The following is a 114,580-nucleotide window of genomic DNA, read 5'->3' as shown; positions in this document are numbered from 1 at the left end:
GACCGCGCCGGGCTCACCGCTGATCAGGTCAGGTCGGCCAGGCAGGACCACTGGGCCGCCACCGGTCGGTAGCCCAGTCGGGCGTTGATCGCGAGCATCGGCCCGTTCGCCTCGTCGTTCGAGGTGTACGCGACGCGCACACCGTTCGCGGCGGCCCGGTGCAGCGCCACCGTCTTGGCCAGCCGGGCCAGCCCTCGTCCGCGGTACGCCGGAATGGTGCCGGTGTAGTCCGACCACATGCGGTCTCCGTCACGCTTCACCAGGCTGAAGGCGGCCACCTCGCCGTCGACCTCGGCGGCGGTGCTGGCCGTCTTGTCCAGGCCGAGGTTGTCCCACACGTCGTACTGCCAGGTCTCGTAGCTGACCGCGTCGACCGGTACGTCGCCAGGTTCGTCCATCGCCGAGGCCACGTCCGCCGCGTGCAGCAGGTGTGGATCCAGGTTTTCGATCGGGCGCAGCCGCACGCCCGGCGGCGGATCGGGTGGCGCGGGTGCCGCGTTCAGGTCGAGCGCCGAGTAGCGCAGTTCGCGGCTGGGTTCGAAGCCGTGCCGACGGGCGAACGGCAGCGCTTCGGGCTGCGCGAAGGCGCGGAGCCGGCGGATCCCCAGCGGGGCGAGGTGACCTGTAGCGGTCGCCAGCAGCGCGGTGCCGATCCCGCGGTGCCGATGGTCGGGGTGCACGTGCAGCAGGGAGATGTCACCGAAGTCCGCCGTCGAGGTCGAAGCGTTGCGTTGCGCCGTCACCCAACCCACGACCTGGTCGTCGACCTCGGCCACGAAGGCCGCCCACCCCCTCCCCGGTACTGGCTCAGCGATCATCTTCGAGGTCGATTCGACACCGCGCACCAGGTACGGAAAAACCATTGTCCGCAGTGCCACCACGGCTGGGGCATCGTCTGGACGTGCCACGCGAATGCGCATGTCAGGCCCCCGTCCGTACGGCGGCGACGGCCTCGACCTCGACGAGTTGGTCGGGGTAGCCGAGCACGGTGACCCCGAGCAGGGTGCTGGGTGGGTCGTGGTCGCCGAAGAAGTCCCGCACCACCTCCCAGACGGTCACCAGCTCGGCCTGCCGGGACGACGCCACGTAGACGGTGGTCTTGACCACGTCGGTGGGGTGGCGCCGGCCGCCGCGAGGGCGGTCTTGAGGTTCGTCATCACCTGCCGTGCCTGCGCGGCATGGTCGCCCGGCGCGACGGTACGTCCCTCGGCGTTCAACGGGCAGGCGCCGGCGGTGAACACCAGCCGGGCGGGCGGCTCGACGGTGGCCGCGTAGGCGTACTCGGCGACGTTGGACAGGGCGGGCACGTGCAGCAGCGCGACAGCATCCGGCATGCCGGCGAGGTTAACGACGATCGCCCGCCGGAGCGACGCAATAACGGCCCCACCCGGCGGGCCGAGAGGCAGCAGTTTCAGGGTTTTAGTGGCCTCATGACGCCCTGAGGCCACTAAAACCCTGAAGTAGTGCGGATCTTGCCGCCAGCGGGAGCGGGTGACGGGTCAGGCGGAGGCGCGACGGATCAGCTCTGTGGGGAGCATGATCGCCGGCTCGATGGTCTCGCCGGCGGCCAGCCGGAGCAGCTGCCGGGTCATCCGCCGGCCGATCTCCACGATCGGCTGCCGGACGGTCGTCAGCGGCGGCTCGGTGTACGCGGCGGTCTCGATGTCGTCGAAGCCGACCACCGCGACGTCCTGCGGCACCTGCCGTCCGGCCTCGCGCAGCGTTCGCAGGGCGGCGTGCGCCATCAGGTCGGAGGCGGCGAAGACCGCGTCCAGGTCGGGATGCTCGACGAGCAGCCGGTGCATGGCGGCGGCCCCGGACTCCCGGGTGAAGTCGCCGATCGCGACCAGCTCGGGCAGCCCGGCGGCGGCCATCGTGGCCCGGTAACCGGTGAGCCGTTCGATCCCGGCCACCATGTCCTGCGGGCCGGCGATGGTGGCGATCCGTCGGCGACCGCTGTCGATCAGGTGTCGGACGGCCGCTGTGACCCCGCCGACGTGGTCGACGTCCACGTACGGCACGGGCACGTCGCCCAGCGGCCGGCCGCTGCACACCACCGGGATGCCGAGGCGGGCCAACGTGCCGGGCAGCGGGTCCGCGCCGTGCAGCGAGGCGAAGAGCACCCCGTCGACGTGCCGGCCGGTGGTGAACCGCTCGACCCTGTCGTGCCCGGCCGGGGAGCCGGCCAGCATCAGCACCAGCTGCTTGTCTGCTGCCTCCAGCTCCTGGCTGACGCCGCGGATGATGCCGGGAAAGACCTGGTCGTCGGAGAAGACCCGGGTGGCCGCCTCCGGCATGACCAGGGCGATCGAGTCGGTGCGCTGGGTGACCAGGCTGCGGGCGGCCAGGTTGGGGACGTACCCCAGCTCGGCGACCGCCCGGGTGACTGCTTCCCGGATCGGCTCGGCGACGGTGGTGGAGCCGTTGACCACGCGGGACACGGTGGCCCGGGACACCCCGGCCAGCGCCGCCACCGCTTCCAGCGTCGGCCGTTGCGCCGTCGTCATCGTGCCCCCACCCCGCTCGTCACAGCCCGTTCCGGGAGATCACCTCCTGGTACCACCGGGCGCTGGCCTTCGGTGTGCGCCGCTGGGTCAGGTAGTCGACGTGCACGATCCCGAACCGCTTGCGGTAGCCCTCCGCCCACTCGAAGTTGTCCAGGAGTGACCATACGAGATAGCCGCGCAGGTCCACGCCCCGGGAGATCGCCTCGTGCGCGGCACGCAGGTGCCCGTCCAGGTAGGCGATCCGGTCGCTGTCGATCACCTGCCCCGGCCCGTCGGGCGAGTCGGCGCCCGCCTTGTCGGGGAACGCCGCGCCGTTCTCGGTGATCAGCAGCGGCACCCCGGGGTAGTCGGTGGCGATCCGCTCCAGCAGCCGGGTCAGCCCGGCCGGTTCGATCATCCAGTCCATGTCGGTGAGCGGCCCGGTCGGCGGCAGGAAGTGCACGGCGCCCTCGGTGCCCGGGTACGCGCCGCCGCCGCCGGCGCCGTCGGGCCGACCGGCGACGTAGCTCGGCTGGTAGTAGTTGATGCCGAGCAGGTCGATCGGGGCGGCGATCAGCTTCTCGTCGCCGTCCCGGACGAACGTCGGTTCGACGATGCGCGCCACGTGCTCGCGCACGTCGTCCGGGTAGCCGCCGGCCAGCAGGGGGTCGAGGAAGATCCGGTTGTGCAGGCCGTCGACCAGGCGCACCGCGGCGGCGTCGGCCGCGCTCTGCGGGTCGGCCGGCCGCACGTCCGCCGGATTGAGGGTGATCCCCACGCTGCGGGCGCCCGCCGCCCGCAGCGCCCGCGCCGCCAGGCCGTGCCCGAGAAGCAGATGGTGTACGGCGGTGAAGGCCGCGCCCGCGTCCTGCTCGCCCGGAGCGTGCACGCCGTTGCCGTAACCGAGGTACGCCGAGCACCACGGCTCGTTGAGGGTCGTCCAGACGTCCACCCGATCGCCCAGTCGCGCGTACATCGCCGTGGCGTACGTGGCGAAGTGCTCGGCGGTGTCCCGGTTGGTCCAGCCGCCCCGGTCGCCCAGGGTCTGCGGCAGGTCCCAGTGGTACAGGGTGACGATCGGGTCGATCCCCCGGTCGAGCAGCGTGTCGGTGAGCCGGTCGTAGAAGTCCAGCCCGCGCGGGTTGACCGGGCCGGTGCCGTCCGGCTGGATCCGCGGCCAGGCCACCGAGAAGCGGTACGCCTTCAGCCCCAGCTCGGCCATCAGCGCCACGTCGTCGGCGTACCGGTGGTAGTGGTCGCAGGCGACGTCACCGGTGTGGCCCTGGTACACCTTTCCCGGCGTACGACTGAAGGTGTCCCAGATGGACGGACCGCGACCGTCGTCGCGGGCCGCGCCCTCGATCTGGTACGCAGCGGTGGCCGCTCCCCAGAGAAAGTTGTCGGGGAATTGAAGTCTGCTCACGCCTTGACCGCACCTTCCATGATCCCGCCGATGATCTGCCGGCCGAACAGCACGAAGACCAGCAGCAGGGGCAACGTCGCGATGGCCGTCCCGGTGAACACCTGTGACATGTCCTGGTAGTAGCCGTCCGACAGCGCTCGCAGGGAGAGCTGCACGGTCGGGTTCGCCGGGTCGTTCAGCACAGCGTACGGCCACAGGAAGTCGTTCCAGGTGGTCATGAACGTGAGCAGGCCGAGCACCGCGGCGGCCGGCCGCAGCGCGGGCACCACCACGTGCCACCAGATCCGGGCGGTGCCGCAGCCGTCCATCCGCGCCGCCTCGATCAGCTCGTCGCTGACCGCCTGGCCGGCGTACTGCCGCATCATGAACACCCCGAACCCGGTGACCAGCGCCGGCACGATCACCGCGGGCAGTCGGTCGTTCCACTGCAGCCGGGTCATGAGCAGATACAGCGGGATCACGCCGAGTTGGGTCGGCACCATCATGGTGGCGATGATCGCGAGCAGCAGCGCGTTGCGGCCGCGGAACCGTAGCTTGGCGAACGCGAAGCCGGCCAGACTGGCGAAGAACACCACCGACACGGTGACCGTGCCCGCCACGATCGTCGAGTTGATGAGGCCGGTCAGGAAGTACGCGTCGGTGTTGTCGAACAGCCGGGCGATGTTGGCCCCCAGGTTGCCGCCGGGTGTCATCGGCGGCGGCAGCTGGCCCATCGCGTCGCTGGACCGGCTGGCCACCACGAACATCCACCAGATCGGGAAGACCGACATCCCGACGGCGACCACCAGTGCCAGGTACGTCAACGGGCTGGCCCGCCAGAGCCGGCTCATCGGTCCGTTCCCTTCCCGGGACCCGGCCCCGATCTTCCCAGCCGTCGCAGCACCAGCACGTTGACCGCCGCCACGATCGCGATGAGCGCGAAGAGCAGCCAGGCCACGGCCGAGCCGTACCCGAAGTTGTAGTGCGGCGCGAAGGCGTTCTCGAACATGTACATGGTCACGGTCTGCGACTCCCGCAGCGGTCCGCCCCGGATCGGGTTGGTGCCGGAGTGGAACAGCCGGGGCTCGGTGAAGAGTTGCAACCCGCCGATGGTGGCGACGATGACGCAGAAGGTGATCGTCGGCTTGAGCAGCGGCACGGTGATCGACCAGAACTGCCGGAACCGGTTGGCGCCGTCGATCGCCGCCGACTCGTACAGGTCGCGCGGGATGGCCTGCATCGCGGCCAGGAGGATCAGCGCGTTGTAGCCGGTCCACCGCCAGTCGACCATGGCGGAGATGGCCACCCAGGAGGCGATGCGGTCCGACTTCCACCCGACCGGATCGAGCCCGACGAGGTCGAGCAGCCAGTTGACCATCCCGAACTCACGGCCGAAGAGCACTCCGAAGACGATCGCCACGGCGGCGGTGGAGGTCACGTTGGGGACGAGGACCGCCATCCGCCAGCCGGTGCGGGCGCGCAGCCCCCGGTTGAGCAGGTTGGCCAGCCAGAGGGCGGCGAGCAGCTGTGGAACGGTCGAGATGACGAAGATGCCCAGCGTGTTGACCACCGCGTGCCAGAAGTCGGGATCGGCCAGCAGCCGGGTGTAGTTGGCCGCGCCGACGAACGCGTGGTCGGTCCCGAGCAGGTCCCAGTCGTGCAGCGAAACCCAGAACGTGTACGCCAGTGGGTAGACCCCGAACACCGCGAAGAGCAGGAAGAACGGGGCGATGTACAGGTAGGGCGACCAACGGGTGTCGAGCCGGCTGAGCCGCCCCGACGATCGGCGACGGTGGCCGGCCGCCGGTACGGCCGCCGGCCGGTCGTCAAGCTGAAGGGTCATGCCGCGAACTCCTTTCCGCCCTCCCGTCCCCCGCCGATCCAGGGCATGTCGTGGTCAGTTGACCTCTGATCGCGACGATTCGTCCTGGATCGGCGGGGTGGGAAGGGGCTACTTGGCGGCGGCCTTCTTGGCATTGGTTACCGCGTCGGTCCAGCCCTGGGTGGGGTTGCGCTGACCCAGCTCGACCGTTCGTACGGCGTTCTCCACCTCGGTGCGTACGGCCTGGTTCTTCGGGCCCATGTAGACCGGCTTCAGGCTCTTGGCGCCGGTGCCGAAGATGGTGCCGGTGGGTGCGCCGGAGAAGTACGCGTTCGTGGCGCCGGTGATCGCCGGATCGTCGAGCGCCTGCGGCGAGGAGGGCAGTGTGCCCTTGGCCGTGAACGCGCCGATCTGACCCTTTGCGCTGGTGAGGAACTTGACCAGCTCGATGGCTTCGGCCTTGTGCTTGCTCTGCTTCGGCACGGCGAGATGTGACCCGCCCCAGTTGCCGCCGTTGCCGGGCACCCGCGCGATGTCCCACTTGCCCTGGGCGGTCGGGCCGGCGTTGCCCTCGATAACCCCGGTCATCCAGGCGGGGCAGGCGATGGTGGCGAACTTCGACTGCTTGAAGGCGGAGACCCACTCCTCCGACCAGGAGCCGTACTTTCCGGAGAGGCCGGAGTCCACGATGTCCATGGTGGTGTCCCACGCCTGCCGTACCGCCGGGTTGCTGTCGACGACCACGTTGCCGCTGGTGTCGTAGTAGCTGTACCCGGTCGTGTTGCCGGCGGTCTGCAGCAGGATGGTGTTGAAGGTGTTGGTCGCGGCGTCGAGGAACGACGCGCCGGTCTTCGCCGCGACGAACCGTTCCCCGGTGGCGATGTAGTCCTGCCACGTCGGCCAGAGCCTGGAGACCTCGTCCCGCTCGGTGGGCAGCCCCGCCTTGGCGAAGAGGTCCTTGCGGTAGCAGATGGCGATGCCGCCGACGTCGGTGCCGAGGCCGATCAGCTGCTTGCCGTCGGCGGTCAGCCCGGCGTTCCACTTCCATTCGAGGAAGTTGGCCTTGAGGTCGGCGGCGCCGTGGTCGAGCAGGTTGACGAAGTTGCCGGGGTTGGCCTTGTACTCGACCATCAGGCCTTCCTCGATGGCCACCACGTCGCCCGCGCCCCGGCCGGCGGCGAGCCACTGGGTCAGCTTCGGTGAGTACTCGTCGAGGTTGGTGCCGGTGCCGCGCTCGACGATCTTCACGTTGGGGTGCGCGGTCATGTACTCCTGGTAGAGCTGCTCGTAGCCGAACTGGCCGAAGACGTCGACGGTCAGCGTGACCGGTCCGTCCCCGTCCGCCTTGTCGCCGCCGCCGCAGCCGGCGGTGACGAGCAGGGCGGTGCTGGCGGCGAGGGCCACCGCGGCGAGGCGGCGGCGCGGATAGACAGCCATGAGATTCGGACCCCTCTCAAAGTGCTGGCGGTGTGGCGGGAGAGCGCTCTCACGACAGATTGGTGGGTCCGTCCCGCCCTGTCAAGAGAGCGCTCTCATCGACCCGGTACGCGAAGGAGGCATCGACGCCGACGAGGGCGCCACCCCCACGGGGGTGACGCCCTCGACGTGTCGGGCCGGGTCGCGGTCAGCCGGTACGCAGGCCGTCCAGCAGGGCGCGATCGCCGCTGACATCCAGCGTCTCGAAGCTGACCCGGCCCCAGAGCGCCAGCAGCAGGTCGCTCGCGGTGCCGCTGACCTGGGCGCGGGCATGGTGGTCGTCGTGATCGAAGATGGTCGCGGTGTCGAGCAGCGCGACGCCCTCGCCGCGCAGCCGCAGGTACCAGTCGTGCGCCGCGTCGACGGCGCTGAGGTGCACCACCCCGTGCCAGTCGCCCGGCACCCGCCGCCGGCCCGCCGGCAACCAGGTGTCCAGCACCTCGCTCACCCCGTCGGCCGCCAGCTTCGCCTCCACCGGGTCACCGGCCGCGATGGCGAGCTGGGCATCCCAACGGTGCACCGCCGTCTCGTGCGCCATCCGGCGCGGCCAGAACCCGGCCTTCTTCGGCTGCGGCGCCCAGTTCCACGCCGGGGCCTCCGGGTCGAGCCCGTCGAAGAGGACCATCAACCTGTCGTACCCCTGCTGCCAGATCTGGAGAGGGCTCAGGCCCGCGTCCGCCCCGATCCGGTCCTCGCGGGCCGGTACGGTCGTCTGACCGGAGCCGGCGAAGGAAGAAACCCAGTGGTAGAGGCCGGCGAGATGCAAAGTGAGATCGTTGACCGTCCAGCCCGGACAGGACAGCACGGGTGTCTCCGGCGGCGCCTCGGCCACCGCTGCGGCGAAGGCCGGACCCTCCGCCCGGAGCGCACCGATCCAGAAATCCTTGCTGCCCTGCAGTCTGCCCATTGCCATCCTCCCCGGGGGTGCCGGGCCACCAGTGGGTGCCGCGGCTACCCCTCAGCCTAAGCTGAAAGACGTGCCAGACGCCTCCGCCCAGTCGACAACCGAAGCCGATCGTGCCATCCCTGGCCCGCTGGCCAGCTACACCACGCTGCGGATGGGCGGCCCGGCGGGGCGGATCGTGGCCGCTGGTGATGCCGACGAAATCGTCCGAGCCGTCCGGGCCGCACCCGAGCAGGTCCTGATCCTCGCGGGCGGCAGCAACGTGGTGATCGGCGACGCCGGCTACCCCGGCACGGTCGTCCTGGTGCGCTCCCGTGGCCTGCGGGTCGTCGCCGAGGACGCCGGATCGGTCACCGTACGGGTCGAGGCCGGCGAACCGTGGGACGACCTGGTGGCCGCCACGGTGGCCAATGGCTGGGCCGGCGTGGAATGCCTCTCCGGCATCCCCGGCTCGACTGGCGCCACCCCGATCCAGAACGTCGGCGCGTACGGCCAGGAGGTCGCCGAGACCATCACCGGTGTCGAGGTGTACGACCGGGCCGAGGACACCCGCCAGTTCATTGCGGCCGCCGACTGCGGGTTCGCCTACCGGGGCAGCATCTTCAAGTACCGGGAACGCTTCGTGGTGCTCTCCGTCGACTTCCGGCTCGCCCGGTCCCCAGTCTCCGGCCCGGTGCGCTACGCGGAACTGGCCCGGTCGCTCGGGGTCGAGGTGGGCGAGCGGGTGCCGCTGGCCGACGCCCGGGCAGCGGTCCTGCGGCTGCGCGCCGGCAAGGGCATGGTGCTCGACGCCACCGACCCCGACACCCGCTCGGTCGGCTCCTTCTTCACCAACCCGGTGCTCGACCGGGCGACGTACCAGCTGCTCCGGGAACGCGCCGCCGAGCTGGGCGAGCCGCCGGCCTGGCCCGGGGTCGACGACACGGTCAAGGTGAGCGCGGCCTGGCTGATCGACAAGGCCGGCTTCGCCAAGGGCCACCCGGGCCCGGGCGGAGTGGCCATCTCCAGCAAGCACACCCTCGCCCTCACCAACCGCACCGGCGCGGCCCGCACCACCGACCTGCTCGCCCTGGCCGCCACCATCCGCGACACGGTGCACACCCGCTTCGGTGTGACCCTGCACCCGGAACCCGTCCTCATCAACTCCGCCCTCTAACCAGACCCCCTCGGGGCGACGCTGGGCCAGGGGAGGGTCAACTCGCCGTGGCGCCAGCGGTGGGGCCGGTCCAGGACCGGCCAGCCCGTGTCCCTGAGATGGGCCACGGCACGGAGCCAGCGCTGGCGGGGGCCGAACGGGGCGTACGAGGCGGCGGCCTGCCAGGCGCCCTCCAGTGCCCGGATCAGCTCGTGCACCGGTTCACCGGGGACGTTGCGGTGGATCAGCGCCTTGGGCAGCCGCTCGGCCAACTCGGCGGGGCTGCCCAGCGTGTTGAGCCTGGCGGCCAGGGTCAGCGTCCGGGGGCCGTCCGCGTCGACCAGCAACCAGCTGGCGAGGCGGCCCAACTCGTCACAGGTGCCCTCGACGAGCACGCCGCCCGGGGCGAGGGCGGCGGTCATCGTCCGCCAGGCCTCCGGCACGTCGCTCTCGTCGTACTGGCGCAACACGTTGAACGCGCGCACCAGCACCGGCCGGAGTCCGGCCAGCTCGAACCCACCCCGGGCGAAGGTCAGGCCGGGCGGGTCGGCGGCCGGTGTCGCGGCGGCCACCCGGGCCGGATCGATCTCCAGCCCGACCAGCCGTACGTCCGGACGGACCCCGGCGGCCAGCCGCGCCCGCAGTTCCACCGCCGTCACCGGGGTGGCGCCGTAGCCGAGGTCGACCACCAGCGGGTCGACCGCCGCCCGTAGCCGGTCGGCGCAGGTGGCGACGATCCAGTTGTCCACCCGGCGGAGCCGGTTCGGGTTGGTCGTACCCCGGGTGACCACGCCGAGCGGTCGACGCCGCGCCACCGGACCCATCCGGCTCACTCCTCGCGCTTCACTGGGCCAACTTTCGTTCGCGACTGCGGGGCTCGCAAACCCGGCTCACTCCTCGCGCTTCACTGGGAAAGCCGGTGCACCTTGTGCTGGGCGGCCTGCGCCCTCGGCCGGACCACCAGCCGGTCCACGTTGACGTGGTCCGGGCGGGTGGCGCACCAGGCGATGCAGTCAGCGACGTCCTCGGCGACCAGCGGCCCGGGCACCCCGGCGTAGACGGCGGCGGCCCGCTCCGCGTCGCCGCCGAAGCGGACCAGCCCGAACTCGTCGGTCTTCACCATGCCCGGGTCGATCTCGATGACCCGCAGCGGTCGACCGCACAGCTCCAGCCGGAGCGTGCCGGCGATGGCGGTCTGTGCGTGCTTCGCCGCGGTGTAGCCGCCCCCGCCCTCGTACACGGTCAGGCCGGCGGTGGACGAGACCACCACGATGGTGCCGGCGCCGGACGCCTCCAGTGCCGGCAGCAGCGCCTGGGTCACCCGCAGCGTGCCGAGCACGTTGACGTCGTACATCCACTGCCAGTCGGCGATCGACCCGGACTCCACCGGCTCCAGGCCGCGCGCGCCGCCGGCGTTGTTGACCAGCAGGGTCACCGGCCCGGGTGCCCGCGCGGCCGCCTCGGCCAGCCCGGCCACCGACTCGTCCGAGGTGACGTCGCAGGTCACCGCGGTTGCCTCCCCGCCGGCGGCGGTGATCTGGGCGACCAGGTCGGTGAGCCGGTCGGCGCGGCGGGCGGCGGCGAGCACGTGGAAACCCTCGGACGCGAGCCGGCGGGCGGTGGCCGCGCCGATCCCGCTCGATGCTCCGGTGACGATGGCGACAGAGGTCATCGGGTCATTGTCACCCCGCCGATCCTTCCCGCTCCCGGCGGGCGTGCGGGCCGCTCCGGGCGGGCAAGCAGGGGTCGGGCAGTGATGAGGTCCGTCACCCCGACGGACCGTGCGGGGAATTTCCATGGCCCGATGGGGAAGATGACACCCGGCGCACAGGTTGAGCGAGAAGCGCCGGTCGTGCGAGACGGCATTAACCGTGACAAGAGGAGCGGACGTGGCGGAACTGCACACCGGTGTTGGTCGTCAGCGAGGTGCCCGACCGTGGCCCCGGCCACGGCGCATCGCCACGCTGTCCGTACACACGTCACCGCTGCACCAGCCCGGCACGGGCGACGCCGGCGGGATGAACGTCTACATCCTCGAGGTGGCCCGACGGCTCGCCGAGGCCAACGTCGAGGTGGAGATCTTCACCCGGGCCACCTCCGGCGACCTCCCGCCGGTGGTCGAGATGGCGCCCGGGGTGCAGGTCCGGCACATCACCTCCGGCCCGCTGGAAGGGCTCACCAAGGAGGAGTTGCCCGGCCAACTCTGCGCCTTCACCGCGGGGGTGCTGCGGGCCGAGGCGTCCCGCCCGCCCGGGCACTACGACCTGATCCACTCCCACTACTGGCTCTCCGGCCAGGTCGGCTGGCTGGCCAAGGAACGCTGGGGAGTGCCGTTGGTGCACACCGCACACACTCTCGCGAAGGTCAAGAACGCCCAGCTCGCGGCCGGCGACCGGCCGGAGCCCAAGGCCCGGGTGATCGGCGAGGAGCAGGTGGTGGCCGAGGCGGACCGCCTGGTCGCCAACACCCGGGTGGAGGCCCGCGACCTCGTCGAACGGTACGACGCCGACCCGACCCAGGTCGCCGTCGTCCCACCGGGCGTCGACCTGGAGCGGTTCCGGCCCGCGCCGGGCAACCGGTCCGCGGCCGCCCGGGCGGCCCGCCACCGGCTGGGGCTGCCCGTCGACGGGTACGTGGTGGCCTTCGTCGGTCGGATCCAGCCACTCAAGGCCCCCGACGTGCTGATCCGCGCGGTCGCCGCGTTGCGGGAGCGTGACCCGGCCCTGGCCGACGAGGTGACCGTGGCGATCTGCGGCGGGCCCAGCGGCAGCGGACTGGACCAACCCACCGCGCTGATCGACCTGGCCGCCACCCTCGGGGTGACCGACCGGGTGCGCTTCCTGCCGCCCTGCACCGGGGACGACCTGCCGGCCCTGTACCGGGCCGCCGACCTGGTCGCGGTGCCGTCGCACAACGAATCCTTCGGGCTGGTCGCCCTGGAGGCGCAGGCCTGCGGTACGCCGGTGCTGGCCGCCGCCGTCGGCGGGCTCGTCACGGCCGTGCGGGACCGAGTGAGTGGCGTGCTGATCGACGGGCACGACCGGGCGGACTGGGCCCTCGCGCTGGCCCGCCTGCTGCCCGACCGGGCCCGGCGGGCGGAGCTGTCCCGGGGTGCTGAGCAGCATGCCCGGCACTTCTCCTGGGACCGTACCGTTTCCGGTCTGCTCGCGGTCTACGGCGAGGCGATGGCCGCCCACCGCAGCCGCCTCGCCGCCGACCTGGCGGGCGACCCCGCGTTCTCCTCCTGGTGATGGCGGGCACCAGTCGCCGCCCGGTGGACCGGACTGCTCGGTCGTAGAGTGGGTCCGGTGAGCCCCAAGAGCGATCTTGCGACCCTGATCGAGTCGGTCTGTGCCGAGCGGGGCCTGGCCTGGGAGTCGACCGGGCCGGGCTCGTACGCGGTGACCCTGCCGGGCACCCACAAGCTCAAGACGGTCTGCAACCTGATCATCGGTGAGCACGCCCTGCGCGTCGAGGCGTTCGTGATGCGCCAGCCCGACGAGCGGCGCGAGGAGCTGTGGGCCTGGTTGTTGCAGCGCAACGCACGGATGTACGCGGTCTCGTTCTCCACCGACGCGGTCGGCGACGTGTACCTGACCGGGCGGGTCAACCCGGCGGGGGTGGACGCCGACGAGCTGGACCGGCTGCTCGGCGCGGTGCTCACGTACGCCGACGAGTCCTTCGACACCATGCTGGAGATCGGCTTCGGCAGCTCCATCCGTCGGGAGTACGAGTGGCGCGTCAAGCGCGGTGAGTCGACCGCCAACCTGGCCGCCTTCGCCCATCTCTTCCAGCCCTCCGGCTCCGACCCCGACTCCGCCTGATCTGCTGCCCCGGCCCCACCCGGGGCGCTCGTCCTGCCGGCCGGTGGTTCGGACCGCCCCTGACGGGTATGCCGCACCGCGCGGTGCGGCACAGGGACCCCCGCGCGCCGAGGACGGAGTGTCGAGGAGCGTGAGCGTCCCATGGCTCAGCGGAACAGCTCAGGTCGCGGCGGGACTGCGACCACCACGAAACGACAGACTGGCAACCAGACGCCGAACAGTCCGATGATCTCCGAGTCGGAGATCTCCCGGATGCGGGTGGACGACATCCGAGGGCAGTTGCGCAAGCGCGGGGTCTCCGGGATCTCTGCGCTGCGCAAGCCCGACCTGGTGAAACAGCTGGTGCGCTCGCTTCGGTCCGAGCCTGGCGGCGCGGGTCGGCGCAGCACCGGCCCGGCCGGCCGTGCGACCGGCACCAGGGCGTCGGCAGGTCGTGCCGCCGCCACGAAGAAGTCGGCGTCCAGGGCGGCGCCGAGCCGCGCGAAGGCCGTGCCGGCGAACAAGAGCGCCCCCGCGAAACGGGCGGCCGCGAAGAAGACGACCGCCGCGAAGAGGACGACGGCGCGCGCGTCGACGACGGCCGCGCGGAAGACCACGGCGCCGAGGTCGACGGCCGCGCGGAAGACCACGGCGGCGAGGTCGACGACGGCCGCGCAGAAGACGGCGGCGGCCAAGAAAACGACGGCGGCGGCGAAGTCGACGGCCGCCGGTAAGTCGACGACTGCCCGTAAGTCGACGGCCGCCCGTAAGTCGACGGCCGCGCGCAAGACAGCGCCCGCGAGCAGGACGGCGGCTGCGCGCACGACGACGGCCCGTACCGCGCCCGCGCGGACGGCGCCGGCGAAGAAGGCCCCGTCGCGACCGGCGGCGAAGCGGGCGGCGCCCGCGAAGCGTGCGGCGGCGAGCGGGTCGGCCGGCGGAGGTACGACGGCTGGCGGCATCCGGACCGGACAGGGCACCGGGCGTTCGGCTCGCAGCTCGCAGGTGATCTCGTCGCTGATGGACCGGCCGGAGCGTCCGGGACGGAGTCTGATCACCGCGAACCACGAGGTGATCCAGCGCTGGGCCAGAGATCGTGGCGCGAAGCCGGCGACCATCGCCGGCACTGAGCGGGACGGTCGGGTGGGTGTTCTGACCTTCAACATCCCCGGTTACCGCGAGAGCAGCCGAATCCGCGAAATCACCTGGGATGACTGGTTTTATACCTTTGACCTACGTCGGCTGAACCTGATCTACCAGGAGCAGCTGCGCAACGGTCGCCAGAGCAGCTTCTTCCGCACCGAGTCACCCGATCGGGAGGACGGTTGAGGTGTTTGCGGGAATGCCCGAGGGGTATGCGGCTGTTGCCAAAGACCGAAGCCCGAAATGCGGATACCCGCGAGTTGTGACCGGCGAAACAGCTGGTCCGGGTTGAATCCAGAATCCGGGCGAACTAACTTTATTGCACCGCGCCACGCTCGGAAACGTTCGGGGGAGCGGCGGATCGATCAGATCCGCGCACCGGGCGAGGCGCGAGGGGACGGGTGGACCTACCGTTGGGGGACGGTGCCCACCTGTTTGGACCGGCGGCGCGAGCGGGCGACGCTTACGGGGGTGAGTGTTGCCCGCCGCCGCCGGCCCCACCGGCAGGCGCCCATCACGACCTCAGGGTCGTGGTGGGCGCTTTGCGTGAGGCCGTCAGGCGGCCGGCACGCTGTCCGCCGGTGTCGTCGCAGCCCGGCGCAGCGCGGCGACGTGCCGTTCCCGGGGCGCTCCAGCGAGCAGGTGACCGAGCGCGGCCAGCAGGCCGAGCCCGCCGATGATCAGCCAGTGCCGGTCACCGAGGTACTGCAGGCTCACCCCGCCGAGCGTGGGCGCGACGAACGACGCGGCCGGGAAGGTCAGGTAGAAGACCGACTGGTACCGCGCGCGTAGCTGCGGCGGTGCCAGATCCGCGTTGATCTGCGCGTTGGGCGGGGCGGCGAGCATCGAACCGATCGTCCACACCACCGCGGCACCCAGGTACACGGCCAGTTCGTCGGCGACGGCGAGCACGCCGAAGCCGAGCGCGAGCAGGCCCGTCGAGGCCGCCAGCACGACGTCCTTGCGGTGCCGGTCGATCAACCGGGGCACGAACAGCTGCCCGACCACGATCAGCGCGCCGCCGAGCGCCACCACGACCCCGTACGCCGATGGACCCAGGCCGTCCGCGCGCATGGCCAACGGCATGATCGTCGAGGTCTGCAGCGTGAGTACGGCCAGCACGAAGGTGAGCCCGACGAAGACCAGGAAGGTCCGGTCGGTCAGCGCGGTGTGCAGCCCCGGTGGCCGGGGCCGGACCGCTCCCGGCGCCGATGCGGTGGGCGGTTGCAGGTCGGCCGCCGGCGCGGCCCGCCGCAGGGTCTCCGGCACCTTCCAGCCGATCACGGCGGCGGCGGCCAGGGTGGCACCCGCGTCCACCAGGAACAGCGCCGTGAAGCTCGCCTCGGCCAGTACCCCGGCGAGCAGCGAGGCGACGGCCATGCCCAGGTTGAACGCCCAGAACTGGAGGTTGAACGCACGTGAGCGGCGTTCCGCGGGCACCACGTCGACGATCGCCGCGACGAAGGCCGGGCTGGGCATCGAGTGCACCACGCCGACCAGCGCGGAGAGCGCCGCGATCAGCAGGAGGGGTCGGCTGAAGGCCAGCGCCACCATCAGGCCGGCGGTGACCAGGTGCGCGACGAGCAGAGTGGCCCGGCGGCCCCACCGGTCGGCCAGCACCCCGCCGAGCAGCACGCCGGCCGCCCCGCCCGCCCCGTACGCGCCGACCACCGTGCCGGCCAGCGCCTCGCTGGCGCCACGAGCGTCGGTGAGGTACAGCGACAGGAACAGCATGGCGAACGCGCCGGCCCGGTTGATGAGCAGGCCGGCCCAGAGGTACCAGAAGCTGGCGGGGAGCCCACCTGCGGTGTCGTGCCACCAGCGCCGCAGGGCGTGCACCCGACCTCCCGACAGTTCAGTTTCCTAACCGTTTCTCCTGCACGGTAGGAACCCGGGCCGGGTCCCGCCAGTCGATTCCCTGATCATGGGCCTTTCGTCACAGTGGTGGCCCCGCTCAGGCAGCGGCCTCGGCGGGCTGCGACGTCGGCGGCGGGGAGGCGTTGACCGGTGCCAGCGCCTCGCCGGAGCGGCGCAGTACGGTGGCACGGCGCTCGCGCGCCGGGCCGGACACCAGATGGGCCACCGCGGTCAGGACGCCGATCGCCGCGCAGCCGAACCACAGCGCGTCGTTGCCGGCGTGCTCCCGCACCAGGCCGCCGAGGATCGGCGCGCCGGCTCCGGCGATCTGCCAGGAGAGGGAGAAGACGCCCTGGTACCGGCCGCGTAGCTCGGCCGGCGACAACTCCGCGATGAGGGTGGAGTTGGACGGCGAGTTCAGCATCTCGCCGACCGTCCAGATCAGCACGGTCAGCCCGTAGAACCAGGGGGTGCCGGCGAACGCGGTGAGCCCGAACCCGACGCCCATCACCACGGCGGCCAGCGCGAGCACGTGCGAACGGTTCCGGCCTCGGATCAGTCGGGGCACGAACAGTTGACCGACCACGATCAGGATGCCGTTGAGCGCGATCACCGAACCGTAGGTGGCCGGGCTGAGCCCGTCGTCGCCCATGGCGATCGGCAGCATCGAGATGTGCTGCAGGAACACCAGGGCGGCCAACAGGTTAAGCGCCACGAAGCCGAGGTAGACCCGGTCGCTGAGGATGGTGCGCAGGGCGCCGACCGGGGCGGTCGAGGCAGGGTTGACGGTGCGCCCGGCCTGTCGGGTCTCCGCCACCTTCGTGAAGATGATCAGCGCGGTGACGAGCATGGTGGCGGCATCGACCACGAACAGCAGCAGGTAGTTCGCCTGTGCGGCGAAGCCGGCCAGGATGGCGGCGCAGGCGAAGCCCAGGTTGATCGCCCAGTAGTTGAGCGAGAAGGCGCGCAGGCGGTCCTTCGCCGGCACCACGTCGATCATCATGGCGCCGAACGCGGGTCGGGCCGCCTCGGCGAACATGCCGAGCAGCAACGCGCCCAACGCCACCGCCCAGAGGTCGCGGGCCAGCCCGAGGCCCAGCATCATGATGGCCGCGCCCACGTGCGCGGTGAGCAGCGTGGGTCGCCGGCCCCACCGGTCGGCCAGGGTGCCGCCGACGGTGGTGCCGAACGCCCCGCCGACGCCCCAGAGGCCGATCACCAGGCCGGCCTGGGACGCGGAGAAGCCGCGTTCCTGGGTCAGGTAGATGGCGAGGAAGACGAGGACGAACGAGCCGAGCCGGTTGATCAGGGTGCCGCTCCACAGGTACCAGAAGGTGGTGGGCAGGCCTCCGGTGGTGTCCCGAAACCAGCTCCGCATCGTCCGCATATGGCGCCCCCGCCCGCAAGTAATGACCGATCCGACTGCAACGCCTTACGACCCTAGTCGTGGGCGGAATCGCAGGTCACCCGCTTTCGCACGTGGTGGTCGTCACGACGGGTGCCCGCGTGTCCCGTCCCCGCGTGGGGCAGGATGATCGGCATGACTGCGAGCGAGGGGCCCACCGTCGGGACGCTGGTCCTGCTGCGGCACGGTGAGAGCGACTGGAACGCCAAGAACCTCTTCACCGGCTGGGTGGATGTCGACCTGACCGAGAAGGGCGAGGGCGAGGCGCGGCGCGGCGGCGAACTGCTGCGCGAGCACGGCCTGCTGCCGGACGTCGTGCACACCAGCGTGATGCGCCGGGCGATCCGCACGGCCGAGTTGGCGCTGAGCGCCGCCGACCGGCACTGGATCGCGGTGCGCCGGTCGTGGCGGCTCAACGAGCGCCACTACGGTGCCCTGCAGGGCAAGGACAAGAAGCAGACCCTGGACGAGTACGGCGAGGAGCAGTTCATGCTCTGGCGCCGGTCCTACGACACCCCGCCGCCGCCGATCGCCGACGACGACGAGTGGTCGCAGGTGGGCGACCCGCGGTACGCGCTGCTGCCGACCGAGCTGATGCCGCGCACCGAGTGCCTCAAGGACGTCGTCGACCGGATGCTGCCGTACTGGTACGACTCGATCGTGCCGGACATCCTGGCCGGCCGGACGGTGCTGGTGGCCGCGCACGGCAACTCGCTGCGGGCGTTGGTCAAGCACCTCGACCAGATCTCCGACGAGGCGATCGCCAAGCTGAACATCCCGACCGGCATTCCGCTGCGCTACGACCTCGACCCGCAGCTGCGCCCGCTCACCCTGGGCGGCACGTACCTCGACCCGACCGCCGCCAAGGCGGCCGCGGCCGCGGTCGCCAACCAGGGCCGTTGAGCAGACGGCGAACGCCCCCGGAATTCCCCGGGGGCGTTCGTCGTACGAGGGTCAGCTCGCCGAGGGCGACGTCTGCCCGGTGATCAGGTAGACCACGTGCTCGCCGGCGTTGACCGCGTGGTCGGCGAAGCGCTCGTAGAAGCGACCCAGCAGGGTGGCGTCGATCGCCGTCTCCACCCCGTACGGCCAGTCGTCACCGAGCAGCACCGCGAACAGGTTCTTGTGCAGCTCGTCCATCGCGTCGTCGTCGCGGTCCAGCTCGCCGGCGAGGTCGGCGTCGGGCTTCGCCAGCACCGAGCCGATCTTCACGGCCATCCGGTCGGCGATGTCGGCCATCTCGGTGAAGATCGTCCGCAGCTCGGCCGGCACGGCGGGTGAGGGGTGCCGGCGCAGCGCGGTCTTGGCCACGTGGTCGGCGAGGTCGCCCATCCGCTCCAGGTCGGCGGCCACGTGCAGTGCGGTGATCATGGCCCGTAGGTCGGAGGCGACCGGCGCCTGCCGGGCGAGCAGGTCACAGACCCGCTCCTCCACGTGCCGGTAGAGGTCGTCGATCTCGGCGTCCCGCTCGATGACCGTCTCGGCGGCCTGCCGATCGGCGGTGAGCAGTGCCCGGGTGGCCTGGCGCATGGCGGCGCGGACGCCCTCCGCCATGTCCACCAGCAGTTGGCTGACGATCTGGAGGTCGGCCCGGAACTCGTCGCGCATCATCACGTCCTGTGGTCGGTCGCCGCCGGCGGGTGCCGGCGCAGGGGTTGAGCAGGTACGCCGCCAACGGTAGGTGGCGCGGACGGACCCCGGATGAACCCGGGTGAACGACGCCGGACGCAGGAGTGAACATTCGCGAAAGTGAGGGTGGTTCGTCCTGGTCTCTGTGGTAGCCAGGTTAACAATGACCCTACGATCGCCGGGTGGAGTGGGCAGTGGCGGTCGTGGTGGCCGTGGCAGTGGCGGCCGGGCTGGCCGCCCTTTTCCTGCTGCCCCGATTCCTGCGAGCGCGGGACGGTCACTCCACGTCAACGGGGAGCGCACGCTTCCGCTGGAGCAGGGGGAGGCCCGCGATAGCCGACGAGCAGCAGGCCGGGCTGGGCCGCCGGACGATCGACTCGCTCCGGGCCGGTGTCGTGGTGCTCGACAACGACGACACGCCTGTCCTGATCAATCCGGCCGCCCGCGCGATGGGTCTGCTGCGCACCGGCAGCACTCCAGGTTCGATCGCCGCGCACCCGTTGATCCGTACCCTCGCCGGCCAGGTGCGACGCACCGGGGTGCGGCGCGAGATCGAGTTGGACCTTCCCCGGGGCCGCGACAGCGCGGGGGAGAACCCGCTGGGCGTGCACCTGCGGGCAATGGGTCTCGGCAACGGTTTCATCGCGGTTGAAGCGGTCGACGTGACCGAGTCGCACCGGTTGGCGCGGGTGCGACGTGACTTCGTGGCCAACGTGAGTCACGAGCTCAAGACCCCGATCGGGGCACTCCAGCTGCTCGCCGAGGCGCTCCTGGACGCCACCGAGCCGGCCGACGCCGCGACGCCCGACCTTTCCGAGGATCTGGTCGCCGCGCGCCGGTTCGCCGAACGGATCCAGCACGAGTCGACCCGGCTGGGCCGGCTGGTGCAGGAGTTGCTGGAGTTGACCCGCCTGCAGGGTGCCGAGCCGCAGCCGCCACCGGAGCCGGTCGGGCTGGACTGGGTGATCGCCGAGGTGGTCGACCGGACCCGCACCACCGCCTCGGCCCGGGGCGTCGAGGTGACGGTCGCCGGTGAACGTGGCCTCACCGCGTACGGAAGCGACAGCCAACTCGCCACCGCGGTGGCGAACCTGGTGGAGAACGCCATCAACTACTCGGGCGAGGGTACGACGGTGCGGGTCACCAGCCGTGGCAACGACGAGCACGTCGAGATCGCCGTCGCCGACCAGGGCATCGGCATCGCTCCCACGGATGTGGACCGGGTCTTCGAGCGGTTCTACCGGGCCGACCAGGCTCGCTCGCGTGCCACCGGCGGCACCGGCCTCGGCCTGGCCATCGTCAAACACATCGCCAGCAACCATGGCGGACGGGTGGAGGTGTCGAGCACTCTAGGTGGTGGATCGACGTTCACCCTCCGGCTGCCCGCCAGCCCACCGGACGACCTGCTGGCGACACTGCCGCCGGCTGGGATCGAGGCCGGTCCGGCCGGGTTACGGCAGGTCTGACAGCTATGAAAGGAACCCCCCGTTGAGCCGCGTTCTGGTGGTCGAGGACGAGGAGTCGTTCTCCGACGCCCTGTCGTACATGCTCCGTAAGGAGGGCTTTGAGGTTTCGGTCGCCGCTACCGGCACTGACGCCCTCACCGAGTTCGACCGAACCGGCGCGGACATCGTGCTGCTCGACCTGATGCTGCCCGAGATGTCGGGCACCGAGGTCTGCCGGCAGCTCCGGCAGCGCTCGGCCGTGCCGATCATCATGGTCACCGCCCGGGACAGTGAGATCGACAAGGTGGTCGGGCTGGAGATCGGCGCCGACGACTACGTCACCAAGCCGTACTCGCCTCGCGAGTTGGTGGCCCGGATCCGGGCGGTGCTGCGCCGGCAGAGCCCGGAGGTGGCCGAGGCGGGTGCCCCCACGCTGGCCGCCGGGCCGGTTCGGATGGACATCGAGCGGCACGTCGTGACCGTCGAGGGTGGTGCCGTGCAGCTGCCGCTCAAGGAGTTCGAGCTGCTGGAGCTGCTGCTGCGCAACGCCGGTCGGGTGTTGACCCGGGGTCAGCTCATCGACCGGGTCTGGGGCGCCGACTATGTCGGTGACACCAAGACGCTGGACGTGCACGTCAAGCGGCTGCGCTCCAAGATCGAGCCCGAGCCGTCCGCGCCGCGCTTCATCGTGACGGTCCGGGGTCTGGGCTACAAGTTCGAGCCGTGATCGGCGTACCCGAAGGGGGTGTGCGCTCGACGCAGGCCCCCTCCGGGCTGTCCGCAGGTGGTCAGCGGACGACCTTGACGTTGAAGATGGCGGTGTCGAGCCGGCCGTAGAGCCGCAACCAGAGCGGCAGCAGCATCTCGGTGCCCCGCGCGGTGGAGAGGTCACCGAGGTCGATCACGTCGGTGTGCCCGAAGCTGGTGAGCAGGTCGGTGACGACCCGCTTGGCCTCCGCGTCGTCGCCGGAGACGAAGACGCTGTGTGCGCCGTCCGCGAGCTGGCGTGGGTGCACCATCAGCTCGGCGGTCAGTGTGTTGAGCGACTTGACCACCCGGGTCTGCGGAAACTCGCGCTGGATCTGCTCGGCGAGGGAGTCGGTGTTGTGCACTGACAGGCTGGGCGGAAAGCCCGCACCGAAGTCGAGCGGGTTGGCGATGTCGAGCAGGATCTTGCCGGCCAGGTTCGGTGCGCCGGCCGCGGCGAGCGCCGGCAGGGAGCCGCTGCCGCTGGTGGCGTTCACCACCAGCTCGGCGGCGCCGGCGGCCTCGCTCAGGGTCGCCAGACCGACCTCGGGGTGCTGCGCCGCCCAGCCGGCGAATTCGCCGGCCCGTGTGACCGTGACGTCGCGGGTGCCGATGGTGACCTGGTGGCCCAGCTCCGCCGCGCGAACGGCGACCGTCTGCCCGACCGAGCCGGTTCCGAGAACTGCGATACGCATGTCGATCGATCCTCCGTCGGGGCGCGGGGTGGCTCGCGCCGATTGCGAGCACACTAACAGACAGGTCTGTCTATTGCGGTGGAGCTGGGCTGGGCTCGGGAGTGTGTGGAAGCTCCTTTGGAGCTGATGTCACAAACGAATCACCCTCTGACGTCGTCGGCGACTCAGCTCCAAAGGCGTTCCGGAGTGGCCCCCACCGCGCCGGTGTCACAGACAGAACCGTCTGTAGGATTGGGCGCGTCACCAGCATGTCGAGGGAGTATCGATGCCCGCGCCCCGCACCCCGGCCGGCTCGGCCCGGGGCCGGATCCTGGACACCGCGTTCCGGCTCTTCTACACGCACGGGCCGCGCGGCGTGGGGGTGGACACGGTGATCGCCGAGTCGGGCGTGGCGAAGGCGACGCTCTACAAGCACTTTCCGCGCAAGGACGATCTCGTGCTGGCCTACCTCGACCGGGTCGACCAGAACTGGTTCGGCGCACTGCGGGCTGCGGCACGGGACGCGGGCGACGAGCCACGCGACCAGCTGATCGGGATGTTCGACGCGCTGGCGGGCGCCTGCCGCCGAGACGGATACCACGGTTGCGCGTTCATCAACACCGCTGCCGAGTCGCCCGCCGGAGGTGCGGTGCACGCCCGGACGGTCGAGCACAAGACCGTGGTCCGTGCCTGGGTGACCGAGCTGGCCCGTCAGGCGGGCGCGTCCGATCCGGAGCTGCTCGCCCGGCAGCTCACCCTGTTGCTCGACGGCGGGCTTGCCAGTGGTGTGCTCGACGGTGATCCGCTGATCGCCGACGCGGCCCGGCGCAGCGCCCGCACCCTGGTCGACGACGCCTTGGTCCACACGTCGGGGTAGGCATCCTCGCCGAACACGCTTGTCCGCGGGCGCGCCACGGCGGACTCCACCAGGCCGGCGTCTCTGATCCCGACGCCGACCTTACGGGCGATGGCGGCCACGTCGGCGAGCGTGGGATAACGCAGCTCCGTCATCACTCGGCCAGGCGAGCGAGCAGAGCGGCGTGGCGCTCGATGATCGTGTCGGCGAGGTCGCCGAACTCCTTGGCATTCCGCCGTGCCAGATAGTCGTCGATGGCGGTGACGACGACGGCGTGCATCGCCCGCCCCTCCTCGTCCGCAACCAGACGAAGCCGGCGTTCGCGCTCGTCGTCGAGTCGGAGTGTCATGGCCATCCAGGAATGGTGGCAGGATTGCTACCAAGATCAGCTAGAGCTGGTCGGCGGGGTGGGGGGCGACCATGCCCTGCTTCGTCCGGGCCGCGCACAGCTCGGCCAGCCGCTCGTACGCAGCGGCGCCGATCAGCGCGGTCAGCTCCGGGGAGTACGAGAGGTACATCGGCTCGGCGCCCACGTGCGCGTCCGTCGAGGAGGTGCACCACCAGTCCAGATCGTGCCCGCCGGAACCCCAGCCCCGCCGGTCGAACTCCGACAGCGTGGAGACCAGCACCCTGGTGTTGTCCGGACGCGTGACCCAGTCCTGGTCACGCCGGATCGGCAGCTGCCAGCAGACGTCCGGCTTGTACTCCAACGGGTGCACCCCGTCGCGCAGTGCCTGGGCGTGCAGGGCACAGCCACCCCCGCCGGTGAAGTCGGCGTCGTTGAGGAACACGCACGGACCGTCGGCCTGCTGGGTGGCGGTCCGGCGGGCCGGGTTCTTGCCGTCGATGGTGTCCTCGTCGGTCCAGTTCTTGAACCCCCGACGGAAGTGCTGCCAGGTCGACGGGGTGAGCAGCTTGACGGCGTTGCGGACCCGCTTCTCGTCGTCGGAGTCGGTGAAGAACGCCCCGTGCGAGCAGCAGCCGTCCGCCGCCCGACCGGCGATGATGCCGTGGCAACCCCGGCCGAAGATGCAGGTCCAGCGGGAGAGCAACCAGGTCAGGTCGGCTCGGATGAGGTGGGTCTCGTCCGCCGGATCGGCGAACTCGATCCACTCGCGGGGGAAGTCCAGCGGCACCTCGCGGCTGCGCGGGTCGCCCGGATCGTCCACCAGCACGCGGAGCTCCATCGTCACCCGGCACAGCGTACGCCCGGTGACCTCCGCGGGCCGGCGAGCCGGGCAAACGTGTTGCACCTAATGTCTTCACCATGCGACTGGGTGTCCTCGACGTCGGATCCAACACGGTGCACCTGCTGGTGGTGGACGCGCACCACGGCGCGCACCCGTGGCCGGCGCACTCCGAGAAGGTGGTGCTCCGCCTCGCCGAGCAGATCGGGCCGGACGGCGCGCTCACCGATGCGGGTGCGGACGGCCTGGTCAAGGCGGTCGGCATGGCCAAGGCGGCGGCGGCCGGGCTGGAGGCGGACGACCTGATCGCCTTCGCCACCTCCGCCGTACGCGACGCCACCAACGCGGCCGAGGTGTTGGCCCGGGTCCGTGACGAGACCGGCGTACGTCTGGAGGTGCTCTCCGGCGCGGACGAGGCGCGGATGACCTTCCTTGCCGTACGGCGCTGGTTCGGTTGGTCGGCGGGGCGGCTGCTGGTGCTGGACATCGGCGGCGGCTCGCTGGAGATCGCCGCCGGGATCGACGAGGACCCGGACGTGGCGGTCTCGCTGCCGCTCGGCGCCGGCCGGCTGACCCGGGAGCGGCTGCGGGTCGACCCGGAGAGCGCGGTGCCGCCGTCCGCCGAGGCCGTCCTGAAGCTTCGGGAGTACGTCGACGGCCGGCTGGACAAGGTCGTCGACCAGATGACCGAGGTGGGTTGGGAACGCGTCGTGGCGACCTCGAAGACGTTCCGCACCCTGGCCCGACTGGCCGGGGCGGCTCCGTCCGGGGCCGGCCTCTGGGTGCGGCGCAGCCTGACCCGCGCCGGGTTGCGGCAGGTCATCGGCTTTATCCGGCACATCCCGCCGGCCCAACTCATCGAGCTGGAGGGGGTCAGCGTGGGCCGGGCCCACCAGTTGCTGGCCGGCGCGGTGGTCGCCGAGGCGGTGATGCGCCGCCTCGATCTGGATTCGCTGGACATCTGCCCGTGGGCGCTGCGGGAGGGGGTCATCCTCCGCCGACTCGATCAACTCGAACCGATGTGACCGGCAGGGTGGTTACGGCTGGTTTGCCGGAACTCGTTCCGTTGGCCGTGTGCCCGCCGGGCTACTCTGGCTGATGTGACTTCCCGCGTTCCGGTGCTCCTGTCCAGCTCGTCGGTCTTCCCCGAGCCGACCGCGGCGGCGTTCCAACTGGCCGCGGCGCTCGGCTACGACGGCGTCGAGGTGATGGTCTGGACCGACGTGGTCAGCCAGGACGGGGGTGCGCTGCGCGGCCTCTCCACGCACTACGACGTGCCGGTGCTCTCGGTGCACGCGCCCTGCCTGCTGGTCACCCAGCGGGTGTGGAGCCCGGACCCGTGGGCGCGGCTGCGCAGGGCCGCCGAGCTGGCCGAGTCGCTGGGGGCACCAACCGTCGTGGTGCACCCGCCGTTCACCTGGCAGCGCGACTACGCCCGTAACTTCGCCGAAGGGCTGGCGACGGTCGCGGACCGGTTCAGCGGGCTGCGCTTCGCGGTGGAGAACATGTACCCGGTACGGATGGCGGGCCGGCAGTTCGTTCCGTACGTGCCGGGTTGGGATCCCACCGACACCGGCTATCCGTCGTACACCCTGGATCTGTCGCACTGCGCGGCGTCGCACAGTGACCCCCTGGACATGGCCGACCGGATGGGCGCGGGGCTTGCCCACGTGCACCTCGGCGACGGCACCGGCGAGGGCCGCGACGAGCACCTGGTGCCCGGGCGCGGCACCCAGCCCTGCGCGGAGCTGCTCTCCTCGCTCGCCGGGCGGGGTTTCACCGGGGCGGTGGCGGTGGAGGTGGCCACCCGGGGAGCGAAGAGTCGCGGCGTACGCGAGGCGGACCTGCGCGCCGCGCTGGAGTTCGCGCGTCAGCACCTGACCGCGCCGTCGCCGATCGACGCCTGAACGCCGGCCCGGCAGCAGGAGCGGGCCGGCCGGACGTCGACCGGTGCGGCGTGGTGTCAGCTGACCGTGGTCAGCGACTCGGCGCCCACGGTCGGCTGGGCAGCGACCGTCACCTGCTCGCCGACCGCGGCACGCTTGCGCGCCCGGTGCGCCGCCACGTGCGACCGGGTGGCACAGCGCTCGGAGCAGAAGCGCCGGCAGCAGTTGGACGAGGTGTCCAGGTAGACGTTCCCGCAGCGCTCGTCGGCGCAGACGCCGAACCGGGCACTGCCGTACTCGCAGAGCCAGACCGACAGCCCCCAGGCCGCGCCGGCCAGGTATTCGGCACTGACCGAGGCGCCCCGGCTGGTCACGTGCATGTGCCAGTCGCTGGAGTCGTGACCGGAGATACGCGGCTGAACCGGGAACGCCTCGAGCAGGGCGTTGAGTTCCGCCACCGCCTGGGCGTCCCGCCCGGAGGTGCCGTACTCGAAGACGTCGCGCAGCCGCTTCTGCGCCCGTCGGAAGATGGCGACGTCCCGTTCCGCGACCTCGTCGCGCATCCAGGCGTTGTCGTCGGGGAAAATGGCCCGCAGGTCGTCGAGGTCGTCCAGGCGGGCGTTGACCAGGTCAACGCCGGTCCGCGCGTACGCGTCGAAGTTCACGCCCCCAACGGTAGACGACTCACACGGCGCGCGGCGCGTCGATGTAGTGCGGCAGGAACCGCGCGTAACCGTCGGTGATCAGGCTGGTGCTCTCCCGCACCCCCACCCCGGCCGACTCGCCGTCGACGATCCAGCTGCCCAGCACCATCCGATTGCCGGCGAACTGCGGCAGCGCCCGGAATTCCTGGTAGCACCAGCCCTCGTCGCCGTAGATCCCCGGGTTGGTGATCTCCTGCTTCCCGGTGACGATGCGCACCGAGCCGCCCTCGCGGCCGAGCAGCGGCTTGGCCACGTACTCCGGCATGCCGCGCGGCGAGTCGAGGTACGCCGGCAGCAGGTACTCGTGGCCGGGGTAGAGCTCCCAGAGGACCGCGAGCAGCGCCTTGTTGGACAGCAGCAGCTTCCAGGCCGGCTCGATCCAGGTGGTCGGGGTGCCCGGAGCCAGGGCCGCCGGCCCGTACGGCTCGGCCAGCATCCACTCCCACGGGTAGAGCTTGAAGCAGGTCGTCACGGGTTGGTCGGCGGCGTCGACGAAGCGGCGGCCGTCCCAGCCGATCTGCTGGATCGGCTGCAGCTCGACGGTCAGCCCGGCCTGCCGGGCCGTCTCCGCGAGGTAGCCGGCGGTCATGTGGTCCTCGCCGGACTCCTCCTCGTTCGACCAGAGCACGTGCACCCGAGGGTCCTGCAGCCCGGCCCCGAGCTTCGCCCAGGCGCTGACCAGCCGCTCGTGCAGGCTGTTCCACTGGTCCAGCTCCGGGCGGGTCTGCTCCAGCCAGTACCACTGGATGATGCTCGCCTCGACCAGGGCGGTGGGGGTGTCGGCGTTGTACTCCAGCATCTTCGGCGGCCAGGTGCCGTCGTAGGCGAGGTCGAATCGCCCGTAGAGGGTGGGGGGCGACTCCCGCAGCGACCGGGCCACCGCCTCGGCCGCCCACTCCGGGATGCCGAACTCGGCGTACCGGCGGTGGGTCACCACGTGTTCGGCGGCGGCCACCGACATCCGGTGCAGCTCCTCGGTGGCCTCCTCCAGGCGTAGCACCTCGTCCAGCTCGAAGGCGTACGCGGCGGTCTCGTCCCAGTACGACATGATGCCGCCGTCGGGCAGCTCCGTGTCGACGTAGACCAGCCCCTGCGCCCGGATGGTGGCGTCCCAGTCGGGTCGTGGTGTCACCGGTTCGCGGCGCACCTCAGCCGCCGCAGGCGGCCAGGTGGGTGCCGAACCCGCCGCGCTCGGGCAGGGCCGCGGTCGTCGGTGCGGGGGCGGCGCGGCTGGCGGCCGGGTCAGCGACCCGCATCGCCAGCGCGACCGTGTCGCCGCCGCCGACCGGCCCGAGGGCGCAGTCGTCGTCATCGTCGTCCGAGGTCAGGTTGCAGCCGGAGAGTGCGAGCGCGAGAGCGGTCAGCGCGCCGAGCTGCACGGAGGCCGACCGGAGCCGGCGGCGAGGGCGTTGGTCCACGGCATCGTTGTAGCCGATCGACGCCAGCGCCGCTGCCCCGCCCCCTGGGCGGGGCCGGCCCGGCCGCCCCTCGGCGGGGGCCCTGGCAGGGGCGATACGCTCGGTTCATGCTCCGTTCCGTCATCCTCGCCGCCTCCCGGTCATCCCAGGTCGAGCGGCTCGTCGCGACCGCCCCGTTCACCCGGGACGTCGTCCGCCGGTTCGTCGCCGGCGCCGCCACCGACGACGCGTTGCGCGCCACCCGCGAACTCGTCGACGACGGTCTGGCGGTCACCCTCGACCATCTGGGCGAGGACACCGTCACCCCCGAGCAGGCCACCGCCACCCGGGACGAATACCTGAGGTTGCTGAGGACGCTCGGCGCCGCCGGGCTCACCCCCGCCGCCGAGGTGAGCGTGAAGCTGTCCGCTCTCGGTCAGATGTTCGACGAGCAGTTGGCGTACGACAACGCGCGGGCGATCTGCGCGGCGGCCGACGCCGCCGGCACCACGGTCACCCTGGACATGGAGGACCACACCACCACCGACTCGACGCTGGAGGTGCTGGGCAGGCTGCGCAAGGACTTCCCGTCGACCGGCGCGGTGCTGCAGGCGTACCTGCGTCGGACCGAGTCGGACTGCCGCGAGCTGGCCTCCGCCGGGTCGCGGGTGCGGCTGTGCAAGGGCGCCTACAAGGAGCCGGAGTCGGTGGCGTACCAGTCCACCCGCGAGGTGGACAAGTCCTACGTCCGCTGCATGAACATCCTGATGTCCGGCGACGGCTACCCGATGCTGGCCACCCACGATCCTCGGATGATCGCCATCGGCGAGGATCGGGCCCGCTGGTTCGACCGGGAACCGGAGCGCTTCGAGTTCCAGATGCTCTACGGCATTCGTCCCGAGGAGCAGGCCCGGCTGGCCGGCGAGGGCTACACGGTCCGCACCTACGTCCCCTACGGCGACGAGTGGTACGGCTATCTGATGCGCCGGCTCGCCGAGCGCCCCGCCAACCTGGTGTTCTTCGGCCGGGCCCTGATCTCCAAGAAGTAGACGCGACGGTACGGCCCAGCGGGCCGGCGGTGACCCTGTGGTCCCCGTCGGCCCGTTCGTGGGTCCGGGTTGACGATGATGGCTAATAGGGTTAGCTTTATGGCTATGACAATTAGCCAGGTGCGACGGAGTGGCGGACACATCGCGTACGAGGTGCAGGGGGAGGGCCCTTTGGTCGTCCTCACGCACGGCATGGGAGAGACCCGGGACAGCTTCCGGCATCTGGTGCCGCTGCTCGTCGCCGGCGGCCACCGGGTCGCCTCGGTGGATGTGCGGGGGCACGGGGAGTCCAGCGTCGGCTGGCCCACGTACGCCCCGGCCGAGGTGGGCGCCGACCTGCTGGCGGTGGTCCGTGACGTCGACGGCGGGCCAGCCGTGCTGGTCGGCAGCTCGTCCAGCGCGGCGGCGGTGGTCTTCGCCGCGGCCGAGGCGCCCGACCTGGTCTCCGGGATCGTGCAGATGGCTCCGTTCGTCAACCGGCCGAAACTCAACCCGCTGATGCGTTTGGCGCTGGCAGCCGTGGTGCGCAGCCCCCGACTGTTCGGAATGTTCCACAACACGCTCTTTCCGGTGCACCGGCCCGCCGACGACGCCGCGTACCGCCGGTCGATGGTGGCCAGGCTGCGCGAGCCCGGCCGGATGGCCGCGACGCGCGGTGTGGCCGCGCCGGCCGAGCCGCACTGGACCTCGCGGGCCCCGCAGGTGCGGCAGCCGGTGCTGGTGCTGATGGGCACCAAGGACCCGGACTTCCCGGACCCGGGTGCCGAGGCGCGGGCGGCCCGCCGGCTCTTCGGCACCGCCGAGGCGAGGATGATCGAGGAGTCCGGCCACTACCCGCACGCCGACCGGCCCCAGCGCACCGCCGAGGAGCTGCTCGGCTTCCTGGCGGTCGTCGCCGGTGCCTAGGGTCGGGCTCAACCAGCAGACCGTGGTGGCCGAGGCGGCCCGGCTGGCCGACGAGGTCGGCCTTGCGCAGCTCACCCTGGCCGCGCTCGCCGGCCGGCTCGGCGTCGCGTTGCCCAGCCTCTACAAGCACGTCCGGGGTGCGGACGCGCTGACCCAGAAGCTCTCCGCGCTGGCGACCGCCGAGTTGGCCACCGAGCTGACCACCGCCGCCGCCGGCCGGGCCGGCGGGGACGCCCTGCGGGCGATGGCCGACGCCTACCGCGACTACGCCCACCGGCACCCCGGCCGCTACCCGGCCACCCAGCGGGTGCCCGATCCGGCCGACCCGGAGCACGTCGCGGCGGGCGAGCGCGCGGTCGGCGCCATCTTCGCGGTGCTCCGCGGGTACGGGCTCACCGGCGACGACGCACTGGACGCCACCCGGGCGCTGCGCAGCGCACTGCACGGCTTCGTCTCGCTGGAGGCCGCCGGCGGCTTCGGCCTGCCCCGGGAGCTGGACCGCTCGTACCATCAGTTGGTCGCCGGCCTGGACGTCGCGTTCCGCGCATGGCCGACCCTGGCGGGATGAGCTCTCGCCCATGACCTGCGCACGACTGGAATCCGGCCGCCTTCCGCGACCGTGACGCGGCAGTTTGCCCGGTGTCGTGTCCCGTGGTCGGTCCGGGTCGGCCTCGCCTGATCGCGTCAATGGTCGTACCCTTCGGCGGGTGATTGACGGGGAGCAGCGCCCGGCACCACGGCGGCTCTGGCCGCTGTGGACGGCGTTCGTGGTGGTCGTCCTGCTGCTGGGCTGCGGCCTGCCAGCGCTGCTGGTGGTCGGGGTGGTGCGCGAGGCCGGCGGCCGGCCCACAGTGAGCCGGATCGGCGCCTCCGCGACGGACGACCCGGCCACCGCCGTCGCCCGCGGGCTGTCCGACCGGATGACCGCCCAGCTTCAGCGACAGTCCACGGCGCTGCTCGGTGGCGACCGGGCCGGTTACCTCGCCGTCGCCGAAAAGGTCGCGCACGCCGACCTGAGCCGCCGCTTCGCCGCGCTGCGTGCGCTCAAGGTGACCGTCTGGCGGGCCGAACCGAGTGGACTGCCCGTGCCGGTCGTCGGCAAGGTGGGCGAGTGGCGGCTGCTGGTGCGCTTCCAGTACTGCTTCGTGGCGCCGGACTGCCGGCCCAGCCCGGTGCTGATCGGCACTCGCTGGCGGGAGAACGGCGACCAGCCCTTGCTGGTCGCGATGGAGGAATCCAAGTCGGCCGAGACCGGCACGAGGCCGTGGGAGATCAGTGACCTGGCCGTGGTGGTCGGCGCGCGGACGATCGTCGCCACCACACCGGCGCTGCGCGGCAAGCTGCCCGGCCTGCTCGCGCAGGCGGAGGCGGCCGCCAGGGTCGCCGACGGGTACACGGTCGCCGGCTCCCCGCCGGACCGCTACCGGATCTTCTACGCCGGCCGTACCGAATGGCAGCGTTGGTACGGCGGTGGACGACCACAGTGGACCGGGGGCTACGCGGTGACCGTGGGTGGCGGCCACCACGAGGTGGTGCTCAACGCCGAGGGGCTCAGCAGCAGCAGCACCGATGACCTGCTCCGGCACGAGCTGACCCACGCCGCCTCCCTGCCCGAGCGCGGCTATCCGGGCAAGACGACCTGGTGGCTGGTGGAGGGGCTGGCCGAGCTCGCGGGCGCCGGCGGGCAGCCGGTCGACCGGTACGAGGGGCTCGCCGAGGTGCGGAAGTTGGTCCGGGGCGGTTGGGACGGCCGGCTGGAAAGCATCACCCCCGGCGACGACGCACCGGCCGAGCAGGTCGGTGGCAGCTACGGCGTCGGGTACCTCGCCGTCCGGCACCTCGTCGACCGGTACGGACCACAGCGCCTGCTCACCTTCTTCAAGGCCGTGGTGCACGAGCGCAAGACACTCGACGTCGCCGCCGACGAGGCGTTCGGCGAGCAGTGGTCGACGTTGCACGACGAGTGCGTCGCGTACGTCCGTACCGCCGCCGGCTGACGACGAGCGGGGGGCCGTACCATCGATGGGTGCGCCGCACCCAGTCGCCGCGGCCCGCCAGCGTCACGCGGCCCCGCCTGCTCACCGCCCTGACCGCCGTCGTCGTCCTCACCGCCACCACCGCCGCCTCCTGCGGCGACAAAGATCCCGACCTCGCACTGGCATCGGCAGCCCGCAACCCGGTCACCGAGGTGATCGACGCTCCGGCGACGGTGACCGCCCGGGCCGCCGCCACCCTGACCGCTCCCGCCGACGGCACCCTGGCGAGCCTGCGCGTCCAACCCGGGCAGCGGGTGAAGCGCGGCCAGATCCTCGCGGTGGTCGATTCTCCGACCGCACAACAGCGTCTCCGTCAGGCCAGGGAGGCGCTCGCTGCCGCGAAGCGGGCCGGCCGGGGCGTCGGCACGGGCAACCTGACCGGCAGTCGGCGCGGCACCGACAAGGCTGCCGACGAAGCCTTCGACGCCGCCCGGGAGGCCGCTGAGAAGATCGCCGACCCGCAACTGCGCGACGCGCTGCTGACCCAGGTGACCTCCGCGCAGCGGCAGTATGCCGCCGCCGCGCGCAGCGCCGACCAGGCCGTCCGCGCGGTGCAACGCGGGATCAGCGGGCTGAACTCCGCCGTCGGCGCGCTCTCCGCCGCGCAACGGCTGCAGGCCCAGCAGGCGTACGACCTGGCGAAGGCGACCGTCGACGCGCTGACCCTGCGCGCCCCGATCGCCGGGGTGGTGCAGCCGGGCGGCACCCGGGCCGGTGGCGCGGCGACGGGTGGCCTCGCGGGGCTGCTGGAGCAGGCCGGTGGCGCCCAGGCGGCCGGCATCGACCCGTCGGTGCTGACTCCCAACCAGGGCGGGCCGCCCGCCGGAGTGGACGACGCGGTCGCGGTCGGCGGCCTGGTCACCGCCGGCACGCCGGTGCTCACCGTGGTGGACACCGGGCAGCTCGGTCTGCTCGCCGAGGTGGACGAGACCGACGTGCTGCTGGTCAGGGCAGGCGTCACGGCGGCGGTCGAGCTGGACGCCGTCAGCGGCGCCAGCTACGACGCCACCGTGCGCTCGGTCGACGTGCTCCCCACCAGCTCCGCGCAGGGTGGGGTCACCTATCGGGTACGCCTCGCACTGGGTGTCGGAAAGCTGGCCGAGGACGAACCTGCCCCGAGCCCCCGACCGGGCATGAACGCGATCGTGCACCTGCGGGTGCGCGAGGCCACCGACGCGGTGACCGTCCCCGCCTCGGCGGTTCTCTCCGCCGACGGTCGGGACACCGTCTGGGTGGTCCGCGACGGCAAGGCCGGCCGGGCGGCGGTGACCGTCGGCGTCCAGGGGGCCGATCTGGTGCAGATCCTCGACGGCGTGCAGCCCGGTGACCGGATCGTGGTGCGCGGCGCCGACCAGGTGCGCGACGGTCAGGAGGTGCGGTGACCGGCACTTCGCCGGCCATCGAGGCGGTGGACGTGTCCCGGACGTACCAGCTCGACGGCGTGTCGGTCGAGGCGCTGCGCGGGGTGTCGCTGACCGTCCGGCCGGGTGACTACGTGGCGCTGGTCGGGCCGTCCGGCTCGGGCAAGTCCACGCTCATGCACCTGCTGGGCGGTCTCGACCGGCCCAGCGCCGGCCGGCTGGTGATCGGCGGGCGAGACGTCGGCACGCTGACTCCGCCGGAGATGGCCACCCTGCGCAACGAGACGATCGGTTTCGTCTTCCAGGCGTTCCACCTGCTGCCGCGTACCTCGGCCGTGGAGAACGTGGCATTGCCGCTGGTCTACCGGGGCGTCTCGGCCCGGCAGCGCCGGGAGCGGGCGGCGGCGATGCTGGGCCGGGTCGGGCTGGGGCACCGCCTGGACCACCGGCCCAACCAGATGTCCGGCGGCGAGCAGCAGCGGGTGGCCATCGCCCGCGCACTGGTCACCGAGCCGACGGTGCTGCTGGCCGACGAGCCGACCGGCAACCTGGACAGCGTCACCGGCGCGGCCGTGCTGGAGCTGCTGGAGCGGTTGAACGCCGAGGAGGGGGTGGCGCTGGTGATGGTCACCCACGACCAGGAGGTCGCGGGGCGTGCCCGCCGCCGCATCACCATGCGCGACGGCGTGGTCGTGTCCGACAGCGCCACCGTCGCCGACCCGCCGACGGCGGACAGCGCCACCGACGACGGTGCGGACCTTCATGATCGACCGCCGTCCGTTGATCACGGTCGACCTGCGACACTGGTCCCCGCTCCCAGCGCGGAGCCCCGGTCCGCGTCCGGAAGCGGCTCGGGGCACCCGTCCGGTGGCTCCGGTGGCGCCATCGGAGCCACCGGACGCCTTCCGCGCCCGCCGGCCGGCGCCGACGTCTCGCCCTCGCCGGTCACCGACAGCGGGAGCGGGTCGTGAGGGTCGCCGAGGCGTGGCGGGTGGCGCTGGACGCGTTACGGGCCAACCGGTTACGCAGCGCGCTGACCATGCTCGGGGTGATCATCGGGGTGGCCTCGGTGGTGCTGCTGGTGGCCATCGGCACCGGCACCAAGCAGAAGGTGGAGCAGCAGGTCGAGGGGCTCGGCTCCAACCTGTTACTGGTCGTCCCGGGCAAGATCGAGGTGGGCACCGCGCCGGTGGTCTCACCGTTGACCCTCAAGGACGTGGACGCGGTCACCCGGGTGGTCGGCGATCCGGACCGGGTGGCGGTCACCGTCGCCTCCGGGGCGACCGCGCGGGCCGGCGCCCGCTCCGACTTCACCACCGTGCAGGGCGTGCTGGAGACCACCCCCACGGTGTTCACCCGGTCGCTGGCCCGAGGCCGTTACCTCACCCGCACCGACGTGGACACCAGCCGACGGGTGGCGGTGCTCGGTGACTCGGTGGCCCGTGCGCTCTTTCCCGACCGGGACCCGCTCGGGCAGCAGGTGACGCTGGCCGGTGTCCGGTTCCGGGTGATCGGCGTCTTCACGCCGCTCGGGCAGAGCCTCGGCGTCGACCGGGACGACGAGGTGCACGTACCGGTGACGGCCGCGCAGCGGCTCTGGGGCACGCAGCGGGTGGACGGCATCGCGGTGAAGGCACCGGACCGGGAACGGATCGACGAGCTGGGCGAGCGGATCGTCGCCGAGCTGAGCCGACGGCACCCTGACACCGAGTTCAGCGCGGTGACCCAGCAGCAGATCCTCGGCGTGCTCGGCGACATTCTCGGCGTCCTGACCGGCGTGCTGGCCGCCATCGCGGGCATCTCGCTGCTCGTCGGCGGGGTCGGCGTCTCCAACATCATGCTGGTCAGTGTCCGGGAGCGGACCCGCGAGATCGGGCTGCGCAAGGCCGTGGGCGCCCGTCCCCGCGACATCGGCGTGCAGTTCCTGCTGGAGGCGGTGCTGCTCACCACGATCGGTGGCCTGACCGGAATGGCGCTCGGCGTGGGTACGGCGCTGCTGGTGGACGCGCTGTCGCCCATTCCGGCGGCGATCACCTGGTGGTCGCTGGCGCTGGCCTTCGGGGTGTCGGCGGTGGTGGGCATCGTCTTCGGCGTGGTCCCGGCGCAGCGCGCCGGCCGGCTCGACCCGGTGGTCGCACTGCGCGCCGAGTGAGGTCCGACGGGCAACCGGACGGCGGGCGCAGCCGGGGAGATACCGGGAGCGCGAATCGGGTGAACCAACGACCGAAACATGATCAGTTGTACGAAGGGATCGCGCCGGTCACAGCGGCCCCGCTACCGTACTGGTAACACGCGCGTCGCCGGCCCGGCCCGGAGCATCCCTCGGGTTGGCACGCGCCGGGCATGGGATGGGTCGGTGAGCCATGGCCGGGTCGCAGTCCGACGGACGGCTGTCGGAGGTCAAGTTCCTCACCGTCGCCGAGGTGGCGACGGTGATGCGGGTGTCGAAGATGACGGTCTATCGCCTGGTGCACAGCGGTGAGCTCACCGCCGTCCGGGTCGGCCGGTCGTTCCGGGTGCCTGAGCACGCGGTTCACGAATATCTGCGGGGTGCTTTTCAGGAGACCGCCTGAGCCACCGCCCGCCTCACGGAGCACGATGTGACGGCACGGGCGGGGGCGCGTTGGTCCGGCTGACCCTCTGCGGCTACCCTGGAGCCCGACCGAGACCCCACCGGTGCGCCCCGCCGCCCAGACTGGTCCGGTCCGTTGTCCGCAAGCGGTCGCCGTCGCCACCTACGTGGTGTCATCCGGTCCGCCCCGCACGTTGCATCGAAAGGCTGTCGTCGTATGGGCTCGGTGGTCAAGAAGCGCCGCAAGCGCATGGCTAAGAAGAAGCACCGCAAGCTGCTGCGCAAGACCCGCGTCCAGCGTCGCCGTCTCGGCAAGTGACCTCGGCCGGGCCAGCGGCCCGGCATCCGGCGTCACGTGCCCAACTGTCGACCCCCGGAGGCTCAGGTGATCAGGCCGTGGTCGTCCCGGCTCGATCCCGCCTGTCGGGGTAGGTGCGTTCGATGACCCCCGGTGGCACCTCAGGTGCCCCGGGGGTCGTCGTCGTCACCGGGGTGGGCCGCTATCTGGGCGCCCACGTGGCGGCCCGACTCGCTGCCGACCCACGTGTCGAGCGGGTCATCGGGGTGGACGCCCCGGAGCCCGGGGCCGAGTTCACCGATCTGCTCGATCGGGTCGAACGGATCCGCGTCGACGCCGGCTCGCTCGGTGGGCTCCTCGCCGATCTGAACGTCGACGCGGTGGTGCACCTCGCGATGGTCAGCGCACCCGACCCGCAGCACGGTGGCCGGTCGGGGATGAAGGACCAGAACGTCATCGGCACCATGCAACTGCTCGCCGCCTGTCAGCGGGCACCCGGGCTGCGCAAGCTCGTGGTCCGCTCGTCGACCGCCGCGTACGGTGCCTCGTTCCGCGACCCGGCCGTCTTCACCGAGGAGACCGAGCCGCGCGAGGTCCCGCGCGGTGGCTTCGCCCGGGACATCCTCGACATCGAGGGGTACGTCCGAGGCTTCCGCCGCCGCCGCGCCGACGTGACGGCGACGGTGCTGCGCTTCGCCCCGTTCATCGGCTCGACGGCGGACACCACCCTCACCCGCTACTTCTCCCAGCCCTTGGTGCCGACGGTCTTCGGCCGTGACCCCAGGTTGCAGTTCCTGCACTTCGACGACGCACTCGAGGTGCTGTACCGGTCGATCGTCGAGGACCATCCCGGCACCTACAACGTCGCCGGCCCCGGGGTGTTGTCGCTGTCCCAGGCCATCCGGCGGGCCGGCCGGGTGGCGGTGCCGGTGCTGGAGCCCAGCCTGTCGGGTGCCGCCGCGCTGGCCCGCAGCATGGGTTTCGGCCGCTACGGCCTGGACCAGGTCGATCTCTTCGTGCACGGCCGGGTGGTCGACACGACCCGGCTGGAGCAGGAGTACGGCTTCACGCCCCGTTCCACCGCCGAAGCCTTCGAGGACTTCATCCGCGCCCACCACGGTGGTGTGGTGGTCACCCGGGGCCAGTTGGCCGCCGTCGAACAGCTCGTCCTGGACGGCATCCGGCAGGTCCGCTCGGCAGTGCGGGAGCGGTCTTGACGGGGGAGGGGCGCGACCCGGCGGGCGTCGGCCGTTTCGACGTACCGCGAGGGCCTGCCGCACCGGACGCGGAGCCGGCGCGGCGCAACGGACACCGACCGGCGGCGGAGGTCGCGCCGGTGTGGACACCGGCCGACGAGGCCGACACCGCGGCGACCGACGAGCCGCTCGGCGTGGGTGGCGGCCCGGCCGCCGGTGGCGGGGCGGGTGGCACGGCGCCCGCGGTTGCGGACCGGCCGGGGGACCACTGGGACCGCAGGGTCGCGAACGGCCTGGCGTTCCTGCGTCGGCGGCTCTCCGGTGAGTACGAGGTCGACGAGTTCGGCTTCGACCCGGAGTTGACCGACGCGGTCTTCCACCCGCTGCTGCGGTTGCTCTACCGGGACTGGTTCCGCACCGAGGTCAGCGGGGTGGAGCACGTGCCCGTGGACGGGCCCGCCCTGGTGGTCGGCAACCACTCGGGCACGGTGGCGCTGGACGCGCTGATCCTCTCGGCGGCGCTGCACGACAGGCATCCCGCCCGCCGCTACCTGCGGCTGCTCGGCGCTGACCTGGTCTTCCGGATGCCGGTGGTGTCGGAGATCGCCCGTAAGACCGGCGGCACGGTTGCCTGCAACCCGGACGCCGAGCGGCTGCTCGGCGGCGGTGACCTGGTGGGTGTGTTCCCCGAGGGGTTCAAGGGCATCGGGAAGCTCTACTCCGACCGGTACAAGCTGCAACGGTTCGGCCGGGGCGGGTTCGTGTCGGCGGCGCTGCGCACCGGCACCCCGATCGTGCCGGTCGCCATCGTCGGCGGCGAGGAGATCTATCCGATGCTCGCCGACATCAAGCCCCTCGCGCGGCTGCTCAAGTTGCCGTATTTCCCGGTCACGCCGACCTTCCCCCTGCTCGGGCCGCTGGGCATGGTGCCGCTGCCCAGCAAGTGGCTGATCCAGTTCTGCCCGCCGATCCCCACCGCGCACCTCACCGACGCGGCGGACGACCCGCTGGTGGTCTTCAACCTCGCCGATCAGGTACGAGAGACGATCCAGCAGACCGTGCACACGCTGCTGGAGCGGCGCCCCGACCCGTTCGGCCCCTGAGCCGGCGGTCAGCCGAGTCGACGGCGGCGCTGCAGCGCCAACCCGGCGGTCACCGCGCCGGCGACCAGGCCGGCCGCCGCGGTCGACGGTACGGCAATCTTGACCGCCCGGCGGCCGGTGCGGAAGTCCCGCACCTCCCAGCCGTGCTGCCGGGCCTGCCGCAGCAGTTCGGCGTCCGGGTTGACCGCCACGGCCCGGCCGACGGCGGAGAGCAGCGGCAGGTCGTTGGCCGAGTCGCTGTAGGCGGCGCAGCGGGTCAGGTCCAGCCCTTCGACGCCGGCGAGCTGGGTGACCGCCTCGGCCTTCGCCGGCCCGTGCATCAGGTCGCCCACCAGCCGCCCGGTGTACGCGCCGTCCAGCACCTCGGCCACCGTACCGATCGCACCGGTCAGGCCGAGCCGGGCGGCGATCACCCGACCGATCTCCACCGGGGCGGCGCTGACCAGCCAGACCCGCTGGCCGGCGTCCAGGTGGCGCTGGGCGAGTTGGTGGGTGCCGGCCCAGATCCGGGGAGCCATCAGCTCGTCGAAGATCTCCTCCGCGAGGCGCTCCACGTCGTCCACCCGCCAACCCTCGACGAAGGCCAGGGCGGCCTCCTTGGCCTGGGACATGTCACCGGCGTGCTCCCGTGCGAGCAGCCGGAACCGGAGCTGCTGCCAGGCGAACCGGGCCAGGTCGGAGGTCGTGAAGTAGTTGCGGGAGGCCAGCCCGCGCGCGAACCAGTAGATCGAGGCACCCTGCATCATCGTGTTGTCCACGTCGAAGAAGGCCGCGGCGGTCGAATCCGGGGTCGCCGACGCCAGGTCGGTCTCCGCCCAGCCGGCGGTGTGACCGTCGGCGTCGGTGCTGACCGTCACCCTACGGCTGCGCGCCACGCGGTTCCCCTTCTTCCCGGATGCCTCCAGCGAGGGTAGCCCGCGTGGCTGGTCGACCGGCCGAGCACGCAGCGAACTGCGTCACGGCCGACCGGACCTGCGGTATACGGGAGAGGCCGAGGCGGTCGGGTCAGCGGGCGCCGGGGCAGGCCGCCGGGACGAGACCGAGGGCGTCGCTGCCCGTCGGTGCCGGCAGGCCACAGGCGATCGCCGCCCGCAGCGCGTCGGAGCGCTCCCGGATGCTGTCGAGCAGTGCCAACGACCGCCTGGTCCGCTCCCGGTCGGCCCGGTTGGTCCCGTCGACCAGGTTGCCCACCGCCCGGCGCTGGCCGGTGACGAAGGTGTTGACGGTGTCCAGGCTCGTCGGCTCGGCCCGCTGCACCGCCGCGGCGGTGAGCAGGCGGACGCCCTGCCGGGTGTCGGAGTCCATGTCGTCGAGGACGGCGCTGTAACCGATCCGGTCACCGCGTACCTCGGCAGCCTCGCCGAGGCGGGTGCGGGCGAAGTCCAGGAAGAGTTGACCGCGGCTGATGTCGGAACTGGCCAGGGCGAGTTGGGCGCGTTCGGTCGAGCGCTTCATGCCGTACAGCGCGTCACCGGGGACCGCGTCCTCGCTGGCAGCGGAGATGCCGGAGACAGCGATCGCGCCGGCGGCGACGCCGATCAGGATCGCGCCTCGGGCGCGGGCCCGCCGGGCGGTGACCGCCGGCAGCAGCGAGCCACGGGTGCTCGCGGCGGCCGGTGCGGCGGCCGTCTGGTTGCCCAACCCTTCCCGCTCGGCGGTGGCGAGCAGCATCGCCCGCAGCCCGGTGCGGAAGTCGGGGTCCACCTCGACCGTCAGGGGATCGGCGCTGAGTCGTTGGCCCACCGCGACGAGCGACGCGAGCTGGCCGTCGACCCGGGACCGGACATGGTGTCGCCGGCCGCCGTTGGCCTCGTCGAGAAGCTGGGCGAAGCGCTCGGCGCGCCGGCGGGAGAAGAGGATGTCGTCCACCGCAGGCACCTCCTCTCGCTGGTCACGGCCGGTCGGCCGCCGTCCTTGCCAGCGACCGGGCGGCAGTGTGACACCACGGAGGTGAAGGCCCGTCCGACTTGCCGGTCGGACCTCGGTGACCCGGCCTGCCGGGGCAACCACCGGTCGCACCCGGAGAAACGCGGCGGACCGGGCACGGGTTACGGGCCTGGCGGGGCGGAAATCACAGAAAGTGATCGTTGTCACCGGCGGGACCGACCTGAGCTGCCCGGACGTCGATCGACGCCCATCGGTCCCGTCGACGGAACCTACGGCTGGAAACCGTCGGGCAGGAGTCGGGCCAGCGCGCGGACCGCCCGGTACTGGAGAGCCTTGATGGCGCCCTCGTTCTTGCCCATCGCACGGGCCGTCTCGGCGACCGAGAAGCCCTGGAGGAACCGGAGCACGATGCACTCCTGCTGCTCCGGGTTGAGCTGCTTGACGGCGGTGAGCAGCGCGACGTTGGTGATGTGCTCCACCACCGCCGCCTCCGGGCTGCCCTCCGGGCCCCGGTCCTCCCGGTCGGCGTCGAGCACGTCGCCGGTGGTCACCTCGAGGCGGTACCGGCCGGACTTGAAGTGGTCCGCGACCAGGTTGCGGGCGATGGTCACCAACCAGGCGCCGAGGTCGCGGCCCTGCCAGGTGAAGCTGCCGATCCGCTTGAGCGCCCGGAGGAAGGTGTCCGAGGTGAGGTCCTCGGCGAGCTGACGGTTGCCGACCCGGAAATAGACGAATCGGAAGACGGTGTCCACGTAGCGGTCGTAGATCAGGCCGAACGCCTCGGACTCACCGGCCTGAGCCCGTTCGACAAGCGTCCAGACCTCGGTGGCCGGGTCGGACGGGTCCGGTCGGCTCGGAAAGCCCGTCGGGGAGGTGACGGCCGGCACCGCGGGGATCACGGCCGTCTCGCCCGCCGACGGGTCCGTGGTCGCCGTCGGTGTGTCGCCAATCCGACGGCCCTGCACCGGCATCACGGGTCGGGCCGGTACGGCTACCCGACCGCCGGCGGGCTTAGCGTTCCCACCGGGCACCGCCGGTCGTGGTGGCGGTTCGTTGTGGTGTGGGCGGCTACGGATCCGGTTGGCCGCGCCGTCGCCCCGCACGGCGCCGCCGTGTGGTTCGTCCAGCGGAGCGCGGACCGTTGGACGCTCGTTGACCTGGGAACGTTGGGTCGGGCCGGTCAGGCCGACCGGGCGTTCCGCGTAACCGAAGGTGGTCACCGTGAAGCCCCCGTCCCGTCGGTCACCGGACGGGCCGGTCTGCGAGTCATCGGTGCGGACCGACCGGGCAACCGGTCGGGCAGGGCTGTTCCGGGGTGTGCCGACGGGCGGCAGTTCCCCTTGAGGTGCTGGTCCAATGCGCTCACAGGCACGGGGGCCTCCTCGGGCTGAGGGGTGTCGACTCACGGCAAATGGGGTGAGCCGACCCGAGTGATGATAGGGCCAACGTCACCCGCGCGTGGCAAGTCCGTTACACAGGGCGGAAGTATTTCCCCGTCTGTCGCACCGTCGGCGGACCGGTTGTCCGTCGTGTGCGATTGACTTTGGATCGGCCTGGTGATCCAGGATGGATCCGCTGGTCGGGGGCGCATTGTCCGTTCGGTCGACCGGCCCCGCCGGGCAGTCGGTGGGTGCCCCGCCGAACCACCGATGGGAAGCTCCTCCGTCTCGCCGACGGGACCAGTTCGGCTCGGTGGCGGCACAGTGGGCGGTCCCGTACACGGGACTGTGCGGCATTGCCGTGTCGGCGGTGCCCCACCGTCGAGCGTGGCCTGTGTCCGTCCGCTGTGCCAGACTCGATCACCGTGCAGGACACCGCGCAAAACCCCGCGCCGAACCTCGCCGACCAGGTTCGCCGGGCGGCGCTCGAGCACGGCGACCGGGCCGCGCTGCACTGGCGCGACCGGACGCTCAGCTGGTCCGAACTGGACGCCGAGGTCGACGCCGCCGCGTACGGCCTGGCCGCGGCCGCGCCACCCACCGACCCGGGCGGTACGCCACCCCGCGTCGCCATCGCCCTGCCCAACGGCTTCGACTTCGTGGTCGGCTGGCTCGGCGCCCTGCGCGCCGGCTTGGTCGCGGTGCCGGTCAACCCCGGTCTCACCGCACCGGAGCTGCGTCACGTGCTGGCCGACTCCGGTGCGTCGGTGTTGATCGGCACGGCCCGGGTCCGGGGCCTGGTCGCCGAGGTGGCCGCCGACCTGCCCGCCCTCCTCGCCGTGCACGCGGCACCGCCACCGGCGGCCGGTCCGGCGGAGCCGGGGCGACCACACCGGGGCGGGAACGACCTGGCTGTGCTGCTCTACACCTCCGGCACCGAGGGTCGACCCAAGGGAGCGATGCTCTCGCACCGCGCGTTGCTGGCCAACCAGGAGCAGGTCGACCGGATCGAGCCGCCGGTCGTCGGTCCGGGTGACACCGTGCTGCTGGCCCTACCCCTGTTCCACGCGTACGGGCTCAACTCGGGGCTCGGGGCGGTCGTCGGCCACGGCGCGACCGGAGTGCTGCTCGACGAGCTGGGGCCGACGGCAGGGCTGGACGAGATCGCTCGGCACCGGGTGAGCGTGCTGGTCGGCGTACCGTCGATGTTCCTGGCCTGGGCCGGCACCGACGAGGTCCGCGCGGCGACCGCCTCGGTGCGGGTGGCGGTCTGCGGCGCGGCGCCGCTGGAGCGTGCGGTCGCGGCGCGCTTCACCGAGGTGAGCGGTCACCCGGTGCACGTCGGGTACGGCCTCACCGAGACCGCGCCGGTGCTCACCTCGACCCTGGTCGGCGGGATCGCCAAGGTTGGCTCGATCGGCCGACCGCTGCCCGGCGTACGGCTGCGGCTGGTCGGCGCGGACGGAACGGACCTGTGGCGCGACGGCGTGGCCGTCGGAGACGACGACCCGGACGAGCTGGACATCTCCGACGTGGCGCCCGGCACCGACCCGGGGCAGATCGTGGTGTCCGGTCCCAACCTCTTCTCCGGCTACTGGCCGGACGGTCGGGGCGGCCCGGACGGCGACGGCTGGTGGGGCACCGGCGACATCGCGTACGCCGACTCCGACGGCGACCTCTTCCTGGTCGACCGGCTCGGCGAGCTGATCCTGGTCAACGGGTTCAACGTCTATCCGCACGAGGTCGAGCTGGTGCTCGCCGGGCACCCCGGGGTGGCCGAGTCGGCGGTACTGGGTGTGCCGCACCCGCGCACCGGCGAGACTGTGCGGGCGTACGTGGTGCCGACGCCGGGGCGGCCGGTGACCAGCGAGGACCTGCTCGCCCACTGCGCACGGAACCTGGCCCGGTTCAAGTGCCCGACCGCTGTCGAGTTCGTCGAAGCCCTGCCGCACTCGGCGATCGGCAAGGTACGCAAGTCCCAGCTCCGCCCGGCGACGCCGGTCGGTGCCGACACCCGCACGGAGGTAACCGATGTCCACTGACGCCCGGCTCGCCCTGATCACCCGACCCGGGTGCCACCTGTGCGACGACGCCAAGGCGGCGCTCGACCGGGTCGTGGCGGTCACCGGGGACAAGTGGGTCGAGTGGGATGTGACCGGCGACGAAGGGCTGGAACGGGAGTACGGGGACCGGCTGCCGGTGGTGATGCTCGACGGCAAGGAACACGGCTACTGGCGGGTCGAGGAGGACCGACTGCTGCGGGACCTGACCACGCCGCAGCTCTGAGCGGTGCCTAAGGTGCTCGGATGATCCCTGCGCGCCCCCACCTGGTGTGGGACTGGAACGGCACCCTGCTCAACGACCTCAGCCTCGTGGTGGCCGCCACCAACGCCGCGTTCGCCAGCATCGGCGGGCCCACGGTCACCTCCGACGAGCACCGGGTGCGGTTCCGCCGACCGATCGCCGAGTACTACGCCGAGGTGCTCGGCCAGGCCGTGGACGACGACGAGTTCGGTCGCCTGGACCGGATCTTCCACGACGCGTACCGCAGTGGTCTGACGACCTGCGAGCTGGCCTCCGACGCGCGGACCGCGATGGCCGCGTGGCCGGGCAGTCAGAGTCTGCTCTCCATGTGGTTCCACGAGGAGCTGGTACCCGCCGTGCACACCTACGGCCTGACCGGCCACTTCAGCCGGGTGGACGGGCTGCGGGCCGTGGTCGGCGGCGACCGCAAGGCCGAGTCGCTCCGGCGGCACCTGGCCGAGCTGGGTGTGGAGGGCACCTCCGCGGTGCTGATCGGCGACTCGATCGACGACGCGGACGCGGCGCTCGCGGTGGGGGGCCGGGTGGTGCTCTACACCGGCGGGTTCACCGACCCGGCCCGGCTGCGCGCCTCCGGTCACCCGGTGGCCGACACCCTCACCGACGCGGTGGCGGTGGCCCGGAAGATCAGTTCCGCAGGTACGTGAGGACGGCCAGCACCCGCCGGTGCTGCTCGGTGTCCGGTGGAAGCGTGAGCTTGGTGAAGATGTTGCGCACATGCTTCTCCACCGCGCCGTCGCTGACCACCAGGGCGCGGGCGATGGCGATGTTCGACCGCCCCTCGGCCATCAGGGCGAGCACCTCGCGCTCGCGCGGGGTCAGCTCCCGCAGTGGGTCGTCCCGACGGCGTCGGGCGAACAGCTGGCCGACCACCTCCGGGTCGAGCACGGTGCCACCGGCCGCCACCCGGCGCAGCGCGTCCAGGAACTCGTCGATGGCGGCGACCCGGTCCTTGAGCAGGTAGCCGATCCCGCCGCCGGCGCCGCCGGTGGTGGCCAGCAGGTCGTCGGCGTACGAGACCTCGACGTACTGGGAGAGCACCAGGATCGGCGTACGAGGCACCAGCCGACGCGCCTCCACCGCCGCCCGCAGCCCCTCGTCGGTGTGCGACGGGGGCATCCGGACGTCGACGATCGACACGTCCGGTCGGTGCTCTACCACCGCCTCGACCAGCGCATCGCCGTCTCCGACGGCGGCCACCACCTGGTGCCCGCTCTCGGTCAGCAACCGCACCAGCCCCTCCCGGAGCAGGACGGCGTCGTCGGCGATCACAATGCGCATGGCTGTGTTGTCTACCACGTCCGGCTCACTCCTCGCGCTCAGAGGGGAAGCTCCGCGCGGATCTCGGTGGGGCCGCCGGCCGGACTGACCACCATCAGTTCACCGCCGGCGGCCCGGACCCGGTCGGCGATACCTGCCAGCCCGTGCCCCTTGGCCAGGTGCGCGCCGCCCTGCCCGTCGTCGCCCACCCGCACCTGGAGCTCGGCGCCCTGCCGGGCCACGGCCACCACGGCCTCGGTGGCCCGGCTGTGCTTGGCGACGTTGGTCAGCGCCTCGGACACCACGAAGTACGCGGTGTTCTCCACCGCCGGGTCGAGCCGCCCAGCCGGGGTGCCGAGCTGTGGGTCCACCTGAAGCTCGATCGGGATCAGCCCGCGTCCGGCGATCGCGGCCAGGGCGCTGGGCAGACCCCGGTCGACCAGGATCGGCGGGGCGATGCCCCGGGACAGCGCCCGCAGCTCGGCCAGCGTGTCCCGGGTCTGGGTGACCGCCTCGTCGATGGTCCGGCCGGCCGCCTCCGGGTCGGAGGCGAGCTGTATCCGGGCCCGGCTGAGGTCCATCGCCAGGCGGACCAGGCGTTGCTGGGGGCCGTCGTGGATGTCGCGCTCCAACCGGCGCAGCGCGGACGCCTCGGCGGACACGGCGGCCCGCTTCTGCTCCTCCAGCACGGTGATCCGGTCGCGCATCTCGGCCACGCCGGTCAGCATGGCCTTGGCGAAGCTGGCCTGCAGCAGTGCGCAACCCCGCACCACGATCGGCAGTGTGATCAGGAAGAACACCCCGATCGCGGTGTAGAGACCGATCCGGGCGGTGGTCGAGTCACCCAGGCCGAGCAGCTGCGCCAGGTCGCTGTCACCCTCGCCGTCGGCTCGGGGCAGCGCCCAGTCGTACGCCCAGTAGAGCGAGCCGGCGACAGTGCCCGCCCACCAGGTCAGCGTCACCACGAAGGTGGTGGCCGCCACGATCAGCCGCAGCATGCCGTGCGCCAGATCGAGCCAGGACTGGGCGTCCCGCATCGGCACGAAGATCCGCCGCCAGGCGTTCGCTCCCGCCTCGGGCAGCCGGTAGTGCGGCCGGATCCGGGGCTGCCGGAGCACCGCGGGCAGTCTCAGCCGCTCGATGTCGGCCAGGCCTCGGGCGGCGTACAGGGTGCCGCTGAGGATCGGCAGGCCGATCACCGTGACCACCAGGCCGACGCCGACCGACAGTCCGAGGACGAGTACCACGAAACTGGCCACCGCCAGGGGCAGGCCGAGCAGCACGTACCCGGAGTCCACGAAGAGCTGGCGGGGGATGCTCGGTGCCAGCGTCTGTTGGTCGCTGGTGGCGGCAACGGCGGTCATGCCCAAAGGCTAGGCACCGCCACTCCCACGTCCCATCCCGAAGCCCTGCCTCTCCCCCGTAGTGCTGTCCCTACCTCTGGCAACACGGCGTGGGCAGGGTGGGCGCGGGATTGGTCAGAGAAGTCGGGATTGAGCAATAATCGCGCCGGCGGTGCGGGTCGCGGTCGCTGGATCGATCTTGCGGAATGGAGGTGCTGGTGGAGTCGCGTCGTGGAGCGACAAGATCGCGATTTGTGCACGTCTTCACAAGCGCCTACTCTCTAGTTCCGACGCGCCCTGCTAGCACAGCCGGCAATCTCGGTCGCCAGCGGGAGTCCATAAGCGGCCGACCAGCGGAGTTGGCCGAGGATCGCACCGCACGGAGTCTCATGAGTCAGCATCGTCACCCTGGCGCGTCCGGCCGCGCCGGTGCCGTACCAGCACTCCCGGACCTGCCCGAGGCGACCGTCGCCCGTCTCCCGGAATACCTGCGCGCGCTGCACAACCTCGCCGACGCCGAGCACGAGACGGTCTCCAGCGAGGGGCTCTCCGCCGCCGCCGGCGTCAACTCCGCCAAGCTCCGCAAGGACCTCTCGCACCTCGGCTCGTACGGCACCCGGGGCGTCGGCTACGACGTCGCGTTGCTGATCGAGCAGATCGAGTATGTGCTCGGGCTCACCCAGCGTCGGGCGGTCGCCCTGGTCGGCGTGGGTAATCTCGGTCACGCCCTGGCCGGCTACGACGGCTTCGCCGGCCGAGGCTTCCGGATCGCCGCGCTGCTCGACGCCGATCCGTCCCGGGTCGGCGAAGAGATCAACGGCCTGGTTGTACGCCATGTCGACGAGCTCCCGGCGGTCGCCGCGGCCGAATCCATCGCGATCGGCGTGATCGCCACCCCTGCCGCCGCTGCCCAGCGGGTCGCCGACGAGCTGGTCTCGGTCGGCGTGACGAGCATCCTCAACTTCGCGCCGTGCGTACTCTCGGTTCCGGAGGGGGTCGACGTGCGCAAGGTCGACCTCGCCATCGAGCTGCAGATTCTGTCTTTCCACGAGCACCGCAAGGCGTCACTGACCGCGCTGCCCGCCACCGGCGGCTCCGCCCTCACAGCCCTGCCCGGTGGTCTCGCGGCCACCGACACCCAGGAGGCGATCGGCACGTGAAACTGCTCGTCGTCGGCGCGTCCTACCGGACCGCCCCGGTCGCCACGCTGGAGCAGCTGGCCGTGCCTCCCGCCGACCTCACCCGCACCCTGGACCGCCTGGTCGCCCAGCCGTACGTGACCGAGGCGACGCTCGTCTCCACCTGCAACCGGGTGGAGGTCTACGCCGCCGTGTCCGGTTTCCACGGCGGGCTCGGCGACGTCTGCGCCGTCCTGGCCGAGCAGGCCGGGTGCGCACCGGCTGCGCTCGCCAGCCACCTCTACGTGCACTACGACGCCGCCGCGGTGGACCACGTCTTCCGGGTCGCCACCGGCCTGGACTCGATGGTGGTCGGCGAGGCGCAGATCCTCGGCCAGCTGCGTGACGCGTACCACTGGGCCACCGGCGCCGACTCGGCGGGCCGGCTGCTGCACGAGCTGATGCAGCAGGCGCTGCGGGTCGGCAAGCGGGCGCACGCCGAGACCGGCATCGACCGGGCCGGCCAGAGCGTCGTCACCGCCGCGCTGGAGCTGGCCGCCGGACACCTCCGGGGCGACCTCGTCGGCCGCCCGGCCCTGGTGGTCGGGGCCGGCGCGATGGGCTCGCTCGGCGTGGCCACGCTGTCCCGGCTGGGCGCCGGCCCGCTCACCGTCACCAACCGGGGCGCCGACCGGGCCGTCCGGCTGGCCGAGTCGTACGGGGCGAAGGCCGTGCCGATCAGCGAGCTGGCCGACACGCTCTCCACAGTGGACATCGTAGTGGCCGCCACAGCGTCCACCGAACCGGTCCTCACCCGGGCGGTGGTCGGTGCCGCACTGGCCGAGCGGGACCGGGCACGGGGCCCGCTGGTCCTGCTCGACCTGGCCGTCCCGCGCGACGTCGAGGAGGGCGTTGCCGAGCTGCCCGACGTCGAGGTGATCGACATCGACCGGATGGCGGCGTTGCTCGCCGACGGTCCGGCCGCCGCGGACGCCGCCGCCGTCGAGCGGATCGTGCTCGGCGAGGTGGAGAGCTTCCTCACCTGGCTGCGTGGCGCCGACGTGGCACCCACCGTGGCCGCGCTGCGCGGCCGGGCCGACGACGTGGTCACCGCCGAGTTGCGCAGACTGGCCCAGCGCCGCCCCGACCTCGGCGACGACCTGCGGGCCGAGGTGGCCCGTACGGTGCACCGGGTGGTGCAGCGGCTGCTGCACCAGCCCACCGTCAAGGTTCGCCAGTTGGCCGCGGAGCCCGGCGGCGACCAGTACGCGGCTCTGCTGCGCGAGCTGTTCGACCTCCAGGTGCCGCAGACCTCGCCGGTGGACAGCGTCCCCGAGGTGGTGGCCCCCGACGCCGCCCTGTTCGGTGGCACTGATCTCGCCGCGGCGTCCGGCGCCGGTCCGACGCTCGGCGCGGACCCCACCGACCCGACCCCGCCCACCGGAGGTGCGCGATGACCGCCCCCCTGCGCCTCGGCACCCGGGGCAGCGCCCTGGCGATTGCCCAGTCCGGCCAGATCGCCGAGGCGCTGACCGCCGCGACCGGCCGCGAGGTCGAACTGGTCGAGGTGGTCACCGCCGGGGACCGCTCCAGCGCCCCGGTGCACCGGCTCGGTGTCGGGGTGTTCGTCTCCGCGCTGCGCGACGCGCTGACCGCCCGGACCATCGACTTCGCGGTGCACTCCTACAAGGATCTGCCCACCGCGGTGGCCGGCGGGCTGCACATCGCGGCGGTGCCGCCCCGGCTGGACCCGCGTGACGCGTTGATCGCCCGGGACGGCCGAACGCTCGCCGAGCTGCCGCCCGGTGCCACCGTGGGCACCGGCGCCCTGCGTCGAATCGCCCAGCTGCACGCACTCGGCCTGCAGCTGGAGGTCACCCCGATCCGCGGCAACGTGGACACCCGCCTGCGGCGGGTGCTCGGCGCGGAGGCCGACCTCGACGCCGTCGTACTGGCCCGGGCCGGGCTGGCCCGACTCGGCCGGGCCGACGTGATCACCGAGACGCTGGACCCGATGCTGATGCTGCCCGCCCCCGCCCAGGGTGCGCTGGCCGTGGAGTGCCGGGTCGACGACCAGGACCTGGTCGAGCTGCTCGCGGTGCTCGACCACGCACCGTCGCGTGCCGCGGTCACCGCGGAACGCGCGTTTCTGGCCACCCTGGAGGCCGGGTGCAGCGCACCCGTCGCCGCCTACGCCATCCTCGCCGAAGGCGAGCCAGTCGGCTCAGCCGACGACGGCGATGTTGTCCATGAGATCTACCTGCGCGGGGCGGTGATCAGCCCGGACGGTACTCGTGATCTCCGGCTGTCCCGCACCGGAACGCCCGCCGACGCGGCGGAGATCGGTAAGGCTCTCGCCGCCGAACTCCTCGACCTCGGCGCCGACTCGATCCTCGGCCACGAAGGACACACCGGCCCGGGGACCCAGCAATTTGGGAGCACAGAATGACCCGCACCCGTAAGCCCGTCGGCCGTATCGCGTTCGTCGGGGCTGGCCCCGGCGACCCGGGCCTGCTGACCCGTCGGGCGCACGACGCCCTGGTCGACGCCGACCAGGTGATCTACGACCGGGGAGTCCCGGAGTCGTTGCTCGCCGTCGTCCGCGCCGAGGCCAGAGACGATGCCGAGTTCACGCCGGCCGAGGGCGCGCCGGGGGACGTGGCGAAGGTGCTGATCTCCGCGGCCCGATCCGGGTTGAACGCGGTGCACCTGGTCGCCGGCGACCCGTTCGGCCACGACTCGGTGGTCAAGGAGGTGCAGGCGGTCGCCCGCACCGCCGCCCACTTCGAGGTGGTGCCCGGCGTCGGCCAGGCCGAGGGCGTCGCCACCTACGCGGGTGTTCCGCTGCCGGGCGTACGCACCGCCGCCGACGTCGAGGACGTCAGCGTGCTGGACTTCGAGGCGCTGGCCGCCGCCGTCGGTCGGGGTTCGCTCGCGCTCGCGGTCGACGCCGGTGACCTCGCCGCCGTCCGGGACGGCCTGCTGGCCGCCGGGGTCGACGGCACCACCGGCGTCGGGGTGACCGGCGACGGCACCGGCGAGACCCAGTACACGACCACGTCGAGCGTGGACAGCTTCGTGGCCGCCGCGCTCGGCTTCACCGGTCGGGTGGTGCTCACCATCGGTGCCGGCGTGGGCCAGCGCGACAAGCTGAGCTGGTGGGAGAACCGCCCCCTGTACGGCTGGAAGGTGCTGGTACCGCGGACCAAGGAGCAGGCCGGCGCGATGAGTGCCCGGCTGCGCGCGTACGGGGCGATCCCGTGCGAGGTGCCGACCATCGCGGTCGAGCCGCCGCGCACCCCGGCGCAGATGGAGCGGGCGGTCAAGGGCCTGGTCGACGGCCGGTACGCCTGGGTGATCTTCACCTCGGTGAACGCGGTCCGCGCGGTCTGGGAGAAGTTCGCCGAGCACGGTCTCGACGCCCGGCACTTCGGTGGCGTCAAGATCGCCTGTATCGGTGAGGCGACGGCGGACGCGGTCCGCGCGTTCGGCATCCAGCCGGAGCTGATCCCCGCCGAGGAGCAGTCCTCCGAGGGGCTGCTGGCCGAGTTCTCGCCGCACGACGAGATCCTCGACCCGGTGGGCCGGGTGCTGCTGCCCCGCGCCGACATCGCCACCGAGACGCTCGCCGCCGGGCTCACCGAGCGCGGCTGGGAGGTCGACGACGTGACCGCGTACCGGACGGTCCGGGCCGCCCCGCCGCCCGCCGAGATCCGGGACGCGATCAAGTCGGGCGGGTTCGACGCTGTCCTCTTCACGTCATCGTCGACCGTGCGGAACCTTGTCGGTATCGCCGGGAAGCCCCACGCGCGTACCGTTGTTGCCGTCATCGGGCCCAAGACGGCGGAGACCGCGACGGAGTTCGGCCTGCGGGTCGACGTCCAGCCGCCGCACGCCTCGGTGCCCGACCTGGTGGAGGCGCTCGCCGCCTACGCCGTCGAGTTGCGGGAGAAGCTCGCCGCCATGCCGGCCAAGCAGCGCCGCGGCTCGAAGGTGCAGGGGCCGACCGCTCTGCGCTTCCGGTAGTCGTTCCCAGGAGGGCTTCCCATGTCGTACCCCGAGATCCGGCCCCGCCGGCTGCGCCGCACACCGGCGGTGCGCCGGCTGGTGTCCGAGACCCGGGTCGACCCGGCCGAGCTGGTCGTGCCGATGTTCGTCAGGGAAGGGCTCACCGAGCCCCGGGCCATCGGGTCGCTGCCGGGGGTGCTCCAGCACTCCCGGGACTCGCTGCGCAAGGCGGCGGCCGAGGCGGTCCAGGCCGGGGTCGGCGGCATCATGCTCTTCGGCGTGCCGGAGCGGCGGGACCCGACCGGGTCCGGCGGCATCGACCCGAACGGCATCCTGAACGTCGCCATCCGCGACGTGGTGGCCGAGGTGGGCGACGCCACGGTCGTGATGAGCGACCTGTGCCTGGACGAGTTCACCTCGCACGGGCACTGCGGGCTGCTCACCCCCGCCGGCGACGTGGACAACGACAAGACCCTGGAGGCCTACGCCGAGATGGCGGTGGCGCAGGCCGCCGCCGGGGTCCACATGGTCGGGCCGTCCGGGATGATGGACGGCCAGGTCGGCGTCGTACGCCGGGCGCTGGACGCGGCCGGGCAGCAGGACGTGGCCGTGCTGGCGTACGCCGCGAAGTACGCCTCGGCCTTCTTCGGCCCGTTCCGGGACGCGGTGGAGTCGGCGCTGGAGGGCGACCGGCGTGCCTACCAGCAGGACCCGGCCAACCTGCGCGAGTCGCTGCGTGAGGTGGCGCTGGATGTCGCCGAGGGCGCCGACCTGGTGATGGTCAAGCCGGCACTGCCCTACCTCGACGTGGTGTCGGCGGTGCGGGCCGCGGTGGACGTTCCCGTCGCCGCCTATCAGGTCTCCGGCGAGTACGCGATGGTCGAGGCCGCTGCGGCGAACGGCTGGATCGACCGGGAGCGGGTGATGCTGGAGACGCTCACGTCGATCCGGCGGGCCGGCGCGCAGGTCATCCTCACCTACTGGGCCGTCGAGGCCGCAGGGCTGCTCCGGCAGCGCTACTGAGCGGCCAGGAGTTCGCTCGGTCCAGCCCGCCCGGGCGTGGCAGCCCCGCAGTGCCCGCGATGCCGCGGTGTCCGAGATGCCGCGGTGTCCGAGATGCCGCGGTGTCCGAGATGCCGCGGTGTCCGCGGTGTCCGCGGTGTCGTGTCCGCGATGCCGCAGTGCCCGCGATGCCGTGGCGCCCGGACCCCCGCGACCGCGTGGCTTCCGCCGGCTCCGGGACCCCTGTGCGCCGCCTTTGCTCTGCTTCAACGGGCGCAACGGTGGCACCCCAAAAGCGTTGCGCCCGTTGAAGCAGAGCAAAGGGGTGCAACCAGCCGGCCCCGCCCGGCAACGCCCCGCCCGGCAACGCCCCGCCCGGCAACGCCCCGCCCGGCAACGCCTGAACCGATGCCGTTGGTGGTCTTCCTAAGACGCTCCAGCGCGGAATATCCACAGGTTATCCACAGGGGGTAGAGACTGGGTGTCCGTCCGGGAATGGTGGGCGGATGGCGTCAGCGCTCGACCTTCCTCCTCCGACTGGCCCTACCGTCGGTCAGTTTCCCATCGCCGGCCTGGTCCGCCGGGCGCGTCGGATCGTTCGGCTGAGCCAGCACCGGATGGCGCGCTTTGCCAAGGTCGCACCCTCGACGGTGGGGCGGGTGGAGGCGGGCAGCCTGACCCCCAGTCTGGCTGTACTGGAGCGCCTACTTGGCGCGGCCGGGCTCTATCTGGTCGTGGTCGACCAGAACGGCCGGGTGATTCAGCCGATGGCCGATCGGGAGGACATCCACGACGGCGCGGATCGGCGCTACCCCTCGCATCTGGACACCATCCTCGACCCCGAGCCGGGAGAGTGGTGGGCGGACATCTACGGGCTGGCTCGACCGCCGGAGACCTACCACCGCTCGTCAGCGGATCGGGAGGCGCGGCGACGGCGTAGCCAGTGGGAGGTGCGGGTCGCGCAGAACCGCCACCTGCCGCCTCCGCCAGACCCCCAGTCTCGCGACTACGACTACGACTGACGCCGTCACGGAGCAGGCGGCACACGATGCGGCCCGCCGCCGGGGCAGGTGACCCCGGACGACGGGCCGTCGAACGACCTGGCGAATCAGTCGTCGTTGGTGATGGTGCCCGTTGCGAGCGGATCGGCCAGCCGTAGGCCGGGTACGCCGGCGACCAGCAGGGTCAGCTTCTCGTCCGACTCCCGCTTCCGGTCACCGCGCACGGTCACCGGGAACGTGACCGAGGTCTGCCCGGCCGCCAGCACCTTGCAGCCGGCGTACGGGTCGAAGTCCGACCCTGCCTGCGCGGTGCCGCCGACGGTGGCGGCGCAGAGCAGCACCGGCTGGGACAGCGGGCGGGACACGGTGGCGGTTAAGGCGAGCTGCCTGCTGCCCTGATCGCCCTCGACCACCGTCGCGTCGGCCACGGTCAGCGACGCCCGGGACCGGAACCGGGCCACCTGCGGGTCGTGGTCGCTGGAACCGCGCGACCCGTCGCCGGAAAACTCCGCCGGCCAGTCGGCGTTGACGTGCGCCGCCCGCACCTGCACCAGGTCGCCGTAGAGCGCGTCGTTGACGAACAGGTGGTCGAGCGTCTGCGCCTGCCCCTCGAAGCTGTACGAGTAGGCGGAGGCCGGCACGTCCGCGACCAGGTTGTCCCACAGGTTGTGCAGGCCCGCCTCGTAGAGCGGGGCCAACTGGTCCGACGGGGTCGGCTGGTCGCCGGTGGCGATGGGATCGTCCGGGCGGGGAAAGACGTTGAGGTCCCCGCCGTAGACCACCCTGGCGTTCTGGTCGGCCGCCTCGATCGCCGTGACGATCGCCGCGCCGTATGTGGCCTGCTCCCGACGCTGCCCGATCCGGCTGTCCGGGCCCGAGGAATAGTGGTTGCTGAGCGCGTACAGGGTGAACCGCTCGGACGAGCCGGGGGCCGCGGCCACGGTGAACCTGCCCAACTGGGGAGCGCGGGTGAAGACGTTGTTCCCGTCCTTACCGGTCGAGGTGTCCACGTCGGACGGCAGCACCGCATTGAGTGCCTTCGGGTTCTGCACGTCGGCGTTCGCCGGCAGCCCCGCCGCGCGGTACCGCACGGTCGGCACCGAGCCCAGCAGCGGGTCGTTCGCCGCCGCGGCCGCCAACGACAGACGGTCGGTGCGGTACAGGAAGGCGGCGGTGATACCGCGGGCGTCCGCGCCGGTCCGGTCATAGGCAGCGGCGTACGCCGGCCCGCCGGCCGCAGCCACCGCGACCGCCAACTCCTGGATGCTGTCCGGCGCGCCGTCGGCGTTGTTCGTGTCGCCGCAGACCAACGCCGCCCCGGACACCGTGCAGATGTCCTGGTCCTCGGCCTCCTGCACCAGGATCAGGTCCGGTGCGTGCAGATCGGAGACGATCTGGTCGGCGAGCGCGGTGAGGTGTTCGCGGTAGTCGGCCTCGCTGCTCGGCACATAGTCGAACGGCGGTTGCACGCCGGGGCAGCCGGCGTTACCGGCGAAGTCGCAGCCGTCGAACGGGTCGTCCCGGTAGTCGTACAGGTTCTCCACGTTGTAGGTGGCGACCGCCACCTCCTGCGACCGGTCGGCCGGCTTCGGCGGGTTGTTCTTCGACGGGTCGGCCCCGGCGTCGAACTCCGCACGCTCGACCTGGACGCCGTACTTCTCGAACGAGTAGTAGACCCCGCCCACCGTGTCCGCGCGCAGCGTGTCGAAGGTGTGTGCCGGCGGGAGCAGCGCGGTGCTGTCCCCGGCGGTGGCCTTCACGCCCATGCTGCCCAGCAGCACCCGCTGGCCGTTGCCGTCGTCGAAACGACGGGTCGGGTCGTTGTCCAGCGGGTGCGAGTCCCGGAACACCCGTCGGGCGTACGGGTCGGCGCGGTCCAGCAGCGGGTCGTCCCGGTCGACCACCCACAGCTCCGCGTCGGCCGTGGAGGCGAAGACGTCCCGGCCGCTCACCGCGCCGCTGCCCGCGCGTACCCGCAGCCGGGCACCCTCGTGCCGCTCCCAGAAGCGCTGGGCGTCGGTCAGCTGCACCGGCGGTACCGCGTCGGTCACCGCGACCGCGCTGTCCACGTCCAGGCCGGTGGCGACTCGGCGGACCAGCGAGGCACCGGAGAGCTGGGTCAGGGTGAAGTATTCCGAGACCCGGGCGCGGAGCACCACCTCGTCGCCCACCGTCGGCACGTAACCGCCGATCAGGGAGGTGAACGTGCCCAGGAACACGAAGATGCCGTCGGAACTGGTCGGATCGCCGTCGGTGTCGCCGGTGCGGCTCTGCAGGAAGAACCCGTGCTGCTCCGCCCCCGTCGAGGTGCGGGCCAGGGTCAGCTGGGTGATCACGCCGCGTACGTCGTACAGCGTGCTGCTGGTGCCGTTGCCGCTCGCCGGTGCGAGCGGCGACCGGTCGGCCGGGCCGGACTCGTCGTCAGTGGTGCTGCCCTGCACCTCGCCGACGGTCAGCTCCCGGGTCACCTGCACGACCAACGCGCAGCTGGCGGTGCCACCGCCGGCATCGGTCGCGGTGACGGTGACGGTGTACGCCCCGGCGGCCAGATCGGCGCTCGCGCCGACCGTGGCGCGGGCCGTGCCGCCCAGCCCGTCGGCGGGGGTGAGCGCGGTGCGGCTGATCGAGCCGGTGGCCGGCGTCGGGCTGACCGCCGTGACCGCCAGGTCGACGATCGTGTCGTCGGGGTCGGTGGCGGTGACCTCGCGGGTCGCCGCCGTGCCCGAAGCGGTGACCAGCGGCCCGCCGCAGGTCAGCGTGGCCGGCGTGTCGACCGGTCCGCCGCCGTCCACCGTGTGCGTGCCGAGCCCGTCGAACGTGTCGACCGGGAAGCCGGCCCACTGGGTGGCCGGGTCGAACGCGTCCGACGGGTCGGTGTCGCCGCCGGTCACCGTCGGCAGCCGACGCAGGGTGTTGTCCGCGGTGCTGGTGGCGCCCGCGCCCCACTCGGTTCCCGGGTCGACGCCCACCTGACCGATCGAGTCGAGCACAGTGGTGCCCCGGCGCAGCACGATCGCGTCGTCGCCGTTGAACAGGCTCGCCCCGGTGGTCTGGTCGGCCTGGGCGATGATCGCCGGGCCGGCCGAGGCGCTGGCGAACACGAACACGTCGCCGGCCGCCACCGACCCGGTCAGCGCGATCGTGGTGGCCGTGCTGGAGCCGTTGAAGAACAGCTGGAGCTGGTAGCCGCCGCCGGTGAGGTCGACGGAGTCGCCGGTGCCGTTGAACAGCTCCAGCGCCTTGTTGTTCGACGAACCCTCGACGTACTCCGAGATGAACAGGTCGGTGGGCGCGGCGCTTGCCGCGGTGGGTGCGACACCGATCGCCGTGATGGTCACGGCGGCGGTGGCGGTCGCGAGCGCGGCGATGGTGCGGCGCGGGCGCATAGGGCCTCCACGATGGGTGGATGGGAGTCACCGCACGTTAAGGTGCGCGACTGTCCACCGTCCATCCCCAAGTGGACACTTGCGTGAATTCCCTCAGCGGGGCGGATCGAGGCGGTGCACCAGCTCGGCGATGTCGACGCTGTATTCGCACCAGTCCCGGTCGGGCCGGTAGCCCAGCTCGGCGTTGACCTTGAGCATCGCCTCGTTGGCCTGAGCGTTCCAGGTCTGCACCTCGGCCAGCTCCGCCTCCGCGGAACGCAGCTCCAGCAGCATCCGGGCCTTGATCGCCCGGTCGATGCCGTAGCCGCGGTGGTCCTGCGCGACGATGGTGTCGTACTGGTCGGCGCGCGTCGGGTGCTGTGCCGGCACCACCACCTCGGTCAGGCCGGCCACCTCGCCGCTCTGCTCGTGTCGGGCCAGCACGATGTACGGTTTCATGCCCCGCCGGTGCAGCGTGTCGAGGCTGTCCCGCAGCCGCTGCGGGTCGTACGAGCTGGGTCGCAGCTCACTGTCGTCGACGTCGCGCACCTCGGCCTTGGCCCGCGCGTACGCCTCGATCAGGTCGTCCGGCGGCCCGCCGGGAAAGAACTCCAGGTGGTAACCCGCTCCGATGCCGGTGGCCATCTCGGCCAGCTCGGCCCAGTCGACCGTGGTCAGGTCGAGCACGCTGCGCGTCTCCACGTACTCCCGGGTGAAGCCCAGCGACTCGTAGAAGGCCACCGCCGGCGTGTCGCCGACCACCTCCACCCCGATCGACTGGAAACCCTCCTGGTAGACCCGGCGGGCGGCACGCAGCACCAGGTCACGACCGAGGCCGCTGCGCCGCACGGACGGGTGCACCAGCACCTCGAGCACGCCGATGTCACCGAGGAGCAGCACATGGACCTGCCCGAGGACCGCGCCCGGCTCGCCGGGGTCGGTCGGCTCGGCCTGGGCGACCCAGGAGATCCGCCGTTCGCCGGGCATCACCTCGGCCAGGTACTCCCGCAGGGAGGTCTCCCGCCACGGCGGGTCCTGCGGCAGATCGACCGCCAAGACCGCGTTCAGCGTGTCCAGCAGCGACGCGATCTCGGCGGACGACGCGGTCCTGGGGTCCCACTCGCGCACCATCACTCGTCTAGCTTGCCGCTAACGGGTGCCCGGGGGAAGTGTCCAGTTCTCTAATGTACTTGGACGATCACTTCACGTGCGGCTGGCCCGTCCGTACCGATTTGCGTTGTCGAAGACGTCCTGGGCGTACCGGCGCACGTCGTTGTACGACAGGATCGCGTTCCACCAGTCGCCCGCGATGCTCAGGTTGCGGCCGCCCTTGCACAGGTAGTTGCCCGCCGCCAGCGCGGCGTCGTCCAGGTCGTGCGGGTCCTTGACCCCGTCGTTGTCCGCGTCCGCGCCGATCTCCTGCCAGGTGGTCGGGATGAACTGCATCGGCCCGATCGCCCGGTCGAAGGTCGTGTCCCTGTCGAGCAGCCCGCGGTCGGTGTCGATGATCCGCATCCGGCCGCCCTGCCCGTCCAGCGGCAGACCGATGATCTGCGGCAGCGCCTTGCCGTCCTGTCCCAGCCGCGCGCCGTTGGCGGAGCCGTGCCCGGACTCGACCTGCCCGATCGCGGCCAGCGTGGTCCAGCTCAGCGCGCAGCTGCGGTTGGTCTGGGCGAGCACCAACTCGGCGTAGCCGTACGCCTGCATGGCCGCCGGGGGGACGCCGACCTTGGCGCCGACCTGCTGAGCCCAGCCGGCCAGGGCATCCGAGGGCCGTCCACCGCCGGCCGGCCCGGTCGGCAGACCACCGGTCGGCAGCGGCCCCGTGGGTAGTGGCCCGGTCGGGAGTGGCCCGGTCGGGAGCGGTCCGGTGGGAAGCGGTCCGCTCGGCAGCGGTCCCCCGCCGGGCAGGCCGGTGGGGGAGCCGGGCGGAACGTTCGCGTTCGGTCCGGCGGAGGCGTCGACCGCGACCGGCCGGGGGGAGCGGACGGCTGCCGGGACCAGCAGTGCGCCGGCCGCGGCGGTCGCGGCCACCAGGGCGAGCAGGAAGACCCCGGGCAGGGTGAGTCGACCGCTGGGCCGGCGGGCCCAGGCGCGGGTCGCCCGGGCCGCGGTCGCCGCCGCCTGGCGCGGCGGTGGCAGGCGGACCGCGTGCGCGAACGGCATCCGTCGTCGCCGCCCGCCGTCGGAGTCCGGCACGGCGGCAGTGGCAGAGCCCGTGTCGGTGGCTGTCGCGGTGCCGTCCACGGTGGTCGCCGTCGGATCCGCCACGGTGGCGTCGGTTGACGTTGCGGCCGTCGGGTCAGCGGCCGTCGGCTCGGTGCTCGGCCCCTCGGCCGGCTCCCGTGCTGCCGTTTCGGCAGCCGGAGCATCGGTCTTCGGAGCATCGGCCTTCGGGGTGGCGGCCTCCTGGTCGGCCGCGGCCGGATCGGGTTCTCCGGGGTCGGTCGGCTTCGCTGCGGGAGTGTCCGCTGAGGGGGTGGCTGTGTCGGTGGCCCGGCCGCTCAGCCAGGGGCGCCGAGGTCGGGGCACGGCTCGTGGCGCCGGGTCCGGCGCGGCCCCCGACCCGCCCAGCGGGCTCTCCAACGGCGCCGCCGGGCGTAGCGGTCGTACCCGCGTCTGGTCCTCGCCGTCCACCACCCGTCGAGTATTACCCATGACCCGTCGGGCGTCAGGTCCACGTACCCTGGGTGCCATGCCCAGGTACGAGTTCCGCTGCCGCGCCTGCGGCGACACTTTCGAGGTCAACCGCCCGATGGCGGCGGCCGGTGCGCCGGCCGCCTGCCCGCAGGGACACGCCGACACGGTCAAGCTGCTTTCCGCGGTCGCCATGACCGGCCGGGGAGGGGGCGGCGCGGGAGGCAGCACCTCGGCTCCCGCCGGGGGTGGCTGCTGCGGCGGCGCCTGCGGCTGCTGATCCGCGGGGTTTCGCGACCGCCTGGTGGGCCACCCTTGCCGGGACCGGGTCCGAGTGGCACCTTGAGGCGGCACCTGCCCGGCCGTTCTCACGATGTGTGATCGCTCGGACTCAGGCAGCATGAACCCGACGTCACGGGCGGAGGTTCCACGCATGTCGCCACGGATCCAGCTCCCGAGCGGTTGGGTGACCTTCGTGTTCACCGACATCGAGGGCTCGACCCGGCTGGCCCAGTTGCTCGGCCCGGATTACCGCCCGGTGCTCGCCGAACACCGACGGCTGCTGCGCCGGACGTTGGCCGGCACCGGTGGTGCGGAGTTGCTGACCGAGGGCGACTCGTTCTTCCTGGCCTTCGACGACGCGGCGGCGGCGTTGACCGCCTGCCTGACCGCCCAGCGGGCTCTGGCCAACCACGACTGGCCCACAGTGGAGGCGGCACCACGGGTGCGGATGGGTCTGCACACCGGCTATGCCGAGCCGCGCGACGGGGAGTACGCCAGCCACGAGGTGCACCGGGCGGCCCGGGTGGCCGCCGCCGCCCACGGCGGGCAGGTGCTCTGTTCGGCGTCCACCGCCCGACTGGCGGACCCACTGCCGCCCGGCGCCACCCTGCTCGATCTCGGCCTGCACCGGTTGCGTGGCTTCGACGACCGGGAGCGCCTGTTCCAACTTGTCGCGCCCGGGCTGGAGCGGCAGTTTCCCAGACCGCGTACCGCCGACGCGGTGGCGCACAACCTGCCGACCCAGGTGACCTCGTTCGTTGGCCGACAGGCCGAGCGGGCTGAGCTGGGGCGGCTGGTGGAGGGCCACCGGCTGGTCACCGTGCTGGGCGCCGGTGGTGCGGGCAAGACCCGGCTCGCGGTGGAGCTGGCCTGCGGGGTGGTCGAGGCGTACCCGGACGGGGTCTGGTTCGTCGACATCGCCGCGGTGACCGACCCGGGGTTGGTGGCGTTCGCCATGGCCGCGGTGCTCGGCCTGCGACCCGAGCCGGGCCGACCGATGCTGGACACCCTGGTCGAGTACGCGGCCGCCCGCCGGATGCTGGTCGTGCTGGACACCTGCGACACGCAGCCGTCCGCCTGCGCCGAGGTCATCTCGCGGCTGCTCTCCGGCGGGGAGGGCGTGCGGGTGTTGGCGACCAGCAGGGAGTCGTTCAGCCTGCCTGGTGAGGTGGTGTGGCGTATCCCGCCACTCTCGGTCGAACCACGCGCGGACGGCGCGGAGAGCGACGCGGTGGCGCTGTTGCTCGACCGTACGGCGGCGGCGCGCGGCGGCCGACCGCCGGACCCGACCGAGTCGGCGGATCTGCGCCGGGTGGTGCAGCGGCTGGACGGGCTGCCGCTCGCCATCGAGCTTGCCGCCGCGAGGCTGCGGGTGCTCTCCGTCGGTCAGCTCGCCGAGCGGCTGGACGACGTGCTCGGCACGCTGGACGCCGGGCGGGAGGACCCCGAGCCGCCCCCGGTGGAGCGGGGCTGGTCGGGCAATCAACAGGACACCGTGGACCTGGTGGCGGCGGCGGCCGGGATGTCACCGCCCACCGCGGCGAGCAGGGCGGTGCACCGCTCGGCCACCGAGCGGCACCTGACCATGCAGGCCACCGTCACGTGGTCGTACCGGACGTTGGGGCCCCGGGCCGCCCGGCTGCTGCGCTGGCTGGCGGTCTTCGCCGGGCCGGTGGACCTGGCGACCGTGGAGTGGCTGCTGGGCGACGACCCGCTGGATCCGCTCTCGGTGCTGGTCGACAAGTCGATGGTGCTGGCCGAGCCTCGTGCTGCCGGCAGCACCTACCGGATGCTCGACCCGATCCGCGCCTACGCCGCGCGGCGGCTGGCCGAGGCGGGCGAGGAGCAGGCTGCGCGTAACCGACATGTGGCCTGGTCGGCGCACGCGTTGGAGCGGGCTCGTCTGGGCCCGGACGGTGGACCGGTGACGCTCTCGCTGTACGCCCTCGACCCGCTGGCCGGGGAGCTGCGGGCCGCGCTGCGCTGGTGCGCCACGGGCGGTAGCGCCCGCGCCGGCCTCGGTCTGGCCGGTGGCCTGGACCAGTGGTGGCGCGAGCGTGGGCTGGCCCGGGAGGGCCGGCTCTGGCTGTTCCGGTTGTACGGGAGGATCGCCGAGACCGGCGAGCGGATTCCGGAGGCGGAACTGGCGGCGGCGTACCACATGCATTCGCTGCACGCCGGCGCGGACGGTGAGTTCGCCGAGGAGCTGCGGTTCTCGCAACGCGCGGAGGCGGCCGCCCGGCAGGCCGGGAACGCCGGGCTGCTGGCCCGGGTGCTCGCCGGGCGGGCGGCGCCGCTCGTCGACATGGGCCAGTTCGTCGAGGCCGAGCGGGTGTGCCGGGAGGTCATCGACTGGGCGCATGGGCAGGACGTGGTCGGCGAGGCGCTGTTCGCGGTGTTCAGCCTGGCCGAGTTGCTGTGGCGCCGGGGCGCGTTGGCGGAGGCGGCGGATCTGTTGGGGGCGGTGCGCCCGGTGGAGGCGGCCCGGCCGGTGGAGCGGGGCCGGCGTTCGGTGGACATGCTGCTCGGCATGGTGGCGCTGGCGCGGGGCGATGTGATCGCCGCGCACGAGCACCTGTTGGCGGCGCTGCGTTCCCGGATGGGCCACGGCTACCACGGTCGGGCGTGCGACACGCTGAACGCGATCGCGGTGCGCTGTGCGGCGGGCGGGGACCGGCTGACCGCCGCCCGGCTGTTCGGGGCCGCGCAGGCCACCCGGGCCAGCATGCGGGCCACACCGGGGATCTACGGTGGCTACTGGGCCAACGAGCAGGCGAAGCTGCGGGCGACGCTGGGCGACGTGGCCTTCGACGACGCGTACGGCGAGGGCGCCGAGTTGGGGTTGGACGAGGCTGCGGCGCTGGCGCTCGACGTGGAGCACCCGGACCTGGCGGCGGATTCGACCCGGTTCAGCACGGGCCTGTCCCGGCCGGCACCACGCCGTCCCGCCGACCCGGACCGCCACCCAGCCACCCAGAGAACCGAACGAGCCTGAAACCACCCCACCCACCCCACGGGTTGATCATGAGGTTGACGGCAGTGTTGGAGATCATCCAACGCCAACCTCATGATCAACCGGCTGGAGCGGGCGGGGTGGGTGGGTGGGGGTGCCGGTTCGGTTTAGTGGGCGGCGGCGCGGCGTTCGGCGTCGGCCTTCATTCGGGCGGCGCGGTCGATGTCGGCCTGCTGCACTGCCGCTACCGATCCGAAGATGCTGACCGCCTGGTAGTAGGTCCAGGCGAGGCTGTAGCAGGCCGGCCGGACGACCGCGTTGTACGTGGCGCAGACCCGCTTCAGGTCCTCGTAGAAGGCGCTGTCCAGGCGGGACTTGTTGGCGCTGAACTGGCCGACGGACTTGTAGTTGCGGTAGCCGAAGTCGTGTCGGTAGCAGCCCAGGTTGAAGGTGAACCCGAGGGGGTTGTCCGGGCTCGACGAGCAGTAGTCGGTGGACCAGTCGAAGGCGTAGTCGGCCCAGGGTGCCCGGTTGACTCGGGCGCTGTTCCAGGAGTTGTAGCTGGACGCGCTGGTCTGGGTCCAGCTGGAGAGCACGGACAGCCGCTGTTGGGGGGTGGCGGCGGTGGCGGGGGATGCGACGGCGACGGTGGCGAGCAGCGCGAGCGCGCCCGAGGCGAACAGGGTGGCGAGACGTCGGGGCACGGGTTACCTCCGCGGGGGTGAGCGGGTGGGACGGAAGTTACCGGCGGGTTACCGGATGTCGATGAGTCTCGATCAACTGATCAACTTGTCGGTATGTGTCGCACCAACTATTGGTGACAGACGTTGAAACAGACGAATGCCCCGGATGCGCGGCGGCACCCGGGGCATCCGGCGAGGGTCGTACGTCAGCGCAGAACGAAGGCCGGCGGGCTGACCGGGCTCTCGTTGGCCAACCGGTCCAGAGCGGTCACCTGGTAGGTGTAGCGCTGGCCGGGCTCGGCCGAGGTGTCCACCCAGGACTGTTGCCGGCCGGGCGTGGCCCGGACCGTGTCGACCAGGTGCGCGGCGTCCGCGCCGGCACACCGGCCGGGCACCGTGGCGCCGTCGAACCGGTAGATCGCGTACGAGGTGGCGGTGCCCAGCGGCCCGACGCCGTCGGCCGGTTGGCGCCAGGTCAGCCGCACCCCGTCGGCCTCCCGCTCAGCCCTGGTGACGACCGGGAAGAGTAGTGGCTTGGCCGGCAGGTGCGGCATCGCGGGCACCAGGGCCGGGCGGGAGTAGTGCTCGGCGGCGTAGATGTCGGTGGCGCCGAGCCGGTTGGCCCGCACCTGGACGGCGGAGAAGTGCACGTTGCCCTGCACCTCCGGGTAGGCCCGGTTGAGCGTCAGGTGGTCGGACAGCTCGCGCGGGTTCTGCCAGAACGGCCCGTACGCCGGCTCGCCGCTCTTGTAGTCGGCCTGACCGATGTAGAGCTGCACACGGGTGCCGCGCACCGTCTCGGCCCACCACGGGACCAGCCGGGCGTAGTCGGCGGCCGGGTACTGACCGATGTACCAGTAGAGCTGCGGGACGATGTAGTCGATCCACTCCTGCTTGACCCACGTGCGGGTGTCGGCGGAGATGATGTCGTACGACTGGCTGCCGGTGGTGTCCGAGCCGAGCGGGTCGGCCGAGGCGTTGCGCCAGATGCCGAACGGGCTGACGCCGAACTTCACCCACGGCTTGGCCGCCTTGATCCTGCCGTTCATCTCCTGGATCAGCAGGTTGATGTTGTCCCGCCGCCAGTCCGCCCGATCGGTGAAACCCCGGTTGTACGCCGCGAACGTGGCATCGTCGGGCACCTGGTGGGTGCCGCTCGGGTACGGGTAGAAGTAGTCGTCGAAGTGCACGCCGTCGATGTCGTACCGGCTGACCGCGTCCATCATGGCGGTCTGGACGAACTCGCGTACCTCGGGGATGCCGGGGTTGTAGTAGAGCCGGCTGCCGGCGACCTCGGCCGGCGGGTAGGCGAAGGTCCAGTCGGGATGCTGCCGGGCGGGGTGGCCGGGGGCGAGCAGGTCGAGGTCCGCGCCGGCACCGCCGGGTGCCGGCATGGAGACACGGTACGGGTTGAACCAGGCGTGGAACTCCAGGTTGCGCCTGTGCGACTCCTCGACGAGGAAGGCCAGTGGATCCCAGCCGGGGTCCTGACCGCGTACCCCGGTCAGGTATTCCGACCAGGGCTCGTGGGGCGACGGCCAGAGCGCGTCGGCGGTCGGTCGGACCTGCACCACGACGGCGTTGTGGTGGAGTCGTTCGGCGAGGTCGAGGAGGCCACGGTACTCGGCCTGCTGGGCGGCGATCCGATCCGGGCTGGTCTGGGACGCCTTGCTGGGCCAGTCGATGTTGACGACCGACGAGATCCACATCGCCCGGAACTGCCGCTTCGGGGTGGCCGGATCGGTGGCGCAGGTGGCGGTGGTGGGGGCGCCGGCCGGGTCGGGCGCGGCGCTCGCGGGGGTGGCGGCGGCGAGCGTGCCGAGCAGGGCTGCGACCAGGCCGGCGGCTCCGAGCCGAGTTGCCTTCATGCGGTGTCCCTTCGGTGGGGCTCCCGGGTTGGTGAGGGGGCGACACATGCGGCAACATTCGCCGGAGGATTTCTGTCGCTGGAAGGAAATTTTCACACTCGGCGCGATCCCGCAAGGGTCCCGTGCGATTGACGGATCTCACTGCGGGGTAGCAGAGCTGGTCACCGGCCGCCACGGTGGTGGTCGCACGGTCTGAGGGGTGAGCGCATGTCCGTGCTGCGAACCAAACCAATCAAGGACGTGATAGCCCAGAGCGAGGCGGACGGCACGGACGGCCGGCTGGGGCTCAAGAAGCGACTCGGCGCGCTCGACCTCACCGGCTTCGGTATCGGCATCGTCATCGGTACGGGCATCTTCACGCTCACCGGGATCGAGGCCCGGGACAGCGCCGGACCGGGCGTGGTGATCTCCTTCGCCATCGCCTGCGTGGTCGCCCTGCTCGCCGCGCTCTGCTACGCCGAGCTGGCCTCCAGCGTGCCGACCGCCGGCAGCGCCTACACCTACGCGTACGCCACGATGGGCGAGATCGTCGCGTGGATCATCGGCTGGGATCTGCTGCTGGAGTTCGCGCTGGGCGCCGCGGTGGTGGCCCGTGGTTGGTCCGGCTACCTGGCCGAGCTGCTCGACCTGCCGACCCGCTGGTTCGGCGAGGAGGGCAGCACGGTCAACATCGGCGCGATCGCGATCGTGCTGATCCTCGGCGTCGTGGCGATCGTCGGCATCCGGGAGTCCGCCCGCATCACCAACCTGCTGGTGCTGGTCAAGGTCGCGATCTGCGTCTTCGTGGTGATCGCCGGGCTCTTCTTCGTCAAGGCCGCCAACCTCAGCCCGTTCGTCCCGCCGGCCGAGCCCGCGGGTGGTGGCGACGACGGCATCAAGCAGCCCGTCACGCAGGCGCTGTTCGGCTTGGAACCGTCGGTCTTCGGCTTCGTCGGGGTGCTCAGCGCCGCCGCCGTGGTCTTCTTCGCGTACACCGGTTTCGAGGCGGTGGCCAACCTGGGCGAGGAGACCCGCAAGCCCAAGCGGGACCTCACCCTGGGCCTGCTCGGCACGCTGCTGATCTCCACCGTGCTCTACATCGGCGTCTCGCTGGTGCTGGTGGGCATGGTGCCGTACACCGAGATCGACCGTGGCGCACCCATCGCGTCGGCCTTCGAGGCGGTCGGCGCCGGCTGGGCGGCCGTGCTCGTCTCCATCGCCGCCGTCGCCGGCCTGACCAGCGTCATCCTGGTCGACCTGGTGGCGATGGGTCGGATCGGTTTCGCCATCGCCCGGGACGGGTTGATCCCGCCCTCGATCGCGGCCGTGCACCCGCGCTGGGGCACCCCGTACCGCATCTCGGCGATCATGACGGTCGCGGTGGCGCTGCTGGCCGGCTTCCTGCCGCTGTCCGCGTTGGCCGACCTGGTCAGCATCGGCGCGCTCTGCGCGTTCGTGCTGGTCTCCGTCGCGGTGCCGATCCTGCGCCGCAAGCGCCCGGACCTGGAGCGGCCGTTCCGCGTGCCGTTCTCGCCGGTGCTGCCCATCGTCTCCGCGTTGGCCTGCTTCTATCTGATGCTCAACCTGTCGGTGGAGACCTGGCTGCGGTTCCTGGCCTGGATGCTGCTCGGCGCGGTGATCTACTTCGGCTACGGCTACCGGCGCAACCGGCTGGCCCGGCACGAGCCCGCCGTCGCCCCGGCTCCCCGCGAACCGGCCGCCGGCAGCTGAGCCCGGACGTCGGAAGGGCCCCGCGTGGGGCCCTTCCGACGGGTCAGGGGCGGGGCTGCGGAGTGCCCGTCGGGCCCTTGACTACCGGCTTGCCGTCGACCCAGGTCACCTCGTCCAGCCAGATCTGCCGACCGGGGTCGGTGCTGCCCTCCTGGCCGGGCGGCCAGGCGTGGTAGAGCAGCCAGGTCCGGCTGTCCTTGACCACCATCGAAGCGTGGCCGGGGCCGGAGGCGGCCTCGTTGCTCTTCAGGATCGGGTTCTCGGTGGCCTTCACGCACGGACCGGTCGGGCTCTCGCAGACCGCGTATCCCTCGGCGTACTCGGCCCGGTCGTAGGCGTTGGCCGCGAAGAAGAGCAGCAGCCGATTGTCCTGGCGGTGGAAGAACGGCCCCTCGATCAGGGTGCCCTCCCACGGCTCGGTCTGCTTGAGCAGCTTCGTCGGCTCACCGACCAGGGTCAGGCCGTCGTCGGCGAGGCGCTGCGACCAGAGCCAGGTGTCCACCCCGATCGCGTTGCCGTCGTTCTTCCACAGCAGCCACAGGCTGCCGTCGGTGTCCCGGTACGGGCTGGCGTCGATCGCCCCGCCCAGCTCGGCCTGGCAGATCAGCGGACCGGTCGAGTCGTCCCGGTACGGCCCCTGTGGCGCGCTGGCCACCGCCCGACCCACGCACTGCCGTCCGGACTCCCGGCCGGCGACGGTGTAGTAGAGCAGGAAACGGTCCGGAGCCAGCTCGATGGCCTCCGGCGCCCAGGTCTTGCCGGCGTCCGCCCAGTCCGGCAGTGCCGGCAGGGCGTCTCCGGCCTCGGTCCAGTCGACAAGGTCGGCCGAGGTGAGCACCGGGACGTTGCGGCCCCCCGAGTTGGTGGAGAACAGGTACCAGGTGTCGCCCACCTGGATGGCCTGCGGATCGGGGGCGTCGGTCTTCACGACGGGGTTGGTGAACATGCTGGGGTCGCTCCCGCTGCTCGTGGGGGTGGGTGCACTGCCGTCGGCGCAGCCCGCGACGAGCAACGCGGCGGCGAGGATCGCCGCCGCGCCGCATCGCCGGGTGGTTGCCCGGGTCATCCCTTCAGACCGCTGCGGGAGACACCCTGGATGATGTGCCGCTGGGCCAGCACGAACAGGATCAGCACCGGCAGGCTCGCCAGCACCGCTCCCGCCATGATCACCGGGTAGTCGGTGACGTACGAGCCCTGGAGCAGGCCCAGGCCGGGCGGAAGGGTGAGCTTCTCCGGGCTGAACAGCACGAAGATCGGCCAGAGGAAGTCGTTCCAGTTGGTGAGGAACGACAGCACCGCCAGGGTGGCGAGCGCCGGCTTGGACAACGGCAGTACGACCTTGAAGAAGATCTGCCACTGGTTGGCGCCGTCCAGCGTGGCGGCCTCCTCCAGCTCGTCGGGGAGCGAGAGGAAGAACTGCCGCAGGAAGAACACCCCGAACGCGCTCGCCGCGCCGGGCACCACCACCACGGCGAGGGTGTCGATCCAGTTGAGCTGGTCGACGATCAGGAAGTTCGGGATGATCAACGAGGTCGGCGGGATGAACAGCGTCCCGACGATCAGCGCGAAACTCACCCCGCGCCCCCGGAACTTCAACCGCGCCAGCGCGTACGCGGCCATCGAGGCGGTCACCAGCACCAGCAGCGAGTGCAGCGTGGCGGCCAGCATGCTGTTGAGGAACCAGCGCAGCACCGGGTTGGCCGTGTTGTTGAGGATCTGCTCGTAGCCGTAGCCCGCGATCGGGTTCGGCAGCCAGCTCGGCGGGATCTGCTGGGCGGCGGTGTAGGTCTTCAGCGAGGTGATGACCATCCACACCAGCGGCACCAGGAAGATCAGCGCCAGCGTCACCAGGGTGGCGTAGAGCCCGACCCGGCGCAGCGGAGATGGGGAGCCGCTCGTGGTCGGCGTGGGCGTCGTCATGGCGGTCCCCTCAGTCTTCCTTGTAGCGGAAGAGGCGGAAGTTGGCGATGCTCACGACCGCCAGCATCAGGGCGAACACGATGCTCATGGCGGCGGCGCGACCGGCGTTGTTGTTCCGCAGGCCCTCCTCGACGATGAACCAGACGACCGTCCGGGTCTCCGTGCCGGGCGTCCCCTGGGTGATCAGGAACGACTGGCCGAACATGTTCGCCGAGGCGAGCACGGTCGTGGTGATCACGAAGAGCAGGACCGGGCGCAGCCCGGGCAGCGTGACGTTGCGGAACCGCTGCCAGGCGTTCGCGCCGTCCATCCGGGCGGCCTCGTACAACTCCGGCGAGATGTCCTGCAGGCCGGCGAGGTAGATCACCGCGTTGAAGCCCGAGGTCCACCAGACGGTCACCCCGACCAGCGAGATCCACGCCCACGGCATGTTGGTCACCCACGGGGTGTCCGAGGGCAGGCCGACCACGCCGAGGAGCCGGTTCACCAGGCCCAGGTTGGCGTCGAGCAGGAACCGCCAGAGCAGGCCGATCACCGCGACGCCCAGGACGTACGGCGCGAAGTAGATCGCCCGGAAGAACGTCCGGCCCGGGAACGAGCGGTTCAACAGCAGTGCCAACCCGAGGGGTACGACCACCAGCAGCGGAACCGACAGCACCGTGAAGATCGCGGTGGCGCGGACGCTCTCCCACCAGTCGCCGTAGACGGCGGAGTCGCTGGAGAACAGCTGCTTGTAGTTGTCCAACCCGACGAACGGCCGGTTGGGCAGCTGGAAGTCCCACTGGTGCACGCTGAGCCACAGGCCCACGATGATCGGCAGCAGGCCGAACACCCCGAACAGGATCAGGTAGGGGGCGAGGAACAGATACGGCGTCGCCCGTCTGGTCCGGCCCGCCGAGGCACCCTTTCGGGCGCCCTTGGCCGCCGAGGGCGGCGCGTCACCGCGCGCCGCCCCGACCTCGATCACGTCCGCCACGAGGAATCAGCTCCCGTACTTCTTGCGGTTGTCCTCGAGCTGCTTGTTGGCCTTCGCCACACCGTCGTCGAGTGCCTGCTTGGGCGACTTCTTGCCCAGCGCGGCCTCGTTGAAGGAGTTGTAGAAGGTCGTCATGACCTCGCCCAGGCCCGGGGCCGCCGGCGGGAACGCCGCGTACTCCAGCTCGGGGGCGAGCGACGAGATCTCCGGCAGCGCCTTGAACTCGGCACCCTCGCGGACGGCCTTACGGGCCGGCACCTGGCCGCCCTTCGCCCAGTCCAGCGAGTGCTCGCTGAGCCAGTTGATGAAGACCTTCGCGCCGGAGACCTTGTTGGCGTCGTTGGCCCGCTGCTTCACGATGGTGAAGTTGTGCGAGTTGGCCCACGCGGCCGGCTTGCTGCCGATCTGGGGCAGCGGGGCGACACCCCACTGCACCTCGGGGCTCTTCTTCAGATCGTTGATCTGCCAGATGCCGTTCCAGGTGAAGGCGTTCTTGCCGCTCTTGAACGCCAGGTAGTCGGCGTCCTGGCCGACGTTCGCCGGCGAGAAGCCCTGCTTGATCATGTCGACCAGCCAGGTGGCCGCCTCGACCGCCGGCTCCGAGTTGAAGGTGGCCTTCGCCACGTCCGCGTCGAACAGGGTGGCGCCCCACTGGTTCAACAGCGAGTAGAAGGTCATGCCGCCGGTGAACTGGAAGGGGCTGACCCAGAAGCCCGGGACGCCGGACTTCTTCAACTCGACCAGCGCGGCGGTGTAGTCGTCCTTGGTCGCCGGCGGCTTGTTCGGGTCCAGGCCGGCCTTCTGCATGACGGCCTTGTTGTAGTAGAAGCCCAGCGGGTGCATGTCCAGCGGGATGCCGTACCGCTTGTTGTTGTAGAGGCCGCCCTTCCACACCGTGGGGGCGAAGTCGCCCTCGGCGAGCCCCAGGTTCTTGGCCACGTCGTCCAGCTCGGTGATCACGCCGCGCGCGGCGAAGGTGGCGAGCTGGTCCATGTGCATGACCGCGATGTCCGGCCCGTTGCCGCTGGAGGCCGCACCGGGGAGCTTGTTGTAGTAGTCCTCCCACTGGTAGGTGGCCACCGACACGGCGATGTTCTTGTGCTCGGTGTTGAACTGGTTCACCAACGCCTTGAAGATGTCGCCGTCGCCGCCGGTGAAGCCGTTCCACAGCTTCAGGTCCACCTTCGGGCCGGTGTACTCCTTGCCGCCGTTGCCCGCGGCCGGCCCGGAGCTGCTGCCGTCGCCGCCGCCGCAGCCGGCGAGGGTCAGCGAGGCCGCGGCACCGAGTCCGAGACCGAGGCCGAGCAGGCGCCGCCGGCTCATGTCGTTCTGGATCATGCTGGTATCTCCTTGAAAGGGGGACGGGATGAATTGTGCCTGGTCAAAGCCTTGGCGTCCTCAGGCGCTTGCCGGGCCGAAGCGCAGCACGTTCCAGGACACGGCGGGCAGGCGCACGGTGCACCGCCCGCCGTCGGGGGTGGGGGCTTGCATGTCCCGGGGCGTCACCCGGTCGGGCTCGGCCTCGGTGTTCGTCGCCGACGGGTCAGACCCGGCGGCGATGCTCTGGAAGGACAGACCAGACAAACCTGGCAGGCCGCGCAGGTCGATCTCCAATGGCAGGTCCGTATTGTCACGGTTGACGGCGAAGACGGTCAGTTCGCCGGTCTCCTCGTCGTGCACGGCGACCGTGTCGAGTACCGGCACGTCCCCGTACTTCTTCGTGTCGTAGCGCGGCGACACCGGATCGGTGCGCAGCACGGTGCCCCGGGCGTACCGGGCGGTCAGCGCGAACGGGTGGAAGATGCTCTGCCGCCAGGCCGGGCCGCCGTTGCGGGTGCGGATCGGCGCGATCACGTTGGCCAGCTGAGCCTGGGCGGCCACCCCGACCCGGTCCGCGTGCCGCAGCAGGGTGATGAGCAGGTCGCCGACGACCACCGCGTCGACCGCGGTGAAGTCGTCCTCGATCAGCGCCGGGGCCTCGACCCAGCCGCGCCGGTCCAGGTCGGCCTGGAGGCGGGACTCGTACCAGACGTTCCACTCGTCGAAGGAGATCTTCAACTTGCGCCTGTGCCGCTGCTTGGCGGCCACGTGGTCGGCTGTCGCCACGACCTCGGTGATGAAGTTGTCCATGTCGACGGCCGAGGCCAGAATGCTCGCCTGGTCACCGTCGGACGGGTCGTAGTAGGTGTGCGCCGAGATGTAGTCGACGTGCTCGTAGGTGTGCTCCAGTACGGTCGCCTCCCACGCGGCGAACGTGGGCATCCGCCGGTTGGAGCTGCCGCAGGCGACCAGACTGATCGACGGGTCGATCATCTTCATCGCGCGGGCGGCCTCGGCGGCGAGCCGGCCGTACTCGTCGGCGGTCTTGTGGCCGACCTGCCACGGGCCGTCCATCTCGTTGCCCAGGCACCACAGCCGGACCCCGTACGGGTCCTGTGCGCCGTGCTTGCGCCGCAGGTCGGACAGCTCGGTGCCGCCGGGGTGGTTGGAGTACTCCAGCAGGTCCAGCGCCTCCTGGACACCACGCGTGCCGAGGTTGACGGCCATCATCGGCTCGACACCGGCCTCGGCGGCCCAGGTCATGAACTCGTCCAACCCGAACGCGTTGGTCTCGATGGTCTTCCAGGCCAGGTCGAGCCGGCGTGGCCGCTCGCCGACCGGACCCACCCCGTCCTCCCAGCGGTAGCCGGAGACGAAGTTGCCACCCGGGTAGCGGACCACCGAGACGCCCATCTCCCGGGTCAGCTCCAGCACGTCGCGGCGGAGACCGCGGGAGTCGGCGTCGGGGTGGCCGGGCTCGTAGATGCCGCCGTAGACGCACCGCCCCATGTGCTCGACGAAGGAGCCGAAGAGACGTCGGTCGGCCGGCCCGATCGCGAAGGCCGGGTCGATCGTCAGCTGAGCGGTCCGCAAGGGTTGCCACCTTTCCTCATTGCCGGTGCCGAGCCCGGTGACCGCAGTCACCGGTAACCCGGTATCCATGGTTTGTACAACGTTGTAGGCAACGTTGTAAAGGGTTGGTGACGCGGTAGGGTGCGGAGTGTTACATCGGGGAGGTTGTCGGCGTGCGAAACAGGCTCAAGGACGTGGCCGAACGGGCCGGCGTCTCGGTGAAGACCGTCTCCAACGTCGTGAACGGCTACGAGCACGTGCGGCCGGACACCCGGGCGCGGGTCGAAGAGGCGATCGTCGAGCTGAACTACCGGCCCAACCTCTCCGCCCGTCACCTGCGTAAGGGCCGCACGGGTGTGATCGCCCTCGCCGTCCCGGAACTGGACATTCCGTACTTCGCCGAGCTGGCCCGTCACGTGGTCACCGCGGCCGCCGACTTCGGCTGGACGGTGCTGATCGACCAGACCGGCGGCGGGCGCGAGCACGAGCGGGTGGTGGCCTCCGGCATCACCGACCACCTGATCGACGGGTTGATCTTCAGCCCGTTGGCGCTGACCGCGGAGGACCTGACCGGCCTGGACGGCACACCGATGGTGCTGCTCGGCGAGCGGGTCGACCACGGCCCGGCGGATCACGTGGTGATCGACAACGTCGGCGCGGCCCGGGAGATCACCGAGCACCTGATCCGGCTCGGCCGGCGTCGGATCGCGGCCATCGGCTCGCAGCGCACCCCCGAGGGCGCCAGCGCCCGGTTGCGCCTCACCGGCTACACCGACGCGCTGGGCGCCGCCGGCCTGGACTACGACGACGCCCTGGTGGCGCCCGCGCCGGCCTGGCACCGCGCCGACGGCGCCGCCGCCATGCGCGGTCTGCTCACCTCCGGCGTACGCCCCGACGCCGTCTTCTGCTTCAACGACACGCTCGCCCTGGGTGCCCTGCGGGCTCTGCACGAGGCCGGTCTGCGGGTGCCCGAGGACGTGGCGGTGGTCGGCTTCGACGACATCGAGGACGGCCGGTTCTCGATCCCGACCCTGACGACCGTCGCCCCGGACAAGGCCCAGATCGCCCGGCTCGCCGTCGAACTGCTCGCCAACCGCCTCAACGGCGACCGCTCCGCGCCCGTCCGCGAACTCTCCGCCTCCTACCGCGTGGAACTCCGCGAATCATCCCAACCCTCCTGACCCCACCGGCCCCTGATCGGTGGGGTCGGGGGCGGAGGGGTCAGTCGAAGAAGCGGGCCAGATGCGACCTGGTCGGGACGTCGGCGTCGGGGGGTAGCGGGGTGAGGTCGGCGAAGATCGAGGCGCCGTCGCAGCCTGAGTGCAGCGGATACCAGCGGGGTTTGCCCGGCGGCCGGCCCTGACAGATCCCCTTGAACGTCTGCACGTCCATCAGCCGTACGTGGGTCGGGTCCGCCACCGCGTTCACGTGCCCCCACCAGGGGCTCATGACGTGCAGCACACCGCCGGGGCGGAGCACGCGGTGGCACTCGTCCACCAGCGGCAGAAAATCGATCAGGTGCTCCAGGATGTGAACGGCGAAGAGCGCATCCACCGAGTTGTCGGCCAGCGGCAGCGAGCCGGAGAGGTCCGCCACCGCGTCCACTCCCGGTGCCGGATAGATGTCCAACCCCAGGTTGCCCGACCACTGCTTGCACGGCCCGCAGCCGAGGTCCACCACCACCGGTTCGCGCCCGCCGACGCCCACCCGGCACCAGACGCCGTAGACCCCCGCCAGCCGTCCCACCAGGTCCTGGACCAGCCGCAGGTCGGCGGGATCGGCCACCTCCCCGCTGACGTGGGCCACCCCCCGGTCGAACCGCACCTCGACCGCCAGCGGGCGTAGCCGGTCATCGTGCCGGACCTGGTCCGCCCACGCCTGAGCGAGGAACTCGTCGATCGCCCGCAGCCGGTCGGCCGAGGGCGGAGTCTGTGCCAAAGCGACCATGCGGGCCACCTCCCGCCGCGCGATACCCGGATCCGCGCCCGATATGCCCCGATCGTCGACCACGTCAGCGGTTGGGTGTGCCGCTCGCTCGGCGTGGCGCAGTTCTCGAGGCAGGCCGCCGCAGAGCGTGATGCCACAGAGGCATAAATATGCCCCACGGCATCAAGCTCAAAGTTGACCTCGCCCCCGGACCGGCGCCGCGGGACCTCGCCCCCGGCCGGGCTTGGCAGGACCTCCCCGGCTGGGCACGGCGCGACCTTGCCTTGGCCTGCGCGGCGGGTCCTCGCCTTGGCCTGCGCGGCGGGTCCTCGCCTTGGCCGGGCACGGCGGGACCTCACCCCGGCCGGGCCACGGCGGGACCTCGCCACGGTCGGGGCGCAGCGGGACCTGGCCCCCGGACGCAGCGGAATTCGGCCCGACCGAACAGAGCGGAAACCCCGGCGCGGGCGGACAGGCCGGGAGCGCGGGTTCCGGCGGTCAGCCGGAGAGGGTACGGCGGCCTTGACGGCCGCCGCCGCGCATCCGCTGGCGGGGCTGTGGGGTGGCGAGCTTCGGCCGTTTCAGGTGGTAGCGGTGCAGCTCGTTGTTGCCAGGCAGGGACGGGTCCTCACTCATGGAGACCAACTCCCAGCCCTGGTCGCCGGCCCGGTTCAGGTGGGCCAGTGCGGTGTCGCCGTAGGGCGTCACGTCGACCATCGAGCCGTCCGGGCCGTACCAGACGAAGACGACCTCCCAGCCCAGGTCGTTGGTCGCAGCCTGACGACGGCGGACCAGCAGTGCGTACTCCCACTTGAGCATGGCGTCATTCTCACCCCGGGTCGGCCCGTCGGCACGGATCAATCCTCGGCGATCCGCCCGGCGTCGACCCGCAGCCGACGGTTCGTCTCGATGGCGGCCAGCATCCGACGGTCGTGGGTCACCAGCAGCAGCGTTCCCGGGTAGCTGGCCAACGCCGACTCGAGCTGCTCGATGGCTGGCAGATCCAGGTGGTTGGTGGGTTCGTCGAGCACCAGCAGGTTGACCCCGTGCCCCTGGAGCAGGGCCAGCGCCGCGCGGGTCCGCTCACCGGGGGAGAGGGTGGCCGCCGGCCGTGGCACGTGTGCCGCACGCAGCCCGTACTTGGCCAGCAGGGTCCGCGCGTCCGCCGGCGACAGCTCCGGTACCGCCGCCTGGAACGCGTCGATCAGCGGCGCGTCGCCGAGGAACAACCCGCGGGCCTGGTCGACCTCGCCGACCACCACCCCGGGCCCGAGCGACGCGGTGCCCTCGTCCAGCGGCAGTCGGCCGAGCAGCGCGGCCAGCAGGGTCGTCTTGCCCGAGCCGTTCGCCCCGGTCACCACCACCCGGTCGGCCCAGTCGATCTGCAGGTTCACCGGGCCGAGGGTGAAGCCGTCCCGGCGTACCACCGCGTTTCGCAGGGTGGCCACGACGGCGCCGGCGCGGGGCGCTGCGGCGATCTCCATCCGCAGCTCCCACTCCTTGCGGGGCTCCTCGACCACGTCGAGCCGTTCGATCAGCCGCTCGGTCTGCTTGGCCTTGGCGGCCTGCTTCTCGGTGGCCTCACTGCGGAACTTCCGGCCGATCTTGTCGTTGTCGGTGGCCTTGCGCCGGGCGTTCTTGACGCCCTTCTCCATCCAGGATCGCTGGGTCCGGGCCCGCGCCTCCAGACCCGCCCGGGTGTCGGCGTACTCCTCGAAGTCGGCGCGGGCATGCCGGCGGGCCACCTCGCGCTCCTCCAGGTAGGCCGCGTAACCGCCGCCGTAGTGGTGCACCTGCTGCTGCGGCAGGTCCAGCTCCAGCACCCGGGTCACCGTGCGGGTGAGGAACTCCCGGTCGTGGCTGACCAGCACCGTGCCGGCCCGCAGCCCCGTGACGAACTCCTCCAGCCGTTCCAGACCGGCCAGGTCCAGGTCGTTGGTCGGCTCGTCGAGCAGGAACACGTCGTAGCGGCTGAGCAGCAGCGAGGCCAACCCGGCCCGGGCCGCCTGGCCGCCGGAGAGCCCCGTCGTCGGGTGGTCCAGGTCGACCGCGAGACCCAGATCGGCGTTGACCTGTTCGGCCCGTTCGTCCAGATCCGCGCCGCCCAGTGCCAGCCAGCGCTCCAGCGCGTCGCCGTACTGGTCGTCGGCTCCCGCGACGCCGGCGGTCAGCGCCTCGGTCGCCGCGTCCAGCGCGGCCTGCGCGGCGGTCACCCCGGTCCGCCGAGCCAGGAACCCGCGTACCGTCTCGCCCGGCCGCCGTTCCGGCTCCTGCGGCAGGTGCCCGACGCTCGCGGTGGGCGGGCTGAGCCGGACGCTGCCGGCCTCGACCGGCAGCAACCCGGCGAGGGTACGCAGCAGCGTCGACTTTCCGGCGCCGTTCGGCCCGACCAGGCCGACGACGTCGCCGGGGGCGACCACCAGGTCCAACCCGGCGAAGAGTGGGCGGTCACCGTGCCCGGCGGCGAGGTCCTTGACGATCATCGTGGCGCTCATCAGGACGGCAGCCTATCCGGCCGCCCGCATACGTTCGGGCGGCAGCGGGCAGACTCAACGGCGTGGTGACCACACTCGCGATCGACTGCGGCGGCGGAGGCATCAAGGCCTCCGTGCTCGACGAGGCCGGCACGATGCGGGCCCGACCGCTGCGGGTGCCGACGCCGTACCCCCTGCCGCCCGAGCTCTTCGTCCGGACCCTGCTCGATCTGGGCGCCCGGCTGCCGACGCCGGACCGGTTGACGGTCGGCGTACCCGGGATGATCCGGCACGGCGTGGTCGTTTCCACACCGCACTACGTGACCCGCAGCGGACCACGCAGCAGGGTCGATCCGGACCTGCTCGCCGAGTGGTCCGGCTGGGACGCGCGGGGCGCGCTGGCCTCCGCGTTCGGGGTGCCCGCGCTGGTGCTCAACGACGCCGAGGTGCACGGCGCCGGAGTGGTCGCCGGCACCGGATGCGAGCTGGTGCTGACCCTCGGCACCGGGCTGGGCAGCGCCCTCTTCGACGGCGGGGTGCTCGCCCCGCACCTGGAGCTGTCCCACGCGCCGGTGCGCTGGGGCACCACCTACGACACGTACGTGGGTGAGCCGGAGCGCCGCCGGCTCGGCGACGCCTTCTGGTCCCGACGGATCCGGCAGGTGGTCGACGGTCTCCGCCCGGTTTTTCGCTGGGACCGGCTGTATCTGGGTGGGGGCAACTCCCGGCTGATCCGGCCCGAGCAGTTGGCCCGGATGGGCGATGATGTGGTGGTGGTGCCGAACACCGCGGGGATCGTCGGCGGCGTACGCGCCTGGGAGTTGGCCGACGGGCGCCGCGACGCCCGAGCCTGACGCGCCCGATCTGGACCCCGGGGAACAGTCGCCAAACGGCCGGTGTTGTGCCAGCGTCGGAACAGGTGACGGTGCGACCCGAGGAGGTGGGCAGATGGATCTTCTGGCGGACTACCGGCGGGCGACCATGTTCTTCGAAACCGGTGACCCGAGCGGAGCGGCCCGACTGCTGGAGCCGATCCTGGACGCCGAACCCGGCAACGCGGCCGTACGGCAACTGCTGGCCCGGTCGTACTTCCAGTCGGCCCAGCTCAACCGTGCCGAGGAGCAGCTGCGGGAGCTGGTCGAGCGCGACCCGAGCGACCACTACGCGCACCACGTGCTGGGTCGGACGCTGGAGCGGCTGAACCGGCACTCCGAGGCGCTCCGGCACCTGCGGATCGCCTCCGCCATGTACGCGGCCAACGACGACTACCGGGCAGCGCTGCAGCGGGTGGAAACCCGCGTCGGCGGCTCCCGCTGACCGCTTCGACGTCTGGGCGGCCCCTCGGGGCCGCCCTTCGCCGTCTGTCGGGCGCCCCGCGGCGCGTGCCTAGGATGGCGGACATGGGACCTGACCGGCCGGGGGCTGCGGCATGAAGCTCAAGCTGGACCTGCACGAGATCTTCAACAAGGGCCAGGACATCGACCGCGCGCTGCGCGGGATCATGGACGAGGCGGTGGCGAAGAAGGCCACCCTCGTGGAGATCATCCCGGGCAAGGGGTCGGGCCAGCTCAAGAAGCGGGTGCTGCGGTTCCTCGACCAGAAGGACGTCAAGCAGCTCTATCACCGTGTCGAGAAGGACTCGAAGAACTTCGGCCGTCTCTTCGTCCACTTCCGCTGGAAGTAGCGACGGCACAGCCTCTGAGCTGCGTATCGGGCCGCTTCCAGGGCTGTTGAGCCACGAAGGCCGACGGGATGGCTGGGAGACGGAGCAGGGCATCGGATGGTAGCCGTGTCAAGGCCGAAGCGTTGCGAGGATCTAGCCCGGCAGCAGTGTCGGCGAGAATCCGGCAGCGAATGCGTCGCGCTCCGCCCGACTAACGATCTCTAGAACGTCTGGCTCCGGGACTTTGTGGATCCAGAGGAGTGAGGCGAAAGTCAGCACTCGCAGCAACTCCGGATTCTTCATCTTGAGCTTCTCGATGGCGTCCTCATTGTGGCCCAGGCAGGTCCTAATGATCCGCTCCACGTCGCCGGGAGTGATGTCGCCCTTCGGAAAAACTCGCGAGGTAAGCACAGCGGCTTTGGCGACAGATATAAAGCCTGGGTTCGATCCCAGGCATTGCCGTATCGTCCGGAGAAGCGCCGCGCTCGTGACCTCGTCAGCGTCGACCCACCTCGTGCGCTTTAATTCGGCACGATAATGTTCGCGCTCCTCCACATTTCTCAGCGCCAGCATCGCCAGGTACGAGCCCATGAGTGTCCGCAGGGCTGTCATCTCGGCGTCCCCCTACCACGCCATGCGCCCAGATGTCCTTGCACAACCCGTCTATTGCCGGCGGTGGTCACGAAACTGACCGTAGCAATGGCAGGGAAGGGTGAGGGCCGACCAAGTGGCTACAAGCGGTCGGCCTGGTAGCCCGTCGCCGGCAGGGCGAGAAGCCGTGTCAACGTCGAGAGGCGTTGACGTCGGCTGTGCGGGCCAGCCTGACGATCCGATAGCAGATGGCTTATCAGAGCCGGAGGTGTAAGGGGATCAGACCCTTGGATCATTTGTCGCCGCGCTGTTCGTGCAAGGCGATGAGCGCTGCTTCGACTCGTAACCCCACACCTGTCAGCACGAGCACGCCGGCCAGGACGTATCCGCCGGCTTGAGGGTTCTCCGGACTGACCATGAGTAGGGCGATCAGCAGGCCGGCTCCAAGCGCTACGTTGCCGCCGACTCGGGTTGATCCGCTACGGGTGTACCGGAGATCCATGTCGCTCACCATAGCGAGGGGATCGAGCCCCAGGTTGCCCCGAATCGCAGTCTCGGGTTTGTCCTTGCCCGACGTGAGCGCGCCAAGATTATGCGTTCGTAGGCCGTCTACCGAGAGCCAGCAGTGACCTTCGTGGACCATTCATGTCAGGTCAAGCAGCAGCTCAGACACCCGGTCGCCCAGTTTGGTTGCCTACGCCCCCTCGGCTAGATCAATACCGCTGGGAGTAGCTACCGGATCGCGTTCAGCGCTTCGCGGAAGTCGGCGGTGGCTTGCTCGCCGGGGTAGCGACGGTGGAGTTCGACGTCGACCTCACCCGCGACGAGCAGCAGCGAGGGCAGGGATCGGCGAGTAGCGGCGAACGCTGCCAGCCCGGTTGCCACAGCCCGGTCCAGCTCGCCAGCGCGCAGGGCCGTGACGGCGAGGGTGAGTCGGGCTTCGGCCATCCGCATCGGTGACCGCTCGGTGCCATCGGGTGCGGTGCCGATGCGCAGGACCTCGTTGGCGTAGTGCTCCGCGAGGACATCGTGTTCAGCGAGCCGGTAGGCATCCATCGCGTAGAACAGCCATTTGCCCGGATCGACGTCGAAGTGGTTGTCGGGCCGCTCCGGCGTACCCAGGTCGTCGAGCAGTCGCCGACCGCGATCGAGTGCCGTCCGCGCACCGTCGAGGTCGCCGAGCCGCGCGAGCGCCTTGGCTTCCTGGGCGATCAGTTGCACCCCCACTCTCTGCCGGCCGGCGGCTTCCTGGCCGGCGCGGGCGGCGGTCAGCACCGCCTCGTGCCGGGACTGCGTGAGTGCGAACCAGGCTGTCATCTCCCACGCCCAGCCGGTGATGTCGGCATGACCGGCTTCGTCGCCGAGCTGCCGAGCGGCGGTACGGGTGGCCTCGGCGCTGGCGCGAAGGCCCAGGTCGTACTCGACACAGCCGATCAGCAGCGCCAGCCAGCCCGCACACACCAGCAACTGGCGGTGCTGCCGTAGCCCGGTGGGCCGGTGTAGCAGCCGGGCGACCTCACGCAGCCATACCTGACCTTCGGCGCGGAGTTCCCCAGCGTCTCGCCATCCGTACTGGCAGCACAACTCGGTCACGGTCGCCTGCAGCGTCTCAATGGTGGCGGGCGCGGTGTCGCTGGCGTGCATGCGGTGCAGCAGTTCAACGGTTTCCGACGGCCGTGCGTCTGAGGCAGCGACGACATCCAGCGCGGCGCAGGCGATCAGTTCCCCGCGAGCGGCGAGGACGTCGTCGATCCGGCGGGCCAGATCCTCGCCGGGTCGGCGGCGGCCGTTCTCCAACCGGGAGAGGTGCCCCTTGTCGGCGGGCAGCAGCTCGGCAAGAGCGGTCAGGCTGAGCCCGCGCGCTGCCCGCGCTGCCCGCATGCGGGCGCCGAACGTTGGCATGTCTCGCGCCTCCCTGAGTTGCGGGGTTGCCGCTGTGGGCTGGCAACGCGCAACCCGTCGACCGATGTGAGCGTAGCGCCGCAGTGTGTATCGGACGAGCACGCGCGGTGACCGGCGGGAGGCGTGGTGGCAGGTGCGCGGGACGGCAATCTCGACGGCGGGGAGCACCTGCCGCGCCGGCCACAGTGGCACTGCCAGATCTGCGAGCCGGGTACGCCTTGGCCGTGCCATCCCGCGCGGGTGGACCTCGCCGAGGCGTACGGGCGTGACCGGATCGGCCTTTCCATGTACGTCGGCGGTCTGCTCTTCATCGTCGCCGTGGAGCTGCCCGACGTGGCGCCGGCCGAGCTGTACGAGCGGTTCGTGGCGTGGACGCGGTGATGGGCAGCATCACGCTGGCGAGGACGACGCGGCGTCAGTGACCCTTCGCCTCTGGGCGGGCGCCGCCACCGGCTGGGCGTCGGGACCAGCACTGTGGCCGTTGTCGAACGGCGAGCTCCAGTGCCTGATGGTCGGACTCGATCATTTCCCGGGCTATTCGACGCGCCATCTCCAGGCGGTCGGTCTGCATCTCAAGATCGGTCGGGCCGGCGCCAGCCATATCGAACTCCTCGTCACCGTTCGAACTAGTCGCATCATCCGTCAGGCCGGGGAGCGTCACCATTCCCCGATCGGCGGAATCCGACGGCCGCGCGGCTCCGTACGCCGTACTCCCGCTTGCGCCGATGGTAACGGCGGTCGCGCCATCCCGCCCGGAACTGCCGGAACCTGTCACGACGTGTGGCGCGATCAATGTCGACGGCGCGGCTCGGCTTGCCGTTGGTCGGTACATTGCAGAGTGCGTGTTCGGGGGCGCTATGTGTCCGGTGAGGGATCTTCGCAGCAGGAGGACCACCGTGCAGCAACCGAGAAACATCGACCCGCTCTTCGTCGCCGTCGAATCCGACGTGATCAGGCGAGCGGATGTCGCCGGTCTCATCGCGGGGCGGCTGGCCGCCGTCCGGGTGCCGGGGCTGCTGCCCGCGGCCCGTTGCCACGCCATCACCGCCGCGCTCGCCGACGCACCGATGGACCGGTACGACGAGAGTCGGGTCTTCCCCGTCGTGGCCAAGTTCGGCCCGGCCATCAACGACCACCGGGATGCCGGTCAACTCCGCGAGGACTACTGGGACGCGGCCCGCGCGGCGGAGAAGAGCTGGTCCACGCTGGATCTGCCGGATACGCCACGGGACCTGTGCCTGGCCGCGTTCCAGGCCGCCTGGCCGGACGTCGCACCCGGGCGGCGGCACCGTCGGGAGATGCACGTCGGCATCGTGCGTGAGATCAACGCCGGCCTCCAGGTGCACTTCGACGACGCGGTCCGGGAGTACGCCGGCCGGCTGCTCGACAGTGAGGTGGTGGCGCAGTTGGCGTTCAACATCTACATCCGGGTGCCACCGGCCGGTGGTGAGACCGTGCTGTGGCGGCGGCGCTGGCAGCCGGACGACGAGGACCTGCGGATACCCGGCGGGTACGGCTTCCACGAGTCGGTGGCCGCCGACGTGCAGTCGTTGACGCTGCGACCCACACTCGGAGAGGGCTTTCTGTTTGATCCGCGGCACTATCACACGGTGCGTCCCGCGACGGATGGCCGACGGATCTCCATAGGATGTTTTGTCGGGCTCACCGACGATGGTCGACTGGCCCTCTGGTCGTAGTGAAGGGCGTTCCCCCATGGTGGACAGAAGCGACGTCGAGGCGGCTGCGGCGCTGGTCGAGGGGCGGGTCCGGGAAACCCCGGTCGTCGCCGTCGATGGTGCCGACCTGGGTGTGCCCGGGCAGCTCAGCCTCAAACTGGAACTGCACCAGCACACCGGCTCGTTCAAACCGCGTGGCGCGTTCAACCGGATGCTCCAGGGGTCGTTGCCGTCGGCCGGGGTGATCGCCGCGTCGGGCGGCAACCACGGCCTCGCCGTGGCCTACGCGGCCCGGTCGCTGGGCGTTCCGGCGGAGGTCTTCGTGCCGGTCACCGCCTCGCCGGTCAAGGTGCAGCGGTTGGCCGGGCTGGGAGCACAGGTGCGTCAGGTGGGCCAGCACTACGCCGAGGCCCTGGCGGCGAGCACGCAGCGGGCCGGGGAGACCGGCGCGTTGGTCGTGCACGCGTACGACCAACCGGAGGTGGTGGCCGGTCAGGGCACCGTCGGTCGGGAGCTGGAACGGCAGGTGGACGGCATCGACACCGTGCTGGTGGCGGTGGGCGGCGGCGGGCTGGTGTCCGGCATCGCCAGTTGGTTCGGCGGTTCGGTGCGTGTCGTCGCCGTCGAGCCGGAGCAGATCCCCACCCTGCACTCCGCCCTGAAGGCCGGGAAGCCGGTCGACATCGAGGTGGGCGGCATCGCCACCGATTCACTGGGCGCCCGTCGGATCGGCGAGATCGCCCTCGACACCGCCCGCCGGACCGGGGTGGTCTCCGTACTGGTCCGTGACGAGGACCTGGTGCGGGCGCGCCGGTTGCTCTGGTCGGAGCTGCGGGTCGCCGCCGAGTTGGGTGGCGCCGCCGCGTTGGCCGCGCTGGTCGGAGGCGCGTACGTGCCGCAGCCGGGGGAGCGGGTCGCAGTGATCATCTGTGGTGGTAACACCGACCCGAGCGACCTGGGACCGGCCGCGCCGCACTGACCCGTCAGCCGCCGTCGCGCAGGCGACGCAGTGCGTGCGCCACCTGGAGGGTGTCCAGGTGGGTGTCCCCGAGGAGACGCCGCCGGTCGGCGAGCAGTTGCTCGTACACCTCGATCGCCGCGTCGACCTGTTCCTCGAGCAGGAGCACCAGGGCCAGGGTGTACCGGATGGCGAGCACCTCGCTACGGTCGCCGTACCGGGGTTCCACGGTGGCCAGGGTGGCCCGCAGTTCGGCCTCCGCCTCGGCGAGGCGGCCCTGCTCCTGCATGCAGCGAGCCAGCGTGTGTCGGGCCTGCCAGGTCTCCGGTTGGTTGAGCGGCCACAACCGGTAGCGGACCTCCAGGATCGCGTGCAACATGTCCTCGGCTTCGGGGGCACGGCGTTGCGCGAGCACGGCCAACGCGAGGCTGTGCCGCACGATCATGGTGTCCCAGTGCTCCGGGCCGCGGACCTGGTCCTCGGCGGCGACGATCTGGCGCAGCTCCACCTCGGCCTCCGGCCACTGGCGCTGCGCCATGATCGCCTTGGTGAGTTTGTGTCGACTGGCGAGGGTGTCGGCGTCGTCGCTGCCCAGCACCCTGGTGCGGTCGGCGATCACGTCGCGGAGCACCCGGTCGGCCATCTCCGGCTGGTTGCGTTCCAGCCAGGTGCGGCCCAGTTCGTGCCGCAGCGCCAGCACCTGCGGCCGGTCCAGGTCATGGTCGTACGCGGCGCAGCCGCGCACGATCGGGTCCAGGATGTCGAAGGCGGAGCCGGGTAGGCCGACCGCGATGAGGTAGCGGGCGGTGAGTCGGGCGAGCTCCAGTGCGCGGCGTACCGTCTCGGGGTCGTGCTTGTGTTTCTGCGGCACCAGGTATTCCCGGACCGCCTCGACCAGGTGCGGCACCAGCACATCCCAGTTGGCCCAGGCAGCCGAGTCGTCCGGGCTCTGCCCCTCGGTGGCGGCGAGCAGCAGCTTCATGACCAGGCCGTGATATTCGGCGATCTGCTCACGGACCTCGTCGCGGTCGCGGAACATCGCGTGCACCAGGGGGTGCAGCGACAGCACGTGCGCGAAGGCCGGGTCGGTGACCTCCTCCTGGACGTCGAAGTCGACAAGCGTGAGGTCGCCGATGCCCTCCAGCACCTTCACCCGCTGTCGGCCGGTGAGCCCGGTGAAGAGGGGCGACCCCGCCAGGATGGCCGGCTTGAGCACCACCTCGTAGGGCACCGGGGAGACGCTCAGGCAGGCCAGCACGTTGAGCAGCGGCCGGCTCTGTTGGAGCTGGCGGCGGGCCAGCAGGTCCAGGGAGATGTCGTCGACCTCGCGGACGATCTCCAGGCCGAGGGACTCGTCGAGGTCGACGTCGTCGGCGTCGCGCGGTGAGCGGAACCGACGCTGCACGGCGGCCCGGTAGTCGGCGAAGGTGGTGATGGTGGACGAGCCGCGCCAGACCGGGCTCGCGTTGACCGACCGCAGGTAGTTGCCGGCCGCGCGCAGGGCGAGTGGCAATCCGCCCAACTCGCGCGCGAGCTCCCGGGCGGCGGCCAGGTCACCGGCCTGCTCCCCGGCCCGGTCGATCAACACCTGCGCGCCGGCGTCGGCGTCGAGCGGGCGCACCTGGTGCAGCCTCGACCAGTTGCCCCAGGTGGCCCGGTTGCCGTCCCGAGTGGTCACGATGACCACGCCGTCGTCGGCCTCCGGGCTGCGCAGCCAACCGGTGCCGTCGGCGAGCACCCCGTCGGTGGGGCCCAGCGTGGCGGGCTCGTCGGCGCTGTCGAAGATCAGCAACCAGGGTTGCGCGGCCTGGTTGAGATAGCGCCACACCAGGTCGGTCGCGCTGATCATCCCGGCCCAGGCCTGGTCGACCTGGGTCTCCGAGGCGCCGAGTTGGCTGACCACCTCACGCATTCCGGAGTTGAGCCGCCCTGCCTGCACCCACCAGACCGTCCGGCCGTCAGCCCGGGCGCGGCGGGCGATCTCCAGGGCGACGTGGCTCTTGCCGGAGCCGCCCATGCCGCACAGGATGTGCACCGAGGGTCGCCCAGCGGCGGCATCCCCCGGCTGCACGATCTCGTCGATCAGGTCGTCGCGGCCATGCAACGGGCTGTCCAGTCGCCCGAGGGGTGGGTCGACGGAGACGCGACTCGGGCGGTCGTACGCGGGCCGGGGCACGCCGGCATCCTCGGGTGGAACGTCCGCAGTCAATGCGGTCCCCCTTCGGTGGCGAATGTGCAGTGGACCGGCGGCGGAAGATCCTGCCCATCTGGTGGACAGTCGGAGGGATTGCCACCCGCACCACGTCAAACGCAAGCGTATCCATCCCCGTACTGGGTTGCACACTCTCCGTTCAGGCCGCCCGGGTGACCGGAATCAGCGCCGGAATTCCCATTTCGGGGTCGAATCCGACCGATCCGTCGTGTGCGGCACTCGACAAGAGCCTCCACGATGGACTCATGAACTGGTCGCTGATCCAGGATGTGATCGACTGGGGTTCCGTACCGGACTGGTTCGGCGCGGTCGGCTCCATCGCCAGCGTGCTCTTCGTCTATCTCGGGCTGCGGCGGGAGATCCGCGCCCGCCGCACCGACGACCTGCGGGTCCGGGCCACCCAGGCCCGGTTGGTCTCGGCGGTGGCCGAGATTCGGGGCACCTCGGTCCTGCGGGTCACCGTCGCCAACGAGAGCGACGCCCCGGTGCTGGACCTGGCCGTGCTGGCGCGGCTCGTCCCAGCCGACGAGACGGACGGCCCACCCGTCGGGCTGGCCGCGGTGAAACAGGTCCGTCGGATACCGGGCCGCGACGTTCACGACCTCTTCGTCACCGTCACGGCGGAGCACCGGTTACGCCCGACCGACACCGTCCTGGTGGAACTCACCTTCACCGACCACGACGGAAATCGCTGGCGGCGTTTCGGTGCCGGCCAACCCGAACCGGTGGGGTGACCGAATTGACGGCGGCATTTCCGCCAGCCCGCGAATAGCCAGCGGTCCGGCGGACACACAGCTCCGCCGGACCACCGTGCTGTCGCTCAGATCGGATAGGTTCGGGCGACCGCCAACATCTCGGAACTGTGCGACCCGACGATGCCGACGCCCGGCGGTCGGGGGCGGAAGCCGGGCAGCCCCTCCAGCCCGTCACTGGCGTCCATCGCCCGCAACGACACCTGCCCGGCGATCGGCCGCAGGGTCAGCGTGACCTCCAGCCCTTCGGCTGGCGGGGCGTGGAAGACCAGCCCGAAGCCCCATCTGCCCTCGCGCGGCTCCACCGGCACCGACCTGCCGGCCACCTCGGCCCGCAGGACGGTGGCCGTCGACGTGTCGACGTGCAGGGTGGCGAGCCGGACCGCCCGCTGCGGGGTGAGCCGCAGCCGCAGGGTGCGCTCGTTGCCGGTGGTGGAGTCGGCGAGCACCTCCAGCTTCGGCGCCGGCAGGTTCGCCGACTGGGCCGGCCCGGCCCGCAGTTCGCCGTCGCCGAGCCCGGGGAAGTCGTCGCCGACGTCGGTCACCCCGTTCACGTAGCCGTCCGTCCACGACTGCGGGTCGGCCTCGTGGCTGAGCCAACGGGCCTGGCCGGTGCCCGCGTCCAGGGCGTACATCAGGTGGGTTGGCGCGGGGTGGGCGGCGTCGAAACGGTCGACGCTGAGCCCGACCCCGGCGAGCACCACCGCCGCCAGGGCGGCGGCCCCGGCCGGCAGCACCGCGAGCCGGCGGGCCCGCAGCGCGACCAGCCCGCGCTGGCCGCCGGCCTGCGGGTGCAGCAGGTCGACCACCGGCAGGGCGGTCAGTCCGAGCAACACCGCGACCAGTGCGGCCACCCCGCCCATCGCCATGCCCAGCGCGGGGAAGAGCAACACCACGGTCGGCAGCAGGATGATCACGCCGACCGCGCCGGCGGCGGTCACCGCGACCACCGGCCACGGGCCGGTCTGCCGGGTGCGCAGCGCGACCAGCCCACCGAGGGCGCCGGCCAGCGCCGGCAGGGTGGTGAGGTACGCACCGCCGGGCACCGCCACGGCGAGCAGCACTCCGAGCAGGGCCAGCCAGGCCAGCCCGCCGACGGCGAGCGCGGCCGGGCCGATCCACCGGCGGGTCAGGGCGTACCAGGTGAACAGGATGGCGGCGGCCAGCGCCAGCACAGCCAGGCGGTACCAGATCGGCCGGTACGGGTCGAGCAGCTCGGCGTATCCCGGGCGGATCGTGGTGATCGCGGCCCAGAGCAGCTGTGCGGCGAGCGGCGCGGCCACGATCGGCACCAGGGCCAGCCCGAAGCCGGCGGCCAACCGGCCGGTGCTGGCCCGGCCACGCCGACGGGTCAGCCAGCCCAACACGGCGACCAGGAGCACCGCGAGCAGCGCCAGCGGAAGCGTGAGCCAGCCGGGGTAGCGGACCAGCCCACCGGGGACCGGGAAGTAGGTGGCGTCGTGACCGGAGCGCAGGTCGGTCAGGTCGGTGCGGCCGAACTCACGGGCCAGGCCCAGCGCGTTGTCCCCGTGCTGCTGCAGACTGCCCCGATCCATCGCCGCGGGTGTGTCCAGCGGCGTGTGGTAGATCGCGCCCCCGTCGATGTACGCCGAGTTCAGCCCGACGAACTTCTGGTCCAGGAACGCGGTGAAGTCGGTGTCGTTGGGCAGCGCGCGGTAGATCTCGACCGCGAACGAGGTGCCGACCGGGTGTGGGGCGGCGAGACCGAAGACGTCCACCAGCTTCGCGTTGTTGCGGGACGTCTCGAACATGATCACCGGGCCGGTGGAGCCACGGGCCTCCAGGTTGAGCACCACCCCGCCGTCGGCGGCCAGCGGATGGCTGGCGGCGAACGCGGCGGCACCGCAGAGGCACGCCTCCTCGGCGTCGGTCAGCACGAAGACGATGTCGTTGCGTGGGCGGGGGCCGGCGGCCAGCGCCCTGGCCACCTCAAGGATGGCGGAGGTGCCGGCCGCGTCGTCGTTGCCGCCCGGCCCGGTCTGCACCGAGTCGTAGTGCGCGACCAGGAAGACCCGGCCCGTCGAGGCGGTGCCGGGCAGTCGGGCCACCACGTTGCGGACCCGGGCCAGGGTTGCCCCGCCCGCCGCCCCGCTGAGCTGCCCGGCTTCGGGTGCGACGGTGTCCTGCACCTCGGTCTCCAGGCCCAACCCGCGCAGCTGCTGCTCGATGTGCGCCCGGACCTGGTCGTTGGCCGGGCTGCCGGCGACGTGCGACCGGGCCGCGATGACCGTGACGTCCTCGTACGCCCGGCCGGCGCTGAACTCGTCCGCGGGCGCGGCCACCGACGCCGGCGTCGGCGTTCGCAGGTCGAGAAGGCTGCCGGCGCCGACGGCGACCAGCGCGACGAGGGCGGCCGCGGCCGCCGCGAGCCGCCGGCGGGGCCGGGCCAGCGCGCGGTCGGCGAGGGGTACGTCCGGACCCGGGCGGGCCGGCGTACCCGCGTGAACGGGGGTGGGGGGTGCGCCCACGGGAACTCCTCGGGGGGTGGGTGGGGCCTGGGGTGGCATCATCCTGCCCTCCGGTGGCTCCGGGCGGGACCGCCGGACGTCCGAGTGCCCGCCGCCCGCCCGGTTCCTCCCTCGGCGGGCGTGATCCGCCCCATCCCCGGCCGTGCCGAGGTCATCGTGTTGTGTGCGACCGTTGTCTAATACAGGATCAGCGGGGCACTCGGAAGGAGCCCGACATCACCAGCGATCTCCCGCGTCTCGCGGCGGTGACCCGGCCGCACCGGGGACCCGGCCTGGCCGGTTCCCCCGTCGTGCCGTACCCGCACGGCGGTCTGTCGCGGCACGCAAATCTGCCGCCGGGCGAGCGGTTGCGCGTGCTGCTGGTGGAGGACGACGAGGGTGACGCCTTCCTGGTGGGCGAACTGCTCGCCGAGACGAACTCGATGATCGAGCTGCAGGTCGCCACCAGCCTCAGCGAGGCGCGGCAACGGATCACCGACGTCGACTGCGTCCTGCTCGACCTCGGCCTGCCGGACGCGCAGGGCCTGGACGGGCTGCGCCAGGTGCTGGAGATGTCCAGCGGCGCGGCGGTCTGCGTGTTGACCGGCCGCTCGGACGAGCACCTGGGCGTCGTGGCGGTCGCCGAGGGCGCACAGGACTACCTGGTCAAGGGCCAGGTGGACGGGGTGCTGCTGACCCGGGCGCTGCGCTACGCGGTGGAGCGCAAGCGCGCCGACGAGAACGCCCGTCGGCTGCGCGAGGTCGAGCTGCGCCAGGCCGAGTCCGCTCGGCTCGAACGTGGCCTGCTGCCCCAGCCCCTGATGACGACCGACCAGGTGGCGGTGCACACCTTCTACCGGCCGGGCCGGCACGCGGCGCTGATCGGCGGGGACTTCTTCGACGTGGTGCAGACCCGTCCCGATCGTCTCGACCTGATCGTCGGGGACGTCTGCGGCCACGGCGTGGACGAGGCCGCGCTCGGCGTCGAGCTGCGGGTGGCCTGGCGGGCCCTGGTGCTCGCCGGGGTGCCGGACGACGAGGTGCTGCCCGCGCTGGAGCAGGTGCTGATGAGCGAACGGCGGCTGCAGGAGATCTTCGCGACGGTGGCCACCACCCGCCTCGACCTGGACGCCAACCGGGCCACCGTACGGCTGGCCGGCCATCCGCCACCGGTGCTGCTGCGCAAGGGCAGCGTCGCGCCGGTGCCCGCGCGGGGCGGCCTGCTGCTCGGCGTCGCCCCCCGTCGGCCCGTTGCTTTCGATCTGGAGTTCGATACCGATGACTGGTCCCTGCTGATGTACACCGACGGCCTGATCGAGGGGCGGGTGGGCGCCGGCAACGACCGGCTCGACGTGCCGGGGCTGACCGAGCTGCTCGCCGACCCGGCCAACCGGGAGGTGGCCCTGTCCGACCTGCCGGCCTGGCTGGTCGGTCGCGCCGAACAGATCAACGGTGGTCCGCTCGCCGACGACGTGGCGATGCTGCTGGTGACCTCCGGAGGTGGCCGGTGAGGGCGCTCCGGCAGAGCTGGAGTCTGCGCCGCCGGGTGCTCGCCCTGCTCGCCGTCGTCGGAGTGCTGCTGACCGCCCTGGGCGTGGTGGAGGCCGCCGTGGCGGCCGACAACCGTCGGCAGATCGACCGGCTGCTCAACCAGATCGGGCCGCTGCGCACCGACACGCTGACCTTGATCGCCGCGCTGGTCGACCAGGAGACCGGCGTCCGCGGGTACGCGGTCAACGGCAAGCCAGCCGATCTGGGACCGTACGATCGCGGGCTGGCCACCGAGCGGCGACTCATGGCCGACATGCGCCGCCTGGCGGGCGGCGACCGCACCATCCAGGACCAGCTGGACGTGGTGCAGACCCAGGCGGACGAGTGGCGCTCGGTGGTCGCCATTCCGACCATCGCGGCGGTGCGGGCCGACGGCACGGCCGCCGGTCAACGCCTGCTCGGCGAGGAGACCCGGCAGCGCTTCGACCGGCTGCGGGTCGCGACGGCCGAGCTGCAGGAACGGGTCACGGCGGTGCGCGACAAGGCTGCCGCCAGGGCCCAGCATTCGAGTACCGACCTGGTGGTGCTGCTGGTCGTGGCGGCGCTCGTGGTGCTGATCGCCGGGACGGTGCTGCTGATCGCGCTGGACCGCACGGTGATCCGGCCGCTGACCGGGCTGGCGCGTCAGGTGCGCGAGGTCGCCAGCGGCGACTTCCAACACCACATCTCCGGATCCGGGCCCCCGGAGTTCGTACGGCTCAGCGCCGACGTCGACGCGATGCGGCAGAAGATCGCCGACGATCTCGCCGAGGTGCGGGAGGCCCGCCAGCGCATCGAGTGGGTCAACACCCAGCTCCAGAAGCAGGCCGAGGAGCTGACCCGGTCCAACCGTGACCTGGAGCAGTTCGCGTACGTCGCCTCACACGACCTCCAGGAGCCGCTGCGCAAGGTGGCCAGCTTCTGCCAGCTTCTGCAGCGCCGCTACGCCGGTCAGATCGACGAGCGGGCCGACCAGTACATCGCCTTCGCGGTCGACGGCGCGCAGCGGATGCAGCGGCTGATCAACGACCTGCTCGCGTTCTCCCGGATCGGCCGACTCACCACCGGCTTCGTCCAGGTCGACCTCAACAAGGTGATGGGCGACGTGGCCGGGCAGACCGAGGCCGCCCGGCAGTACGCCGACGCCGAGCTGACCTGGACCGGTCTGCCGGTGATCCAGGGCGAGGAGCCGCTGCTCACCAACCTGCTGGCCAACCTGGTCAGCAACTCGATCAAGTTCCGCCGTCCGGACGTGCACCCGAAGGTGCACGTCTCGGCGCGGCTGGTGGGCGCCGAGTGGGAGATCAGCTGCCGGGACAACGGCATCGGGATCGAGCCGGAGTTCGCCGACAAGATCTTTGTGATCTTCCAGCGGCTGCACTCGAAGGACGCCTATCCGGGCACCGGCATCGGGTTGGCCATCGCCAAGAAGATCGTGGAATACCACGGCGGCCGGGTCTGGGTGGACACCGATGTGCCGGAGGGCACCACGATCCGGTTCACCCTGCCGGCACGCAGCGAGGACGTCGAGGCGGCCGCCGCGACGGACGCCGGGACGGCGGAGCAGCCAGAGGTGTTCCAGGCGCGTGACGCGACGTTCTCGGACGACGCGCCGGCCGGCACACCGGAGCAGTCCATCGGAGCGGACCGGCCGGACCGGGCCGACAAGGACTCCGAAGGCGGTAGAACGGGTGACATGAGGGAGACGGTGGGATGACCGCGCCGGCGGATGGCAAGAGCCCGATCGAGGTCCTGCTCGTGGAGGACGATCCGGGTGACGTCTTGATGACCCAGGAGGCGTTCGAGGAGCACAAGCTGCGCAACCGGCTGACCGTCGTGTCCGACGGCGCCGAGGCGATCGCCTACCTGCGACAGGAGGGCCAGTACGCCGACGCCGTGACGCCCGACCTGATCCTGCTCGACCTCAACCTGCCCCGCCGGGACGGCCGGGAGGTGCTGAAAGAGATCAAGAAGGACGAGAACCTGCGCCGGATCCCGGTGGTGGTGCTCACCACCTCCCAGGCCGACGAGGACATCCTGCGCAGTTACCAGCTGCACGCCAACGCCTACGTGACCAAGCCGGTGGACTTCGAGCGCTTCATCTCGGTGGTCCGCCAGATCGACGAGTTCTTCGTCAGCGTGGTCAAGCTGCCGCCGCGTGGCTGACACCCTGCTCGACGACGTCGGTGACCTCCTCCGGGAGGCCGCCGACCAGGTCGTGCTTCCGCTGTTCCGCAAGCTCGACGAGGCGGACGTGTCGGAGAAGGCGCCCGGCGAGGTGGTCACCATCGCCGACCGGCGGGCCGAAGAGGTGATCTCCGCTGGGCTGCGCCGGCTGCGGCCAGGCTCGATGGTCGTCGGTGAGGAGGGTGTTGCCGACGATCCGGGGCTGCTGCGGCACCTGCGCGACAGCGGGGACGTCTGGCTGGTCGACCCGGTCGACGGCACCGCCAACTTCGCGGCCGGCCGCCGGCCGTTCGCCCTGATGGTGGCGTTGCTGACCGACGGGCGCCCGACCGCGGGGTGGATCCTCGACCCGCTGGCCGAGACGCTGGCCGCCGGCTGGGCCGACGGTGGGACCCTGCTCAACGGCCAGCCGGCAGGTGGCGCGGTCGGAGTGCCGTCGCTGGGCGAGCTTCGCGGCGCGGCCATGACCCGGTTCCTGCCGCTGGAGGCCCGGGACCGCGTGCGCGCCGGTGGCCGGCGGCTCGGCGAGCTGCTGCCCGGCCAGCACTGCGCCGGCCGCGAGTACCTGGACATTCTCACCGGTGAGCAGCAGTTCACCCTCTTCTGGCGCACCCTGCCGTGGGATCACGCCCCGGGAGCCCTGCTGGTTCGCGAGGCCGGTGGGGTGGCCCGCCGGTTCGACGGCGTCGACTACGACCCCGACGACGACGGGCGAGGCCTGCTCGTCGCGGCCAACGAGCAGGTCTGGGCCGACGTTCACGAGGCTCTGCTCGGCTCCTGATCCGCGCTCCGCGACGCTGGGGGCACGCTGCGTCGACACCGGAGCGGCCGGGTCGTCACAGGGCTGGTCACCGACGCCCCGTCCGGTATCGTGACGGCGGTCTCCGCCAGCAGGCCGCCGACCGGCGCCGGTGGGGACGCCGCCGTGCAGTGGTTTCCCGGGGGCCGGCGGTCGACGGAAGGACGCTTTCGTGCCCAGGACCAGGCTCCTCCAGCGGCGCGCACGCCGCGCGTTGCTACCCCTGCTCGCCGCCGTCGCCCTGGTGCTCGCCGGTGGGGCGGTGCCCGCGTACGCCGAGCCCGGTGAGGGTGGCAGCAAGAAACTCCAGGACGCGCTGGAGCTGACCGCCAGGGGCCACATCGAGGCCAAGGCCAAACTGGACAACTCCAAGCGTCGGCAGACGGCGCTCACCGGCGAGTTGGCGACCGTCGAAGCGCGCATGGTCGGGCTCACCGCCCAGGTCGGGCTGGTCGCCGCGCAGTCGTACCGCGCCGGTCGGCTCACCCCGGTGTCGATGCTGCTCAACACCGCCACGCCGCAGGCGTTCCTGCAACGTGCGGCCGACCTCGACCTGATGGCGCAGCGGGACAGCAGGCGGCTGCGCGACCTCACCGAGGCCCGGCAGGCGGCGCAACAGGACAAGGTCGCCATCGACGCCGAGGTCCGCGAGCAGCAGAAACAGCTCGCCGTGATGGCGAAGAAGAAGAAGGAAGCCGAAGAGGCACTCGCCGAGGTCAGCTCCGGCAGCAGCAGCGGCTTCACCGGCGGCAGCTCCGCCTCGGCGACGCCGGCGCCGCGCAACTCCGACGGTTCCTGGCCGTCGGAATCCTGCTCGGTGAAGGACCCGACCACCTCCGGCTGTATCACCCCGCGCACCCTCAACGCTCTCAAGCAGACCCAGGCGGCCGGCTACAAGCGGTACGTCGCCTGCAAACGCAGTGGTGGCGGCGGCGAGCACCCCAAGGGGCGGGCCTGCGATTTCGCGGCAGCCACCAACGGCTTCGAGGACCGCAACGCGACCGGCGGCGACAAGGCGTACGGAGACAGCCTGGCGGCCTGGCACGTGCGGAACGCCAACCGGCTCGGCGTGCTCTACGTGATCTGGTACCGGCAGATCTGGCACCCCGGCACCGGTTGGCGCTCGTACAGCGGCAGCGGCAGCCCGGCCGCGAGCCACACGAACCATGTTCATCTATCGATGTACTGACCCGGAACGCCAGCTTTCCTGCGTACCATCGCGACGATGAGCTCTCCACCGTCCGACGTAGCGGCCCCGCCGACTTCCTCGGCACCGTCCGTGCCGGTCACCGGCCGGGCACTGCCCAACGGTCTGGCCGCCTTCCTGGTCTTCTTCGCCAGTGGCGCCGTGCTGGTGCTGGAGACCGTGGCACTGCGCCTGGTCGGCCCGTACATCGGGGTGACCCTCCAGGTGACCAGCTCGGTGATCGGCATCGCGCTGGCCGCGATCGCGTACGGAGCGTGGACCGGCGGCTGGCTCGCCGACCGACGCGACCCCCGGGGTCTGCTGGCGCCGGCGCTGGTGCTGGCCGGCATCGCCACCGCGGTCACCCTGCCCGTGGTCAGATACGCGGGTGAGGTGCTGCGCGGTGGGGCGGCCAGCGCCATCCTGCTGCTGGTGGCACTGGCCGTGTTCGTGCCGGCGGCGCTGCTGGCGGCGGTCACCCCGTTGGTGGTGAAACTTCAACTCGCCGACCTGCGCCGGACCGGCCAGGTGGTCGGTCGGCTGTCCGGCATCGGCACCCTGGGCGGCATCACCGCCACCTTCCTCACCGGTTTCGTGCTGGTCGCCGCTCTGCCCAGCTCGGTGATCGTGCTCGCGCTGGCGGTTGCGCTCGGCCTCGCCGGCATCGGCCTGGGCTGGTATCTGCGCCGGCAGGCCCCCAGCGAGCTGCCCGGACCGGCCCGGACACGGGCCGCGCTGGCCGTGCTCGGCCTGGTCGGGGCGGGGCTGACCACCGTGGCGCCCAACCCGTGCGACATCGAGACCGCCTACCACTGCGCCCGGGTGACCTCCGACCCGAACCGGCCGAGCGGGCGGACGCTGCTGCTCAACTCCGCCCAGCACTCGTACGTGGACCTGGCCGACCCGAAGCACCTGGAGTACGCGTACACGAAGTGGATCGGCGCGGTCGCCGACGTGGCCGGGCCGGCCGGGCAGCGGCTCGACGCGCTGCACCTGGGCGGCGGCGGGTTCACCGTGCCGCGCTACCTGACCGCCACCCGTCCGGGCACCGACAACCTGGTGTTCGAGATCGACGGCGGATTGGTCGAGCTGGACGAGCGCGAGTTGGGCGTACGCCAGGGGCCGGAGCTGCGGACGGTGGTGGGTGACGCGCGGATGCTGGTCGTGGGCGGGCCGACGGACAGCCGCGACCTGGTGGTCGGCGACGCGTTCGGCCACCTGGTGGTGCCGTGGCACCTGGCCACCCGGGAGATGGCCGCCGAGGTGCGGCGGGTGACCCGCCCCGGCGGGGTGTACGTGCAGAACGTCATCGACTATCCGCCGCTGCGTTTCATCCGCGCCGAACTGGCCACGGTTGCCGCCGAATTCGCGCACGTCGCGTTGATCGCGCCGCCGGAGGCGCTCGCCGAGCAGCGGGGCTCCAACTTCGTTCTCGTCGGCTCCGACGCACCGCTGCCACTGGACGCCCTCCGGGCCCGGCTGAACGAGGTCGACGGGCGGGTGAGCCTGCTGTCCGGCCCGGAGTTGAAGGACTTCGTCGGTGCGGCGATGGTGTTGACCGACGACTACGCCCCGGTGGACCAGCTGCTCGCGACCGCCTGATCGGGTGACATCGCTGACCGATTCCGATACTTCAGGTGTAGCCGGCGCCGGTCTGGGCAACAACGGCCACCATGGGCGGTGGGGACCGGAACGGTGCGCAACTGCTCGATGAGCGGTATCGGCTCGTCGAGCAGCTCGGCGCGGGCGGCATGTCAGTGGTGTGGCGCGGCTACGACGAGGTGCTCGGCCGCCAGGTCGCGGTCAAGGTCCTGGCGTCCCGGCTGGCCAGCGACCGGGCCTTCCGGCACCGGATCCGGATGGAGGCGCAGGCCGCCGCGCGGCTCTGCCACCCCAACATCACCAACGTGTACGACTACGGCGAGTCCCAACAGGTCGGCCTGACGGTGCCGTACGTGGTGATGGAGCTGGTCGACGGCGGTTCGCTGGCCAGCCGGATGGGCCGCGAGGCGATCCTGCCCTGGCGGGAGGCGGTGACCATCGGCGCGGAGATCAGCTCCGCACTGGCCACCGCACATGCCCGCGGCGTCGTGCACCGCGACGTCACCCCGGGCAACGTGATGCTCACGTCGACCGGGGTCAAGGTCGTCGACTTCGGGATCTCCGCGCTCGTCGGAGAGAGCGAGAAGGGCCCGGACGGCGCGCTGCTGGGCACGCCGGCGTACCTCGCGCCGGAGCGGCTGGACAACGGCCAGGTCTCCCCGGCCACCGACGTGTACGCCGTGGGCCTGCTGCTCTACCGGATGCTCACCGGCCGGCTGCCGTGGCAGGCCAGCACGACCACCCAGATGCTGCGCGCGCACATGTACACCGAGCCGGAGCCGATGCCGGTCGTGCCGGGGCTGCCCGACGGCGTGGCCGACCTGGTGCGGCGCTGCCTGGCCAAGCAACCCGGCGAGCGGCCGGGCAGTGGTGAGCTGGCCCGTACCCTCGCCGACGCGGCCGGGATCCTCACGGCGGTGCCGGTCCCGCCGGCCGCCGGGCCACTGGATCCGGCCGCACTCGCCAACGCGGGCACCACGTTCCTGCCCTGGTCGGCGGAGACCGACGCGCTGCACCTCCCGCGTACCCGCGATCGGGCCAGGCGGGCGCCCAGACGCCGACGGGTCGAGGCCGGGGTGGCCGCCGCCAGCCTGCTCGCCGTCACCGGGGCCGTGTGGGGGCTCACCTCGCGTAGCCCGGCCAGCGGCGAGGACCGGCCGACGACCGAGGCGCGGATGGGTCTGCCCAAGGCGGCGTCGTGCGACGTGGCGTACGCCCTGCGCGCGGATTCGGGCAAGGACTTCGCCGCCGAGCTGACCCTGACCAACACCGGGGACACCGAGCTGCGTGACTGGACGATGAGCTTCACCTTCCCCGGTCAGCAGACGGTGACGAAGGCCGAACCGACCGCGGTGCACCAGCAGGGGCGTACGGTGCTGATCCGGCCGGCGGCCGCCCGCACCACCCTGGCTCCCGGCGCGGCCGAGAAGCTCACCCTGGCCGGGAGTTACCGCGGAGCGAACCCGCTGCCCGTGGAGTTCCGGCTCGGCGAGTCGACCTGCGGGGTCCACGTCTCGGGGGTGGCCGGCAGCGCCCCGCCCACCGCTCCGCCGGCCGCGACAACCACCCACCCGAAGGCCCCGGCGAAGGCCCCGGTCAAGGCGGCGACGGGCGGCGGCTCCACGTCGGGTGGCTCCGGGTCGGGTGGCTCCGCGTCGGGCGGTGGCACGACGAAGGGCAAGCCCGAGAAGCCTGAGAAGCACGAGAAGCCCGGCAAGGACAAGGGTTCGGGTGGTGGTTCGGGAAAAGCGAAGAAGTGACCAGGGGTGCGGGGAAGGGCCACGGCGGCCGGAAGGCGTGAGGCCGCTCAGCGCTGCCCCGCGAACCGTTGCACCTGGTCGATCCCGCCCTCCACGACCAGCACCCCGCCCTGAACGAGCGACGTGCTGTCCGAGGCGTACTGGAAACGCTCGCCCGGCAGCTTGGCGCCGATCACCCGGACCCCGTAGCGCTCGTCCGGGCGCAGGTCGAGCAGGGTCCGCCCGGCCAGGGACTCCGGCACCCGGACGGTGGCGATCGCGAAGTTGTCGTCCAGCTCGATGAAGTCGAGCAGCCGGCTGACGATCAGGTGTGCCACCCGGTCACCGGTCTCCGCCTCCGGAAAGACCACGTGGTGGGCACCGACCGACGACAGGATCTTGGCGTGTTTCTGCGACGTCGCCCGGGCCCAGATCTGCGGCAGGCCCAGCTCGGTCAGCGCCAGCACGGTGAGCACGCTCGCCTCCACCGAGGCCCCGATGGCCACCACGGCCCGCCCGAAGCCGGCAACGCCGAGCTGAAGCAGCGCCCCCTCCTCGGTGGCGTCGGCCTGGACCACCCGGTCGAGCTGGGCCGACCAGCGCTGCACCTGTTCCGGATTGCGGTCGATGGCCAGAACCTCGCGGTCCATCCGGCTCAGCGACCCTGCCAGGTGGCATCCGAAGCGACCCAGCCCGATCACCACGACGCCGGCGCCGTCGGTACGCCTGACTGACACGTTGACCCTCCTCGCTGCTAGCCGACAACGGGTTGTTCCTGGGGATAGCGGTAGAGCCGGCGTCGGGTGTTCAGGGCGATCGCCGACCCGAGGGTGAGCGGCCCGACCCGGCCGATGAACATCAGCACGGTCAGGGCCACCTGCCCGCTGGCCGGCAGCGCACCGGCCAGTCCGATGGTCAGCCCCGTGGTGCTGAAGGCGGAGGTGACCTCGAACAGGGCCGCCACGAAGCGGACCCCCTCGGTGAGCAGCAGCACGGTGATCGTCCCGGCCGTCACCAGCGCGACGCTGAGCAGGACCACGGTGATCGCTTGCCGCTGGCTGGCGGTGGCCACCCGGCGGTGCCCTACCGTCACGTCGGGCTCGCCGCGCAACTCCGCCCGGATGGTGAACGCCAGCAGGAAGAACGTGGACACCTTGATCCCACCGGCCGTGCTGGCGCTGCCGCCGCCGATGAACATCAGCACGATCAGCAGGGGGTAGCTCTCCTCCCGCAGGGCGGCGATGTCCAACACGCTGAAGCCGCCGGTCCGGCTCAGCGCGATCTGGGTGAACGACGCGAGCACCTTGCCCCGGGCGTCGTACGGGCCGATGGTGCCGTCATTGGTCCACTCGGCGGCGAGCAGACCGGCGAAGCCGATCAGCAGCAGCGCGGCGCTGCCCCAGATGGTCAGTTTGGTGGCCACCGCCCAGCCCGCCGGCCTGCGCCACTCGCGGGCCGCCTCGAACAGGGCGGGAAACCCGAGCCCGCCGACGATCGCACCGAAGGCCAGCGGCAGCGACACCCACGGGTCGCGGTCGAACGCCAGCAGCCCGTCGGAGTAGAGCGCGAAGCCACCGTTGTTGAAAGCCTGGACGGCGTGGAAGACGCCCGACCAGAGGGCCCGCCCGGGCGGGTAATCGTAGGCCAGCCAGAGTCGGCCGGCGACCAGCGCGGTCATTACCGCCTCGCACACGAAGACGGTCACCGCGATCCGGCGTAGCAGCCGACCCACGTCGCCGATGCCGAACTCCGCCGTCTCGGCCTGCACCAGCAGCCGGTTGCGCAGACCGAGCTGACGGGAGACCACCAGGATCACCAGGGCCGCCGCGGTGAGGATGCCGAGGCCGCCGAGCTGGGTGAGCAGGGTGATCACCAACAGTCCCCCGCCGGACCAGTAGTTGGGGGTGTCGGTGACCGCCATGCCGGTGACCGACACCGCCGAGGTCGCGGTGAAGAGGGCGGTGACCAGGGGTGGGCGCTGGTGGTCGACGGTCGCCCAACGCGCCATCAGCAGGCCGGTGCCGAGCAGGATCGGCACCAGGAAGCCGAACGGCACCAGCCGCACGGGATTGCGGAAGAACCGGCGCACCCAACAATCTTCCTTTTCCGTACGCGGTCGTGAGCGGGAACGCCCATTCCGGAGATTCATCTGCCGGCCAGGCATCGACCAACTTCCGGTCAATCGGAGGGGGTCTGCTGGAGCGGTTCCCCCCGACGACAGGAGACGGCGTTGCGACGTACCCTCTCGACCCTCGGCGTGGCCGGCACGTTGCTCGCCGCCGCCGTGGCCGTACCGACCATTGCCGCCGCCGACCCGGCGGCCGAGGCGGACCGCTCCCGGGCGTCCGACCGGCCGATCGTGATCGGTCACCGCGGCGCGAGCGGTTACCGGCCCGAGCACACGCTGGAGGCCTACCGGCTGGCGATCCGGATGGGCGCCGACTACATCGAGCCGGACCTGGTCTCCACCTCCGACGGCGTCCTCGTCGCCCGGCACGAGAACGAGATCTCCGGTACCACCGACGTGTCGGTGCACCCGGAGTTCGCCGCCCGTAAGGCGACGAAGGCCATCGACGGCGTGCCGGTCACCGGCTGGTTCACCGAGGACTTCACCCTGACCGAGCTGAAGACGCTGCGGGCCAAGGAGCGGCTGCCGCAGGTCCGGGTGGGAAACACCGCCTTCGACGGTCGTTTCGAGGTGCCCACCCTCCAGGAGGTCATCGACCTCGCCCGGGTCGAGGGGCGGGCGCGGGGCCGCACCATCGGCATCTACCCGGAGACCAAGCACCCGAGCTACTTCGCGTCCATCGGGCTGCCGCTGGAGGAGCCCCTGCTGCGCGTGCTGCGGCAGAACAAACTGGACCGGAGGAACTCACCGGTCTTCATCCAGTCGTTCGAGACGGCCAACCTGCGTCGGTTGAGTCGGCTGACCGACGTGAAGCTGGTCCAACTGCTCGACGCGACCGGCCGCCCGTACGACTTCACCGTCGCCGGTGACACCCGCACCTATGCGGACCTGGCTCGACCGGCCGGGTTGAAGGGGATCGCCGAGTACGCCGACGGCATCGGGGTGAACAAGAACCTGATCGTGCCCCGGGACACCACCGGCAAGCTGCTGGCCCCGACAAGCGTGGTCCGGGACGCGCACCGCGAGCGCCTGCTGGTGCACTCCTGGACGTTCCGCGCGGAGAACCAGTTCCTGCCCGTCGACTTCCGGATCGGTACCGACCCGAACGGGCGTGGCGACATCACCGCCGAGTACGAGCTCTTCCTCGGCCTGGGCCTGGACGGCGTCTTCACCGACCAGCCGGACACCGCCGTCGCCGCCCGCGCCGGCCTCGCCCGGAGCTGACACGCCGGTAGCTCCCGCCCCGCGTTGGACCTGCGCGGGGCGGGTCAGCGTATCGATCCACCGAAAGATCCTCGCTAACCGGAATCAACCACTGAAACGGACAAACCCCCCGATACTTGCACCGCATGATCTGCGTTCGGATGCAGGTCAACGGGTGGCGCCGGCTCGGACGGCGTACGGGGGTAGTGCATGTCCATTCTCAATACCGAACGGCTGCGCCGGCGCTGGAGCGCCGCCACCGCGGTGGCGTTGGTCGGCGGTCTGCTGCCGCTGGTGGGGCCGTCGGCCGCGCCCGCGCGGGCGGCCAGCCCGACCACCACCACGCTCACCGTGAACAAGGGCGGCGATCGTACCGGTGAGCAGGTCGTGGCACCGATGCCCGGTGCGACCTTCGACTTCTACGCCGGCGTCTCCGGCACCCGCCCCGGTCCGGGGGACAGCCCGACCGCCTCCTGCACCACGGACGCGACCGGGGCGTGCAGCGTCGACGTGCCAGGGCGCACCGGCACCAACCAGGGCTACTGGATCATCGAGCGGAGTGCGCCGGCCGGCTGGCAGCTCATCCAGACCCTGGACACCGGGTCGGTCAACAGCGCCACCACGCCGACCACGTACAACGGGGTCTTCACCGGTGCGGTGGCCGACAACCGGTCGTACACCTTCCCGGTCGTCACGACCGGGAACACCAACCGGACCGCACGCGGCCCCTACTGGGCCGATGCCCGGGACAATCCGCCGCTGCCGCCCAACTGCGGGCTGAAGATCGCCCTCCTGATCGACGTCTCCGGTTCGATCGCGCCGTCCCTCAATGACGTCAAGGGCGCGGCCAACGGCTTCGTCGACGCGCTGACCGGCACGCCGTCCCAGATCGCCCTCTACAAGTTCAACAACCTCGCGGCCACCGTGCTCAATCCGACGCCGGTATCCGACGTCAGCGGAGCGAACACGGTCAAGACCGCGATCAACGGCCTCACCGCAGGCGGCACCACCAACTGGGACGCCGGTCTGTGGGAGATCGCCGCCGACGCGGCCGACTACGACGCGGTCATCATGCTGACCGACGGCAACCCCACGGTGTACGGCCCACCGCCCGTGCAGGGTCCGGGCAACTTCACCCGCTTCGTCGAGGTGGAGAACGGCGTCTTCTCGGCGAACGCGGTCAAGGCGCAGGGCACCCGGATCGTGGCGGTAGGCGTCGGGGCGGGGGTCACCGGCTCGGCCGACAACCTGGCGGCGATCTCGGGCCCGGTCGCCGGCTCCGACTACTACCAGACCGACTACGAGGCGCTCGCCGAGCTGTTCCGCCAGCTGGCGCTGGAGGCGTGCGCGGGCACGGTCAGCGTGGTCAAGAAGGTCATCCCGCCCGGTGGTACGCCTGCCGACGCGCAACCCACCGGCGGGTGGACCGTCTCCACCGCCGACAGCGGGGTCACCCCGTCGAGCGGGGTTACCGACGACGCGACCGGCGCGGTCAGCTTCCAGGTGGACCTGTCGGGCGGGCCCCGGCCGGTGACGTTCAGCGAGACGGTGCAGGCCGGCTACACGCTCGTGCAACAGGGCGACTCCAACGCGACCTGCACGGCCAACGGCGCGGCCACCACGACCACGAACAGCGGAGCCGCCGGCTTCACCGTGAACGCGGCAACCAACTCGATCGTCAGCTGCGTCATCCTCAACCAGGCACCGACCCCGATCGCGTCGGTCCGGGTCGACAAGACCTGGGTGGTCAACGGGCGGAGCTTCCCCGACCCCACCCAGGACCCGCAGTTCGAGGCGGCCCTGCAACTCACCGCCGAGGATGATCCCGCTTTCGGCACCGAGTACGGCGGCTTCCAGGCGGGCCAGTCGGTAACGGTCGGCGAACAGGTGAACACCGACCTCCTGCCGCCCGGCTGCTCACCCGTGCAGGCCAGCGGAGACCTCGGCGCGCAGACCCTGACCGCCGGGCTGAACACCTTCACCATCACCAACACCGTCACCTGCGTCACGCAGTTGCGGCTGGTCAAGGCGCTGGACAACCCGTACGGAGCGCCGGAGCCGCCGCTCACCGCGTGGACGCTGAACGCGTTCCCGCCCGGCTCGACCGACCCGGTCATCACCGGCACGACCGGGGTGACCGGGACTGTGACGCCTGACGCCGTCTACTCGTTGGGTGAGAGCAACGTGCCCGGCTGGACGCAGACCGTCAACGTCGGCGCGGTCATCACGCCACCGGCCACCGGCAGCTGGGACTGCAACGTCCTCCTGCCTGACGGCGACCCCCGCGGGCCGGGCTACGACGGCAGTGACGGCCAGGTGGCCGTGCAGATCGGTCAGACGGCCGTCTGCACCGCGGTCAACGCGGCCCAGCCGGGCCGGCTGACCCTGCGCAAGCAGGTCGACAACCCGTACGGCGGCGCCGCCACACCGCAGGACTGGCTGCTGCGGGCGCTCCCGCCGACCCGCAACGACCTGCCCCCGCCGCCGCCGGTCACCGGACGCAGCGGCGAGCCGGCGGTGACGAACGCGCTGGTCTACCCGAACGTGCCCTACGCGCTCAGCGAGACCGACGGGCCCGAGGGTTACGAGCAGATCGGTGACGTGGCGTGTGTCATCAGCGGAACCGAGACGGTCGTGCCGACACCGAACGACCTGCTGACTCCGACCTTCGGGCAGGATGTCACCTGCACGTTCGCCAACCGGCAACTCCCGCCGCCGCCCGCCGAGGCCCGGCTCACCCTGCGCAAGCAGGTGGACAACCAGTTCGGCGGCACCGCGACGCCGCAGGACTGGCTGCTGAACGCCACGCCGTCACCGGTTTCCGGTGCGACGACGATCAGCGGCCGTAGCGGCGACGGCTCCGTCACCGACGTCGAGGCCACGCCGGGGGTCGGCTACACGCTCGCCGAGACCGACGGGCCGGACGGGTACGAGCAGCTCGGCCCCGTCTCCTGCGTGTTGACCGGCACCGACACGCCGGTGGCCACGCCGGACGGTGTGCTCACTCCCGACGAGGGCGCGAGCTACACCTGCACGTGGCGCAACGGCCAGCTGGACCCGGGAGGCGCCCACCTGACGCTGGTCAAGAAGGTGTGGCACGGCAAGGCCGACCCCAGAGACTGGACGCTGACCGCCGCCCCGCGCAACGGTGCGACCCCGATCAGCGCGTCCTCGGGCAGCCCGGCGGTGACCGACGTCCGGGTGCAGGTCGGGGTGGGCTACGCGCTCAGCGAATCCGGTGGGCCGAAGGGCTACGAGGAGGCGAACCCGCCGGAGTGCGTGTTGACCGGCACGGACACCCGGGTGCCGACCGCGGATCGGGTGGTCACGCCCGAGACGGGTCAGGACATCACCTGCACCTTCCACAACCGCCCCAAGAGGCACCTGCCGATCACCGGTATGAAGCTGACCGGGTTCATCGCTGGCGGCCTGCTGGCGGTGCTGGGTGGTGCGGCGCTGCTGCTGCTGACCTGGCGTCGCCGACGCGTCGCCTGACGAAGCACGGTCGGCCGAGCCTCGGCTGACCACGGAGGCCCGGCGGGTTCCACCCGCCGGGCCTCCGCGCGGCCGGTCCCAGCAACGACAGGCTGCCCGGACAGGGGTGGGCGCTTCTCGCGGCCGGCCGACGACGACGCACCGCCAACCCCGGCGCTGAACCTGCCAGCAGCGGAACACCAGGGCTGTCAAACGACCGCGGTGACATCCCTGGGGTTCCACTCGTCGAGCAGTCAGCGTGGGCGGTGGTGGGCGCCTGGGGTGTTGCGACACCTCGCTGGTGTTCGCGATGGGGGCGGTGGCCATCGTGGGGTGGGCCGTGGTCGGGGCACGACTCTGGTTGTAACCCCGGGCCACCTGATTCCTGTTACTTGTGTGTTTCTGCCACATAGCTCGTGGGTGACGTCACTTCTAGCGTGAGCCGACACGAAGAAGTTCCTTCCCCTCCGAGTCCTCATGTGGAGTCGCAATGACGGTCCGGACGACGCGGCGGGTGTTCCTCTCCGCCGCCACGATGATGGCCGCGGCGTTGGCCGCCACGGCCTGTGGCAGCCCGCAGGACACCGCCACCGGCGGCGGCGACAGCGCCGCGCCGGTCAAGGTCGGCCTGGTGTACTCCCAGTCGGGAGCCCTGGCCAGTTACGGCAAGCAGTACGTCGAGGGTTTCAAGGCGGGGCTCGACTTCGCCACGAAGGGCACCGGCAAGGTGGGCGACCGGAAGATCGAGCTGACCGAGGTCGACGACGCGGGCGACCCGGCCAAGGCGGTCTCCGCCGCGAAGGACCTGATCGGCAAGGGCACGAAGATCATTGCTGGTTCCACCGCCTCCGGTGTGGCGCTGCAGGTCGCGCCGATCGCGGCGCAGAACAAGGTCCTGTTTCTCTCCGGGCCGGCAGCCACAGACGCGGTGACCGGCGCCAACAAGTACACCTTCCGCTCCGGCCGGCAGTCCTACCAGGACGTGGTGACCGCCAAGTCGTTCATCGGAGATCCGTCCGGCAAGAAGGTCGTGGTCTTCGCCCAGGACGGCGCTTTCGGCGACGCCAACGAGGCGGCCGTGAAGAAGGTCATCGGTGGCGCGGGCGCCACCGTGAGCAGCGTCCGGGCACCGGCCAGCGCCACCGAGTTCACCCCGTTCGCCAGCCAGATCAAGTCGGCCAAGCCGGACCTGCTCTTCGTCGCCTGGGCCGGCACCACCGCACCGGCCATGTGGCAGAGCCTCGACCAGCAGGGCGTGCTCTCGTCCACCACGGTCGTCACCGGTCTGGACATCCGCTCCTCCTGGCCGACGTTCGGCGCTGCCGGCGCGAAGATCTCCTTCCTGTCGCACTACTTCGACGGTGCCAGTGACACCGAGGCCAGCAAGGCACTGAAGGCCAAGGTCTCCACCATCGACCTGTTCCACCCGGACGGCTTCGCCGCCGCCCAGATGGTGGTCCGGGCCGTGCAGGAGGGCGGCGACGACGTCGACAAGATGGTGACCGCCCTCGAGGGCTGGAGCTTCGACGGGGTCAAGGGCAAGATGACCATCCGGGCCGCCGACCACGCGCTGCTGCAGCCGATGTTCCAGGCCAAGCTGACCGGCAGCGGCACCGCCTTCACGGCGACCGCGCAGAAGAGCCTCACCGGCGACGAGACCGCGCCGCCGGCCGTGGCCATGAAGGGCTGACACATGCTCGCCACCCGCGGTCTGACCTGGCGGATCGGTGAGGTCGCCATCGTCGACAGCGTCTACCTCGACCTGGCGCCCGGGGAGTTCCTGGGCGTCATCGGGCCGAACGGTGCCGGCAAGACCTCACTGTTCAACCTGATCACCGGCCTGCGCCAGGCCACGGAGGGCCGGATCACCCTGGACGGGCAGGACATCGGGGCGCTCGCGCCGCATCGGCGGGCCCGCCTCGGGCTGGGCCGGACGTTCCAGGCGTCCTCGGTCTTCGGCTCGCTGAGCGTGCAGGAGAACGTCCGGCTCGCCGTGCAGGCGCACCGCGGGGGCTCGATGAAGATGTGGCGGCGGGCGGCGGCCGACCGGGAGGTGGCCGCCGCCGCCGACGAGGCGCTCGACCGGGTCGGGCTCGCCCACCGGGGTACGGCGCTGGCCGGCACCCTCGCGCACGGCGAGAAGCGCAAGTTGGAGATCGCCCTGCTGCTGGCCGGCGAACCGCGGGTGATGTTGCTGGACGAACCGATGGCCGGGGTCAGCGCCGAGGACGTGCCCGAGCTGGTCTCGGTGATCAAGTCGTTGACCCTGGACGCCGACCGGGCGGTGCTGATGGTCGAGCACCACATGGACGTGATCCTGGAGCTGGCCGACCGGATCGCCGTCATGCACCACGGCGCGCTGCTGGCCTGCGACACCCCGGAGACGGTGATGGCCAACCCCACGGTGCAAGAGGCCTACCTGGGGGAGGCGCTCTGATGGAACCGGTTCTCACGGTGGAGGACCTGTCGGTCCGGATCTCCGGGCTGCACATCCTCCAGGGGGTGTCCTTCGCGGTCGCCCCGACCGGCGTGACCGTCCTGCTCGGGCGCAACGGCGTCGGCAAGACCACCACGCTGCGCGCCATCGTCGGCCTCACCCCGCCCGCCGGCGAGGTGCGCGGCACCATCCGGATGGGCGCACAGAGCCTGCTGGCCCGGCCCACCCACCGGTTGGTCCGCGGTGGGCTCGGCTACGTGCCCGAGGACAGGTGCGTGTTCGCCGGCCTCACCGTCGCCGAGAACCTGCGGCTCGCCGAGCGGCGGGGCACCGATCCGGCGTACGACAAGGTCTTTGCGCTCTTCCCGGAGCTGGACCGGCGCGGACGGCAACGGGCCGGTTCGCTCTCCGGAGGGCAGCAGCAGATGCTCGCCATCGGCCGGGTGCTGCTCAACGACAACCGGCTGCTGCTGGTCGACGAGCCGACCAAGGGGTTGGCGCCGAAGGTGGTGACCGAGGTGGCCGAGGTGCTGGAGCGGGTCGCGGAGTCGGTGCCGGTGCTGCTCGTCGAGCAGAACCTGGCGGTGGTACGCCGGCTGGCCCGCGACGCGGTGGTGCTGGCCGCCGGCAAGGTCGCCTGGACCGGCGAGGCCAGGGACTTGTTGCTGGAGACCGCCCTGACCAGGTCGCTGCTCGGCGTCGGCTCGGCGGAGGTGAGCGCGCCGAGCGCGAGGAGTGAGCTGGCGAGCCCCGCGGTCACGAGGAAGGACCGGCTCTGATGGGCACGATCATCCTGCTGACGTTGACCGGGCTGGGCCTGGCGGCGCTCTACTTCCTGGTCGCCTCCGGGCTGTCCCTGGTCTTCGGCCTGGCCGACGTCCTCAACTTCGCGCACGGTCTGTTCCTCGGCGTCGGCGCGTACGGGACCTGGTGGGCGGCGGGCAACCTGCCGGGCGCCGGCTCCGACGGGCTCGGCTTCGTGTTCGCGGTCGCGTTCGGGGTGGCCGCCGGCACGCTGGTGGCGATCCTGGTCGAGCTGGTGCTGATCCGCCCGCTCTACTCCCGGACCATCGAACAGGTGCTGGTCACCGTCGGTCTGTCCCTGGCTGGCGTGGCGTTGCTGCAGGCCACCTGGGGTGCCGACGCCCGGCCGTTCCCCCGGCCGGACTGGACCCGCCAGGTGACCGGGATCCTCGGCGCGCAGGTGCCCAACGGTGGTCTGCTGCTGATCATCGCGGCGGTCCTGGTGCTGGGTGCGCTGCTGGCCTTCCTGCGCTGGACGCGGTACGGCCTGGTGATCCGGGCCGGGGTGGAGAACCGGGAGATGGTGACCGCGCTCGGCATCGACGTGCGCAAGGCGTTCACCCTGGTCTTCGCGATCGGCGGCGCGGCTGCCGCGCTCGCCGGTGCGCTCGGCGGGGTCTACTTCGGCACCGTCTCACCCGGGCAGGGCGGATCGCTGCTGATCTTCGCGTTCATCGTGGTGGTGATCGGCGGCATGGGTTCGGTGGTCGGCTCCGCGTACGCGGCGGTCGTGGTCGGGCTGGTCCAACAGTTCGTCAACTACTACGGCACGTCCGGGCTGGGCGACATCTGCGTGGTCGGGCTGCTGGCCGTGGTGCTGCTGCTGCGCCCGCAGGGCATCGCCGGAAAGGTGGCAACAGCATGACAGTGATCGACGCGCCTCCCGCGCAGGTGCCCGCCGAGCTGAACCCGCAACGGGGGCGGTGGCACCGGGCCCGCCCGTTCCTGCCGCTCGTCGCGCTGGCCGTCCTCGCGATCCTGCCGTACTCGACGATCTCCCTGCCGGGGATCTTCGAGGGGCCGGTCAACTCGCCCGGCACCCTGCAACTGCTCGCCATCTGCCTGATCTTCGGGGGCCTGGCGGCCGGGTACGACCTGCTGTTCGGCCGCACCGGGATGCTCTCCTTCGGGCACGCGCTCTACTTCGCCGCCGGCGTGTACGGCACCGACATCCTGGTCACCCGGGCCGGCCTGCCGCTGTGGCAGGCGGCGCTGCTGACCGTCACCGGCGGCACGATCCTCGCCGCGCTGCTCGGCGCGGTGGCACTGCGGACCGTGGGCATCGCCTTCGCCATGGTCACGCTGGCCTTCGCCCAGGTCGGGGCGATCCTGGTCGCGCGGGACTTCGGCGGGCTCACCGGCGGCGAGGAGGGCCTGCCACTGGACGTCTCCGGGCTGCCCGCCGGGCTGGTGGGGGTGACGAACACGGTCAACCTGTACTGGCTGGCGCTCGCATACCTGACCGTGGTGGTCTTCGTGGTGCACCGGGTGAGCGGTTCGCCGACCGGTCGGGTGCTCGCCGGGCTGCGCGACGACGAGCGGCGGATCGGCGTGCTCGGGCTCGACCCGTACCGCTACAGGTTGGTGGCCTTCACCCTGGCCGGCGGGTTGGCGTCGGCGGGCGGGGTGGTCTACGTCCTGATCGTCGGCGGCGCGTCGCCGCACGTCACCTCGTCGGAGCTGACCCTGTCGCTGCTGGTCATGGTGGTGCTCGGCGGGCCGGGCACCCGGTGGGGGCCGGTGCTCGGTGGTGTCCTCTACATGTACCTGGACCACCGCCTCACCGCCCTCGGCACGAGTGACGCGGTCGACGATCTGCCGGCCGTCCTCGGCCACCCCCTGAGTCAACCCCTGTTCGTTCTGGGCGCGGTCTTCATCCTCGCCGTCTACTTCTTCCCCGGCGGCCTGGCAAGCCTCACCTCCCGCCTACATCCCCTCCTGGCGGCCGCCCGCCGCCGCTGACCTCGGGTCACCGGCCCGCCCCGCGTCAGCGGCAGTAGAGCGTCATCGACCTGTCGGCGCGCACCTGCCGGTAACCGGCGACCGCATCGGGCCCGGTGACCGCCTTCGTCGCGGTGATCAGGACGCAGTCCGCGTCCCATCTTGCTGCCACCGCGCCTCGCTCGGCCGGCGTGGCCGTCGCCGTCCGCAGCCGCCGACGGTCGGCCGCGCGGGCCTTCTCGTCGCCGATCCACGGATCTGGCCAGCCCGGGTTGACCGTGAAGTAGCCCAGCCAGTTGAGGTGCCGGTCGCTGGTCCTCTGGTCGGTGAGGATCGTCGCGCCCTCGGGCACGTACCGGCTGATCTGGTCGTAGCGGTGGCTGGGGCCACTCAGACTGGGCGTGCTCGCCTGCGCCTGGGCCGCTGGTGGCAGGGCCCGGACCGGCACCGCCCCGAGGAACCCGTTCAGCGGTGTGACGTCCACCGCCAGCCCGGCCAGAAAGACCACGGCGGCCAGCGCGGCCAGGGCCCGGCGGGCGGCCGGCCGGATCACGGGCACGCTCTGCTCGTCGCCGAAGCGACCCACCGCACCGGCGACGAAGGCTCCGAACGCGACGTGCAGGGACAGCATCGCCAGCGGCATCACCCGCAGCAGGTGGTACTGCCCGGCGAAGCCGACCGCGAGCGCCACGACGGCCACCGCGAAGATCAGCACCAGCGGGTCGCGACGCTGGTCCCGCAGGCGTAGAGCCAGCGGCACGAGCCCGAGCAGCCCGTACGCGCAGGAGAGCTGGATCGGATCGAGCATGCCGTCGCGGAGCTGTCGGTGGATCTCCACGAACTCGGGGGCCCCGGTCAACAGTTCACCGACCGTCGTGAACGGCCACGCGGCCACCAGCAGGAACGCACCCGCCGCGACGAGGGCGACGCGGAGCAGGTCGGCGGCCCGCCACCGTGGGCCGGCGCAGAGCAGTACCGCCAGCGCGCCGACGGCCGTGTTCACCGCCGTGAACGAGTGGATCAGTGTGATCGTGGCGCCGAGCAGACCGAAGGTGACCAGTGAGGTGAGGTCCCGATGCCGGCGGTGATGCAGCAGCCGGTCCAGGGCGAGCAGCATCAGCCCGAACGCGGTCGTGCTCGGGTACGCCACCACCTCGGCGAGCGAACGCAGCGACAGGAAGCCGCTCCACACCGGCGGCCGGATGCCCCAGAGGAACAGGGTGGCGAGCAGGGCCACCGCCGCACCGCCGGCCGAGGTGACGAACCAGCGGCAGAACCGGCGGAACGACCAGACCAGCAGAACGGTGTTGAGCACCGCGAGCACGCCGAACACCGCGGTCGGTGCCGCTCCGGTGCCGCGTACGGTCGCTGCCAGCAGCCAGATCAGCGGTGAGTAGTAGGGGCTCGAAGACCCTGCGCCGGTCATCGGGTCGGGTGGGGTGAGCAGGTCCCGGGACAGGGCCCGAACCGTCCCGACGTGCAGCAGGAAGTCGGTGGTCCAGGTGTGCTGGACGGCCACCGCGACCGACCAGACGACCAGGCCCGCCGCCAGCACCAGGTACGGGTCGACCCGCCCGAGCCACCGTTGGCGCGGCGGTTGTTCGTCCCGGGTCGGGCTCAGCTGCGTGTCGACGGTCTGCTGCACGCGGGGATCCTATAGATCGCGGTCCCCGGGGGGCCACCGCCTCGCGGCAGCCGGGATCGGCACGTGGTGGTGGTAGAAATGCCGGATGAGCCAGGATCGGGTTGCGGTACGGGAGCGGGCCGAGGCGGTGCTGCGCCGGCTGGCCGGTGACCACGCCCGGCTGCGCGAGGACCAGTGGCGGGCCATCGAGGCGCTGGTCGTGGACCGGCGGCGGGTGCTCTGCGTGCAGCGCACCGGCTGGGGCAAGTCGGCGGTCTACTTCGTGGCCACCGCTCTGCTGCGCGACCGCACCGACGCCGCCGGCACCAACGGGGTCGGCGAGCCCGCCGGCCCGACCGTCATCGTGTCGCCGCTGCTGGCACTGATGCGCAACCAGGTCGAGGCGGCTGCCCGGGCCGGCATCCGGGCCCGCACGATCAACTCGGCGAACCTGGACGAGTGGGACGAGATCACGGCAGAGATCCAGGCCGGCACGGTGGACGTGCTGCTGATCAGCCCCGAGCGGCTCAACAACCCGGACTTCCGCGACGGGGTGCTGCCCAAGCTCGCCGCGACCACCGGGCTGCTGGTGGTCGACGAGGCGCACTGCGTCTCCGACTGGGGGCACGACTTCCGGCCCGACTACCGCCGGCTGCGTACCTTCCTCGCCGAGCTGCCGGAACGCACCCCGGTGCTGGCCACCACCGCCACCGCCAACGCCCGGGTGACCGAGGACGTGGCGGAGCAACTGGGGGACGCGCTCGTCCTGCGCGGCACCCTGGACCGCGAGTCGCTGCGCCTCGGCGTGCTCGATCTGCCCAGCCCGGCGCACCGGCTGGCCTGGCTCGCCGACCACCTGGACCACCTGCCCGGCTCCGGCATCATCTACACGCTGACCGTCGCGGCGGCCGGCGAGGCGGCCGAGTTCCTCGCCTCCCGCGGCTACCCGGTGGCCTCGTACACCGGCCAGTCCGACGACGCCGACCGTCGCGCCGCCGAGCAGGACCTGCTGGACAACAAGATCAAGGCGCTGGTCGCGACGAGTGCGCTCGGCATGGGCTTCGACAAGCCCGACCTGGGTTTCGTGGTCCACCTCGGTGCCCCGCCCTCGCCTATCGCCTACTACCAGCAGGTCGGCCGCGCCGGCCGGGCCGTCGAGCACGCCGAGGTGCTGCTCCTGCCCGGCGCCGAGGACATCGCCATCTGGCGCTACTTCGCCTCGCTGGCATTCCCGCCGGAGCACCAGGTCCGCGCCGTGCTGGCCGCCCTGCACACCGACCGGCCGCTCTCCACCCAGGCCCTGGAACCGCTGGTCGACCTTCGTCGGACCCGGCTGGAGCTGATGCTCAAGGTGCTCGACGTGGACGGCGCGGTCCGCCGGGTGCGCGGTGGCTGGCTCGCCACCGGCGAGACCTGGGTCTACGACGAGGCCCGGTTGCGCCGCGTCGCCGAGGCGCGCACCGTCGAGCAACAGGCCATGCGGGAGTACGCGACCACGCCCGGCTGCCGGATGCGGTATCTGCGGGAGTGCCTGGACGACACCGGGGCGGCCGACTGCGGGCGGTGCGACCGGTGCGCGGACCCGCTGTTCACCTCGGACGTGTCGACGGCCGCGCTGGCCCCCGCGCAGACGTTCCTGGGCCGACCCGGCGTCCAGATCGCCCCGAAGAAGCTCTGGCCGACCGGGCTGGACGCCGTGGGCGTACCCCTGAAGGGCCGGATCTCCCCGGCGGAGCAGGCGCTGCCGGGCCGGGCCGTCGGACGCCTCTCCGACCTGGGCTGGGGTGGGCGGCTGCGCGACCTGGCGGGGCCGGACGCGCCGGACGCGCCGGTGCCCGACGACGTGGTCGACGCCGTGGTGGAGGTGCTCAAGGCGTGGGCGCACGGGAACGATCCGTGGCCCCGCCGTCCGGTCGCGGTGGTGGCGGTCGGTTCCCGTCGGCGGCCCCGGCTGGTCGGCTCGCTGGCCGAACGGATCGCCGCCGTGGGCCGACTGCCGCTGCTCGGCGAGGTCACCTCCACCGGCGCGGGCGGGCCGCGCGGCAACAGCGCCCAACGGGTACGCGCGCTGCACGACACCTTCGCCGTGCCGGCCGGACTGGCTGAGGCGCTCGCCGACCTGGCCGGCCCGGTGCTGCTCGTCGACGACCTGGTCGACTCGGGCTGGACGATGACGATGGTGACCCGCGCCCTGCGCAGGGCCGGCGCGCCGGACGTAC

General features: G+C 71.8%; 100 protein-coding genes and 2 pseudogenes (2 of these 102 only partly in view). 57 read left to right on the top strand and 45 right to left on the bottom strand.

Features of this window, described 5'->3' with window-relative positions:
• On the top strand, positions 1 to 23 hold the end of the coding sequence (locus ACLJN9_RS27275; RefSeq protein ID WP_410814477.1) for a hypothetical protein. Its footprint begins 250 nt before the window's first position; the window shows 23 of its 273 coding nt (coding positions 251–273); its start codon lies beyond the left edge, outside the window; the stop codon is at positions 21 to 23.
• Here ACLJN9_RS27275 and ACLJN9_RS27270 read toward each other — a convergent pair whose 3' ends face one another.
• From ACLJN9_RS27270 to ACLJN9_RS27235, 8 genes and pseudogenes are all read right to left on the bottom strand, one after another.
• The gene (locus tag ACLJN9_RS27270; protein ID WP_410814476.1) at positions 24 to 920 is read right to left on the bottom strand and encodes a GNAT family N-acetyltransferase; all 897 of its coding nucleotides are present in this window, start codon (positions 918 to 920) and stop codon (positions 24 to 26) included.
• Between the two features lies 1 nt (position 921).
• Positions 922 to 1,334 (bottom strand): annotated as a pseudogene (locus ACLJN9_RS27265) (RidA family protein).
• A gap of 165 nt (positions 1,335 to 1,499) precedes the next feature.
• Complete coding sequence (locus ACLJN9_RS27260; RefSeq protein ID WP_410814475.1) at positions 1,500 to 2,507, bottom strand: LacI family DNA-binding transcriptional regulator; 1,008 nt, start codon at positions 2,505 to 2,507, stop codon at positions 1,500 to 1,502.
• A gap of 19 nt (positions 2,508 to 2,526) precedes the next feature.
• Complete coding sequence (locus ACLJN9_RS27255; RefSeq protein WP_410814474.1) at positions 2,527 to 3,909, bottom strand: GH1 family beta-glucosidase; 1,383 nt, start codon at positions 3,907 to 3,909, stop codon at positions 2,527 to 2,529.
• On the bottom strand, positions 3,906 to 4,739 hold the full coding sequence (locus tag ACLJN9_RS27250; RefSeq protein ID WP_410814473.1) for a carbohydrate ABC transporter permease: 834 nt from the start codon (positions 4,737 to 4,739) through the stop codon (positions 3,906 to 3,908). Before ACLJN9_RS27250 ends, ACLJN9_RS27255 begins: the two co-directional genes overlap by 4 nt.
• Positions 4,736 to 5,731: a carbohydrate ABC transporter permease gene (locus tag ACLJN9_RS27245; protein WP_410814472.1), complete on the bottom strand. Its 996-nt coding sequence runs from the start codon at positions 5,729 to 5,731 to the stop codon at positions 4,736 to 4,738. The genes ACLJN9_RS27250 and ACLJN9_RS27245 overlap by 4 nt, the downstream gene beginning before the upstream one ends.
• Positions 5,732 to 5,839: 108 nt before the next feature.
• Positions 5,840 to 7,147: an ABC transporter substrate-binding protein gene (locus ACLJN9_RS27240; protein WP_410814471.1), complete on the bottom strand. Its 1,308-nt coding sequence runs from the start codon at positions 7,145 to 7,147 to the stop codon at positions 5,840 to 5,842.
• A 187-nt stretch (positions 7,148 to 7,334) separates the two neighbouring features.
• The gene (locus ACLJN9_RS27235) at positions 7,335 to 8,093 is read right to left on the bottom strand and encodes a maleylpyruvate isomerase family mycothiol-dependent enzyme (RefSeq protein ID WP_410814470.1); all 759 of its coding nucleotides are present in this window, start codon (positions 8,091 to 8,093) and stop codon (positions 7,335 to 7,337) included.
• A 70-nt stretch (positions 8,094 to 8,163) separates the two neighbouring features.
• On the opposite strand from ACLJN9_RS27235, the gene ACLJN9_RS27230 reads away from it, so the two are divergent.
• A complete protein-coding gene (locus tag ACLJN9_RS27230) occupies positions 8,164 to 9,246 on the top strand; it encodes a UDP-N-acetylmuramate dehydrogenase (protein ID WP_410814469.1) in 1,083 nt (360 codons plus the stop codon).
• On the opposite strand, the gene ACLJN9_RS27225 is transcribed toward ACLJN9_RS27230, so the two are convergent.
• Positions 9,243 to 10,049: a class I SAM-dependent methyltransferase gene (locus tag ACLJN9_RS27225; protein ID WP_410814468.1), complete on the bottom strand. Its 807-nt coding sequence runs from the start codon at positions 10,047 to 10,049 to the stop codon at positions 9,243 to 9,245. The two genes, ACLJN9_RS27230 and ACLJN9_RS27225, sit on opposite strands and share 4 nt — an antisense overlap.
• Before the next feature lie 80 nt (positions 10,050 to 10,129).
• A complete protein-coding gene (locus ACLJN9_RS27220; RefSeq protein ID WP_410814467.1) occupies positions 10,130 to 10,897 on the bottom strand; it encodes an SDR family oxidoreductase in 768 nt (255 codons plus the stop codon).
• 217 nt (positions 10,898 to 11,114) lie between these two features.
• On the opposite strand from ACLJN9_RS27220, the gene mshA reads away from it, so the two are divergent.
• The 3 genes and pseudogenes from mshA to ACLJN9_RS27205 form a co-directional block, all read left to right on the top strand.
• Positions 11,115 to 12,476, top strand: a complete 1,362-nt coding sequence (gene mshA, locus ACLJN9_RS27215) for a D-inositol-3-phosphate glycosyltransferase (protein WP_410814466.1) — start codon at positions 11,115 to 11,117, stop codon at positions 12,474 to 12,476.
• 57 nt (positions 12,477 to 12,533) lie between these two features.
• On the top strand, positions 12,534 to 13,049 hold the full coding sequence (locus tag ACLJN9_RS27210) for a YbjN domain-containing protein (protein ID WP_410814465.1): 516 nt from the start codon (positions 12,534 to 12,536) through the stop codon (positions 13,047 to 13,049).
• Positions 13,050 to 13,706: 657 nt separating this feature from the next.
• A pseudogene (locus tag ACLJN9_RS27205) lies at positions 13,707 to 14,357 on the top strand (hypothetical protein); the annotation flags it as partial.
• 369 nt (positions 14,358 to 14,726) lie between these two features.
• Here the strand turns inward: ACLJN9_RS27205 and ACLJN9_RS27200 are convergent.
• Positions 14,727 to 16,010: an MFS transporter gene (locus ACLJN9_RS27200; RefSeq protein WP_410814464.1), complete on the bottom strand. Its 1,284-nt coding sequence runs from the start codon at positions 16,008 to 16,010 to the stop codon at positions 14,727 to 14,729.
• 115 nt (positions 16,011 to 16,125) lie between these two features.
• Positions 16,126 to 17,415, bottom strand: coding sequence for an MDR family MFS transporter (locus tag ACLJN9_RS27195; RefSeq protein WP_410814463.1), 1,290 nt, complete (start codon positions 17,413 to 17,415; stop codon positions 16,126 to 16,128).
• Positions 17,416 to 17,568: 153 nt separating this feature from the next.
• Between ACLJN9_RS27195 and ACLJN9_RS27190 the strand changes: the two genes are divergently transcribed.
• Positions 17,569 to 18,336 (top strand): phosphoglyceromutase, encoded by a 768-nt coding sequence (locus ACLJN9_RS27190; protein WP_410814462.1) that lies wholly within the window; start codon positions 17,569 to 17,571, stop codon positions 18,334 to 18,336.
• Positions 18,337 to 18,387: 51 nt separating this feature from the next.
• Here ACLJN9_RS27190 and phoU read toward each other — a convergent pair whose 3' ends face one another.
• Positions 18,388 to 19,041 (bottom strand): phosphate signaling complex protein PhoU, encoded by a 654-nt coding sequence (phoU, locus tag ACLJN9_RS27185; protein WP_410814461.1) that lies wholly within the window; start codon positions 19,039 to 19,041, stop codon positions 18,388 to 18,390.
• A gap of 203 nt (positions 19,042 to 19,244) precedes the next feature.
• Between phoU and ACLJN9_RS27180 the strand changes: the two genes are divergently transcribed.
• Both ACLJN9_RS27180 and ACLJN9_RS27175 read left to right on the top strand, forming a co-directional pair.
• Positions 19,245 to 20,528: a sensor histidine kinase gene (locus tag ACLJN9_RS27180; RefSeq protein WP_410814460.1), complete on the top strand. Its 1,284-nt coding sequence runs from the start codon at positions 19,245 to 19,247 to the stop codon at positions 20,526 to 20,528.
• Positions 20,529 to 20,550: 22 nt separating this feature from the next.
• Positions 20,551 to 21,234, top strand: coding sequence for a response regulator transcription factor (locus ACLJN9_RS27175; protein ID WP_039906992.1), 684 nt, complete (start codon positions 20,551 to 20,553; stop codon positions 21,232 to 21,234).
• Between the two features lie 61 nt (positions 21,235 to 21,295).
• Here the strand turns inward: ACLJN9_RS27175 and ACLJN9_RS27170 are convergent, their stop codons facing one another.
• Positions 21,296 to 21,949: an NADPH-dependent F420 reductase gene (locus ACLJN9_RS27170; RefSeq protein ID WP_410814459.1), complete on the bottom strand. Its 654-nt coding sequence runs from the start codon at positions 21,947 to 21,949 to the stop codon at positions 21,296 to 21,298.
• A 265-nt stretch (positions 21,950 to 22,214) separates the two neighbouring features.
• Here ACLJN9_RS27170 and ACLJN9_RS27165 point away from each other — a divergent pair, with 265 nt between their 5' ends.
• Complete coding sequence (locus ACLJN9_RS27165) at positions 22,215 to 22,805, top strand: TetR/AcrR family transcriptional regulator (protein ID WP_410814458.1); 591 nt, start codon at positions 22,215 to 22,217, stop codon at positions 22,803 to 22,805.
• Between the two features lie 133 nt (positions 22,806 to 22,938).
• Here ACLJN9_RS27165 and ACLJN9_RS27160 read toward each other — a convergent pair whose 3' ends face one another.
• On the bottom strand, positions 22,939 to 23,139 hold the full coding sequence (locus tag ACLJN9_RS27160; RefSeq protein WP_410814457.1) for a hypothetical protein: 201 nt from the start codon (positions 23,137 to 23,139) through the stop codon (positions 22,939 to 22,941).
• A 34-nt stretch (positions 23,140 to 23,173) separates the two neighbouring features.
• Positions 23,174 to 23,971 (bottom strand): hypothetical protein, encoded by a 798-nt coding sequence (locus ACLJN9_RS27155; RefSeq protein WP_410814571.1) that lies wholly within the window; start codon positions 23,969 to 23,971, stop codon positions 23,174 to 23,176.
• Between the two features lie 80 nt (positions 23,972 to 24,051).
• Between ACLJN9_RS27155 and ACLJN9_RS27150 the strand changes: the two genes are divergently transcribed.
• Both ACLJN9_RS27150 and ACLJN9_RS27145 read left to right on the top strand, forming a co-directional pair.
• Positions 24,052 to 24,996, top strand: coding sequence for a Ppx/GppA phosphatase family protein (locus ACLJN9_RS27150; RefSeq protein ID WP_410814456.1), 945 nt, complete (start codon positions 24,052 to 24,054; stop codon positions 24,994 to 24,996).
• A gap of 75 nt (positions 24,997 to 25,071) precedes the next feature.
• A complete protein-coding gene (locus ACLJN9_RS27145; protein WP_410814455.1) occupies positions 25,072 to 25,878 on the top strand; it encodes a sugar phosphate isomerase/epimerase family protein in 807 nt (268 codons plus the stop codon).
• Positions 25,879 to 25,934: 56 nt separating this feature from the next.
• On the opposite strand, the gene ACLJN9_RS27140 is transcribed toward ACLJN9_RS27145, so the two are convergent.
• From ACLJN9_RS27140 to ACLJN9_RS27130, 3 genes are read right to left on the bottom strand one after another with little or no spacing between them, the layout of a single operon-like run.
• Positions 25,935 to 26,522: a CGNR zinc finger domain-containing protein gene (locus ACLJN9_RS27140; protein WP_410814454.1), complete on the bottom strand. Its 588-nt coding sequence runs from the start codon at positions 26,520 to 26,522 to the stop codon at positions 25,935 to 25,937.
• Between the two features lie 19 nt (positions 26,523 to 26,541).
• Positions 26,542 to 27,708, bottom strand: a complete 1,167-nt coding sequence (locus ACLJN9_RS27135; RefSeq protein ID WP_410814453.1) for a glutathionylspermidine synthase family protein — start codon at positions 27,706 to 27,708, stop codon at positions 26,542 to 26,544.
• Position 27,709: 1 nt separating this feature from the next.
• The gene (locus ACLJN9_RS27130; RefSeq protein ID WP_410814452.1) at positions 27,710 to 27,979 is read right to left on the bottom strand and encodes a hypothetical protein; all 270 of its coding nucleotides are present in this window, start codon (positions 27,977 to 27,979) and stop codon (positions 27,710 to 27,712) included.
• A gap of 107 nt (positions 27,980 to 28,086) precedes the next feature.
• On the opposite strand from ACLJN9_RS27130, the gene ACLJN9_RS27125 reads away from it, so the two are divergent.
• The 11 genes from ACLJN9_RS27125 (at position 28,087) to ACLJN9_RS27075 (ending at position 38,479) form a co-directional block, all read left to right on the top strand.
• Positions 28,087 to 29,007: a proline dehydrogenase family protein gene (locus ACLJN9_RS27125; protein WP_410814451.1), complete on the top strand. Its 921-nt coding sequence runs from the start codon at positions 28,087 to 28,089 to the stop codon at positions 29,005 to 29,007.
• 99 nt (positions 29,008 to 29,106) lie between these two features.
• Positions 29,107 to 29,913 carry an alpha/beta fold hydrolase gene (locus ACLJN9_RS27120; RefSeq protein WP_410814450.1) on the top strand — a complete coding sequence of 269 codons (807 nt, stop codon included), beginning with the start codon at positions 29,107 to 29,109 and terminating at the stop codon, positions 29,911 to 29,913.
• Entirely contained in the window at positions 29,906 to 30,481 is a 576-nt protein-coding gene (locus tag ACLJN9_RS27115; RefSeq protein ID WP_410814449.1) for a TetR/AcrR family transcriptional regulator, read from the top strand. Before ACLJN9_RS27120 ends, ACLJN9_RS27115 begins: the two co-directional genes overlap by 8 nt.
• Before the next feature lie 139 nt (positions 30,482 to 30,620).
• Positions 30,621 to 31,910: a hypothetical protein gene (locus tag ACLJN9_RS27110; RefSeq protein WP_410814448.1), complete on the top strand. Its 1,290-nt coding sequence runs from the start codon at positions 30,621 to 30,623 to the stop codon at positions 31,908 to 31,910.
• 29 nt (positions 31,911 to 31,939) lie between these two features.
• Positions 31,940 to 33,331, top strand: coding sequence for an efflux RND transporter periplasmic adaptor subunit (locus ACLJN9_RS27105; protein ID WP_410814447.1), 1,392 nt, complete (start codon positions 31,940 to 31,942; stop codon positions 33,329 to 33,331).
• A complete protein-coding gene (locus ACLJN9_RS27100; RefSeq protein ID WP_410814446.1) occupies positions 33,328 to 34,281 on the top strand; it encodes an ABC transporter ATP-binding protein in 954 nt (317 codons plus the stop codon). The genes ACLJN9_RS27105 and ACLJN9_RS27100 overlap by 4 nt, the downstream gene beginning before the upstream one ends.
• Positions 34,278 to 35,462, top strand: coding sequence for an ABC transporter permease (locus ACLJN9_RS27095; protein ID WP_410814445.1), 1,185 nt, complete (start codon positions 34,278 to 34,280; stop codon positions 35,460 to 35,462). The genes ACLJN9_RS27100 and ACLJN9_RS27095 overlap by 4 nt, the downstream gene beginning before the upstream one ends.
• 211 nt (positions 35,463 to 35,673) lie before the next feature.
• Positions 35,674 to 35,883: a helix-turn-helix domain-containing protein gene (locus ACLJN9_RS27090; RefSeq protein WP_007465625.1), complete on the top strand. Its 210-nt coding sequence runs from the start codon at positions 35,674 to 35,676 to the stop codon at positions 35,881 to 35,883.
• A 216-nt stretch (positions 35,884 to 36,099) separates the two neighbouring features.
• Positions 36,100 to 36,201: a 30S ribosomal protein bS22 gene (locus ACLJN9_RS27085; protein ID WP_007465623.1), complete on the top strand. Its 102-nt coding sequence runs from the start codon at positions 36,100 to 36,102 to the stop codon at positions 36,199 to 36,201.
• A gap of 122 nt (positions 36,202 to 36,323) precedes the next feature.
• On the top strand, positions 36,324 to 37,397 hold the full coding sequence (locus ACLJN9_RS27080) for an NAD-dependent epimerase/dehydratase family protein (protein WP_410814444.1): 1,074 nt from the start codon (positions 36,324 to 36,326) through the stop codon (positions 37,395 to 37,397).
• 173 nt (positions 37,398 to 37,570) lie between these two features.
• A complete protein-coding gene (locus ACLJN9_RS27075) occupies positions 37,571 to 38,479 on the top strand; it encodes a lysophospholipid acyltransferase family protein (protein ID WP_410814570.1) in 909 nt (302 codons plus the stop codon).
• A gap of 8 nt (positions 38,480 to 38,487) precedes the next feature.
• Here the strand turns inward: ACLJN9_RS27075 and ACLJN9_RS27070 are convergent, their stop codons facing one another.
• The 3 genes from ACLJN9_RS27070 to ACLJN9_RS27060 all read right to left on the bottom strand — a co-directional run bounded on the left by ACLJN9_RS27070 (position 38,488) and on the right by ACLJN9_RS27060 (position 41,586).
• A complete protein-coding gene (locus tag ACLJN9_RS27070; RefSeq protein WP_410814569.1) occupies positions 38,488 to 39,426 on the bottom strand; it encodes an HAD family hydrolase in 939 nt (312 codons plus the stop codon).
• 58 nt (positions 39,427 to 39,484) lie between these two features.
• Positions 39,485 to 40,357 (bottom strand): DUF5667 domain-containing protein, encoded by an 873-nt coding sequence (locus tag ACLJN9_RS27065; protein ID WP_410814443.1) that lies wholly within the window; start codon positions 40,355 to 40,357, stop codon positions 39,485 to 39,487.
• A gap of 278 nt (positions 40,358 to 40,635) precedes the next feature.
• Positions 40,636 to 41,586, bottom strand: a complete 951-nt coding sequence (locus tag ACLJN9_RS27060; RefSeq protein ID WP_410814442.1) for an ECF subfamily RNA polymerase sigma factor, BldN family — start codon at positions 41,584 to 41,586, stop codon at positions 40,636 to 40,638.
• Between the two features lie 584 nt (positions 41,587 to 42,170).
• On the opposite strand from ACLJN9_RS27060, the gene ACLJN9_RS27055 reads away from it, so the two are divergent.
• The 3 genes from ACLJN9_RS27055 to ACLJN9_RS27045 are packed head-to-tail and all read left to right on the top strand — an operon-like array spanning position 42,171 to position 44,714.
• Positions 42,171 to 43,787, top strand: coding sequence for an AMP-binding protein (locus ACLJN9_RS27055; protein ID WP_410814441.1), 1,617 nt, complete (start codon positions 42,171 to 42,173; stop codon positions 43,785 to 43,787).
• Positions 43,777 to 44,031: a glutaredoxin family protein gene (locus ACLJN9_RS27050; protein WP_238658313.1), complete on the top strand. Its 255-nt coding sequence runs from the start codon at positions 43,777 to 43,779 to the stop codon at positions 44,029 to 44,031. The genes ACLJN9_RS27055 and ACLJN9_RS27050 overlap by 11 nt, the downstream gene beginning before the upstream one ends.
• 20 nt (positions 44,032 to 44,051) lie before the next feature.
• Entirely contained in the window at positions 44,052 to 44,714 is a 663-nt protein-coding gene (locus ACLJN9_RS27045; protein ID WP_410814440.1) for an HAD family hydrolase, read from the top strand.
• On the opposite strand, the gene ACLJN9_RS27040 is transcribed toward ACLJN9_RS27045, so the two are convergent.
• Both ACLJN9_RS27040 and ACLJN9_RS27035 read right to left on the bottom strand, forming a co-directional pair.
• Positions 44,695 to 45,348, bottom strand: coding sequence for a response regulator transcription factor (locus ACLJN9_RS27040; protein WP_410814439.1), 654 nt, complete (start codon positions 45,346 to 45,348; stop codon positions 44,695 to 44,697). The genes ACLJN9_RS27045 and ACLJN9_RS27040 overlap by 20 nt on opposite strands.
• Before the next feature lie 38 nt (positions 45,349 to 45,386).
• Entirely contained in the window at positions 45,387 to 46,691 is a 1,305-nt protein-coding gene (locus ACLJN9_RS27035) for a sensor histidine kinase (RefSeq protein WP_410814438.1), read from the bottom strand.
• Positions 46,692 to 47,059: 368 nt separating this feature from the next.
• On the opposite strand from ACLJN9_RS27035, the gene ACLJN9_RS27030 reads away from it, so the two are divergent.
• The 6 genes from ACLJN9_RS27030 to ACLJN9_RS27005 all read left to right on the top strand — a co-directional run bounded on the left by ACLJN9_RS27030 (position 47,060) and on the right by ACLJN9_RS27005 (position 53,820).
• Positions 47,060 to 47,830 carry a redox-sensing transcriptional repressor Rex gene (locus ACLJN9_RS27030; RefSeq protein WP_410814437.1) on the top strand — a complete coding sequence of 257 codons (771 nt, stop codon included), beginning with the start codon at positions 47,060 to 47,062 and terminating at the stop codon, positions 47,828 to 47,830.
• Positions 47,827 to 49,245, top strand: a complete 1,419-nt coding sequence (locus ACLJN9_RS27025; RefSeq protein WP_410814436.1) for a glutamyl-tRNA reductase — start codon at positions 47,827 to 47,829, stop codon at positions 49,243 to 49,245. The genes ACLJN9_RS27030 and ACLJN9_RS27025 overlap by 4 nt, the downstream gene beginning before the upstream one ends.
• Positions 49,242 to 50,237 carry a hydroxymethylbilane synthase gene (gene hemC, locus ACLJN9_RS27020; RefSeq protein ID WP_410814435.1) on the top strand — a complete coding sequence of 332 codons (996 nt, stop codon included), beginning with the start codon at positions 49,242 to 49,244 and terminating at the stop codon, positions 50,235 to 50,237. Before ACLJN9_RS27025 ends, hemC begins: the two co-directional genes overlap by 4 nt.
• Entirely contained in the window at positions 50,234 to 51,814 is a 1,581-nt protein-coding gene (locus ACLJN9_RS27015; protein ID WP_410814434.1) for a uroporphyrinogen-III synthase, read from the top strand. Before hemC ends, ACLJN9_RS27015 begins: the two co-directional genes overlap by 4 nt.
• A gap of 21 nt (positions 51,815 to 51,835) precedes the next feature.
• On the top strand, positions 51,836 to 52,819 hold the full coding sequence (gene hemB, locus ACLJN9_RS27010) for a porphobilinogen synthase (protein ID WP_410814433.1): 984 nt from the start codon (positions 51,836 to 51,838) through the stop codon (positions 52,817 to 52,819).
• 485 nt (positions 52,820 to 53,304) lie between these two features.
• Positions 53,305 to 53,820 carry a helix-turn-helix domain-containing protein gene (locus tag ACLJN9_RS27005; protein ID WP_410814432.1) on the top strand — a complete coding sequence of 172 codons (516 nt, stop codon included), beginning with the start codon at positions 53,305 to 53,307 and terminating at the stop codon, positions 53,818 to 53,820.
• Between the two features lie 86 nt (positions 53,821 to 53,906).
• Here ACLJN9_RS27005 and ACLJN9_RS27000 read toward each other — a convergent pair whose 3' ends face one another.
• The 3 genes from ACLJN9_RS27000 to ACLJN9_RS26990 all read right to left on the bottom strand — a co-directional run bounded on the left by ACLJN9_RS27000 (position 53,907) and on the right by ACLJN9_RS26990 (position 59,804).
• Entirely contained in the window at positions 53,907 to 57,185 is a 3,279-nt protein-coding gene (locus tag ACLJN9_RS27000; protein ID WP_410814431.1) for a lamin tail domain-containing protein, read from the bottom strand.
• Positions 57,186 to 57,278: 93 nt separating this feature from the next.
• Positions 57,279 to 58,295: a GNAT family N-acetyltransferase gene (locus ACLJN9_RS26995; protein ID WP_410814568.1), complete on the bottom strand. Its 1,017-nt coding sequence runs from the start codon at positions 58,293 to 58,295 to the stop codon at positions 57,279 to 57,281.
• A gap of 72 nt (positions 58,296 to 58,367) precedes the next feature.
• Positions 58,368 to 59,804, bottom strand: a complete 1,437-nt coding sequence (locus ACLJN9_RS26990; protein WP_410814430.1) for a lytic murein transglycosylase — start codon at positions 59,802 to 59,804, stop codon at positions 58,368 to 58,370.
• A gap of 55 nt (positions 59,805 to 59,859) precedes the next feature.
• Here ACLJN9_RS26990 and ACLJN9_RS26985 point away from each other — a divergent pair, with 55 nt between their 5' ends.
• The gene (locus ACLJN9_RS26985) at positions 59,860 to 60,081 is read left to right on the top strand and encodes an FmdB family zinc ribbon protein (RefSeq protein WP_410814429.1); all 222 of its coding nucleotides are present in this window, start codon (positions 59,860 to 59,862) and stop codon (positions 60,079 to 60,081) included.
• 153 nt (positions 60,082 to 60,234) lie between these two features.
• On the top strand, positions 60,235 to 63,078 hold the full coding sequence (locus tag ACLJN9_RS26980; protein WP_410814428.1) for an ATP-binding protein: 2,844 nt from the start codon (positions 60,235 to 60,237) through the stop codon (positions 63,076 to 63,078).
• Between the two features lie 125 nt (positions 63,079 to 63,203).
• Here the strand turns inward: ACLJN9_RS26980 and ACLJN9_RS26975 are convergent, their stop codons facing one another.
• On the bottom strand, positions 63,204 to 63,740 hold the full coding sequence (locus ACLJN9_RS26975; RefSeq protein ID WP_410814427.1) for a phospholipase: 537 nt from the start codon (positions 63,738 to 63,740) through the stop codon (positions 63,204 to 63,206).
• Between the two features lie 185 nt (positions 63,741 to 63,925).
• Entirely contained in the window at positions 63,926 to 65,587 is a 1,662-nt protein-coding gene (locus ACLJN9_RS26970; protein WP_410814426.1) for a glycoside hydrolase family 10 protein, read from the bottom strand.
• A 207-nt stretch (positions 65,588 to 65,794) separates the two neighbouring features.
• Between ACLJN9_RS26970 and ACLJN9_RS26965 the strand changes: the two genes are divergently transcribed.
• Positions 65,795 to 67,297 carry an amino acid permease gene (locus tag ACLJN9_RS26965; RefSeq protein ID WP_410814425.1) on the top strand — a complete coding sequence of 501 codons (1,503 nt, stop codon included), beginning with the start codon at positions 65,795 to 65,797 and terminating at the stop codon, positions 67,295 to 67,297.
• 43 nt (positions 67,298 to 67,340) lie between these two features.
• Here ACLJN9_RS26965 and ACLJN9_RS26960 read toward each other — a convergent pair whose 3' ends face one another.
• Genes ACLJN9_RS26960 through ACLJN9_RS26940 form a run of 5 tightly spaced genes read right to left on the bottom strand, consistent with a single transcriptional unit; the run spans position 67,341 to position 73,106 of the window.
• The gene (locus tag ACLJN9_RS26960; RefSeq protein ID WP_410814424.1) at positions 67,341 to 68,363 is read right to left on the bottom strand and encodes a glycoside hydrolase family 43 protein; all 1,023 of its coding nucleotides are present in this window, start codon (positions 68,361 to 68,363) and stop codon (positions 67,341 to 67,343) included.
• Positions 68,360 to 69,217 (bottom strand): carbohydrate ABC transporter permease, encoded by an 858-nt coding sequence (locus tag ACLJN9_RS26955; protein WP_410814423.1) that lies wholly within the window; start codon positions 69,215 to 69,217, stop codon positions 68,360 to 68,362. The genes ACLJN9_RS26960 and ACLJN9_RS26955 overlap by 4 nt, the downstream gene beginning before the upstream one ends.
• A gap of 10 nt (positions 69,218 to 69,227) precedes the next feature.
• A complete protein-coding gene (locus tag ACLJN9_RS26950; RefSeq protein ID WP_410814422.1) occupies positions 69,228 to 70,193 on the bottom strand; it encodes a carbohydrate ABC transporter permease in 966 nt (321 codons plus the stop codon).
• A gap of 6 nt (positions 70,194 to 70,199) precedes the next feature.
• On the bottom strand, positions 70,200 to 71,531 hold the full coding sequence (locus ACLJN9_RS26945; RefSeq protein WP_410814421.1) for an ABC transporter substrate-binding protein: 1,332 nt from the start codon (positions 71,529 to 71,531) through the stop codon (positions 70,200 to 70,202).
• Between the two features lie 60 nt (positions 71,532 to 71,591).
• Positions 71,592 to 73,106, bottom strand: coding sequence for an alpha-N-arabinofuranosidase (locus tag ACLJN9_RS26940; protein ID WP_410814420.1), 1,515 nt, complete (start codon positions 73,104 to 73,106; stop codon positions 71,592 to 71,594).
• 152 nt (positions 73,107 to 73,258) lie between these two features.
• On the opposite strand from ACLJN9_RS26940, the gene ACLJN9_RS26935 reads away from it, so the two are divergent.
• On the top strand, positions 73,259 to 74,266 hold the full coding sequence (locus tag ACLJN9_RS26935) for a LacI family DNA-binding transcriptional regulator (protein WP_410814419.1): 1,008 nt from the start codon (positions 73,259 to 73,261) through the stop codon (positions 74,264 to 74,266).
• A 40-nt stretch (positions 74,267 to 74,306) separates the two neighbouring features.
• Here ACLJN9_RS26935 and ACLJN9_RS26930 read toward each other — a convergent pair whose 3' ends face one another.
• From ACLJN9_RS26930 to ACLJN9_RS26920, 3 genes are all read right to left on the bottom strand, one after another.
• Complete coding sequence (locus ACLJN9_RS26930) at positions 74,307 to 75,032, bottom strand: methyltransferase domain-containing protein (RefSeq protein ID WP_410814418.1); 726 nt, start codon at positions 75,030 to 75,032, stop codon at positions 74,307 to 74,309.
• Positions 75,033 to 75,509: 477 nt separating this feature from the next.
• On the bottom strand, positions 75,510 to 75,830 hold the full coding sequence (locus ACLJN9_RS26925) for a hypothetical protein (RefSeq protein WP_410814417.1): 321 nt from the start codon (positions 75,828 to 75,830) through the stop codon (positions 75,510 to 75,512).
• A gap of 38 nt (positions 75,831 to 75,868) precedes the next feature.
• Complete coding sequence (locus tag ACLJN9_RS26920) at positions 75,869 to 77,506, bottom strand: ABC-F family ATP-binding cassette domain-containing protein (RefSeq protein WP_410814416.1); 1,638 nt, start codon at positions 77,504 to 77,506, stop codon at positions 75,869 to 75,871.
• A 62-nt stretch (positions 77,507 to 77,568) separates the two neighbouring features.
• On the opposite strand from ACLJN9_RS26920, the gene ACLJN9_RS26915 reads away from it, so the two are divergent.
• The 3 genes from ACLJN9_RS26915 (at position 77,569) to ACLJN9_RS26905 (ending at position 79,169) form a co-directional block, all read left to right on the top strand.
• On the top strand, positions 77,569 to 78,339 hold the full coding sequence (locus ACLJN9_RS26915; protein WP_410814415.1) for an ROK family protein: 771 nt from the start codon (positions 77,569 to 77,571) through the stop codon (positions 78,337 to 78,339).
• Between the two features lie 94 nt (positions 78,340 to 78,433).
• On the top strand, positions 78,434 to 78,802 hold the full coding sequence (locus ACLJN9_RS26910; RefSeq protein ID WP_410814414.1) for a tetratricopeptide repeat protein: 369 nt from the start codon (positions 78,434 to 78,436) through the stop codon (positions 78,800 to 78,802).
• 112 nt (positions 78,803 to 78,914) lie between these two features.
• Entirely contained in the window at positions 78,915 to 79,169 is a 255-nt protein-coding gene (locus ACLJN9_RS26905) for a Smr/MutS family protein (RefSeq protein WP_007465523.1), read from the top strand.
• 132 nt (positions 79,170 to 79,301) lie between these two features.
• Here ACLJN9_RS26905 and ACLJN9_RS26900 read toward each other — a convergent pair whose 3' ends face one another.
• From ACLJN9_RS26900 to ACLJN9_RS26890, 3 genes are all read right to left on the bottom strand, one after another.
• A complete protein-coding gene (locus ACLJN9_RS26900; RefSeq protein ID WP_410814413.1) occupies positions 79,302 to 79,760 on the bottom strand; it encodes a hypothetical protein in 459 nt (152 codons plus the stop codon).
• Positions 79,761 to 80,031: 271 nt separating this feature from the next.
• Positions 80,032 to 80,241 carry a hypothetical protein gene (locus ACLJN9_RS26895; RefSeq protein ID WP_410814412.1) on the bottom strand — a complete coding sequence of 70 codons (210 nt, stop codon included), beginning with the start codon at positions 80,239 to 80,241 and terminating at the stop codon, positions 80,032 to 80,034.
• Positions 80,242 to 80,471: 230 nt separating this feature from the next.
• Positions 80,472 to 81,641, bottom strand: a complete 1,170-nt coding sequence (locus ACLJN9_RS26890; RefSeq protein ID WP_410814411.1) for a helix-turn-helix domain-containing protein — start codon at positions 81,639 to 81,641, stop codon at positions 80,472 to 80,474.
• Between the two features lie 126 nt (positions 81,642 to 81,767).
• Between ACLJN9_RS26890 and ACLJN9_RS26885 the strand changes: the two genes are divergently transcribed.
• From ACLJN9_RS26885 to ACLJN9_RS26875, 3 genes are all read left to right on the top strand, one after another.
• Complete coding sequence (locus ACLJN9_RS26885; RefSeq protein ID WP_410814410.1) at positions 81,768 to 82,022, top strand: hypothetical protein; 255 nt, start codon at positions 81,768 to 81,770, stop codon at positions 82,020 to 82,022.
• 515 nt (positions 82,023 to 82,537) lie between these two features.
• Positions 82,538 to 83,338 (top strand): hypothetical protein, encoded by an 801-nt coding sequence (locus tag ACLJN9_RS26880; protein ID WP_410814409.1) that lies wholly within the window; start codon positions 82,538 to 82,540, stop codon positions 83,336 to 83,338.
• Between the two features lie 16 nt (positions 83,339 to 83,354).
• Positions 83,355 to 84,296 (top strand): threonine/serine dehydratase, encoded by a 942-nt coding sequence (locus ACLJN9_RS26875; protein WP_410814408.1) that lies wholly within the window; start codon positions 83,355 to 83,357, stop codon positions 84,294 to 84,296.
• Positions 84,297 to 84,300: 4 nt separating this feature from the next.
• Here the strand turns inward: ACLJN9_RS26875 and ACLJN9_RS26870 are convergent, their stop codons facing one another.
• Positions 84,301 to 86,451, bottom strand: a complete 2,151-nt coding sequence (locus tag ACLJN9_RS26870) for a tetratricopeptide repeat protein (protein WP_410814407.1) — start codon at positions 86,449 to 86,451, stop codon at positions 84,301 to 84,303.
• Between the two features lie 281 nt (positions 86,452 to 86,732).
• Here ACLJN9_RS26870 and ACLJN9_RS26865 point away from each other — a divergent pair, with 281 nt between their 5' ends.
• Positions 86,733 to 87,221: a hypothetical protein gene (locus ACLJN9_RS26865; RefSeq protein ID WP_410814406.1), complete on the top strand. Its 489-nt coding sequence runs from the start codon at positions 86,733 to 86,735 to the stop codon at positions 87,219 to 87,221.
• Positions 87,222 to 87,307: 86 nt separating this feature from the next.
• Here the strand turns inward: ACLJN9_RS26865 and ACLJN9_RS26860 are convergent, their stop codons facing one another.
• Complete coding sequence (locus tag ACLJN9_RS26860; RefSeq protein WP_410814405.1) at positions 87,308 to 89,728, bottom strand: M28 family peptidase; 2,421 nt, start codon at positions 89,726 to 89,728, stop codon at positions 87,308 to 87,310.
• A gap of 245 nt (positions 89,729 to 89,973) precedes the next feature.
• Between ACLJN9_RS26860 and ACLJN9_RS26855 the strand changes: the two genes are divergently transcribed.
• From ACLJN9_RS26855 to ACLJN9_RS26825, 7 genes are all read left to right on the top strand, one after another.
• Entirely contained in the window at positions 89,974 to 91,218 is a 1,245-nt protein-coding gene (locus ACLJN9_RS26855; RefSeq protein ID WP_410814404.1) for a PP2C family protein-serine/threonine phosphatase, read from the top strand.
• Entirely contained in the window at positions 91,215 to 92,954 is a 1,740-nt protein-coding gene (locus ACLJN9_RS26850) for a sensor histidine kinase (RefSeq protein WP_410814403.1), read from the top strand. Before ACLJN9_RS26855 ends, ACLJN9_RS26850 begins: the two co-directional genes overlap by 4 nt.
• Positions 92,951 to 93,403, top strand: coding sequence for a response regulator (locus ACLJN9_RS26845; RefSeq protein ID WP_410814402.1), 453 nt, complete (start codon positions 92,951 to 92,953; stop codon positions 93,401 to 93,403). Before ACLJN9_RS26850 ends, ACLJN9_RS26845 begins: the two co-directional genes overlap by 4 nt.
• The gene (locus ACLJN9_RS26840; RefSeq protein WP_410814401.1) at positions 93,396 to 94,205 is read left to right on the top strand and encodes an inositol monophosphatase family protein; all 810 of its coding nucleotides are present in this window, start codon (positions 93,396 to 93,398) and stop codon (positions 94,203 to 94,205) included. Before ACLJN9_RS26845 ends, ACLJN9_RS26840 begins: the two co-directional genes overlap by 8 nt.
• Before the next feature lie 190 nt (positions 94,206 to 94,395).
• Positions 94,396 to 95,412 (top strand): coiled-coil domain-containing protein, encoded by a 1,017-nt coding sequence (locus ACLJN9_RS26835; RefSeq protein ID WP_410814400.1) that lies wholly within the window; start codon positions 94,396 to 94,398, stop codon positions 95,410 to 95,412.
• A 36-nt stretch (positions 95,413 to 95,448) separates the two neighbouring features.
• On the top strand, positions 95,449 to 97,011 hold the full coding sequence (locus ACLJN9_RS26830; protein WP_410814399.1) for a fused MFS/spermidine synthase: 1,563 nt from the start codon (positions 95,449 to 95,451) through the stop codon (positions 97,009 to 97,011).
• 71 nt (positions 97,012 to 97,082) lie between these two features.
• A complete protein-coding gene (locus tag ACLJN9_RS26825; RefSeq protein ID WP_410814398.1) occupies positions 97,083 to 98,771 on the top strand; it encodes a serine/threonine-protein kinase in 1,689 nt (562 codons plus the stop codon).
• 47 nt (positions 98,772 to 98,818) lie between these two features.
• On the opposite strand, the gene ACLJN9_RS26820 is transcribed toward ACLJN9_RS26825, so the two are convergent.
• On the bottom strand, positions 98,819 to 99,487 hold the full coding sequence (locus ACLJN9_RS26820) for a potassium channel family protein (protein WP_410814397.1): 669 nt from the start codon (positions 99,485 to 99,487) through the stop codon (positions 98,819 to 98,821).
• A gap of 17 nt (positions 99,488 to 99,504) precedes the next feature.
• Entirely contained in the window at positions 99,505 to 100,839 is a 1,335-nt protein-coding gene (locus tag ACLJN9_RS26815) for a TrkH family potassium uptake protein (RefSeq protein ID WP_410814396.1), read from the bottom strand.
• A 141-nt stretch (positions 100,840 to 100,980) separates the two neighbouring features.
• On the opposite strand from ACLJN9_RS26815, the gene ACLJN9_RS26810 reads away from it, so the two are divergent.
• The 7 genes from ACLJN9_RS26810 (at position 100,981) to ACLJN9_RS26780 (ending at position 110,758) form a co-directional block, all read left to right on the top strand.
• Positions 100,981 to 102,102 (top strand): glycerophosphodiester phosphodiesterase, encoded by a 1,122-nt coding sequence (locus ACLJN9_RS26810; RefSeq protein WP_410814395.1) that lies wholly within the window; start codon positions 100,981 to 100,983, stop codon positions 102,100 to 102,102.
• Positions 102,103 to 102,291: 189 nt separating this feature from the next.
• A complete protein-coding gene (locus ACLJN9_RS26805; RefSeq protein WP_410814394.1) occupies positions 102,292 to 105,576 on the top strand; it encodes a VWA domain-containing protein in 3,285 nt (1,094 codons plus the stop codon).
• Between the two features lie 469 nt (positions 105,577 to 106,045).
• Positions 106,046 to 107,245: a substrate-binding domain-containing protein gene (locus tag ACLJN9_RS26800; protein WP_410814393.1), complete on the top strand. Its 1,200-nt coding sequence runs from the start codon at positions 106,046 to 106,048 to the stop codon at positions 107,243 to 107,245.
• Between the two features lie 3 nt (positions 107,246 to 107,248).
• Positions 107,249 to 107,992 (top strand): ABC transporter ATP-binding protein, encoded by a 744-nt coding sequence (locus ACLJN9_RS26795; protein ID WP_410814392.1) that lies wholly within the window; start codon positions 107,249 to 107,251, stop codon positions 107,990 to 107,992.
• Positions 107,992 to 108,771, top strand: coding sequence for an ABC transporter ATP-binding protein (locus ACLJN9_RS26790; RefSeq protein WP_410814391.1), 780 nt, complete (start codon positions 107,992 to 107,994; stop codon positions 108,769 to 108,771). The genes ACLJN9_RS26795 and ACLJN9_RS26790 overlap by 1 nt, the downstream gene beginning before the upstream one ends.
• Positions 108,771 to 109,661, top strand: a complete 891-nt coding sequence (locus ACLJN9_RS26785; RefSeq protein ID WP_410814390.1) for a branched-chain amino acid ABC transporter permease — start codon at positions 108,771 to 108,773, stop codon at positions 109,659 to 109,661. Before ACLJN9_RS26790 ends, ACLJN9_RS26785 begins: the two co-directional genes overlap by 1 nt.
• Positions 109,658 to 110,758 (top strand): branched-chain amino acid ABC transporter permease, encoded by a 1,101-nt coding sequence (locus ACLJN9_RS26780; RefSeq protein ID WP_410814389.1) that lies wholly within the window; start codon positions 109,658 to 109,660, stop codon positions 110,756 to 110,758. The genes ACLJN9_RS26785 and ACLJN9_RS26780 overlap by 4 nt, the downstream gene beginning before the upstream one ends.
• A 25-nt stretch (positions 110,759 to 110,783) precedes the next feature.
• Here ACLJN9_RS26780 and ACLJN9_RS26775 read toward each other — a convergent pair whose 3' ends face one another.
• Entirely contained in the window at positions 110,784 to 112,382 is a 1,599-nt protein-coding gene (locus ACLJN9_RS26775; protein ID WP_410814388.1) for a hypothetical protein, read from the bottom strand.
• 85 nt (positions 112,383 to 112,467) lie between these two features.
• Between ACLJN9_RS26775 and ACLJN9_RS26770 the strand changes: the two genes are divergently transcribed.
• On the top strand, positions 112,468 to 114,580 hold the 5' portion of the coding sequence (locus ACLJN9_RS26770; RefSeq protein WP_410814387.1) for a DEAD/DEAH box helicase. Its footprint extends 29 nt past the window's final position; 2,113 of the gene's 2,142 nt are visible here — the first part of the coding sequence; the start codon lies at positions 112,468 to 112,470; the stop codon falls past the right edge of the window.

The organism is Micromonospora sp. 067-2, from assembly GCF_046549295.1.
Lineage (GTDB): Bacteria > Actinomycetota > Actinomycetes > Mycobacteriales > Micromonosporaceae > Micromonospora.
This window is presented reverse-complemented; position numbering and strand designations above follow the sequence as displayed.

Coding starts and splice junctions, on each gene's coding strand:
- ACLJN9_RS27270 (WP_410814476.1), bottom strand. CDS start 920: ATGCGCATTCGCGTGGCACGTCCAGACGATGCCCCAGCCGTGGTGGCA.
- ACLJN9_RS27260 (WP_410814475.1), bottom strand. CDS start 2,507: ATGACGACGGCGCAACGGCCGACGCTGGAAGCGGTGGCGGCGCTGGCC.
- ACLJN9_RS27250 (WP_410814473.1), bottom strand. CDS start 4,739: ATGAGCCGGCTCTGGCGGGCCAGCCCGTTGACGTACCTGGCACTGGTG.
- ACLJN9_RS27245 (WP_410814472.1), bottom strand. CDS start 5,731: ATGACCCTTCAGCTTGACGACCGGCCGGCGGCCGTACCGGCGGCCGGC.
- ACLJN9_RS27240 (WP_410814471.1), bottom strand. CDS start 7,147: ATGGCTGTCTATCCGCGCCGCCGCCTCGCCGCGGTGGCCCTCGCCGCC.
- ACLJN9_RS27235 (WP_410814470.1), bottom strand. CDS start 8,093: ATGGGCAGACTGCAGGGCAGCAAGGATTTCTGGATCGGTGCGCTCCGG.
- ACLJN9_RS27225 (WP_410814468.1), bottom strand. CDS start 10,049: ATGGGTCCGGTGGCGCGGCGTCGACCGCTCGGCGTGGTCACCCGGGGT.
- ACLJN9_RS27220 (WP_410814467.1), bottom strand. CDS start 10,897: ATGACCTCTGTCGCCATCGTCACCGGAGCATCGAGCGGGATCGGCGCG.
- ACLJN9_RS27195 (WP_410814463.1), bottom strand. CDS start 17,415: ATGCGGACGATGCGGAGCTGGTTTCGGGACACCACCGGAGGCCTGCCC.
- ACLJN9_RS27190 (WP_410814462.1), top strand. CDS start 17,569: ATGACTGCGAGCGAGGGGCCCACCGTCGGGACGCTGGTCCTGCTGCGG.
- phoU (WP_410814461.1), bottom strand. CDS start 19,041: ATGCGCGACGAGTTCCGGGCCGACCTCCAGATCGTCAGCCAACTGCTG.
- ACLJN9_RS27170 (WP_410814459.1), bottom strand. CDS start 21,949: ATGCGTATCGCAGTTCTCGGAACCGGCTCGGTCGGGCAGACGGTCGCC.
- ACLJN9_RS27165 (WP_410814458.1), top strand. CDS start 22,215: ATGCCCGCGCCCCGCACCCCGGCCGGCTCGGCCCGGGGCCGGATCCTG.
- ACLJN9_RS27160 (WP_410814457.1), bottom strand. CDS start 23,139: ATGGCCATGACACTCCGACTCGACGACGAGCGCGAACGCCGGCTTCGT.
- ACLJN9_RS27155 (WP_410814571.1), bottom strand. CDS start 23,971: ATGGAGCTCCGCGTGCTGGTGGACGATCCGGGCGACCCGCGCAGCCGC.
- ACLJN9_RS27150 (WP_410814456.1), top strand. CDS start 24,052: ATGCGACTGGGTGTCCTCGACGTCGGATCCAACACGGTGCACCTGCTG.
- ACLJN9_RS27125 (WP_410814451.1), top strand. CDS start 28,087: ATGCTCCGTTCCGTCATCCTCGCCGCCTCCCGGTCATCCCAGGTCGAG.
- ACLJN9_RS27120 (WP_410814450.1), top strand. CDS start 29,107: ATGGCTATGACAATTAGCCAGGTGCGACGGAGTGGCGGACACATCGCG.
- ACLJN9_RS27090 (WP_007465625.1), top strand. CDS start 35,674: ATGGCCGGGTCGCAGTCCGACGGACGGCTGTCGGAGGTCAAGTTCCTC.
- ACLJN9_RS27085 (WP_007465623.1), top strand. CDS start 36,100: ATGGGCTCGGTGGTCAAGAAGCGCCGCAAGCGCATGGCTAAGAAGAAG.
- ACLJN9_RS27080 (WP_410814444.1), top strand. CDS start 36,324: ATGACCCCCGGTGGCACCTCAGGTGCCCCGGGGGTCGTCGTCGTCACC.
- ACLJN9_RS27050 (WP_238658313.1), top strand. CDS start 43,777: ATGTCCACTGACGCCCGGCTCGCCCTGATCACCCGACCCGGGTGCCAC.
- ACLJN9_RS27045 (WP_410814440.1), top strand. CDS start 44,052: ATGATCCCTGCGCGCCCCCACCTGGTGTGGGACTGGAACGGCACCCTG.
- ACLJN9_RS27040 (WP_410814439.1), bottom strand. CDS start 45,348: ATGCGCATTGTGATCGCCGACGACGCCGTCCTGCTCCGGGAGGGGCTG.
- ACLJN9_RS27035 (WP_410814438.1), bottom strand. CDS start 46,691: ATGACCGCCGTTGCCGCCACCAGCGACCAACAGACGCTGGCACCGAGC.
- ACLJN9_RS27030 (WP_410814437.1), top strand. CDS start 47,060: ATGAGTCAGCATCGTCACCCTGGCGCGTCCGGCCGCGCCGGTGCCGTA.
- hemC (WP_410814435.1), top strand. CDS start 49,242: ATGACCGCCCCCCTGCGCCTCGGCACCCGGGGCAGCGCCCTGGCGATT.
- ACLJN9_RS27015 (WP_410814434.1), top strand. CDS start 50,234: ATGACCCGCACCCGTAAGCCCGTCGGCCGTATCGCGTTCGTCGGGGCT.
- hemB (WP_410814433.1), top strand. CDS start 51,836: ATGTCGTACCCCGAGATCCGGCCCCGCCGGCTGCGCCGCACACCGGCG.
- ACLJN9_RS27005 (WP_410814432.1), top strand. CDS start 53,305: ATGGCGTCAGCGCTCGACCTTCCTCCTCCGACTGGCCCTACCGTCGGT.
- ACLJN9_RS27000 (WP_410814431.1), bottom strand. CDS start 57,185: ATGCGCCCGCGCCGCACCATCGCCGCGCTCGCGACCGCCACCGCCGCC.
- ACLJN9_RS26995 (WP_410814568.1), bottom strand. CDS start 58,295: ATGGTGCGCGAGTGGGACCCCAGGACCGCGTCGTCCGCCGAGATCGCG.
- ACLJN9_RS26985 (WP_410814429.1), top strand. CDS start 59,860: ATGCCCAGGTACGAGTTCCGCTGCCGCGCCTGCGGCGACACTTTCGAG.
- ACLJN9_RS26980 (WP_410814428.1), top strand. CDS start 60,235: ATGTCGCCACGGATCCAGCTCCCGAGCGGTTGGGTGACCTTCGTGTTC.
- ACLJN9_RS26970 (WP_410814426.1), bottom strand. CDS start 65,587: ATGAAGGCAACTCGGCTCGGAGCCGCCGGCCTGGTCGCAGCCCTGCTC.
- ACLJN9_RS26965 (WP_410814425.1), top strand. CDS start 65,795: ATGTCCGTGCTGCGAACCAAACCAATCAAGGACGTGATAGCCCAGAGC.
- ACLJN9_RS26960 (WP_410814424.1), bottom strand. CDS start 68,363: ATGACCCGGGCAACCACCCGGCGATGCGGCGCGGCGGCGATCCTCGCC.
- ACLJN9_RS26955 (WP_410814423.1), bottom strand. CDS start 69,217: ATGACGACGCCCACGCCGACCACGAGCGGCTCCCCATCTCCGCTGCGC.
- ACLJN9_RS26945 (WP_410814421.1), bottom strand. CDS start 71,531: ATGATCCAGAACGACATGAGCCGGCGGCGCCTGCTCGGCCTCGGTCTC.
- ACLJN9_RS26930 (WP_410814418.1), bottom strand. CDS start 75,032: ATGGTCGCTTTGGCACAGACTCCGCCCTCGGCCGACCGGCTGCGGGCG.
- ACLJN9_RS26925 (WP_410814417.1), bottom strand. CDS start 75,830: ATGCTCAAGTGGGAGTACGCACTGCTGGTCCGCCGTCGTCAGGCTGCG.
- ACLJN9_RS26920 (WP_410814416.1), bottom strand. CDS start 77,506: ATGAGCGCCACGATGATCGTCAAGGACCTCGCCGCCGGGCACGGTGAC.
- ACLJN9_RS26910 (WP_410814414.1), top strand. CDS start 78,434: ATGGATCTTCTGGCGGACTACCGGCGGGCGACCATGTTCTTCGAAACC.
- ACLJN9_RS26905 (WP_007465523.1), top strand. CDS start 78,915: ATGAAGCTCAAGCTGGACCTGCACGAGATCTTCAACAAGGGCCAGGAC.
- ACLJN9_RS26900 (WP_410814413.1), bottom strand. CDS start 79,760: ATGACAGCCCTGCGGACACTCATGGGCTCGTACCTGGCGATGCTGGCG.
- ACLJN9_RS26895 (WP_410814412.1), bottom strand. CDS start 80,241: ATGGATCTCCGGTACACCCGTAGCGGATCAACCCGAGTCGGCGGCAAC.
- ACLJN9_RS26890 (WP_410814411.1), bottom strand. CDS start 81,641: ATGCCAACGTTCGGCGCCCGCATGCGGGCAGCGCGGGCAGCGCGCGGG.
- ACLJN9_RS26875 (WP_410814408.1), top strand. CDS start 83,355: ATGGTGGACAGAAGCGACGTCGAGGCGGCTGCGGCGCTGGTCGAGGGG.
- ACLJN9_RS26865 (WP_410814406.1), top strand. CDS start 86,733: ATGAACTGGTCGCTGATCCAGGATGTGATCGACTGGGGTTCCGTACCG.
- ACLJN9_RS26845 (WP_410814402.1), top strand. CDS start 92,951: ATGACCGCGCCGGCGGATGGCAAGAGCCCGATCGAGGTCCTGCTCGTG.
- ACLJN9_RS26830 (WP_410814399.1), top strand. CDS start 95,449: ATGAGCTCTCCACCGTCCGACGTAGCGGCCCCGCCGACTTCCTCGGCA.
- ACLJN9_RS26825 (WP_410814398.1), top strand. CDS start 97,083: ATGGGCGGTGGGGACCGGAACGGTGCGCAACTGCTCGATGAGCGGTAT.
- ACLJN9_RS26805 (WP_410814394.1), top strand. CDS start 102,292: ATGTCCATTCTCAATACCGAACGGCTGCGCCGGCGCTGGAGCGCCGCC.
- ACLJN9_RS26800 (WP_410814393.1), top strand. CDS start 106,046: ATGACGGTCCGGACGACGCGGCGGGTGTTCCTCTCCGCCGCCACGATG.
- ACLJN9_RS26795 (WP_410814392.1), top strand. CDS start 107,249: ATGCTCGCCACCCGCGGTCTGACCTGGCGGATCGGTGAGGTCGCCATC.
- ACLJN9_RS26790 (WP_410814391.1), top strand. CDS start 107,992: ATGGAACCGGTTCTCACGGTGGAGGACCTGTCGGTCCGGATCTCCGGG.
- ACLJN9_RS26785 (WP_410814390.1), top strand. CDS start 108,771: ATGGGCACGATCATCCTGCTGACGTTGACCGGGCTGGGCCTGGCGGCG.
- ACLJN9_RS26780 (WP_410814389.1), top strand. CDS start 109,658: ATGACAGTGATCGACGCGCCTCCCGCGCAGGTGCCCGCCGAGCTGAAC.